81 protein-coding genes, 1 tRNA gene, 1 rRNA gene and 1 pseudogene (1 of these 84 cut by a window edge) are annotated in these 87,460 nt (G+C 60.9%); 42 read left to right on the top strand and 42 right to left on the bottom strand.

Going from position 1 to position 87,460, the window contains the following annotated elements; genetic code table 11:
- A 16S ribosomal RNA gene (locus HHL21_RS06310) occupies positions 1-99 on the bottom strand; the annotation flags it as partial.
- 490 nt (positions 100-589) lie between these two features.
- On the opposite strand from HHL21_RS06310, the gene HHL21_RS06305 reads away from it, so the two are divergent.
- The 13 genes from HHL21_RS06305 (at position 590) to HHL21_RS06245 (ending at position 12,923) form a co-directional block, all read left to right on the top strand.
- Positions 590-1,558 carry a DUF2157 domain-containing protein gene (locus HHL21_RS06305; protein ID WP_169464378.1) on the top strand — a complete coding sequence of 323 codons (969 nt, stop codon included), beginning with the start codon at positions 590-592 and terminating at the stop codon, positions 1,556-1,558.
- A complete protein-coding gene (locus HHL21_RS06300; protein ID WP_169464377.1) occupies positions 1,555-3,117 on the top strand; it encodes a GDYXXLXY domain-containing protein in 1,563 nt (520 codons plus the stop codon). The genes HHL21_RS06305 and HHL21_RS06300 overlap by 4 nt, the downstream gene beginning before the upstream one ends.
- 40 nt (positions 3,118-3,157) lie before the next feature.
- Positions 3,158-4,645 carry a B12-binding domain-containing radical SAM protein gene (locus HHL21_RS06295; protein WP_169464376.1) on the top strand — a complete coding sequence of 496 codons (1,488 nt, stop codon included), beginning with the start codon at positions 3,158-3,160 and terminating at the stop codon, positions 4,643-4,645.
- A gap of 54 nt (positions 4,646-4,699) precedes the next feature.
- Positions 4,700-5,833, top strand: coding sequence for an MlaE family ABC transporter permease (locus HHL21_RS06290; RefSeq protein ID WP_169464375.1), 1,134 nt, complete (start codon positions 4,700-4,702; stop codon positions 5,831-5,833).
- Positions 5,834-5,874: 41 nt separating this feature from the next.
- The gene (locus tag HHL21_RS06285) at positions 5,875-6,690 is read left to right on the top strand and encodes an ABC transporter ATP-binding protein (protein WP_229496135.1); all 816 of its coding nucleotides are present in this window, start codon (positions 5,875-5,877) and stop codon (positions 6,688-6,690) included.
- 2 nt (positions 6,691-6,692) lie between these two features.
- The gene (locus HHL21_RS06280; RefSeq protein WP_169464373.1) at positions 6,693-7,652 is read left to right on the top strand and encodes an MlaD family protein; all 960 of its coding nucleotides are present in this window, start codon (positions 6,693-6,695) and stop codon (positions 7,650-7,652) included.
- 8 nt (positions 7,653-7,660) lie between these two features.
- Positions 7,661-8,296, top strand: a complete 636-nt coding sequence (locus tag HHL21_RS06275) for an ABC-type transport auxiliary lipoprotein family protein (RefSeq protein ID WP_370659671.1) — start codon at positions 7,661-7,663, stop codon at positions 8,294-8,296.
- Positions 8,293-9,420: a VanZ family protein gene (locus HHL21_RS06270; protein ID WP_169464371.1), complete on the top strand. Its 1,128-nt coding sequence runs from the start codon at positions 8,293-8,295 to the stop codon at positions 9,418-9,420. Before HHL21_RS06275 ends, HHL21_RS06270 begins: the two co-directional genes overlap by 4 nt.
- Before the next feature lie 51 nt (positions 9,421-9,471).
- Complete coding sequence (locus tag HHL21_RS06265; protein WP_169464370.1) at positions 9,472-9,786, top strand: (2Fe-2S) ferredoxin domain-containing protein; 315 nt, start codon at positions 9,472-9,474, stop codon at positions 9,784-9,786.
- 10 nt (positions 9,787-9,796) lie between these two features.
- On the top strand, positions 9,797-10,438 hold the full coding sequence (locus HHL21_RS06260) for an alpha/beta hydrolase (RefSeq protein ID WP_169464426.1): 642 nt from the start codon (positions 9,797-9,799) through the stop codon (positions 10,436-10,438).
- Positions 10,439-10,488: 50 nt separating this feature from the next.
- Complete coding sequence (locus HHL21_RS06255) at positions 10,489-11,634, top strand: D-alanyl-D-alanine carboxypeptidase family protein (RefSeq protein ID WP_169464369.1); 1,146 nt, start codon at positions 10,489-10,491, stop codon at positions 11,632-11,634.
- 72 nt (positions 11,635-11,706) lie between these two features.
- Positions 11,707-12,633, top strand: coding sequence for an aldo/keto reductase (locus tag HHL21_RS06250; RefSeq protein ID WP_169464368.1), 927 nt, complete (start codon positions 11,707-11,709; stop codon positions 12,631-12,633).
- Positions 12,633-12,923, top strand: coding sequence for a metal-sensing transcriptional repressor (locus tag HHL21_RS06245; protein WP_169464367.1), 291 nt, complete (start codon positions 12,633-12,635; stop codon positions 12,921-12,923). Before HHL21_RS06250 ends, HHL21_RS06245 begins: the two co-directional genes overlap by 1 nt.
- A 3-nt stretch (positions 12,924-12,926) precedes the next feature.
- On the opposite strand, the gene pssA is transcribed toward HHL21_RS06245, so the two are convergent.
- The gene (gene pssA / locus HHL21_RS06240; RefSeq protein WP_169464366.1) at positions 12,927-13,712 is read right to left on the bottom strand and encodes a CDP-diacylglycerol--serine O-phosphatidyltransferase; all 786 of its coding nucleotides are present in this window, start codon (positions 13,710-13,712) and stop codon (positions 12,927-12,929) included.
- Between the two features lie 118 nt (positions 13,713-13,830).
- Between pssA and HHL21_RS06235 the strand changes: the two genes are divergently transcribed.
- Positions 13,831-14,793, top strand: a complete 963-nt coding sequence (locus tag HHL21_RS06235; RefSeq protein WP_169464365.1) for a CAP domain-containing protein — start codon at positions 13,831-13,833, stop codon at positions 14,791-14,793.
- A gap of 76 nt (positions 14,794-14,869) precedes the next feature.
- Positions 14,870-15,502 carry an Hpt domain-containing protein gene (locus tag HHL21_RS06230; RefSeq protein WP_169464364.1) on the top strand — a complete coding sequence of 211 codons (633 nt, stop codon included), beginning with the start codon at positions 14,870-14,872 and terminating at the stop codon, positions 15,500-15,502.
- A 13-nt stretch (positions 15,503-15,515) separates the two neighbouring features.
- On the opposite strand, the gene HHL21_RS06225 is transcribed toward HHL21_RS06230, so the two are convergent.
- The 11 genes from HHL21_RS06225 to HHL21_RS06175 form a co-directional block, all read right to left on the bottom strand.
- Positions 15,516-15,674 carry a hypothetical protein gene (locus HHL21_RS06225; protein WP_169463944.1) on the bottom strand — a complete coding sequence of 53 codons (159 nt, stop codon included), beginning with the start codon at positions 15,672-15,674 and terminating at the stop codon, positions 15,516-15,518.
- 617 nt (positions 15,675-16,291) lie between these two features.
- Positions 16,292-16,852, bottom strand: a complete 561-nt coding sequence (locus tag HHL21_RS06220) for a DUF1439 domain-containing protein (RefSeq protein ID WP_169464363.1) — start codon at positions 16,850-16,852, stop codon at positions 16,292-16,294.
- Positions 16,853-16,871: 19 nt separating this feature from the next.
- Positions 16,872-18,149, bottom strand: a complete 1,278-nt coding sequence (locus tag HHL21_RS06215; RefSeq protein WP_169464362.1) for an RNA polymerase sigma factor — start codon at positions 18,147-18,149, stop codon at positions 16,872-16,874.
- A gap of 12 nt (positions 18,150-18,161) precedes the next feature.
- The gene (locus HHL21_RS21365) at positions 18,162-18,989 is read right to left on the bottom strand and encodes a YciI family protein (RefSeq protein ID WP_206085602.1); all 828 of its coding nucleotides are present in this window, start codon (positions 18,987-18,989) and stop codon (positions 18,162-18,164) included.
- 15 nt (positions 18,990-19,004) lie between these two features.
- Positions 19,005-19,430, bottom strand: coding sequence for a YciI family protein (locus tag HHL21_RS06205; protein WP_169464361.1), 426 nt, complete (start codon positions 19,428-19,430; stop codon positions 19,005-19,007).
- Positions 19,431-19,454: 24 nt separating this feature from the next.
- Positions 19,455-19,922 (bottom strand): VOC family protein, encoded by a 468-nt coding sequence (locus tag HHL21_RS06200; RefSeq protein ID WP_169464360.1) that lies wholly within the window; start codon positions 19,920-19,922, stop codon positions 19,455-19,457.
- A 23-nt stretch (positions 19,923-19,945) separates the two neighbouring features.
- A complete protein-coding gene (locus HHL21_RS06195) occupies positions 19,946-20,410 on the bottom strand; it encodes a GyrI-like domain-containing protein (RefSeq protein ID WP_169464359.1) in 465 nt (154 codons plus the stop codon).
- A gap of 119 nt (positions 20,411-20,529) precedes the next feature.
- Positions 20,530-20,856, bottom strand: coding sequence for a type II toxin-antitoxin system RelE/ParE family toxin (locus HHL21_RS06190; RefSeq protein WP_169464358.1), 327 nt, complete (start codon positions 20,854-20,856; stop codon positions 20,530-20,532).
- Positions 20,853-21,095, bottom strand: a complete 243-nt coding sequence (locus HHL21_RS21590; protein ID WP_229496092.1) for a hypothetical protein — start codon at positions 21,093-21,095, stop codon at positions 20,853-20,855. The genes HHL21_RS06190 and HHL21_RS21590 overlap by 4 nt, the downstream gene beginning before the upstream one ends.
- Positions 21,092-21,436, bottom strand: a complete 345-nt coding sequence (locus HHL21_RS06180) for a toxin (RefSeq protein ID WP_169464357.1) — start codon at positions 21,434-21,436, stop codon at positions 21,092-21,094. Before HHL21_RS06180 ends, HHL21_RS21590 begins: the two co-directional genes overlap by 4 nt.
- Positions 21,437-21,612: 176 nt before the next feature.
- Complete coding sequence (locus tag HHL21_RS06175) at positions 21,613-22,587, bottom strand: LysR family transcriptional regulator (protein ID WP_169464356.1); 975 nt, start codon at positions 22,585-22,587, stop codon at positions 21,613-21,615.
- 106 nt (positions 22,588-22,693) lie between these two features.
- Between HHL21_RS06175 and HHL21_RS06170 the strand changes: the two genes are divergently transcribed.
- Positions 22,694-23,476 carry an SDR family NAD(P)-dependent oxidoreductase gene (locus HHL21_RS06170; protein ID WP_169464355.1) on the top strand — a complete coding sequence of 261 codons (783 nt, stop codon included), beginning with the start codon at positions 22,694-22,696 and terminating at the stop codon, positions 23,474-23,476.
- 21 nt (positions 23,477-23,497) lie between these two features.
- Positions 23,498-23,755, top strand: coding sequence for a MoaF-related domain-containing protein (locus HHL21_RS06165; RefSeq protein WP_169464354.1), 258 nt, complete (start codon positions 23,498-23,500; stop codon positions 23,753-23,755).
- Between the two features lie 72 nt (positions 23,756-23,827).
- On the opposite strand, the gene HHL21_RS06160 is transcribed toward HHL21_RS06165, so the two are convergent.
- A complete protein-coding gene (locus HHL21_RS06160; protein WP_169464353.1) occupies positions 23,828-24,250 on the bottom strand; it encodes an SRPBCC family protein in 423 nt (140 codons plus the stop codon).
- A 4-nt stretch (positions 24,251-24,254) separates the two neighbouring features.
- Positions 24,255-25,277 carry an aldo/keto reductase gene (locus tag HHL21_RS06155; protein ID WP_169464352.1) on the bottom strand — a complete coding sequence of 341 codons (1,023 nt, stop codon included), beginning with the start codon at positions 25,275-25,277 and terminating at the stop codon, positions 24,255-24,257.
- Between the two features lie 123 nt (positions 25,278-25,400).
- Here HHL21_RS06155 and HHL21_RS06150 point away from each other — a divergent pair, with 123 nt between their 5' ends.
- The gene (locus tag HHL21_RS06150) at positions 25,401-26,309 is read left to right on the top strand and encodes a LysR family transcriptional regulator (RefSeq protein ID WP_169464351.1); all 909 of its coding nucleotides are present in this window, start codon (positions 25,401-25,403) and stop codon (positions 26,307-26,309) included.
- Positions 26,309-26,659, top strand: a complete 351-nt coding sequence (locus HHL21_RS06145) for a hypothetical protein (protein ID WP_169464350.1) — start codon at positions 26,309-26,311, stop codon at positions 26,657-26,659. The genes HHL21_RS06150 and HHL21_RS06145 overlap by 1 nt, the downstream gene beginning before the upstream one ends.
- A 42-nt stretch (positions 26,660-26,701) precedes the next feature.
- Here the strand turns inward: HHL21_RS06145 and HHL21_RS06140 are convergent, their stop codons facing one another.
- From HHL21_RS06140 to HHL21_RS06130, 3 genes are all read right to left on the bottom strand, one after another.
- Positions 26,702-27,100 carry a RidA family protein gene (locus tag HHL21_RS06140; RefSeq protein WP_169464349.1) on the bottom strand — a complete coding sequence of 133 codons (399 nt, stop codon included), beginning with the start codon at positions 27,098-27,100 and terminating at the stop codon, positions 26,702-26,704.
- Between the two features lie 98 nt (positions 27,101-27,198).
- The gene (locus tag HHL21_RS06135) at positions 27,199-28,560 is read right to left on the bottom strand and encodes a serine hydrolase (RefSeq protein WP_169464348.1); all 1,362 of its coding nucleotides are present in this window, start codon (positions 28,558-28,560) and stop codon (positions 27,199-27,201) included.
- A gap of 200 nt (positions 28,561-28,760) precedes the next feature.
- The gene (locus HHL21_RS06130; protein ID WP_229496090.1) at positions 28,761-29,795 is read right to left on the bottom strand and encodes a GlxA family transcriptional regulator; all 1,035 of its coding nucleotides are present in this window, start codon (positions 29,793-29,795) and stop codon (positions 28,761-28,763) included.
- A 241-nt stretch (positions 29,796-30,036) separates the two neighbouring features.
- Here HHL21_RS06130 and HHL21_RS21360 point away from each other — a divergent pair.
- Positions 30,037-30,207: pseudogene (locus HHL21_RS21360) on the top strand (recombinase family protein); the annotation flags it as partial.
- Between the two features lie 49 nt (positions 30,208-30,256).
- Positions 30,257-30,526 carry a hypothetical protein gene (locus HHL21_RS21355; protein WP_206085601.1) on the top strand — a complete coding sequence of 90 codons (270 nt, stop codon included), beginning with the start codon at positions 30,257-30,259 and terminating at the stop codon, positions 30,524-30,526.
- A gap of 113 nt (positions 30,527-30,639) precedes the next feature.
- Here the strand turns inward: HHL21_RS21355 and mnmE are convergent, their stop codons facing one another.
- From mnmE to rpmH, 5 genes are all read right to left on the bottom strand, one after another.
- A complete protein-coding gene (mnmE, locus tag HHL21_RS06120; RefSeq protein WP_169464347.1) occupies positions 30,640-32,019 on the bottom strand; it encodes a tRNA uridine-5-carboxymethylaminomethyl(34) synthesis GTPase MnmE in 1,380 nt (459 codons plus the stop codon).
- A gap of 182 nt (positions 32,020-32,201) precedes the next feature.
- On the bottom strand, positions 32,202-33,863 hold the full coding sequence (yidC, locus tag HHL21_RS06115) for a membrane protein insertase YidC (protein WP_169464346.1): 1,662 nt from the start codon (positions 33,861-33,863) through the stop codon (positions 32,202-32,204).
- Positions 33,864-33,874: 11 nt separating this feature from the next.
- A complete protein-coding gene (gene yidD / locus HHL21_RS06110) occupies positions 33,875-34,135 on the bottom strand; it encodes a membrane protein insertion efficiency factor YidD (protein ID WP_169464345.1) in 261 nt (86 codons plus the stop codon).
- Positions 34,132-34,527, bottom strand: coding sequence for a ribonuclease P protein component (gene rnpA / locus HHL21_RS06105; RefSeq protein WP_169464344.1), 396 nt, complete (start codon positions 34,525-34,527; stop codon positions 34,132-34,134). Before rnpA ends, yidD begins: the two co-directional genes overlap by 4 nt.
- A gap of 32 nt (positions 34,528-34,559) precedes the next feature.
- Positions 34,560-34,694, bottom strand: coding sequence for a 50S ribosomal protein L34 (gene rpmH, locus HHL21_RS06100; protein ID WP_040378179.1), 135 nt, complete (start codon positions 34,692-34,694; stop codon positions 34,560-34,562).
- A gap of 444 nt (positions 34,695-35,138) precedes the next feature.
- Here rpmH and dnaA point away from each other — a divergent pair, with 444 nt between their 5' ends.
- The 9 genes from dnaA (at position 35,139) to HHL21_RS06055 (ending at position 50,742) form a co-directional block, all read left to right on the top strand.
- The gene (gene dnaA / locus HHL21_RS06095) at positions 35,139-36,539 is read left to right on the top strand and encodes a chromosomal replication initiator protein DnaA (protein ID WP_169464343.1); all 1,401 of its coding nucleotides are present in this window, start codon (positions 35,139-35,141) and stop codon (positions 36,537-36,539) included.
- Positions 36,540-36,681: 142 nt separating this feature from the next.
- The gene (gene dnaN / locus HHL21_RS06090; protein ID WP_169464342.1) at positions 36,682-37,788 is read left to right on the top strand and encodes a DNA polymerase III subunit beta; all 1,107 of its coding nucleotides are present in this window, start codon (positions 36,682-36,684) and stop codon (positions 37,786-37,788) included.
- A 207-nt stretch (positions 37,789-37,995) separates the two neighbouring features.
- Entirely contained in the window at positions 37,996-40,488 is a 2,493-nt protein-coding gene (gene gyrB, locus HHL21_RS06085) for a DNA topoisomerase (ATP-hydrolyzing) subunit B (protein ID WP_169464341.1), read from the top strand.
- Between the two features lie 283 nt (positions 40,489-40,771).
- Positions 40,772-41,803: an IS110 family RNA-guided transposase gene (locus HHL21_RS06080; RefSeq protein WP_169464340.1), complete on the top strand. Its 1,032-nt coding sequence runs from the start codon at positions 40,772-40,774 to the stop codon at positions 41,801-41,803.
- A gap of 503 nt (positions 41,804-42,306) precedes the next feature.
- Positions 42,307-43,839: a TonB C-terminal domain-containing protein gene (locus HHL21_RS06075; RefSeq protein WP_169464339.1), complete on the top strand. Its 1,533-nt coding sequence runs from the start codon at positions 42,307-42,309 to the stop codon at positions 43,837-43,839.
- Between the two features lie 527 nt (positions 43,840-44,366).
- Positions 44,367-45,602, top strand: a complete 1,236-nt coding sequence (locus HHL21_RS06070; protein WP_169464338.1) for a DNA cytosine methyltransferase — start codon at positions 44,367-44,369, stop codon at positions 45,600-45,602.
- Positions 45,603-46,526 (top strand): XamI family restriction endonuclease, encoded by a 924-nt coding sequence (locus HHL21_RS06065; RefSeq protein ID WP_169464337.1) that lies wholly within the window; start codon positions 45,603-45,605, stop codon positions 46,524-46,526.
- 110 nt (positions 46,527-46,636) lie between these two features.
- Positions 46,637-49,231 (top strand): AAA family ATPase, encoded by a 2,595-nt coding sequence (locus tag HHL21_RS06060; protein ID WP_169464336.1) that lies wholly within the window; start codon positions 46,637-46,639, stop codon positions 49,229-49,231.
- The gene (locus tag HHL21_RS06055) at positions 49,228-50,742 is read left to right on the top strand and encodes an AAA-like domain-containing protein (RefSeq protein WP_169464335.1); all 1,515 of its coding nucleotides are present in this window, start codon (positions 49,228-49,230) and stop codon (positions 50,740-50,742) included. The genes HHL21_RS06060 and HHL21_RS06055 overlap by 4 nt, the downstream gene beginning before the upstream one ends.
- 263 nt (positions 50,743-51,005) lie before the next feature.
- On the opposite strand, the gene HHL21_RS06050 is transcribed toward HHL21_RS06055, so the two are convergent.
- Together HHL21_RS06050 and HHL21_RS06045 are read right to left on the bottom strand one after the other, a co-directional pair.
- On the bottom strand, positions 51,006-52,634 hold the full coding sequence (locus tag HHL21_RS06050) for an ATP-binding domain-containing protein (protein WP_169464334.1): 1,629 nt from the start codon (positions 52,632-52,634) through the stop codon (positions 51,006-51,008).
- Between the two features lie 179 nt (positions 52,635-52,813).
- Entirely contained in the window at positions 52,814-53,134 is a 321-nt protein-coding gene (locus tag HHL21_RS06045; RefSeq protein ID WP_169464333.1) for a TFIIB-type zinc ribbon-containing protein, read from the bottom strand.
- Positions 53,135-53,363: 229 nt separating this feature from the next.
- Between HHL21_RS06045 and HHL21_RS06040 the strand changes: the two genes are divergently transcribed.
- The gene (locus HHL21_RS06040) at positions 53,364-53,735 is read left to right on the top strand and encodes a COG4315 family predicted lipoprotein (RefSeq protein ID WP_169464332.1); all 372 of its coding nucleotides are present in this window, start codon (positions 53,364-53,366) and stop codon (positions 53,733-53,735) included.
- 324 nt (positions 53,736-54,059) lie between these two features.
- On the top strand, positions 54,060-54,962 hold the full coding sequence (locus tag HHL21_RS06035) for a helix-turn-helix domain-containing protein (protein ID WP_370659670.1): 903 nt from the start codon (positions 54,060-54,062) through the stop codon (positions 54,960-54,962).
- Here the strand turns inward: HHL21_RS06035 and HHL21_RS06030 are convergent.
- The 3 genes from HHL21_RS06030 to HHL21_RS06020 form a co-directional block, all read right to left on the bottom strand.
- Positions 54,949-56,235: an MFS transporter gene (locus tag HHL21_RS06030; protein ID WP_169464331.1), complete on the bottom strand. Its 1,287-nt coding sequence runs from the start codon at positions 56,233-56,235 to the stop codon at positions 54,949-54,951. The two genes, HHL21_RS06035 and HHL21_RS06030, sit on opposite strands and share 14 nt — an antisense overlap.
- Entirely contained in the window at positions 56,228-58,642 is a 2,415-nt protein-coding gene (locus tag HHL21_RS06025) for a family 20 glycosylhydrolase (RefSeq protein ID WP_229496088.1), read from the bottom strand. The genes HHL21_RS06030 and HHL21_RS06025 overlap by 8 nt, the downstream gene beginning before the upstream one ends.
- A 210-nt stretch (positions 58,643-58,852) precedes the next feature.
- A complete protein-coding gene (locus HHL21_RS06020; protein WP_229496086.1) occupies positions 58,853-61,495 on the bottom strand; it encodes a TonB-dependent receptor in 2,643 nt (880 codons plus the stop codon).
- Between the two features lie 271 nt (positions 61,496-61,766).
- Between HHL21_RS06020 and HHL21_RS06015 the strand changes: the two genes are divergently transcribed.
- Positions 61,767-62,753: a fatty acid desaturase gene (locus HHL21_RS06015; protein ID WP_169464329.1), complete on the top strand. Its 987-nt coding sequence runs from the start codon at positions 61,767-61,769 to the stop codon at positions 62,751-62,753.
- Here the strand turns inward: HHL21_RS06015 and rtcA are convergent.
- Together rtcA and HHL21_RS06005 are read right to left on the bottom strand one after the other, a co-directional pair.
- The gene (rtcA, locus tag HHL21_RS06010) at positions 62,742-63,761 is read right to left on the bottom strand and encodes an RNA 3'-terminal phosphate cyclase (RefSeq protein WP_169464328.1); all 1,020 of its coding nucleotides are present in this window, start codon (positions 63,759-63,761) and stop codon (positions 62,742-62,744) included. The two genes, HHL21_RS06015 and rtcA, sit on opposite strands and share 12 nt — an antisense overlap.
- A 31-nt stretch (positions 63,762-63,792) precedes the next feature.
- Positions 63,793-64,629 carry a DUF4142 domain-containing protein gene (locus HHL21_RS06005; RefSeq protein ID WP_169464327.1) on the bottom strand — a complete coding sequence of 279 codons (837 nt, stop codon included), beginning with the start codon at positions 64,627-64,629 and terminating at the stop codon, positions 63,793-63,795.
- Positions 64,630-64,844: 215 nt separating this feature from the next.
- Here HHL21_RS06005 and HHL21_RS06000 point away from each other — a divergent pair.
- Positions 64,845-64,918, top strand: a tRNA-Cys gene (locus tag HHL21_RS06000).
- An 87-nt stretch (positions 64,919-65,005) separates the two neighbouring features.
- Complete coding sequence (locus HHL21_RS05995; RefSeq protein WP_169464326.1) at positions 65,006-66,169, top strand: DUF1565 domain-containing protein; 1,164 nt, start codon at positions 65,006-65,008, stop codon at positions 66,167-66,169.
- A 9-nt stretch (positions 66,170-66,178) separates the two neighbouring features.
- Here HHL21_RS05995 and HHL21_RS05990 read toward each other — a convergent pair whose 3' ends face one another.
- The gene (locus HHL21_RS05990; RefSeq protein WP_169464325.1) at positions 66,179-67,417 is read right to left on the bottom strand and encodes an RtcB family protein; all 1,239 of its coding nucleotides are present in this window, start codon (positions 67,415-67,417) and stop codon (positions 66,179-66,181) included.
- 164 nt (positions 67,418-67,581) lie between these two features.
- Here HHL21_RS05990 and HHL21_RS05985 point away from each other — a divergent pair, with 164 nt between their 5' ends.
- From HHL21_RS05985 to HHL21_RS05975, 3 genes are all read left to right on the top strand, one after another.
- Positions 67,582-68,883 (top strand): cation:proton antiporter, encoded by a 1,302-nt coding sequence (locus HHL21_RS05985; RefSeq protein ID WP_169464324.1) that lies wholly within the window; start codon positions 67,582-67,584, stop codon positions 68,881-68,883.
- 85 nt (positions 68,884-68,968) lie between these two features.
- A complete protein-coding gene (locus HHL21_RS05980; protein WP_169464323.1) occupies positions 68,969-70,048 on the top strand; it encodes a lipid A deacylase LpxR family protein in 1,080 nt (359 codons plus the stop codon).
- Positions 70,049-70,112: 64 nt separating this feature from the next.
- The gene (locus HHL21_RS05975) at positions 70,113-70,514 is read left to right on the top strand and encodes a hypothetical protein (protein ID WP_169464322.1); all 402 of its coding nucleotides are present in this window, start codon (positions 70,113-70,115) and stop codon (positions 70,512-70,514) included.
- 43 nt (positions 70,515-70,557) lie between these two features.
- On the opposite strand, the gene HHL21_RS05970 is transcribed toward HHL21_RS05975, so the two are convergent.
- The 3 genes from HHL21_RS05970 to folE all read right to left on the bottom strand — a co-directional run bounded on the left by HHL21_RS05970 (position 70,558) and on the right by folE (position 72,930).
- Complete coding sequence (locus HHL21_RS05970; protein WP_169464321.1) at positions 70,558-70,887, bottom strand: transposase; 330 nt, start codon at positions 70,885-70,887, stop codon at positions 70,558-70,560.
- Between the two features lie 103 nt (positions 70,888-70,990).
- A complete protein-coding gene (locus HHL21_RS05965) occupies positions 70,991-72,358 on the bottom strand; it encodes a thioredoxin family protein (RefSeq protein ID WP_169464320.1) in 1,368 nt (455 codons plus the stop codon).
- A 5-nt stretch (positions 72,359-72,363) separates the two neighbouring features.
- Positions 72,364-72,930: a GTP cyclohydrolase I FolE gene (gene folE / locus HHL21_RS05960; RefSeq protein ID WP_169464319.1), complete on the bottom strand. Its 567-nt coding sequence runs from the start codon at positions 72,928-72,930 to the stop codon at positions 72,364-72,366.
- A gap of 155 nt (positions 72,931-73,085) precedes the next feature.
- On the opposite strand from folE, the gene HHL21_RS05955 reads away from it, so the two are divergent.
- Positions 73,086-73,958: a hypothetical protein gene (locus HHL21_RS05955; RefSeq protein ID WP_206085600.1), complete on the top strand. Its 873-nt coding sequence runs from the start codon at positions 73,086-73,088 to the stop codon at positions 73,956-73,958.
- Here the strand turns inward: HHL21_RS05955 and nudC are convergent.
- From nudC to ssb, 4 genes are all read right to left on the bottom strand, one after another.
- Positions 73,920-74,738, bottom strand: coding sequence for an NAD(+) diphosphatase (gene nudC, locus HHL21_RS05950; protein WP_206085599.1), 819 nt, complete (start codon positions 74,736-74,738; stop codon positions 73,920-73,922). The two genes, HHL21_RS05955 and nudC, sit on opposite strands and share 39 nt — an antisense overlap.
- 81 nt (positions 74,739-74,819) lie before the next feature.
- A complete protein-coding gene (locus HHL21_RS05945) occupies positions 74,820-74,984 on the bottom strand; it encodes a hypothetical protein (RefSeq protein WP_169464318.1) in 165 nt (54 codons plus the stop codon).
- 673 nt (positions 74,985-75,657) lie between these two features.
- Positions 75,658-76,704 carry an ice-binding family protein gene (locus tag HHL21_RS05940; protein ID WP_169464317.1) on the bottom strand — a complete coding sequence of 349 codons (1,047 nt, stop codon included), beginning with the start codon at positions 76,702-76,704 and terminating at the stop codon, positions 75,658-75,660.
- 551 nt (positions 76,705-77,255) lie between these two features.
- Positions 77,256-77,759, bottom strand: a complete 504-nt coding sequence (ssb, locus tag HHL21_RS05935) for a single-stranded DNA-binding protein (protein WP_169464316.1) — start codon at positions 77,757-77,759, stop codon at positions 77,256-77,258.
- A gap of 280 nt (positions 77,760-78,039) precedes the next feature.
- Between ssb and uvrA the strand changes: the two genes are divergently transcribed.
- A complete protein-coding gene (gene uvrA, locus HHL21_RS05930; protein ID WP_169464315.1) occupies positions 78,040-80,922 on the top strand; it encodes an excinuclease ABC subunit UvrA in 2,883 nt (960 codons plus the stop codon).
- Between the two features lie 83 nt (positions 80,923-81,005).
- Here uvrA and HHL21_RS05925 read toward each other — a convergent pair whose 3' ends face one another.
- Positions 81,006-82,871: a phosphoenolpyruvate carboxykinase (GTP) gene (locus tag HHL21_RS05925; protein WP_169464314.1), complete on the bottom strand. Its 1,866-nt coding sequence runs from the start codon at positions 82,869-82,871 to the stop codon at positions 81,006-81,008.
- Between the two features lie 357 nt (positions 82,872-83,228).
- Here HHL21_RS05925 and HHL21_RS05920 point away from each other — a divergent pair, with 357 nt between their 5' ends.
- A complete protein-coding gene (locus HHL21_RS05920) occupies positions 83,229-84,227 on the top strand; it encodes a D-2-hydroxyacid dehydrogenase family protein (protein WP_169464313.1) in 999 nt (332 codons plus the stop codon).
- Here the strand turns inward: HHL21_RS05920 and HHL21_RS05915 are convergent.
- Complete coding sequence (locus HHL21_RS05915; RefSeq protein WP_169464312.1) at positions 84,224-84,979, bottom strand: L-asparaginase; 756 nt, start codon at positions 84,977-84,979, stop codon at positions 84,224-84,226. The genes HHL21_RS05920 and HHL21_RS05915 overlap by 4 nt on opposite strands.
- 154 nt (positions 84,980-85,133) lie before the next feature.
- Here HHL21_RS05915 and HHL21_RS05910 point away from each other — a divergent pair, with 154 nt between their 5' ends.
- Positions 85,134-85,619: an asparaginase domain-containing protein gene (locus tag HHL21_RS05910; RefSeq protein ID WP_169464311.1), complete on the top strand. Its 486-nt coding sequence runs from the start codon at positions 85,134-85,136 to the stop codon at positions 85,617-85,619.
- A 123-nt stretch (positions 85,620-85,742) separates the two neighbouring features.
- Here the strand turns inward: HHL21_RS05910 and HHL21_RS05905 are convergent, their stop codons facing one another.
- Positions 85,743-86,639: a recombination-associated protein RdgC gene (locus tag HHL21_RS05905; RefSeq protein ID WP_169464310.1), complete on the bottom strand. Its 897-nt coding sequence runs from the start codon at positions 86,637-86,639 to the stop codon at positions 85,743-85,745.
- Between the two features lie 105 nt (positions 86,640-86,744).
- Positions 86,745-87,460, bottom strand: partial view of a DNA polymerase IV gene (gene dinB / locus HHL21_RS05900; RefSeq protein WP_206085598.1) — the 3' portion only. 379 nt of this gene lie beyond the right edge of the window; the window shows 716 of its 1,095 coding nt (coding positions 380-1,095); its start codon lies beyond the right edge, outside the window; its stop codon occupies positions 86,745-86,747.

Raw genomic sequence — 87,460 nt, 5'->3', positions numbered from 1 at the left:
CGCCACTCGCCGCCAGGTTGCCCCGCGCTGCCGTTCGACTTGCATGTGTAAAGCATGCCGCCAGCGTTCAATCTGAGCCAGGATCAAACTCTTCAGTTTAATCTCTGTTTGTTGGCATTTCTGCCACTCGCATTGCTGCGAGGTCGCTCACTCAAAATACTGACCGTTATCTCATTGCTGAGACAACGTATTTCTTTTTTGTGAACATTTGATAATTTAAGTAATCAGTGACCGAAGTCACTGGCACCTTCATCAAACGCCCACACTTATCGACTGTTAATTTTTAAAGAACTTGTTTTGTGTTGCTTGCTGCTCATCGACAAAGCGTTTTGTTTGTCAGCAGCAGAGAAGAGAGATTATGCAGCGTTTCGCGTTTTTCGTCAACTTCTTTTTTCCTGCTTTCCCCTCTTGCGAAGGCCCCACTGAACCTCTTGCAACAGCCCTTTTGGAGGCGTGCATTTCTGCGGGAGGCGAACTATAGCAAAGGTCATCCAACCTTGGCAAGGCCCTCGCAGGATAATTTGCGCAATACGGTGACCCCGGGAAATAAAATACATAGACTCACCATTTTCATTACCGAGAACTAATCATGGACTTGCGACTTGCAGTGTATGAACTGACCGCCCGCCACGAGTTGGATGCCGACGCGAGGCGCAGGCTGCATGCCTTGGCCGGCCTGGACGACGAACCGAAGCAGCTCGAGCCAACCATGATGAAGGGCCTGGCCATGCTTAGCGCGTTCCTCGGCGGCACGGGGATTGTTTTCTGGATTGCCGCCAACTGGGACTCATTTGGTCGGGCCGGGCGCTTCGCATTGCTGCAGGGTTTTTTCGTCGTCATGTGTCTGGGCGCTGCCCGCCTCCCCCAAGCACGCGCGGCGCTTGCCACAGTCGCCTTCATGACCATGGGCGGGCTGTTCGCCTACTTCGGGCAGACCTACCAGACCGGGGCCGACCCGTGGCAACTGTTTGCCACCTGGTCGCTACTATCGCTGCCACTATGTTTCGCCGTGAAATCGGACGCATTGTGGACCGCATGGTGCTGGGTAACGATGACTGGCATATCACTGTGGGTAGCTGCGCTGAGTGGGCACCGCTGGAGTTTCACCAGGACCTCATCAGTGGTTCACCTCTCCGGATGGGGACTGGCCCTGGCTACCTGCGGGATGCTCACCCCGCTTGTCGCTCGCGTCACTGGCGCCGGCAAGTGGTCGTGTCGTTCAGCAATCGCGCTGACAATGGTCATGATCTCCCTTTCCGGCCTTATCGATCTTTTTGACCGCGGGGAAGACATCCTGTTTCCGCTCGCACTGGCCATCGCCGCCACGGCGGCTATCGTGCTGATCCAGCCGAAGCGGCTCGACGTGTTCAACCTGAGTGCGGTGGGTCTGTGCCTTGATACGCTTCTCATTGCCCTGCTAGCAAAAGTACTGGTCGACCGTAACGAGATTTTCGGTCTGCTGATGCTGGGCCTGTCCGCCGCCGCCATCCTAGGGGGCACCGTGCACATAATCGTTTCCGCCGCGCGTAACGCAAACCAGCTCGGAGGTGAGCAATGAACCAGCAGCGGCATCTCGACTTTCTCCGCACCGCACAAGCCGAAGGACTCCTTCCTGAATCGGCGACCTTGCCCCAGCCTGCGCATATTCCCTGGCCGGTCATGGTGATGACGGCGATTGGGGCGTGGCTGGCGACAATCCCGCTGGTTGCGGTCCTGCACATGGTTTCTAATGGCATGCTGGCCAAAGGGCCCGGCGCCTTCATTGTGGGCCTTCTATTGCTTCTCTCCGGATTGCTCTTGCTGAGAAGGGAGCAGTCCCTGTTCATGGAACAGTTCATCCTGGCAGCGCTCGTACTGGTGGGGTTCGTGCATTTGACCGTAGGTATCAAGAGCGGCACTTCGGAGACGACCGCGTGCTTGTTGATGGCCCCGGTCGGGATCGCTGTGGGGTGGTTGACGCCGCGCCGCTGGTTGCAATGCGCGTTTGGCGCACTCGCATGTTTCTTCCTCGTCCAAGGCGTAAATCAGCTCGGAACGAACTTTGACCAATGGACGCAAAAGTGGTGGGAGGCGACCCACGTCGCCCTGTGCGTCTGGATAGTGTCCTACGCGATCCTCCACGGCGCACGGGCGAAAGCAGCAGCCCGTATTGACGCCATCGCGGCAGGCTGGATCGCATTCCTCCTGCTTGCCCTGACACTGAGCGGCGGCTCGGCGTCCTTTTTTACTGCCTACGTCACTGCCAACAGTGGCGAATTCCAGAACATGGGGCCCTCTTATGCCCCAGCTGTTTCGGTATTGCTGAGCATCGCTGCGGCCGCCTGGGTAGGCCAACGCTGGCCAAGCCTGGTCAAAGCCCAATTCGTCGTTGTGGCCGCAGTCGCTGCTTGCCTTGCGTGGCTCATGCCCGCGCTGGGCGCAATTTGGTTGGTACTCGCCTTCTGCGTGACCAGCGGCCGCTACGTACTCGCGGGCGCAGCCGGTGTCGCCGCGGTATTTACGTTCTCTGCGTTCTATTACCAGCTTGAGGTTCCGCTTCCGACGAAAGCGTGGATCATGGCTGCAGCCGGCGCGTTGCTGGCTGGGGTCGCATGGGTCACGCATCCACGGACTCTGCCGAAAGCCTCCGCCGGGCCGAGCCTCCGCCATGCCAAAAGCGCCAGCATCGTCATCGGCATGCTCATCGTTCTCGTCGGTATCAACGTTAGCATCTGGCAGAAAGAGCAGCTGATCCGTACCGGTGCGCCAGTCTTGGTTGAACTCGGTCCGATCGATCCCCGCTCGCTTATGCAAGGCGACTTCATGCGCCTCGGGTTCCGCCTGCCCGACGCGTCCAGGTCGGACGACCGGGCCAACAAGGTGGTTGGACAGCGCGACGAACGCGGCGTCACCCAACTGACCCGCTTTGACGACGGCAGCGCCCTCAAGGCCGGGGAGTTAAAGATCGACCTGATCAGGAAAAATGGCGGCCTGACCTTAGTGACTGACGCCTGGTTCTTCACCGAAGGGGAAGGCAAACGGTTCGAGGCCGCCAGGTACGGCGAGTTCCGCGTGGACGCGTCCGGCAAAGCGCTGCTGGTCGGCCTGCGCGACGACAAGCTACGGCCGATTCGGTAGCCGGCGGGTAAAATAGCGGATTGCCCTTCGTCCGCCCGCCATGACCATCCTGCTGTCCACCCTGAACGCCCGTTATACCCACGCATCCCTCGGATTGCGCTACTTGCTGGCGAACATGGGCCCTTTGAAAGAAGAGACGCGGATCCAGGAATTCGTCATTGGTGCGAAGACGACCGACGTCGTGGAAAAGCTGCTCTCTTATGAGCCGAAGGTGATCGGTTTCGGTGTCTATATATGGAACGTCGACGAAACGACCAAAGTCGTCGCGATGCTCAAGCGCGTGGCGCCGCATGTCACGGTCGTCCTGGGCGGCCCCGAAGTGTCGTTCGAGCCGGGCGAACAAAGCATCGTCCAGCTGGCCGACTATCTTGTCACTGGCTGGGGCGACGTCACTTTCCCCAAGCTGTGCGGCGAAATAATCAGCGGCCCGAAGCCGCTGATGAAGATCCACGCCGGCATGCAGCCGCCCCTCCCCGAAATCACAATGCCGTACGCGCTGTACTCCGACGAGGACATCGCCCACCGCACTCTATATGTAGAGGCGTCGCGCGGCTGCCCGTTCAAGTGCGAGTTCTGCCTGTCCTCGCTCGACAAGACCGCCTGGCCGTTCCCGCTCGACGCCTTCCTGGCCGAGATGGAATCGCTGCACGCGCGCGGCGCGCGCCTGTTCAAGTTCGTCGACCGCACCTTCAACCTGAACATCAAGACCAGCCTGAAGATCATGCAGTTCTTCCTCGATAAGCTGGAAGCGAACCCGGACGACCCGGTCTACGCCCACTTCGAGCTGGTGCCCGACCACCTCCCGGAAGCGCTGAAAGAGACGATCGCCAAATTCCCGCCCGGCGCGCTGCAGTTTGAAATTGGCATCCAGAGCTTCAACCCTGAAGTGCAGGCACTGGTCAGCCGCCGCCAGGACAACGCCAAGGCCGCCGACAACATCCGCTGGCTGTGCACCCAGTCGCACGCCCACCTGCACGTCGACCTGATCGCCGGCCTGCCGGGCGAAGACGTCGCCAGCTTCGCGCGCGGCTTCGACCAACTGGTCGCGCTCAAGCCGCACGAGATCCAGTTCGGCATCCTGAAGCGGCTGCGCGGCACGCCGATCATCCGCCACACCGAAGGTTTTGGCATGGTATTCGATGCCTACGCGCCTTACACCATCCTGGCCACCAGGCTGATCGACTTCCGGACCATGCAGCGGCTGGTGCGCTTCGCGCGCTACTGGGACCTGGTCGCCAACTCCGGCCGCTTCGCCAACACTATCGAGCACATGCTGGGCGCCGCGCCGTTCGAGAACTTCATGGCCTTCTCCGACTGGATCTACACCAAGACCGACGCCACCCACCGCATCGCGCTCGAGCGCCTTGCCAAGCTGGTCGCGGAATGGCTGCAGGTGACCGGCATGGGCAAGGCGGAGGCCAACGCGCTGCTGGCGAGCGACTACGCCGGCCGCATCGACGTCCCGGCTGAAAAGCAGGCCGCCGCCGTGGTCGCGCCGATGCGCCAGGCGCGCCATCTTGCAGCCTGAACACTGTAGAGAACAGCGGTAGCAGGAAGGCCGAAAGTCTTTTACACTGGCGCAATGCCAATTGAAAATGCGCCAACATTAACCATAAACCACGCCACCGGTGAAGTGGCGCAGTCTGTTGTCGCCACGGGGATCTGGCAGGTGCATGCGTTGGCGCAGTGCGGCGCGATCGAAAAAATCTCCTCGACCCTGAAGTCGCTCGACAGCCAGCCCGGCATTGAATGGGACCTGTCGACCGTCGCCAGCCTCGATCACATCGGCGCCCAGATGTTCTGGAACGCCTGGGGCAAGAAGCGCCCGCAGCTGCTGAAGCTCGCCGCGCAGCAGGAAGAGCTGTTCAAACGCCTCGAAGCGGCCAATGAACTGAAGCTGCCGCGCTCACGCCGCAGCCACCTGACGTGGGTGATGGTGCTGGGCTTCGGCATCCTGTCGTTCTTCGAGCACATGCACGGCTTTATCCGCCTGATCGGCCAGGTCGTGCAGGACATCGGCCGCTTCATCCGCCACCCGCGCACCGGGCCCTGGCGCGAGATCTCGGCCAATATCTTCCACTCCGGCTTCCAGGCACTCGGCATCACCGCGCTGGTGGGCTTCCTGATCGGCGTGGTCCTGTCCTACCTGTCGTCGCAGCAGCTGCAGATGTTCGGCGGCGATATGTACATCGTCAATATCCTCGGCATGAGCGTGATCCGCGAACTCGGCCCGCTGCTGGCGGCGATCCTGGTGGCCGGCCGCTCCGGCTCGTCGATCACCGCGCAGCTGGGCGTCATGCGCGTGACCGAAGAACTCGACGCGATGCTCGTCATGGGCATCTCGCACGGCTACCGGCTGATCATGCCCAAGGTCGTCGCGCTGGCGATCTCGATGCCGCTGCTGGTCGTATGGACCGACGCCATGGCCCTGCTGGGCGGGATGGCGTCGGCGATGATGGAACTGAACCTGTCGCCGCGCTACTTCATCCAGAAGCTGCCAGACGCCGTACCGCTGGCGAACTACACGATCGGCCTGCTGAAAGGGACCACCTTCGGCATCCTGATCGCGCTGGTGTCGTGCCACTTCGGCCTGCGCATCAAGCCGAATACCGAAAGCCTCGGCCGCGGCACCACCACCTCGGTGGTCACCGCCATCACGGTGGTCATCCTCGCGGACGCGGTGTACGCGATCATCTTCAGCGACGTGGGGTTCTGATGACCGACACTGCACCAGACCGCGAACCGCAGCGCCTGAACATGTGCCCGCACGAGGACGTCGGCCCGCCGGTGGTCCAGATCAGCGGCCTGCGTACCCAGTTCGGGCGCACCATCGTGCACCAGGACCTCGACCTGGATATTTACAAGGGCGAGATCCTCAGCATCGTCGGCGGCTCGGGCACCGGCAAGACGGTGCTGCTGCGCCAGATGCTGGGGCTGGAGACGCCCACGCGCGGTTCGGTGCGCGTGTTCGGCGAGGACATCAGCGAGGCCGATGCGCAGCAGCTGCAGCGCATGCGCAACCACTGGGGCATGCTGTTCCAGCAGGGCGCGATGTATTCGGCGCTGACGGTGTTCGACAATATCGCGCAGCCGATGCGCGAGCTGCACGCGCTGCCAGAAGACGTGATTCGTGACGCCGTGCTGCTGAAGATGGACATGGTAGGCTTGGGTATCGAGCACGCCAACAAGATGCCGGCCGACCTGTCGGGCGGGATGATCAAGCGAGCGTCGCTGGCGCGCGCGCTGGCGCTCGAGCCGCAGCTGCTGTTCCTGGACGAACCGACGGCGGGCCTCGACCCCGACCTGTCGGATGCTTTCGTGGCGCTGATCCAGTCGCTGCACCGCGAGCTTGGCCTGACGGTGGTGATGGTCACCCACGACCTCGACACCTTGTTCGCGCTGTCGTCGCGGATCGCGGTGCTGGCCGAAAAACACGTGATCGCCATCGGCCCGCCGCACGAAGTACTCAAGGTGGACCACCCGTTCATCAAACAATTTTTCCTGGGCGGACGCGGCCTGCGGGCGCTGGAAGTGCTCGACGAGCGCTGCGAAGCCAACGAAACAGAGGACTGAATATGGAAAACAGATCGCACGCACTCATGACAGGCTTCTTCACCATCGCGCTCTTGATCGCCGCGGTGATGGCGGGCCTCTGGCTCAATCGCGACAAGGTCGAATGGGTGCCGTACCAGATCGCCACGACCCAGTCGATCCCCGGCCTGAACCCGCAGGCTGCGGTGCGCTACCGCGGCCTCGAAGTGGGCAAGGTCGACGAGATCACCTTCGACCCGACCACCTCCGGCCGCATCCTGATCCGCCTGTCGGTCGACCCGGAAGCGCCGGTCACCACCAGCACCTTCGCGTCGCTCGGCTACCAGGGCGTGACGGGCATCGCCTTCATCCAGCTCGACGACGACAAGACCGGCTCGCCGCTGCTCAAGACCGACAAGGACCGCGTCGCCGTGATTCCGCTGCGCCCCGGCTTCCTTGACCAGCTTGAAAAGCGCGGCCTCGTCATCCTGGAGAAAGCCGAAGAACTGATGACGCGCGCCGACAACATGCTCAGCCCGGAGAACCAGAAGACCATACTGGCCGCCTTCGAGAACGTCAGCAAGACTGCCGAAGCCTACGGCGAAATCCCGCGCCAGCTGGAGCCGACCCTGGCGCGCCTGCCTGAACTGACGCGCAGGGCCGAACAGAGCATGGCCTCGTTCAACGAGCTGTCCAACAGCGCCACCAGCATGACCCGCAACTTCGACCAGCTGGCGACCAATCTGCAGGCGCCGGACGGCCCGATCGCGCGCCTCAACACCACGGTCGACCAGGTCGGAGGTTCGCTCGAAGCGGTCACCAGCGACCTCGAACTGCAAACCCTGCCGCATCTGGTGGCGATGACCGACGAAGCGCGCACCTCGCTGCGCGCAGTGCGCCGCACCGCGACCAGCCTGACCGACCGCCCGCAAAGCATCCTGTTCGGCGCGCCGAACGGCGAACCGGGACCTGGCGAACCAGGCTTCTCCGCACCGACCAAATGAGGACCACCGTGAACCACACCATGAACCAGACCTTCCGCCGGCTCATGCTGGCCGCGGCCCTCGGCACGGCAGCCTTGCTGGCAGGCTGCTCCAGCACTTCCAAAAACCTGGGCAACTCGACTTACGATTTCGGCGCCGCACCGGTTGCGGCGCCAGCCCAGGCGGCAGCGCCGATGGGCGTGCTGGTGGTCACCGACGTCACCGGCGTCGCGGCCCTCGACAGCGAACGCATGTTCTACCGCCTGGCCTATGCCGATCCGCTGCGCGCACGCAGCTATTCGAACAGCCGCTGGGCCAACACGCCGCTCAGCATGGTCACGCAGCGCATCAAGTCGCGCCTGTCGCAGTCCGGCGTCAAGGTGCTGGCCACCACCGACGCGTCGGTCGGCATGCCGATCCTGCGCATGGAGATCGACGACTTCACCCACACCTTCGACAGCGCCTCGCAAAGCTACGGCCAACTGGTGCTGCGCGCGTCGCTGTTCCATGGCCATAAGCTGGTCGACCAGCGCGTCTTCAACCAGAAGACCAGCGCGGCCACGCTCGATGCGGCCGGCGGCGCACGCGCCCTCGCCGATTCCACCGACGCCGCCGCTGCGGGCATGATCGCCTGGCTGGCCACGCTGCAGTTGCCGAAACAATGACAACACCCGACGCGCCGGCGGAGAAACGCGGTTCGGCGGTTTCGCGCGCTTCGCTGCTGGCGTACATGCTGCTGATTATCTACGCCAGCTGGTTCCCGTTCTCGGGCTGGCGCGGCAGCGGCCTGTCGCCGTTCATCTTCCTGAACATCACGATGCCGCAGTACTGGACCGGCTTCGACGTGGTCGTCAACATCATCGGCTACGTCCCGCTCGGCATGCTGTTCGCGCTGGCGGTGTACCCGCGCGTGCATGGCATCTGGGCGATCCTGGTCGCCAGCATCCTGGGCGTGCTGGTGTCGGGGACGATGGAAGCGGTGCAGACCTACCTGCCTAGCAGGGTGCCGTCGAACCTCGACTTTTTCACCAATTCCGCCGGCGGCGTGGTCGGCGCGATCATCGGCGCTTTCGGCGCGCGCAGCTACCTCGACGAGAGCCGCCTGTACCGGCTGCGCCAGCGCCTGTTCGCGCAGCACGCCAGCCTCGGGCTGGTGCTGCTTGCGCTATGGCCGCTGGCGCAGATCTACCCGCAGCCTTACCTGTTCGGCCACGGGCAGATACTGCCGATCCTGTCGAACTGGCTGTCCAAGCTGCTCGATGCGAACATCGACCTGATCGCCCTGCTGCGCCCGGGCGCGGCGATGAGCGTGGAACAGTACTGGCTGTCCGAGACCATCATCACCGCCTGCGGCATGACAGGCGCGATGCTGACCCTGCTGTGCATCGCACGGCGCGGCGCGCCGCGCGCCTTGCTGGTGGGGGCCGTCCTGACCGCCGCGGTGGTGTTCAAGTCGCTGTCGAGCTCACTCTTTTTCACGCCGGACAATGCCTTCGTCTGGGTGACGCCTGGTGCGCAGGGCGGTTTCCTGATCGGCCTGATCATGGTGTCGGGCCTGGCGTTTGCGCCGCACGTCGCGCAACGGCGGTTGGCCGCGGTGACCCTGGTGCTGAGCCTGCTGGTCGTCAATACGATTCCGGTAAACCCTTACTTCAGCGCCACATTGTCGGGCTGGGTGCAGGGAAAATTCTTGAACTTCAACGGCGCGGCGCAGTTCCTGTCGCTGATGTGGCCGTTCTTCGCGCTGTGGTTCTTGCTACTTCCTTCGCATAAACTCAATCGGCAGTAAGCGCGTATCATGACGGCTTACGCATTCCCGCATGAAAATTTAGCTGAGACCATGAGCGATCAATTCTTCCAACACCACGTCTTCTTCTGCATGAACCAGCGCGAGGACGGCCGTCCTTGCTGCGGCCAGCAAGGTGCCGAGAAAGCCCAGAAGCACGCAAAAAAACGCATCAAGGAAATGAACATGAATGGCGCCGGCAAGATCCGCGTCAACCAGGCCGGCTGCATGGACCGCTGCGAAGAAGGCCCGGTGCTGGTGGTCTATCCTGAAGGCACCTGGTACACCTACGTCGACACCAGCGACATCGACGACATCATCGACACCCACCTGGTCGGCGGCAAGGTCGTCGAACGCCTCAAGATCTGAGGCGGGGATGCTGAACAAACACTCGCAAAAATTCACGCTGACCGGCAAGGCCGGCCTGATGGAATGCCTGCTCGACGTGCCGGAAGGCCCGGCCATCGGCATCGCCCTGGTCGCCCACCCGCACCCGCTATACGGCGGCACCATGGAAAACAAGGTCACCCAGACTTTGGCGCGCACTTTCGTTGCGCTCGGCTATGTGGTGGCGCGCTTCAATTTCCGCGGCGTCGGCGCTTCGGAAGGCGTGCATGACCGCGGCTTCGGCGAAACCGACGACATGGAAGTCATGCTCGACCACATGCAGCAGCGCTATCCGAACCTGCCGGTGGCACTATCCGGTTTCTCGTTCGGCACCTTCGTGCAGGCGACCCTGTACCAGCGCCTGCTCGAACAGGGCCGCGCGATCGAACGCATGGTGCTGGTCGGTACCGCCGCCGGCAAGTGGCCGGTGCCGGAGGTGCCACAAGACAGCATCGTCATCCACGGCGAGCAAGACGAAACAATTACCCTGACACAAGTATTCGACTGGGCGCGCCCGCTCGACCTGCCTGTGATCGTGATTCCCGGCGCCGACCACTTCTTCCACCGCAAGCTTGGCCACATTAAAAATCTCGTGATTCAACTGTGGCGCAGGCCCGGCGCGGCCGAAAGCTGAGGCTATAATTACCCGGCTCTGCAATTCTCACCTTTTAAAGTAGCAAATCCATGAAAAAATTGTTCACGGCACTTGCTGCCAGCCTTATCGTTATCTCGGCAGCGCACGCGCAGACTGTCCCTCCTCCAAGCATCGCCGCCAAGTCGTGGACCCTGCTTGACGCCAGCAGCGGCCAGATCATCGCCGCCCAGGACCAGAATGCCCGCATCGAGCCGGCATCGCTGACCAAGATCATGACCGCCTACGTCACCTTCGGCGCGCTGCGCGACAAGAAGCTGACCCTGGACCAGCTGGTCAACGTGTCGGTACGCGCATGGAAAGTCGACGCCAGCAGCTCGAAGATGTTCATCGACCCGGCAGTCCCTGTCAGCGTCAACGACCTGCTGCACGGCCTGATGGTCCAGTCGGGCAATGACGCGGCCGTCGCGCTGGCGGAAGCGGTCGCCGGCGACGAAGGCACCTTCGTCGTGCTGATGAACCGCGAAGCGCAGCGCATGGGCCTGAAGAACACCAAGTTCGCCAATCCGCACGGCCTGCCCAGCCCGGACAACTACTCGACCGCGCACGACCTGTCGATCCTGGCCGCGCGCGTGATCGCCGACTTCCCGCAGTTCTACAAGATCGACTCGGTCAAGAGCTTCACCTACAACAAGATCACCCAGCCGAACCGCAACCGCCTGCTGTGGCTCGACCCGACCGTCGACGGCATGAAGACCGGCCACACCGACAGCTCCGGCTACTCGATGATCGCCTCGGCCAAGCGCCCGAACGGCAACTACAACCGCCGCCTGATTTCGGTGGTGGTCGGCACCAACTCGGACCAGACCCGCACCCAGGAAAGCCAGAAGCTGCTGAACTGGGGCTTCCAGAACTTCGACACGGTCAAGCTGTACTCGAAGGGCCAGGCGATCCAGACGCCGCAGGTGTTCAAGGGTTCGCAGGGCACGGTCAAGATTGGTTTTACCAGTGACGTGATGGTCACCGTGCCGAAGGGCGTGGCCGGCAAGCTCAAGCCTGTGCTCGAGCGCAAGGATCCGCTGCTCGCACCGCTGCCGCTGAACAGCCGCGTAGGCACGCTGAAGATGGTTGTCGACGGCAAGCCGCTGTTGCAGCTGCCGGTGGTGGCGCTGGAAGAAGTGACGGAAGCGTCGATCTTCGGGCGCGCGTGGGATTCGATGCGGCTCTGGCTGAAGTAAGCGACACCGCAAACCGCAATTCGTAATTCGTAATTCGTAGGTCATTGAACATTAATTTTCCGGAACATACTTATGCCGCACCGCCTTCCCGCCGACCTCCACTGCCCGCGCATCAAGACCACGCCAAACGGCCCTGAGCTGTCGCGCATCGTCGCCGGCATGTGGCGGATGACGGAATGGGACATGACGGTCGACCAGCGCATCGCCTTCATCGAGCAATGCCTGGCGCTCGGCGTCACGACCTTCGACCACGCCGATATCTACGGCAGTTACGGCGTCGAAGGCCTGTTCGGCGAGGCACTTGGCCGCAAGCCTTCGCTGCGCGACCAGATGCAGCTGGTCAGCAAGTGCGGCATCAAGCTGGTTACGCCACAGCGCCCGCAGCATTCGATCCAGCACTATGACACCAGCGCCAGCCACATCATCGCATCAAGCGAGGAGTCGCTGCGCCAGCTGCAAACCGACCGCCTCGACCTGCTGCTGATCCATCGGCCCGACCCGCTGATGAACTTCGACGAAGTTGCCGAAGCCTTCAGCGCGCTGCGCAAGTCCGGCAAGGTGCTGCACTTCGGCGTGTCGAACTTCAGCCGCCACCAGTTCGAAAGCCTCAACCGCCGCATTGCGCTGGCGACCAACCAGGTCGAGTTCTCGCCGCTGCAAACGGCGCCGATGTTCGATGAAACCTTCGACGGCCTGCAAGACCTGGGCGTCGCCCCGATGGCCTGGTCGCCGCTCGGCGGCGGCCGCCTGTTCAATGGCACCGATGCCGCTGCGGAAAACCTGCGCCTGGTGATCAACGGCATTGCCGACGAGCTGCAGCAGCCATTCGCCAGCGTCGTATTTGCATGGATCATGCAATCGCCGTCGCGCCCTATCCCGCTGACCGGCACGGGGCGCATCGAAGCGATCTCGGTCGCTGTCGCCGGCACCCGCTTCACGCTGGACCGCAGCGACTGGTTCAGGATCCTGCGCGCGGCGCGCGGCCACGAAGTCGCCTGATGGCCGGCGGCGGCGCGCTCAGCGCGGAGCAGAAGAAGGATTTGATGCACCGGCTGGCGCGGGTCGAGGGACAGTTACGCGGGGTTCAGAAGCTGATTGCGATGGCCGAGACGCCATCCGACTGCGATGCCGCAGCCCAGCAGATGTCGGCGGCGCGCAAGGCGCTCGACCGTTCGTTCGTCCAGCTGCTGGCAGGCGCCATCGTCACGCAAACCGGCAATGCCGAAGACCTGCCTGACGCGCAGGCGCGCGCAGCCCACCTGGCGGCGATGCTCGACAAGTTTGCCTGAGACTCAGTCCTGGTAGACGCGCGGCGGCGCCAGGCCGCGCCATCCCATTCTCCAGCCGATATTGATCAGCATGGTGACGCCGATATACAGCAGGAAGAACAGCACGAAGAAACGCATCTGCAGCCACGCCAGCAGGCCGAGCCCGATCGCGATCAGCAGCATCAGCAGCTTGGTCATCGGCTGCTTGGAACTCGGGAACCGGATCGTCGAGATCATCACGCCGCCGATCGATACCATCAACAATATGATGCCCAGCGCATGGAGCAGCGAGTTGGCCGGGTCCGGCCATGCCACCACCACCGAGGCCACGCACGCGGCCCCCGCCGTGATCGGCATGCCGACGAAATAGCGCGGGTCGGTGCGGCCGACGCTGACGTTGAAGCGGGCGAGCCGCAGTGCGCCGCAGGCCACAAACATGAAGCAGGCAAAGGCGCCCGCGCGCAGCATGGTCGGATGGTCCGCGCCCAGCGGCACGAAACCGTAGGTGTACAGCAGCAGCGCCGGCGCGCAGCCGAAGTTCATCACGTCGGCGATCGAATCGAGCTGCACGCCGAAATCCGACGAAGTGCCGGTCGCGCGCGCGACAAAACCGTCAAGCGCGTCGAAGATGCCGGCCAGCACCAGCAGGATCGCGGCGAGGCGGTAATTGGCCGGATCACCAACGTGCGCGTTGTCGACCGTGATCACGATACTGCCAAAACCGGCGGCAATCGAGAGCAGCGTCACAAAGCTCGGCAACGCGAACTTAGCGCGCGCAAGGTGTTGTCGTCGTGTTCGTTTTACATTCATATTTGGCATTCTACAGCGCGGGCATTTACACGGCGCTTCGGATGAGCAAATCAAATCTCATCAATTTTCATTTTCCCCTAGAATTGATGATTGGTGTAAATATGCATGGGAGCACAGGATGAACACATCGGGTCGCTGGAAGCTTTATACGGCCGGGGTCCTGACGGCGTTGGCACTGGCCGCCTGCGGCGGCGGTGGCGGCGGGGACGCGAGTCCGGCCGTTACGCCCGCAGCGGTCCCGCCAAGCGTCCTCGCGCAGGAACCGGGCGCGCCCTCGCTGCTCAACAACATCCCGCAAGACGGCATGAACTGGATTAATTACCGGCGCGCGCAGGCCGGCATGCCGGTGCTGACCCGTAACGAACTGCTCGACCGCGCGGCAGCGGGCCACTCCGAGTATCAGAAAGCCAACAACGTCGTCACCCACGAGCAGACTGCGGGCAAGCCCGGCTTTACCGGCGTGAGCCAGGGCGACCGCATGCAGGCCGCCGGTTATGCCTACCGGACGGGAACCTACGCTTACGGCGAGGTCATTTCCGCGACCGCCAACGGCTCCGGCTTCTACATGGCGGAAGAACTGATCACCGCGATTTATCACCGCTTCGTCATCTTCGAGCCGAAGTTCAAGGAAATCGGCACCGGCGCGGCGACCACCAGCGCGGGCTATACCTACTTCACCACCAATTTTGCCGCCACCAACGGCTACGGGCCCGGCGTGGGCGGCCGCAACCTGGTGACCTGGCCGTTCAACGGGCAGGTCAAGGTGCCGGCCAACTTCTTCAGCGATTACGAGGCACCCGACCCGGTGCCTAACCTCAACGAAGTCGGCTATCCGGTCAGCGTGCACGCCGACATCGATGTGAATGTCGTTGTGCAGAGTTTCACGATTCGTCCGCGTGGCGGCGCCGACCTTGAAGTCCGGCTGATCAAGGCGGGCGAGAACACCAACGCGAGGACATCGCCGGCCGCGGCGATCGTTCCGCTGGCGGTGCTGAAGGCGAACACAAGCTACGAGGTGACGTTCAGCGGCACCCTCAATGGCGTGGCGACAAGCAAGGCGTGGGTCTTCACAACAAAGTAATGTTTCCAATCTGCAGGATTGACAAGAAAGTCTGATATCGTACGCTGATAATTCCGACGCAAGACTCAGCAGCCCGATGACAGAAGACCACATTCCGAGCACGATAGAACGCCGCGCGGACGCAGCAGCACGAGAAGTAGTCGATGTCGGCGACGGCATCGACCGGGTCATGGGCGACCGCGACCTGTACGCACGCATGCTGCGGCGTTTTCGGAAGGACTACAGCGACGGCGACCGGCCGATCCGCGTCGCGCTCACTGCCGGCGACCGCGCCCTGGCGCACCGGCTTTCGCATACCCTCAAGGGCGCCGCCGGCATGATCGGCGCGCGGCCGCTCCACCTGCTCGCCTGCGATCTGGAAACGGCGTTGCGCACCGCGTCGGGCGAGGAGACGGCCTGCCTCGACGCGCTGACGCCCGCCCTGTCGCAAGTCATCGCCATCCTCGACACCTTGCTCAATGAAGCGGTGCCAATGACGGCGCACGCCACCCAGCCGAATGCAGCCATGGCTGACCCGGCCTTGCTTGCGCGATTGCTTGATCTGCTGATAAGTGGTGACGGTGCGGCAATTGACCTGCTCGACGATTCCGAAGCAGGCTTGCGGATGATACTGGGCGACGCCCAGTTTGACGAGGTGGTGCTGGCCGCCAACGAGTTCGATTACGACCGCGCACTTGGCGCACTGCGCCGCCTGGGCCACGCCAGCTAAACGCCGGCGCGCGTCAGCGCGTGTATTCCGCTTCCTCGTCGAACGAATCGGCGCAATCCTTGCCGCAGAATCGTCGCACGCTATCGAGCGGCTTCTCGCAGTACCAGCACGAGCCCTTGGCCGGCAATGCCTGGCGCGCGCTGACTGCACCCATCGGCGGGGGGACGGGCAACTCAACGTTGCCCTCATTCTCCGGCAAATTCTCCTGTAGCGTTCCCAAGATTCACCCCTTCGCAGGCAGTACATCAAAGTCTTACAGCAAGATTACTCAGTTGGAACCCCATGGCAATGAGAATCCTCAAGCCCGGCATTATTGGCCGGAAGTAAGTGAATTCTTGCCGCGGAAAAACAACTGATCTTGCCGCCGCTACCCTCGCCAGTTAACTGGTCTCCGCTTGCACTTAAGCAACGCCACTAAGGCGTTGCACAGCTACGATCGCAATCGTTAGGCAGCGCTGTTTTCAACTCAGCTGGATAAATAATAGCAGGAATGCATACCGGGTAAAGCGTTGCCGTGGCCTTCGATGCAGGTATTTTTTTCGCGTTCCGGGGAAGAAAGCTAACGCATGAAATTGGTGCATTTTCTGTCGTTGACGCTGGTGATGGCTGCGGTGTCCGCCTGGTAGGAACGCGCGTCGCACACCCACGCGGGCAGCGAACAGGCGCCGCGCCCATACGTGTTAGAAGGTACCGAAGTGGGCGTTGCCGCCGGAGCGGGTGGAGGATGGGAATTAACGATGCTCGGTGACGCATGCAAGGCGGATGACGCTTCGCTCTTCCGCCCTACGGTTAACGGTTTGCTGGCTCCAGCGTTACGACCAACGCATCTCGCGCAGCGGTAATCCGCGTCGGCACGAACTGCACGCCGGCGTAGCGCAAGTCCTCGGGCCGGAAGCTGTAGACCGGCGTCTCACGTACCAGCTGGTCAACCAGCAAATTCGCCACCTTGGTCACCTGCCTCTGGCGCGATGAATCCATGCCGTCGATCGCGAACTGGTCGACGCGCGGTTCGGCCATCATCACGGCACCGCGCGCGGCATCCACATACAAGCGCCCCGACATCGCCATCGTGCCTGTCCACGACTGGCGCAGGAATGGCGGCGCGATCGAAGCATCCATCGTCAGTGCGATGCGGTTGGTGTCAGGCACCAGCGCAAGCTGCGGCCGCGTCAGCTGGATCTCGAACAGTTCGAGCACCCGGTTGTTCAGCGGGAAGCGGCGTTCCATCCCAGCCTGGAGTTTGTGAAGTGGCAGCGCGACCTGGCGCGGGCCGAAGACGTTTGCGCACGAGGCCAGCAGGGAGCAGGCCAGCAGCGTGGCAGCGAGGCGAATTCCGTTGAGTGTTTTCATGCCAAAAGCCTAGCATAGATCAGCCCAAACCCAGCTTTCGCCCGCAGTCGCGCGCCCTCGCCAGCAGCAGATCGCGCTCGCGCAGGTTGTTGGTCAGCGACGCCGCGCGTTCGAATTCGTCACGTGCTTCGGCATCGCGACCGAGCTTCGACAGCAGGTCTCCGCGCACACTCGGCAGCAGGTGATAGTTGCGCAGCTGCGGTTCGCTGGCCAGCTTGTCGGCCAGCTCGAGCCCCGCTGCCGGCCCGTATGCCATCGACAGCACGACCGCACGGTTAAGTTCCACCACCGGCGATGGCGCCACCTGCGCAAGCGCGTCATACAGCGCGGCGATGCGCGTCCAGTCGGTGTCTTCCGGCCTGATCGCGCGCGCGTGGCAGGCAGCGATGGCTGCCTGCAGCCCGTACGGGCCGAAGGCTTCGCCCGGCTTTGCGGCACGTTCCAGCGCGGCGAAGCCGCGCCGTATCAGCAGCTGGTCCCAGCGCGCGCGGTCCTGGTCCATCAGCAGTACCGGCTCGCCGTTCGGGCCGATGCGCGCGCGGGTGCGCGAGGACTGGATCTCCATCAGCGCGACAAGGCCATGCACCTCGCCCTCGTCCGGCATGCGCGCGGCGAGGATGCGGCCAAGACGCAGCGCTTCCTCGCACAGCTTGGGACGCTGCCAGTCGTCGCCTGCGCTGGCGGAATAGCCTTCGTTGAAAATCAGGTAGATCACCTGTAGTACGGAGCCGACGCGCGCCACCAGCTGGTCCGCGGCGGGCACCTCGAACGACACGCGCGCTTCGGACAAGGTGCGCTTGGCGCGCACAATGCGCTGCGCGACCGTGGGTTCGGAGACCAGGAAGGCGCGCGCGATTTCGTCGGTACTCAGGCCGCCCAGCAGGCGCAGGGCCAGCGCGGCGCGCGCCTCGGTCGACAGGACCGGATGGCAGCAGACGAACATCAGCCGCAGCATGTCGTCGCCGAAGTCGTCGTCCAGAGCGGCGTCGAGGTCTGGCGCGGCATTCTCCAGCTGCGTTTCGATTTCGTAGGTAAGCTCGGCTTCCTTCGACTGGTGCAGCTTGGCGTGGCGCAGGTGGTCGAGCGCGCGGTTCTTCGCCACCGTCATCAGCCATGCGGCCGGGTTGTCCGGGATGCCGCTGGCGGGCCAGCATTCCAGCGCTCCGACCAAGGCGTCCTGCGCCAGCTCCTCGGCCAGCCCGACGTCGCGCAGCATCCGCGCCAGTGCGCCGATGATGCGCGCCGACTCGATGCGCCAGACGCCCTCGATGACGCGATGCGTACTTTCCTTTGTCATCGAAGGCGTCGCCTAGCGCATGCCAGCTTCAAGCTGCATCTGGCGCATGCGCTGCTCGGCCTCGCGCAGCTCCGGCGTGAAGTCGACGTCAAGGTCGTCGAGCTCGTACATCGGCCGGATCTCGACTTCGACATCAGGCCCGGTCGGATACGGATTGCGCTTTGCCCATTCGATGGCATCCATCATCGACGCCACGCGGATCATCCAGTATCCCGCGATCAGCTCCTTGATTTCGGTGAATGGCCCGTCCAGCACCGTCGCCTTGCCGCCGCTGAACTGCACTCGGCTGGCGCGCGCACTCGAACGCAGTCCGTCGGCCGCCAGCAGCACGCCCCTGGCCGCTTCCGCCGCGTTGTGGGCGTCGAGGCGGTCGAGCTTTTCCTGCGCCACCGGCTCCTCCGCCTCAAGCGCGGGGCTGGAACGGAGCAGGACCGCGAACCGCTTGCCCTCCTGCTTCGCATCCGGGTTCGGATGCACCTCGGCGCATCCGCCTGGACAGCCGGCCTCGCGGATTTCGACGGTGACATTACCGTCGCCATCCTGCATCGGCCACTGCCTTATCCAGTTCACCACCTCCTCGCGTGACGCGGCTTCGAAGACGGAGAGGCCGGCAATCAACTCCTTGGTCTCGGTGAACGGGCCGTCGATGACCGTGGCCTGACCGTTGTGGAGCTTCATGCGCACGGCTTCGCGGGTGGGCCGCAGTCCTTCGCCGGCGCGCATCACGCCGGCGTCGACCAGCTGCTGGTTGTAGGCGCCCATCGCGGTCAACAACTCCTCGCTGGGCATCGCGCCCTGCTCGGTTTCCGCGTCGGCTTTTCGGAAGATCAGGAATCGCATGAGATTTCCCTTCAATTAGTGTTTGGCTGCGATCTGCTCACGCAAGGCTTCTTCCTGCGCGCGCAGCTCCGGCGTGAACTCGTCGCCGAAGTCGGATGCCTCGAACACCTGGCGGATCTCGATCTCGGAGTCGCCTTCCATCGGGTTCGGGCAGCGCTTGACCCACTCGATCGCTTCCTCTTTCGACTTCACGTCCCACAGCCAGAAGCCGGCGACCAGCTCCTTGGTCTCGGCGAACGGGCCATCGACGATGGCCCGGTTGGCGCCCGAGAATTTGATCCGCGCGCCCTTCGAGCTCGGATGCAGGCCTTCACCGGCCAGCATCACACCGGCCTTCACCAGCTCTTCGTTGTACTTGCCCATGTCTGCCAACAGCTTCTCGGTCGGCATCTTGCCGGCTTCGGAATCGGCGGTGGCTTTAACGATAATCATGAATCGCATGTTGTTCTCCTTTCGATGTCGTCATTAAGGGCAGCCGGCCTTGGATGCCTCGATCATCTCTTCGGTCGTCAGGTCCTTGATGTGGGTGGCGACCGACCAGCTGTGGCCGAACGGGTCGATCAGCATGCCATAGCGGTCGCCCCAGAACATGTCGGCCACCGCCATCGCAGGCGTGGCGCCAGCGGATACCGCCTGGGCGAACACGGCGTCGACGTCCTCGACATACAGGTGGATGGTCACCGGCGTGCCACCCAGGGTTTTTGGTCCCTTGCTGCCCCATTCAGGGAATTCGTCGGCCAGCATCACCATCGAGTCGCCGATGCGGATCGCGCCGTGCATCAGCTTCCCGCCCGGGCCGGGCATGCGGTGAATTTCGACCGCATTAAACGCTTTTTTATAGAACTCGATCGCCTCGGCTGCGCCCGCGCAGACCAGGTGCGGAGTAACGGCGTGCACGCCTTCGGGGATAGGTTTGACGTTTTGCGTTGTCATGGTGTGTCTCCTTTATGGTTGGGTTAGCCGAGCAGTGGCTGGTTGAGTTCAGTGCGCCAGGTGGAGGGGTCGGGGTCCAGGCTGGGGCCTTTGACGTACACCTCCCACAGGTCTGGCGCTTTCGGAAGGCCTTCCTTGTCGAGCCAGGCCATGAACTGGCCCCAGCCGTCAGGAAGCTTGTCGTAGTTGCCCTGCAGGACGGTGCGGGCGACCTTGGCGGCACGCAGCTCGCCCGGCCTGACCCTGCCCGTCGGCATGACGGGACTCGCTACGGGGACGCCGACTTCAAAGTCGAAGGTGCCGGGCTGCATGCTGAGGTGGTGCGAGAACACGGGACCGGCAGGGCCGATGCCCTGGGCGGCGACGGTGTCGATGACTTCCTGGATGGCGGGACCCATCGCGGTGCGGATCTGGTCGCGCGGGATGGTCAGGTGGATGACCGCCGCCTGTTGCGCGGTCGACTGCGTGATGTGCGGAGTGTCAAGCATTGCTTATCTCCCTGAAAGGTTGAGTGTTATTGGTCTTGCTTACACTACGACGTATCAGATTCGCAGAAATCGACAGGGTTTGCGAAAAAAATAAAAGAGATCGGCAAACCACGGATTACTCACGGCTTGTCGCTATCGTCCGGGCGGAGCAGCGCCTCGTAATTTCGTCCGCCGTAAACGATGCCGATGATGGTGACGCGGGCGAGGTCGTCAACCGCGATAGCAATGACTGTGCTTCCGCGATAGTTGATGATTCTCAGGCCGGGGCGAATGTCCTCGCGCCGCATGCCTTTGTGCGGAAATTCGTCCATGGCGGCGCAATAGTCAACAATCGCCATCGTGAAGCGATGCGCTGTGCCGGCCGACGATTTTTGCGACATATATCGATACAGCTCGGCGAGGTGTTGCTCAGCTTCCGGCGTGAACACGACGGTATAGCTGCTCATTTTTTGCGGGCAGCATCGTCCTCAGCAATAATCCGTTCGCGAACGCCAGCAATGCTTACCGCGCGCGAAGGGTCGACCTTGATAGCGTCATACGCAGGTGCGACATGATCGTGCAACCAGTCGTCAAGGGCGGGCCGATACTCGACGGTGCTGCTGCGAAGCGTAACCTTGCCTGCACGTTCATCAGCGAGCGCATCAAATCCCTCTTCGAGCTCCGCAAACAAATTTCGCTTCGTCATTTCGTGCTCCTTGCTTTCAATTCGCGCGCCAGCATGGAAGACAGGGTTTTGCGCTGATCCGCGGACAAGTCGGCGGCTTCGTCTTTGTCATACAAGGTGAATAGCCAGAATTGATCTGCCGCAACTCGCCAGTAGTAAATCACCCGCAAGCCGCCCCGCTTACCTTTTCCACGGCCGAGGTCCCTAAAGCGCAGCTTTCTCAGTCCCCCGGTGCCGGGAATCACGTCCCCGGCCTCGGGATGTTTCATCAACTCCGTCTGCAACGTGCGATAAGCCTGATCATCAAGATAGTCGGCGCGGTACCGCATGAACGGCGGGAGTTCGATGAAGGTTGCACGCATACGATTATACGCAAATGGATAGGTCGATCCGCAAGTTGCGTATAGTTTGGCAATTGCTCCATCTTAGCTATGCGAACGCTGCACGTTCTTACGCTTCCCCAAGCTCCGCAGCAGGAATGCGTCAGACGCCGGTACAGTGCCTTGTTTGAGCGACAAGGATTCAAGTTTGCCTTAACTCACACCGAGGTCCATTCCTTGGCCACATGATCCAGCAGGAAGTTCACGATGGCGCGGGTTTTCGCCGGCAAGAAACTGCGGTGCGGATAAAGCAGCCAAGCCGCGCCTTCGAAATCGCTCGGCGCAACGGCGTAACCGGGAAGTATCTGCTTGAGTGCGCCTGAGGAGATCTCGGGCGCAGCGAGCCATATGGGCATCAGGGCGGGCCCCATACCGGCCAACGCAAGCGCCTTCTGCGCCAGACCATTCGAGGCCACCATCGCAGTCGGGACGGTAATGTCCTGTGTCGTGCCATTGGCACTTCGGAGGTGCCAGCTGGACTGCGGATGCGGGTGACCGAATAACACACAGGGGTGTCGCCCGAGATCTTCCGGACGTTCGATTGCCGGGTGCGTTTCGAGGTATGCGGGGCTCGCGCAGATTCTGTAGGTGGCGTCAAACCATTTCACGCGAACGAGATCCTGCGCCATACGGGGACTCAACCGAAGTGCCAGATCGATGCGGTCGGCAACCATATCCAGGTTGGCATCGTTGAGGATGAGTTCGAGCGTGATTTCCGGGTAACGTCTGGCGAACTCTGGCATTAGTGGTACCAGACAGGCTTGCCCGAAAGCGACCGATGCCGTGATCCGCAATATACCCGTGGGCCGGTTTTCCATCGACTTCACGGCGTCGCCGGCAGCATCCAGTTCCTCAAGCAGATGTGCCACGCGTGCCACATAGGCTGCACCCGCCTCGGTCACGGCCACGTGCCGTGCCGATCGTTGAAACAGCCTGACACCAAGCTCGCGCTCGACCGATTGGACGATGCGCGAGACCGAAGAGGGATCTAAATCGTGCAGTTTGGCGACGCTGGAGAAATTTCCCTGCCGGGCGATTTCAACGACGATTCGCAGGTGGTCGTGATTCATGAATGATGAAAACGCATAGATGGGATGCAGATTTTGATGTTTATCTTTAGTTTTTGCAACCATAAACTACCTTCCTTGCAGACAAAACCGAAGCGAACTGGCGGTATCTGGCAAGGCAGACCCCAGGCCGGGGCATGCAATTCAACCTAAACATACAGCAGGAATATTCATGACAACACCTCTCTCTCAGGTCGCACTGGTTACCGGTGCCTCGCGCGGCATTGGACGTGCCGCCTCAATCGAACTCGCGCGACTAGGTTGTTTCGTCATCGTGCATTTCCGCGCCGACCAGGATGCGGCTGACATCACGCTGGCAGCGATCAAGGCCGCCGGCGGCGACGGCTTCGCAGTAAGTGCGGATCTCACGACCGATGCCGGCGTGACGCATCTGTTCAAGGGCGTCGACGACGGACTGAGGCAATGCGGCCGAGAGGCGCGGATCGATGTGCTGGTCAACAACGCGGGTGTGGCCGACGGTGGCGCGCTTGACAGCACCTCGCCGGCGCTGTTTGATCGTCAGTTCACGTTGAATGTGAAGGCGGTCTTCTTGACCACCCAACACGCATTGGCGCGCATGAAGGCAGGCGCTCGCATCATCAACCTGTCGAGCGTCTTGTCGAGCCGCGTATTCGAGACGGCTGGCGGATTCACCGCCATCTCCGCCTATGCTGGTGCCAAGGCTGCTGTCGATGCATTCACGCGCCACTGGGCAGTGGAGCTCGGCCCACGCGGCATCATTGTCAACGCGGTTGCTCCGGGTCCAGTTGACACCGACATGAACGCCGCCTGGCTGCGCACGGAGGAAGGAAAAGCTGCAATGATCGCGGCCAGCCCGCTGGGCCGGGTCGGCACGCCGCAAGATATTGCCGGCGTCATTGGCTTCCTGGCGAGTCCGGCCTCAAAGTGGACGACCGGTCAGGTCATTGATGCGAGCGGCGGCTACCGGCTCTGAGCGCACGGCACGGCGATGACGGTGCTCAACATTTATGCCAATGACGGCCATACGATGACTTACGAGGTCACCGAAGGCGAATTCACTGGTGCGACGGCCACTGTGCAGTACGAGGCTGTCGAGCTTGCGCCAAGCGTGTTCGCGCTGTCTTGGCAGGAGGCCGACATGGGAACCGTGGTCCATGTCGATGACTTTGCAGTGGGAACGTCGCGCACCTTCTACACCACTGCGGCACTCGGCTTCCTGCGCATGGCCGGTCCGCTCAAACGCTTGCGCTGACGCATTCTCCAAGTTACCGGACGCTGATGCAGCCGGAAGGTCAGTGCCCAAGTCGACCGGTAAATCAGTGCATCAGTTCTTTTCAAGCAGGCGCAGCTTCAATGCCTGTAGCCCGTCCCGGTAAATCCCGTGAAACATGTTGCTGATTTCCGCATCGCTGACGCCGGCCGGCACAAAGCTGCCCGACCACACCACCAAGGAAGCCTGTCCTTCCGCTATTTCCCGCACCTGGAGAGTGGACAGGTAGTGCGTGGCAGGAAAAGGCGCCTGCAGGATCGAGTAGCTATAGGAACGGTCTTGTTGGCTGAAGCTTTCCAGGCGCTCGATGATGATCTCGCCTTCAGGCGTTTTCAAGCTGCGCACGCGCCCTCCTTCGCTCAGCTCGCTGCCGGCAATATAGGGCAGCCAGTCAGGCAGCGAATTGAAGCCGCCGATCATCTGCCATACGCGTTCCGCCGTTGCGGCAATTTCTATGCTTGCGCTTGTGCTGGCCATGCTCTTACTCCTTTTCGCCGGTTGCTGGCACCGGTGCATCGGCTGCCACTAATTTTTCTTGACGGATCTCCTGCCAGAAAGCGGCCGGGATCGCGGCGTTCAGCGCTTGCGCATCTTCGGCGATGCGCTCCGGGCGGCTGGCGCCGGGAATCACCGCGGCGACCGCCGGATTGGCCAGCGAGAACTGCAGCGCGGCGGCCTTGATACTGACATGGTGACGGTTGGCGATAGCCTTAATGCGCTCGACCCGGGCAATGATCTCGGCCGGTGCCTTCTGGTATTCGAAGTGGCTGCCGCCGGCCAGGATGCCTGAGCTGTACGGACCGCCGACGACAATGTCGACACCGGCTTTGGCCGCCGCCGGCATCAGTCTCTGCAACGCCCGTTCATGGTCGAGCAGCGTGTAGCGGCCTGCCAGCAGGAAGCCGTCGGGCTGTGCTTCGTTCAGGTCCAGCGTCAGTTCGCATGGTTCGACCCGGTTCACGCCCAGACCCCAGGCCTTGATGACGCCTTCATCGCGCAAGCGGCTCAGCACGCGGAAGGCACCGGTGCGGGCGATTTCGAACTGTGCCAGCCACTCGTCGCCATAGAAATCCTGGGCGATGTCGTGTACCCAGACGATGTCCAGGCGGTCGGTGTTCAAGCGCTTCAAGCTGTCCTCGATCGAGCGCAGCGTGGCGTCGGCGCTGTAGTCGTTGATCATTTTATTGGGACGGCCGAACTCGAACAGACCGCCTTTTTCACCCAGGTCGCGCGTCGCCGGATCTTCCAGCTCATCGAGGATGACGCGGCCGACCTTGGTGCTCAAGACATAGTCGTCACGGCGACGCTTGCCCAACGCACTGGCCAGACGTATTTCAGCCAGGCCGGCGCCATAGAACGGCGCGGTGTCGAAATAGCGTACGCCATGCTCCCAGGCGGCATCGACCGTCGCCAAGGCTTCTTCCTCAGGAATGTTGCGGAACATATTGCCCAACGGCGCGGTGCCAAAGCCAAGCTTGCCTGGTAGTTTATCTTTGATGCTCATGTTTTATCCTTGCTGGTGAGTGTGTGGAAAGTCGCTTTCTCAAGCAGTGAAGACAAGTATAGGTTGCGCAGTTAATGCAGTCCAAGACATAATAAGACTATCTTGAGTCCCTATAGGTCTGATATGCTAGACATTCGCCAATTGCATTATTTCGTCGCTGTCGCCGAGGAGGAGAACGTCGGCCGCGCCGCCGAGCGCCTGCATATTTCACAATCGCCGCTGAGCCGCCAGATCGCCCAGCTGGAGGAGCGACTCGGCTTGACCCTGTTCGAGCGAAGCCAGCAACGCATCCGCCTGACGCGCGATGGCCGTACCTTCCTGGCTGAAGTGCGCGCCTTCCTGACCCATGGCAACCGCCTGGAATCGCTGGCGAAACGGCTGGGACGCGGCGAGGAAGGCGGCCTTTGCCTGGGCTATATCGAAAACGCCATGCATTCCGGCGTGCTGCCGGACGCCCTGCGCAGGCTGCGCGACGGCCGTTCGGCTGTGCATATCGCGCTCTACAATATGCACTCGGCCGAACAATTGGAGGGATTGCGCCAGCGCAGCCTTGATGTTGCCCTGGTGTGCGAACCGCCGCTCAAGGACGATCCCGACCTCGATTGCGCCCAGGTGCTGAGCGATGCCATGCTGCTGGCGCTGCCGGGGGAGCATCCGCTGGCCGCGCGCGCCGAACTGACGCCGGCAGACCTGGAAGGCCAGGAATGGATTGCCGTGCTGCACAAGGAGAGCGTGCTGAAGCACGACAATTTCGTCGCCGCCTGCGCCCGCGCCGGTTTTACGCCGGACATCAGGATGGAAGCGACCGAGCCGCTGACCGCCCTCGGACTGGTCGCCGCCGGTCTAGGCATGGCCATGATCCAGCACAGCCTGCGCCACCACGCGCCCGCCGGCGTGGTACTGCGCGAACTGCCCTGGTTCAGCTACCGCACGCCGCTTTGGGCAGCCTGGCATCGCGTCAACCTGCGGCCGCTGGTGGCGACTTTCCGCGAGACCTTGCTCGATGGTGCTACCCAAACATCAAACTATTAGTGCGTGATGCCAGTCGGATTGATATCAGTGAGCGGGAAACAGCCAAGCACAGAAAAAACATCCTTTGGGAAACCAAGCAATTGGAGACTACTTGTAACGGCTCGCGTTTCAAACTCGCCGGGCTCGCATTCAAGCTATTCGCGCGGAATATCAATCACAAGATTATCTTCGGGACCGATTGGCCAGTCTCCAAGACCTTGAACGGCCACAAGAAGACGATGGACGCCTTCCTGCATCCGGAAGGCCCGCTGGCGCGGGTGTCGGACGTTCAACGCCGCTGGATCATGTTGGAAAACATACAGCGCGTGCTGCCTGCACGCACGGATGCAGCGCTCGTTCAGCATTCCTGACAGCCTGCTGCCAGGCATGCACGAGGGCAGTGCGTGCTGGCCTCAGGCCTGCGGTCGGGCAGCGCGCACCGCCGTGCCTGCAACCTTGATGCGGGCGTCGTAAGGCAGACGGGCTGCCTGGTAGATGGTGCGAGCGGGACGGCGCCCTTCGGGGAACAGTTCTGCAAACAAAGCATTGACCTCCGGCAGGTCGGCCAGGTCGATAAAGGCAATATCAACGAACACCATGTCCTGCAGCATGAAACCTGACGCTGTTAGGACATGCGCAACATTCTGGAAGGCGCGCTGCGCTTCCTCAAGGCCAGTCCCCGCAACATATTTCCCATCGAGGCCAATGGCCAGTTGCCCGCTCAGATAGCAGGTGTCGCCGGCGACCACAGCATGGCTGATCGGCGCCAACCATGCCGGCAGGTTCTCGCCTTCAGTAATGAACTTCTTCATTCCCGCTTCAATCCCAGTGTGCTGATATGTGTTGGCGGCAGGCTGTCCGCCGGGGCGCGTTGGCCCCACCGGGCGGCGTTTCCATATTCATGGCCGTGCTAATCGAGGCGCTTGGCCTTTATCTTGCTGCCATTCTGGTTCACCGTGACGGATTCAATTTTCCCTGAAGCGTCCTCGTCGAATGTCACCACGACATCGATGGCCTTGTAGAAGTAACTGTAGTTGCTTTCCGGGAATATCTCCAATTGCCGCTGCCCTGTCAGCTTGGCGAACAGGCGGTCGCCTTTCGAGGTAATAGCAAAGATCGCCGATCCCAGCTGGTAGCGGCCCTCAAAGTCCGCATAAAGACGGGGGTCGACCTTGACCTGGCGGTGCGCCGGGGCCACGTCCAGCGCCAGGCGCGCCAGTTCATCGGTGATCTTGCTGACCACCTCGTCACCGTAATTGCTCAGGACAATGACGGTGAGCTTATCGTCCGGGTAATAAGCTAGCAGCGAGCTGTAAGCGCCGATGTTGCCACCGTGCTCATACAACCTGCGCGAGAGATTTTCACGGATGAACCAGCCCAGCCCGTAATGATGACCACCATCGGTGAACATCGCCTTCAGGCTGGGCGGGCTCAGCACTTTCCCGTTGATCAGCATCTGCTGCCACGCGAACAGGTCATCAACCGTGGAATACATGGCGCCCGCCGCATAAGTGTTGCTCATGTTAACGAACCTGCCCTTCACCACGTCATCCACACCATCCGTGTAATCCTGAGCTAGTTGGCGCACCACGACGCGCCCGTCGTCATAGCCCGAATTGCGCACGTTGAGCGGCTTCAGCAGCTTTTGCTCAAGATAGTCAGGGTAGCTCATGCCGCTCACTGTCTCGATAATGCAACCCAGCAGGACATAACCCATATTGTTGTACATGAATTTTGCACCGTGCTCATAATTCAGCGGAACGTCCTTGAGCAAGTCGATGAGCTCCTGCGGAGTGTGCTTCACGGGCATCAGCTTGGCGCCGGAATCGTCCGGTGACGTATGACTCGGAATACCCGACGTGTGCGAAAGGAGCTGGCGGATGGTGGCCTGTCCCCAGTTGGCCGGCAGGCCTGGCAAATATTTCTTGATCGGATCATCCAGTCCAAGCCTGTTCTCATCGGCCATTTTCAAAATGGCGGCCGCAGTAAATTGCTTGGTGATGGAACCAATGCGATACCTGGTATTGACGGTATTCGGGATCATCCACTCGCGGTTGGCCGCGCCGTAGCCCTTGCGGAAAATTGGTTTGCCATTGCGTGCCACCAGTACCGTGCCGGTGAACAGCTCGTCCTGGACATAGTCCTTCAGTAGCGCTTCGGCCTGTTCGGGAAATTTCCTGTCCGCCTGGGCCAGGGCTGCCGCAGGAGCCAAGCCCGTAATCGCCAGCACCAACAGGACAGTCACCCGAACTAAATTGTAAAAACGCTTCATGAACATCTTTCCTGAATGGTTATTCCTGTCGTCAAATGAGCAGGAACATACGGCGCGAGTGCCAAGTGTAAAAAGTGCGGCGACAATAGGCCGCAGATTGATTCCATGTAGTTCCTAGAGTTGAAACGTCCGGCCAGTGTAAGTGCGGACTTATAGGGCTACAATGACATCCACCCCAAGAATCCTGCCATACGTGGAATTTACGGTGCAGGGCAATCAATACTCTGGAACCGGGCGCGAAAATCGGACGGTGACGTATTCAGGCAGCGCTGGAAGCCAATGCGCATCGTCTCGGCCGATTGGAACCCGCAACGGTCCGCGATCAGTGTGACGGAGAGGGTACTTTCCGTCAGCAAGCGGCGCGCGGCATCGAGCCGCAGCATTTGCACATATTTGCCTGGTGCGATTTGTAGCGCCGAGCTGAAACGTCGGGCAAAGTTTCGTGGGCTCATCGCCACGCGCCCCGCGAGGGCATCTACTGACAGGTCATCGGTCAAATGTTCCGTCATCCAACGAATCAGCTGGTCAAATGGAGCCTTGTCTTCTCCGGTGGCATCGTGCATTAATAATGTGCTGAATTGGGATTGACCACCTGGCCGCTTCATGAAGACCACCAATTCCCGAGCTACCAGCAGTGCCAATGCGCGGCCAAGGTCCCGCTCGACCAGCGACAGGCAAAAGTCAATGCCGGCAGTAATTCCAGCGGATGTGTAGCATTTTCCGGCACTGAGAAACAATGCATCCCGGTCGATTTCGACCCGCGGAAATTGAGCAGAGAATTCGTCGAAATGAGCCCAATGCGTAGTGGCGCGGTGGCCGTCGAGCGCGCCTGTAGCCGCCAACAGAAAAGCGCCGGTACAGATCGAACATACCCGGTCTGCCCGATCACAGAGCGTGGCAAGTGCGTTCACCAGTCTTGCATCACGCGATGAGATGCGCGCGCCGCGTCCGCCGCAGATCAGCAAGGTATCTGGCCTCAGCGTCACATCAAACAGGCTGAATGCGGCCTGCAAGGCAACACCTGAGGTTGTCATCAGCATGCCGGCTGCGGGACCGGCGAGGCTGATATCGTACGGGGCCCGGCGACCCATCGCCTCGCTCAGCTCATTGGCGATTGTGAATACATCGAGTGGTCCGCTAATGTCAAGCATCTGTGCAGGCGGAAAGCCGACGAGCAGAATGCGATGCTGGCGCCCGGACATTGCAGCTTGGCTCATGTTTTGAAGGGGATGCATTCTACATCGCGCCAAGATTTAAGATTGTGTCCTTGTTGCACGAAATTGTGAAACTTCCTCATTCTGTTGTTCGTCCGCTTCTTGGCCACAAGCGGAAGTTGCCTTTGAAACATTGTACCGTACAGGTACACCCAAACGGGCCATTTGAGTGAGACGAATATTTCGTCTCAATAGGGTTGTTTTTCAGTTATCGAGATGGCAATTTTGGCAGTTCTAAAGCCTATCGAGACGAACCCAGCCCATGGCGCTCTACGGATATGCCCGCGTTTCCAGCAGCGACCAGGATTTCGCTCTGCAGGAGCAGGCGCTGCGCGCCGCCGGCTGCGACGTGGTGCGGGCCGAGAAGGCGAGCGGCACCAGCCGCGCCGGCCGAACCGAACTGGCGACGTTGCTTGATTTTTTGCGGCGGGGCGACACACTGGTCGTGACCAGGATCGATCGTCTCGCGCGCAGCATCAAGGATGCTGCAGGACATCGTGCACACGTTGAAAGAGCGCGGCGTTTACAATGGACGCAAGCCATCGGTGGATTCCGCCGAGGTCCAACGCCTGCGCGTCGAGGAGAACCTGGGCGCGACGGAAATCGCACGGCGGCTCGGCGGACGAGCGCGCCGACCGACCAGCTCGCGCGATGTTCAGCAACCAGCTCGAACCGAAGCGCACGGCCGAGATCCGCGAACGCATGCTGGCGGCGGGCTTGCCGATATGAGCCGTCATTTGCAGATAACGTGAGCATGTGCCCTCCGTCATTTGCAGTTAATTCGAGCCGAAACCGGCGTCAAATGCGAGCACGGCCGGTTTCAAACGCGAGCCGCTACAACTACTGGAATCCCTCGGAACCTCAACTATTTTCCGATGCAGAATCGGCTGAAGATCACGCCCAGCAGATCGTCTGGCGAGAACTCACCAGTGATCGTCGACAGCTGCACCTGCGCCAGCCGCAATTCTTCCGCAAACAGGTCGAGCGACTGGTCGCTTTGTGCTGCGTGCGCAGCGGCGTGGTCGAGGTGGGCGCGGGCGTTGCGCAGGGCGATCAGGTGGCGTTCGCGCGCGAGGTACAGCGATTCGCCCGTCTGCTGCCAGCCCGCGATGCGCAGCAGTTCCGTGCGCAGCAGGTCGATGCCCTGGTGTTCGTTCGCCGACAGGTACAGATGGGTTGCGTCAGCCGCCACGTCGAGCCCCGCCTTGTGCCCGGACAGGTCGATTTTGTTCCAGATGCGCAGCACCGGCACACCTTGCGGGAAGGCGGCGCAGATGTGTTCGTCCGCTGCGCTCGGCCCGAGGTTGGCGTCGAGCAGATGCAGGATCACGTCGGCCTTGGCGACCTCGCCCCACGTGCGTTCGATGCCGATGCGCTCGACCACATCGACCGCTTCGTCCACGGTGCGGATGCCCGCCGTGTCGATGATGTTGAGCGGGATGCCTTCGATCTGGATCGTCTCGCTGACCTTGTCGCGGGTGGTGCCGGCGATCGGGGTGACGATCGCGACGTCCGACCCTGCCAGCGCGTTCAGCAGCGATGACTTGCCGACGTTCGGCTGGCCGACCAGCACGACATTCAGGCCTTCGCGCAGCAGCGCGCCTTGTGCCGCCTGGCGAAACACGTGGTCGAGCGAGTCGACGATGACGGCCAGCTGGCCGCGCGCGTCGGACTTTTCGAGGAAGTCGATCTCTTCTTCCGGGAAGTCGAGCGTGGCTTCGACCAGCATGCGCAGGCCGATGGTTTGCTCGACCAGCGTGTTGATGGCTTTCGAGAACGCGCCCGACAGCGATTGCGAGGCGGACCTGGCGGCTGCTTCGGTCGAGGCATCGATCAGGTCGGCGACGGCTTCGGCCTGGGCGAGGTCGAGCTTGTCGTTGAGGTAGGCGCGGCGGGTGAATTCGCCGGGTTCGGCGAGGCGCAGGCCGTCTTCCTGCCCGGCTTCGAGCACGCGGCCGAGCAGCATCTGCAGCACGACCGGGCCGCCGTGGCCTTGCAGCTCGAGCACATCTTCGCCGGTGTAGGAGTGCGGGCCCTTGAACCAGATCGCGATGCCCTGGTCGATGATGCTGCCGTCGGCTTGCTTGAACGGGATGTAGGTGGCGTGGCGCGGGTTCAAGGTGGCGCCGGGGAACAGCGCGGTGATCAGGGGGCCGAGCGATTTGCCGGAGGCGCGGACGACGCCGATGCCGCCGCGGCCGGGGGCCGTCGCAATGGCGGCAATGGGGGATGTGTCGAGGTTCATTTTTCGATTGTAATTTATTGGGGACCACGGCGTAGCGTGCTCAGCATGGGTTCCCGTTTTCACGGGAACGACGGTCTCCTAGCCAACGACGTCATTCCCGCGAAAGCGGGAATCCATGCTGAGCTCGCATCAAAAAAAATGCCCGCGCAGCGCACGGGCATTTTTCATCTCAGCAAACCGTGTTACTTGGTCTTGCCGGACTCGAAGTTCTTGGTGATCACCCACTGCTGCGCGATCGACAGGATGTTGTTCACTACCCAGTACAGCACCAGGCCGGCCGGGAAGAAGAAGAACATCACCGAGAAGATCAGCGGCATCCACAGCATCATCTTGGCCTGCGCCGGATCGGCCGGCTGCGGGTTCAGCTTGGTGGTGATGAACATCGAGATCGCGTACAGCACCGGCAGGATGTAGTACGGGTCAGGTGCGGTCAGGTCCTGGATCCAGCCCACCCACGGCGCGCCGCGCATCTCTGCCGACGAGTTCAGCACCCAGTACAGCGCGATGAACACCGGCATCTGGACGAGGATCGGCAGGCAGCCGCCCAGCGGGTTGATCTTTTCGGTCTTGTACAGTTCCATCGTGGCCTGGTTCATCTTGGCCGGATCGCCTTTGTACTTCTCGCGGATCGCTTGCATCTTCGGCGTGACCATCTTCATCTTGGCCATGCTCTTGTAGCTCGCGGCCGACAGCGGGAAGAACAGCAGCTTGATCAGCACGGTCAGGGCGATAATCGTCCAGCCCCAGTTGCCCAGCACCTTGTTGATCTGGTCCATGACCCAGAAGATCGGCTTGGCGATGATGGTCAGCATGCCGTAGTCCTTGACCAGTTCGAGGCCAGGGGCGATGGTTTCCAGCTTGTTCTCATCCTGCGGGCCGGAGTACAGGCGCGCTTCGTTGCTCAGGGTCGCGCCTGGCGCGATCGGGCCGAGCGGGATCAGGTTGCCGACGGCGTACAGGTTGGCGTCGACTTTCTTGGTGTAGATGTCGCGCTGCGCCTTGTCCTGCGGCAGGAATGCCGAGACGAAGTAGTGCTGCGAGATCGCGATCCAGCCGTTGTCGGACTTGGTCGTGTGCTCAGCCTTGCCCTTTTCGATGTCTTCGAACTGCAGCTTTTCGTAGTGCTTGGTGGTCGTGTACAGCGTCGGGCCAGTGTAGCTCGCATTGAACCAGCTTTCGCCTTCCGGCTCGTTCCCGTGGTGCAGCAGCTGCATGTACAGCGACGGCGCAATCGCGGCAGCGCCGAGGTTGGCCACGTCGTGGCGCACGCCGATCAGGTAGTCACCCTTTTTGAAGGTGTAGGTCTTGGTCAGCTTGACGCCGCCCTGCTCCGCTTCCAGCACCAGCTGGACTTCGCTGTTGCCGTTGGTCGCGCGTGGACCTGGCTTGGCGACGAAGCCGGTGTTGTGGTTCGGCAGCGCAGCGCCGGTGTTGCTGATCAGGCCGGTCTGGGCGACGTAGACGCCGGTCGGCTTGACGTCGAACAGCACCTGGTTCTTGGTTTTGTCGAGCTTGTCGCGGAACTGAAGCAGTTCGAGACGCTTGATGACGCCGCCAGCGGTGTCGATGTCAGCTTTGATGACGTCGGTCGTGATGGTGATGATTTCAGGCTTGAACGCCTGGACTGCCGGCGCTTCGCCTGGCAGCGCGGCGGCGCCGGCAACGGCAGCAGCGGCCGGGACGGTCGACACAGGGGCCTTGGCGACAGGAGCGGTAACGGCCGGCGGCGGAGGCGTAAGCGAGAACATCGACTGTTTGCCGTTCGCGACCATCCAGTCGTTCCACAGAACGACCAGCGAGACGGAAAACACGATCCACAGGATAGTACGTTTATTGAGTTCCATTGGAATTTCGGTCAGGAGTGGTTGCAGCCGCAATGGGCTGTTGGTGGATGCTTGCTGTGCGCAGGCGGCACGAGATCGACGCCACCGTCATTGAACGGATGGCATTTGCAGATGCGGCGCAGGGCCAGCCAGCTGCCGCGGGCAGTGCCATGGGTGCGGACGGCTTCGATCGCGTAATTCGAGCAGGTCGGGTAAAAGCGGCAATTCTGCCCCAGCATCGGCGAGACCGCCAATTGATAGGCGCGCAGCAACCAGACGAGCAGTTTGTTCATGATGTGGCCGTTTTCGCCGGGCGCGGCGCTTGCGACGAGAACAGGCGCGCGATTTCCACGCGCAGTTCCGCCTTCAGCGCGGCGGTGGTGGCCGGGCCGGTCTTGGCGTTGACGGGGCGCGACAGGCGCACCACGCAGTCGACGGCGGGGAGCTTGGCAGCACGGAACAGTTCGCGGGTGACGCGCTTGATCGTGTTGCGGGTCACGGCGCGCGGCGCAAAGCGCTTGGCCACCACGACGCCCAGCCGCGCATGCGGCAGTTCGTTCGCGCGGGTATAGAGCACGAAATGCGCAGTCTTTTGCGCAGGGCGCAAACGAAAAACGGATGAAAACTCATCCGTTTTAACGATACGCCGAACGCGCGCGAAGTCGTGTGAACCTTCGCTTGACATGGTCAGTTGCGTCCTGGCTGCAGCTGGCAGCTTTATACTGCCAGGCGCTTGCGGCCCTTGGCGCGGCGTGCGTTCAGAACCTGGCGGCCGCCACGGGTAGCCATACGTGCGCGGAAGCCGTGCGTGCGCTTGCGACGGACGACGGAAGGTTGGTAAGTACGTTTCATGTTGGTCTCGCTTAAAGCAAAAGTAAATGCAAAATCGGGTCTGACGTCCCGTCAGTTTTCGGCGCCAAGGACATTTCGCAGATGTTTAAGCCAGCGACACGCCACAGCAAAAATACTCTTTTCTACCCGTGTAGCCAGCGTGATCGGAAGGTAAGGACTTACCAATTTGCACGGAGTACGGGCGGGGAACCCTGAATTAGACAGCATTTTGGGGTTCGATGTCAAGGATGGGTGTGGTTTTCGGCGGGTTTTGGCTGAACTTCCACCACTGCAGTCACCGACAGGAATGCGAAGTTTACCCGCAAAAACTCATCTATGCCTGTGGATAACTTTGCCCGTCACAGGTAGAATAGCGTGTTACGTGTGGCGAAGCTCGCGCGCAAACCTGGCGCGGGGCATCAGCATCGAACCGCCCTTCACACACCTTATTTTCAAAGAAGATTCATGGACAATTTCTGGCAGACCTGTTCCGCGCAGTTGGAACTGGAGCTGACGCCGCAGCAATACAGCGCGTGGATTAAACCGCTTGCCCCCCTCGATTACGAGGATGGCAAGCTGCGCATTGCTGCGCCCAACCGTTTCAAGCTCGACTGGGTGAAGACGCAGTTCGCCACCCGCATCACCGCGCTGGCCTGCCAATATTTCGAAGCGCCAACCGAAGTACAGTTCGTACTCGACCCGCGCAACGCCCTGCCGAAGAAGGCCACCGTGCACACCCCGGTACCTGACGGCCCGGCCAACGGCCTCGGCATCGTCCAGGGCCACCGCAACGACGGCCCGATCGGCGCGCCCGAATTCAACGTCGGCAAGCAGCCGATGCGCGAACAGAGCCGCATCAACACCGAACTCACCTTCGACAGCTTCGTTACCGGTAAGGCCAACCAGCTGGCGCGCGCCGCCGCGATCCAGGTCGCCAACAACCCGGGCGTATCGTACAACCCGCTGTTCTTCTACGGCGGCGTCGGCCTCGGCAAGACCCACCTGATCCACGCGATCGGCAACCAGGTGATGGCCGACCAGCCAAACGCGCGCATCCGCTACATCCACGCCGAACAGTATGTGCGCGATGTGGTGACCGCTTACCAGCGCAAAGGTTTCGACGACTTCAAGCATTACTACCACTCGCTGGACATGCTGCTGATCGATGATATTCAATTCTTCGGCGGCAAGAGCCGTACGCAGGAAGAATTCTTCTACGCGTTTGAAGCGCTGATCGCTGCCAAGAAGCAGATCATCATCACCAGCGATACCTACCCGAAAGAAATCACGGGCATGGACGACCGCCTGATCTCGCGCTTCGACTCCGGCCTGACCGTGGCGATCGAGCCGCCGGAGCTGGAAATGCGCGTGGCGATTCTGCTGAAGAAGGCGCAGTCGGAAGGCGTGAGCTTCTCGGATGACGTGGCGTTCTTCGTGGCCAAGCACCTGCGCTCGAACGTGCGCGAGCTGGAAGGCGCGCTGCGCAAGATCCTGGCGTACTCGCGCTTCCACGGGAAAGACATCACGATTGATATCGTGAAAGAGGCGCTGAAGGATTTGCTGTCGGTGCAGAACCGTCAGATTTCTGTGGAGAACATCCAGAAGACGGTGGCGGACTTCTTCAACATCAAGGTTGCGGACATGTACTCGAAGCGACGGCCAGCGAACATCGCGCGGCCGCGGCAGATTGCGATGTACCTGGCCAAGGAATTGACGCAGAAGAGTTTGCCGGAGATCGGCGAGTTGTTCGGCGGAAGGGATCATACGACGGTGTTGCATGCCGTCAGGAAGATCGCGCAGGACCGTACCAAGAATCCGGAATGCAACCACGAGCTGCACGTGCTGGAACAGACCCTTAAAGGGTAATTATTTAGCCACGGCAATTTCTGGCAAAATGGGTGTTTTGGAAATTGTTTGAAATCGGCGGATGTGCGATCCCTTGGGAGCGCTCTTCCGCCAAGCGCACCACAAGAGCAAGCACTAACTAACAACCTTACCGAGGATTACTATGCAATTGGTCAAAACAACCCGAGATACCCTTCTCCGGCCACTGCAGATCGTGAGCGGTATTGTCGAGCGTCGGCACACTATGCCGATTCTGGCCAATATCCTCATCCGCAAGGACGGCGAAAACGTATCTTTCCTATCCACCGACACCGAAGTGCAGATCACCACGCACGCGAACATCGGCGCCGGACCGGAAGTCGAAGGCACCACGGTCGCCGCGCGCAAGCTGCTCGACATCCTGCGCGCCTTGCCTGAGTCCGGCGACGTGACGATGACGCTGCTGAACAAGCGCCTGACCGTCCAGAGCGGCAAGTCGCGCTTCGCCTTGCAGACTCTGGCCGCGGAAGAGTTCCCGACGGTATCGGTTGCCGACACCTTCAACGCCTCGGTCACCCTGCCGCAGAAAACACTGAAGCACCTGTTCAACATGGTGCACTTCTCGATGGCGCAGCAGGACATCCGCTACTACCTGAACGGCCTGCTGCTGGTGCTCGACGGCCGCAACGTGATCGCCGTGGCCACCGACGGCCACCGCCTGGCGTTCTGCCAGGTCGAAACCGAACAGGAATTCACGCGCCAGGAAGTCATCATCCCGCGCAAGACGATCATCGAACTGCAGCGCCTGCTGGAAGAGAACGACGAGCCGGTCCAGCTGGACATCGCGGCGTCGCAGGTCAAGCTGACCTTTGCCGACATCGAGCTGGTATCGAAGCTGGTTGAAGGCAAGTTCCCTGACTACACCCGCGTGATCCCGAAGGGCTACAACAACGACTTCACGATCGGCCGCGATGAACTGCTGCGTTCGCTGCAGCGCGCCGCGATCATGACGAGCGACAAGTTCAAGGGCGTGCGCTGCATCATCACGCCAGGCAGCATGAAGATCAGCTCGACCAATGCCGACCAGGAAGAAGCGGTTGAAGAACTCGAGATCGACTACGGCGGCGACAGCGTGGACATCGGCTTCAACGTGACTTACCTGCTCGACGTGCTGAACAACCTGAAGTGCGACCAGGTGAATATTGCCCTGGGCGACTCCAATTCGTCGGCCCTGATTTCGATTCCTGACAACGCGGACTTCAAGTACGTTGTGATGCCGATGCGGATTTAAGAGTCAGACGGTTGGTAGATTTAGAAGTACAGAGGTTATAAATGAGGGGCGCGGGCCACAAGCCCGCACCCTCAAAACCGTCATTCCCGCGCACGCGGGAATCCATACTGAGGGTGATCATTTACTCAGCATGGGTTCCCGCCTCCGCGGGAACGACGGTGACGCAGTCCGAAGTAAATTTGCAATCGTTTTTTGAGAAAGCAGTCCATGTCCGAGAACACCCCAGCAGTCCCCGCGAAAATTGAAGAATACGGCGCAGCCTCGATTCAAATCCTGGAAGGCCTGGAAGCCGTGCGCAAACGCCCTGGCATGTACATCGGCGACACCTCCGATGGCACCGGCTTGCACCACCTGGTGTTCGAAGTGCTGGACAACTCAATCGACGAATCGCTGGCCGGACACTGCACCGAAATCCACGTTACGATCCACTCCGACAATTCGATCTCGATCACCGACAACGGCCGCGGCGTACCGACCGGCCTGAAGTTCGACGACAAGCACGAGCCAAAGCGCTCGGCGGCCGAAATCGTCATGACCGAACTGCACGCAGGCGGCAAGTTCGACCAGAACTCGTACAAGGTATCGGGCGGCCTGCACGGCGTGGGTGTCTCGTGCGTGAACGCGCTGTCGAAGCTGCTCAAGCTGACCATTCGCCGCGACGGCAAAGTGCACTACATGGAGTTCGTGCGCGGCGTGCCGCAGAACCGCGAACTGGAAACGATCAACGGCGTGCAAGTCTCGCCGATCAAGGTGATTGGCGAAACCGACAAGCGCGGCACCGACGTCCACTTCTGGGCCGACGAAGAGATCTTCAACCACGTCGAATTCCACTACGATATCCTGGCCAAGCGCATCCGCGAACTGTCGTTCCTGAACAATGGCGTCAACATCAAGCTGACCGACCAGCGCAACGGCAAGGAAGAGATCTTCGCGTTCGAAGGCGGCACCCGCGGCTTCGTCGAATACATCAACAAAGCCAAGACCGTGCTGCACCCGACCGTGTTCCAGGCGACCGGCGAGCGCATGTCGGACCAGCACACCAATATCTCGGTCGACGTGTCGATGCAATGGAACGACGCGTACAACGAACAGGTACTGTGCTTCACCAATAACATCCCGCAGCGCGACGGCGGCACCCACCTGACCGGCCTGCGCGCGGCGATGACCCGCGTGATCAACAAGTACATCGACGAGAACGACTTCGCCAAGAAGGCAAAAGTTGAGATCAGCGGCGACGACATGCGCGAAGGCCTGACCTGCGTACTGTCGGTGAAAGTGCCGGAGCCGAAATTCAGCTCGCAGACCAAGGACAAGCTGGTGTCGTCCGAAGTGCGCGGCCCGGTCGAAGAGATCGTCGCCAAGACGCTGACCGACTACCTGATGGAAAAGCCGAACGACGCCAAGATCATCTGCGGCAAGATCGTTGAAGCTGCGCGTGCGCGCGAAGCGGCACGCAAGGCGCGCGACCTGACCCGCCGCAAAGGCATCATGGACGGCCTGGGCCTGTCGGCCAAGCTGGCCGACTGCCAGGAAAAAGACCCGGCGCTGTGCGAACTGTACATCGTCGAGGGTGACTCGGCAGGCGGCTCGGCCAAGCAAGGGCGCGACCGCAAGTTCCAGGCGATCCTGCCGCTGCGAGGCAAGGTGCTGAACGTCGAGAAGGCGCGCTTCGAGAAGATGCTGTCGTCGGAGCAGATCACCACGCTGATCGCGACGCTGGGCACCAGCATTGGACCGGACGAATTCAACGTCGACAAGCTGCGCTACCACCGCATCATCATCATGACCGATGCGGACGTCGATGGCGCTCACATCCGCACCCTGCTGCTGACGCTGTTCTACCGCCAGATGCCGCAGCTGGTCGAGCGCGGCCACATCTACATTGCGCAGCCGCCGCTGTACAAGGTAAAGGCCGGCCGCGACGAGCGCTACCTGAAGGACGACGTCGAAGAAGCGAGCTACATGATGACCGTGGCGCTGAACACCGCGGCGCTGATCCCGCGCGAAGGCGCCGACCCGATCACGGGCGAGCCGCTGGGCGAGCTGGTAAAGACCTTCAACATGTCGAACGCGATCATGATGCGCTTGACGCGCGTGATTGACCGCGCGGCGCTGACCGCCATCATGACCGGCGTGCAGCTGGACCTCGAGACCGTGGAAGCCGCGCAGGTGTCGGCCGACGCGATGGAAAAGGTAATCGGCGACCGCGCAGTGAAGGTGTCCGTGCATTCGGACGACCTGAACGAGAAGCACGCGCTGCGCATCGAGCGTATGCATCACGGTAACGTGAAGGTCAGCTCGATCGATGCGGACTTCGTCCAGGGCGCGGATTACGCGACCTTGGCGACGGCAGCAGCGACCTTCCAGGGCCTGATCGGCGAAGGCGCGTTCATCCGCCGCGGCGAAGGCGACCGCGTGAAGGAATCGGCCGTGGTCGACTTCCACCACGCGATGCAGTGGCTGCGCGATGAGGCGGAACGCACTGTATCGAAGCAGCGCTATAAGGGTCTGGGCGAGATGAACCCGGAACAGCTGTGGGAAACCACGATGGACCCGACCGTGCGCCGCCTGCTGAAGGTACAGATCGATGACGCGATTGCTGCGGACCAGATCTTCACCACGCTGATGGGTGATGACGTTGAGCCGCGCAGGAACTTCATTGAATCGAATGCGCTACGTGCGGACAACATCGACGTTTAAGATTCGCAGGTAACATCAATACCAGAAGTCCCAGGCCCATGAAATTTCATGGGCCTTTTGTTTTTGGCTGCCGCAATGTTAGGTGTGGAACACCCTCAATCACCCGCACGTCGTTCCCGCGAAGTGCGGGAATGAAATGGACGCCTCCTACCTGGATTGGCAGTGACGTAGCGACAGTGTGGGGAAGATAAGACGATTGGAGGCGGATCCTCACGGGCCTACGGCATCAAAGTGCCAAAATGGAAAGTGTCAAAACTTTCAGGCTAAACCGGGAGGATCCACCATGAATACTACTACCAAAATGTGCGTTGGGGTTGACACGGCAAAGGATGTTTTTCAGCTCCACTGGGTCGAACGCGAGACTGGCGAAGTACGCAACAAGGCACTCAAGCGTGACAAATTTCTCGAGCATTTCGCCAACCTGAGTTCCAGCATTGTCGGCATGGAGGCATGCGGCGGATCACATCATTGGGCCCGGCGCTTGATGGCGATGGGTCATGAGGTCAAGCTGCTGTCGGGACGGTTCGTCAAGGCATTCGCGCCCGGAAACAAGAACGACGCTGCCGACGCACGCGCCATTTGGCTGGCCATGCAACAACCCGGTATTCGTACTGTGGCCGTAAAAACTGAAGAGCAGCAGTCGGTGCTGGCGATGCATCGAATGCGCGAACAATTGATCAAATTCCGTACGGCGCAAACGAACGGACTTCGCGGGCTGATGGCGGAGTACGGCGAGGTCATGAAACGTGGCAGAGCTGCGATGAATGAGCAAATGCCGGCGGTGCTGGAACGATTATCCAAACGTCTGCCAGGTCTGCTGATAGACACGTTGCGCGCCCAATGGAACAGGATCGCTGTCATCGACGGAGACATCAAACAAATCGAGGTGCGCCTGCAGGCGTGGATGAAAGTGGATGAATCTTGCCAGGCGATCGCCGCGATACCCGGCGTGGGCCTGCTGACCGCGACTGCGGCGGTGGCGACGATGGGTAACGCGAATGCCTTCAAGTCGGGACGCGAGTTCGCAGCATGGATAGGTCTGGTGCCGGCCCAGAATGGCACTGGCGGCCGGGTTAAGCTGCTTGGCATCAGCAAGCGCGGAGACACCTATCTGCGTACATTACTGATTCATGGCGCCAGGTCTGCACTGCTGCATTCAAAGGAGCCTAGCGCGTGGACCCAGGAGATGCGCAAGCGCCGCCCACTGAACGTCGTCGTGGTCGCCCTGGCGAACAAGATGGCCCGGATGATTTGGGCGATCCTGGCTCATGGCCGAGCCTACGATAAGCAACACGTGAGTTCCCGACCAGCGTAAAAACCGCTGGCCGGGCCTAAGAGAGTTTGACGCGTCGAGAGTTGCGCAGGGTAGTTTAAGTGTGATGACAAACAGGTAAGACCGTGACCTACTAAACCTGAATGGGTTCCCGGGGCATCAAAGCCCGTTGCGGGAATGAGGTGTGGGTCAGCGGATTTCATCAGGGCCAGCAGAGGGAAATCCCTGCTGCACACAAGGCCGGATATAGAACTGCAACTGACCTGTCAACAAAACACAAAAACCACCTTGCAAACGGGAGACGTCCATATAGAACCCATACCTCCGAAGATGAGTGAGGAATCGACTTGGACCATTAAACAGGTTTAGCCCCGGTTGTGGCGGGGCCGCCAAGGATGCGCGAGACGTTCCCGACTCATCAATAGGATACAGCCCTTCTGAAAAAGGGCAGTACACTTATGGAAATTAATGGAAGGTCAACAATTCCCCGTCGATCGGCCAAACTGTCCCCAAGATTGCAGTACAAAGCCGCAAAGGCATCGAATTTGAGCACTGCCCTCTTCATTCAACGCGTCCCCCGGCGATTGAGCACTGCGGTGCTGCTCTCCTTGCTGGTTCACGCGCTGCTGCTGAGCGTGACCTTTAGTGGCCAGACATTCGGACTTCCCGGCCTGAACCTTCCCTGGAAGGAAAGGCGCCTGGGGGCCGATGATTTGCGCATTCTGCTTGCACCGGCACTCCCTCCCGCGCCTGCGCCAGCACCAGCACCGGCGCCGGCGCCGGCAGATACTCCGCCGACAAAAATGGCCAACGCTGCGCTCGCCGCAGTGGACAAGCCCGCAGTCGCGAGCAACGTGAAACCAATACCGATGCCCCCTCCCGCCATTGCGCGCAGTGAGGCAGCCGCCGTATTAATCCCCCCACCAGCACCCGCGCCGACGCCAGCTCCGGTACCGGTCACGCCGACCGTCATGCGGCCCGAAATCAACCTGCCGATCGCACCCGACGCGCCACCCGTAAGAGCGCCCGCAATTTCGGACGTGCCAAACATTTTCTCCCAAGTGAGTGAAGCGCCTGCACGCAACATTGCGAACGACGTAGCGCAGAAGCAGCTCGAACAGGATGCGCGGGAACGGGTGCTTGAGCAGGTCAGGATCGACCAGGAAACGCAGAACGCAGAGAAACTGCGACAGGCGGAACTGATATCGAACGCGCAGCGAGAAGCGGCGCGGCAAGAGCAGCTACGACAAGACGCCCTCCGCGCCGAGCAAACGGTCAGGAGCGAAGCAGCGCGAATGGAGGCTGAACGTCAGGAGCAGGCCCGGCAAGAGGCCCTCCGTCGGGAGGCACTGCGACAAGAGCAGGCAAGACAGGACGAGAAGGCGCAGCAGGTTGCAGCGCGACAGGAACTGGAACGTGCCGAGGCCGCGCGACTGGAAGCTGCGCGTAGGGAAGCCACTCGACAAGAACAGTCAAGGCAAGCGCAGCTTGAAGCGGCGCGGCAGGCGCAGGCTCAACAAGAGTCCGCGCGCCAAGACGCAGCGAAACAAGACGCAGCACGACAAGAACAGGCGAGACAACAGCTGGCGCAGCAGGAACGGGCTGATCAGGAGGCGAAACGCGAGGAACGGCTGCGCGCGATCGGCAAGCAACTGAACGAGGAAGCGGCCCAGCGCGACGCAGCCTTGAATCGCCCCTCAGGCACGCTGCCGCCCACGGTAAGCAGTCTTCGACGCGGATGGCTCTTCGGACGCGCCGACGCCAATACCGATCTCGTTCTATACGCGGAAGCGATGAGCAAGAAGATCGAGATGAACATGACGTTCGACATGGTCCGCGAAGTAGTGAAACAGCCTCACGCCCAACCAACGGTGACGGTGGCAATCCGCGCCGACGGCTCCGTCGAGAAGGTGACTTTCGTGGTCTCCAGCGGTGTGCCCGCTATCGACGAAGCGATACGAAAAGTTGTGGCCAGCCAGGCGCCCTACGCCGCATTCCCGCCCGCCCTGGCGCGCCAGTACGACGTGGTCGAATTTCGCCGCACCTGGATATTCGACATGGCAATTCGTCTGCAGTAATGACCACAATTTCTATGCGCGTCCCTGTTCACCAAACGGCCACGGCTAATTGATCTAGGCACGCTGGGCGGAGACACAGTGTCGCGCACGCCATCAATAATTGTGCCCCGCCAAGGAGGTTCGACCCGAATCGGGCAGCCCCCGCATGCATTCCGTTTCACGGACGGCGAGATGATCGATATTAGAGTTGACTCACCCGGAGATGGATGTGAGTTGATGCGGCCCACTACATCAATGAACGCGGGCAGATCTTTGCTACGTGACGCAATCCGGATGGCTGCTGCATTGACGTTCGGTGGGGCCAAGTCCGGTTCTCGGGCAGTGAGCCGTAGGCTGCATTGGGCGATCGACCTAGAGCGCGTCGATTCCCCCGAGGTACTTCTGCAGTCAGCCATTGGAGTGTTCCACACTTAGCGGTGACATGTACTTTTTTTTGACCGCACCCCTGACTATCCATCCGGTAAGGTAAGATATGGCCAAAAATGCGGCCTCCCACCCCGAGGTCTCCTAATTTCTAAGATTGAAATATGAGCAACAAACTTGAGTTTATTTCCCTTTTCTCGGGAGCTGGTGGCCTCGATATCGGGTTTGAATTGGCTGGTTGGAATTGCCTGTACGCATCTGATATTGACAAGAATTCAATAGAGACGCTCCGACAAAACCGAGGTACGGTTTATGGTCAGAAAGTAATGCTCGAAGAAACGATAATTGAGCAATCGGATGTAAGGGAAGTAAATGGCCGAGATATTCTCGAGAAAATTCAACGTAAAAAGGGACAGGTACCACTGTTGGTGGGAGGCCCTCCGTGTCAATCATGGAGTAGTGCTGGTCATCAACTCGGATTCGACGATCCCCGCGGTCAGCTGTTCAAGGATTATGTTCGAATAGCGGCCGAGACTGGCGTTCGATGGATTATCTTCGAGAATGTGCGCGGTTTGTTAACAGCCCGCGGCGCAGATGGTAAGCCGGGTTCCGCGTTGGAACACATCCGGACAATCTTGCTCGATGCGGGATTTCAGACCGAAGTAGAGCTTCTAAACGCTGCAGATTTTGGCGTTCCGCAGCGGCGAGTGCGTCTTGTGCTTATCGGTTATAAGGTTGGCGATAAGCCTCCTTTCCCTTCTTCGACACATGCCAAAATATCGACCGAATCTGGCTTGACAAAATGGGTCTCGCTTGGGCAGTGCTTATCGTCGATACCTCCGCCTTTAGCGGACGAGATAATTCGTCCAAACGACTCGCTCAAAGCACAACTATCATTGATCGCGCCAGGGTCAGGTATGAAGAGTCCGGGTAAGCGCGAGACGACCAGACCAGGCGGTCACTGGGGATACAAACAAGGCGCGTTTATCGCGGATACTGGCAACGCCGCCCGTACCGTAACGGCTAGCGCGCAACAGGACTGGATACAAGATGAAAGTCTCGGGCTGAGACGGCTGTCGCCTCGTGAGTGTGCGGCCATTCAATCATTTCCACCGAATTGGAAGTTCGCCGGCAAACGTGTGGACGAGTACCGCCAGGTTGGGAATGCAGTTCCGCCCCTCCTTGCCTATCACATCGCCGTTGGACTTCGGGCTCATATACACGCCACAACAGTGCAGGAAGAAGTTACGGGAAAAACACACTCAAAATTAAATCCGCTGAAAGAAAGATTAATTTCCGCTGTACACTACACGATTAAAGAAGAACGTCGAAATGGCGAGTCGCGTCGGGACGTTGCACCGCGACGGGTCTCGCGTTTAACTTTGGTCGGAGAAAACTAGATGGTAACGAGCCACCTTGCTGCATTGAAGATTTATCATGCCGAGCAGGCTGAAATAGCAAAAAACGTTTATGTCCAATCCCGCGCTCCATCGGACGACGCAACCGACTGGTCACTAGTTCTACGGGCAGCACGAAAGCAAATTACCGCGGCCCTTCGGGCATCAATGTTTCTAATCGATGTACCTGCAGCGCTAGTCGAGTCAGGCGAGCACATGTTAGTTTTCCGACATATTACTGCACCGCCAATCAGCCAGGATCAGTTCAGCTTAGTATGTCCAGGATGGCGGAAGGCAACTGAGCGGCCTCACGGCTCAAGGATTAAGTTAGATGAAGCCCAGTTCATCGCGGCTGCATTTGAGGAACGAAGGTCTCGTCCGCTAACTCCTTGGGTGGACGCGGAGCGCCGCCCGCTGAAGCGAGAGGTTCGGCGACTGCTTTGGACTATCGCGCCCTTAATTGCGAGCCAACAGATACAGACGATCCAACGAACCCGTGCTGCAAGTGCCCAGGAACGAGCGATCACTACGATGCTTGCAAACAAGGGCTGGATGCGAGAGCCAAGTAGTCTGCTTGACACGCGCGCTGCCTTGCCGGCTCGACACTTCATGCATAAAACGCGTTACGCCACTGCTACATCGTCGCCGCAGGAGGTGGATATTGCGTTGGGCTTGAACAGTACTGTGGTTTTAGCGATGGAATGCAAAGTTTCAAACGATCAAACAAATTCCGTAAAGCGAGTGAATGATGTTCTGAAGAAGTCAAACGCCTGGAAGACACATTGGGGAAGCTTTGTCAAAACAGCCGCGTTGCTTCAAGGAGTAATCGCCCCAAAGGATGTGGCTAGGCTGATTGACGATGGTGTCGAGGTGTTTTGGTCTCACGACCTGTCATCGCTCGAGGAATTCATCGACACACATTCGTAAGGTCTGCTCCTGCCCCGCCCCACCAACTTCATCGGCCCAAGCTTGAATGCGTAATTTCGCATCAGAACTATTGTTCCATCGAACGCAAGTAGGAAATGTGAGGATTTAAAATGCAGCAGTCCAGTGACGGAATCCAAGAGAAGATTGCTAAGTTCAAGGAATCAATAGCTCCCGATCTCTATTCGCCTCGCGATATAGTCGATTTTGATCAGGCGGATACGGTCGTGGGCGGCTATCACCTTGAAATAACTGTACTCCAAGATCTGATATCGTCGGGCACCTTTAATGCAATATCGCTATCGACGGCTGTTCTACAGCACCCGAGATTATACGCGTTTATATGCACTCTTCTTTCCATCGCCGGCAGTATTGAATTAGAGGATGGGCGGATTCTTCCGTCGCCAATTTTTCCGCCGAAAACTCCAGAAACAGCCAAAAGCGCTTCCGAGATCATTTTCGAACTAGGAGTAGAGCGATTACTGTCCCCACCGCTCAATCTACGAAGCTTGTTTCTGGTCTTGCAGATTGGTGACGATGCACCTCGACGCCGATTGCGCGTCGATGCCAAGATTAAGTCTCGTGTTTTACGGTCCATTGAGTCCGCTTTAGTCGAGTTCAATAAAGAGCGCGGTGCAAGCCTGACTCTTGTGTCGCCAAGTTCATTGCCTTCCACAACCCGGCGTATCGTCGAATACGTAATCGCCTGCGATGGAATTGCGCGGATCGGCGTTGCCGCTACCTTTCAGGCCTATACCGGGGGGCGACAAACTCGCGACCTTACTGCAATTTTTCCAAACGTCAGAACAACACTAACGGCAAATCGAATTGCTTTCATATTAATTGCGGATGGGCAAGGATTGCGGGCCACGCCGGACAAGGTCCTAGCTGAGCTATTCTCATCAGTGCCTCATACGATGAGCCTTCACCAGGCGGAAGCAAATGGACTGCATAATGCGATCACACAGATTCTGACGGCTCCAGAAGAATTGCCTGTAGACTTGGCAGGATTAGGAAAGCTTATTCAAGATTCGTTAATGCAAGGCACAGCGATTACAGCGACCTCGTTGCCCGTTGCCTCTGAACCTGCCCGTCTTTCATTAGCTAACTTTGCTTCGGCAAACAACGATCTTGATTTAGTTATATCCAGTGACGCCCAATCGTTGACGTGGCGTCGAAGCGACTTAGTAAATCAATTTCGAAATTTGCGAATGAAATTCGACGGCGCTTCTGCTGTTGCAGGATTCTCGAAACTGGTCGATGGATCCCTTTTGTCCGACAAGATCCCATTGGCTACGTTTAATACGTCTCTGGTATCAATAGCTGAAGATCCGGTCTTTACTGAAACTTTTCTCGTTGCAGCGCGTGAAGAAAAGTTGACGCCACAATGTTTCCGGAATATAGCGCGACACGCGTTGCAAAGTGCGCCTTCTTCTCGCCTCGCAGTTGTTGTCACTGCTACGCCAATTCCCCTTTCCGAATTACCGGAACTGCGGGATATCCAAACATCGTTGCCTGTTACAGTATTGGTCATAGATATTTCTGCTTGCCTTACGATGGCTCAACAGCGAGAGGCAACACGTGATCGATTGCGAGCTATTATGCTCGAGCAAACCGACCTAACAAAGCTCAGTCCCTTTGTCGTTCGCGGTGTCACTCCTTCACGGGTCTTTTTCGGGCGTGAGGAGGAGGAAGCAAACCTTTTAAGTACACTCGCGACGAACAGCGTAGCATTGCTTGGAGGCCGTCGAATTGGAAAAACCTCGTTAATGCGACATTCAACACGACGTTTACAATCGGCAGATCTGCGCCCATTCTTCGGCGACTGTCAGGTAGTCAGAACCTGGGCCGATTTTGGCGTAATGGCGGCGCGCAATTGGGGTACATTGGTTTCAGAAGATTTTCGTCCTCACCACCTATTCGATCTAGTGGCCCAGTTAAATGACGGATCTGGGCGACCGATTGTGATTCTCCTGGACGAAATCGACCAACTACTCGATTGGGATCGAAATCATACCGAAGATCAGGTGCCTGAGGCGTTCTTCCGCGCATGTCGATCAATTTCTCAACAGGGTCTAGCCCAGTTTGTTTTTTCTGGAGAACGGACGATTGCGAATTCGCTCTGGGATGCCAAGTCACCTCATTGGAATTTCTGTAAGCCTCTAATGCTAAGGCAGTTGACGAGAACTGCGGCGAATTCGTTACTAGCTGAACCATTAGAGATATTGGGTATCCGAATCGAGGATCGTGAAAATTTTCTGAACGCATGTTGGGAAAGTACCGATGGTCATCCGGAATTACTCCAGTTTATCGGTGATAAGATAGTAGCTGCAGTCAACCAGCGCAGTCGGGATGATGTCTTTGCCTCGGCCGATGATCTCATTGGGATCACTTCCCAGTTTGAGTATGCTGAGCAGTACCTTGAGACGTATTGGGGTCAGGCCGACCCGCTGGAGCGGATCGTTAGCATCCTACTGATCAAGAAACTGCAGACAATTGACGGCTTGCTTGCGGAATTAGGAAATTTAGGCGTGCATACCGATGGCAAGCCACTCCACGAGGCGCTTAGGATGCTCGAGCTCTATGGAATAGCCGAGCAGTCTTCGTTAGGCTATAAACTACGCGCCAACTGGTTCACGACTGCCCTCTCCTATTATGGGGGGCCAGACCTTGCCATTAATCGTTACGTTGGAGAATTTAAAAAATGAGTGTTACAAACGGGCCGGTACCCCTCCATTGCAAAGAATATATTGAACGGAAATTTGAAAGGGATGTACGGGCGACTGTTATCAAACGGGACTGGGTTCTACTCCTTGGTCCGCGCCAACACGGCAAAACCTCCGCCTTGATACGCATCCGGGAATTTCTTATCGAATCCGGTTTCCGGTGTGGACTTGCAGATTTGCAACGGATGCCGCCAGGGCTTAACTTCAAACAAATGCTCGAGTGGTTCGCGACCACTGTCGCGCAATCGATGAAAATTGAGGTTGCACCACAGCTTGATAGTAACGAATTGGTGGATTGGCTCGCCAGTATGATAGCAATGCCCGGAGCGCCAGTCGTCATTCTTATCGACGAGGCTTCGTCCATCCGCGACGAGGCACAGCGGAACGCGTTTTTTGGTCAGATCCGCGCCATTAAGGGTGCGGCGGCGGCAGCCGAACCGGAATCGCTGCTCGCAAATGTTCAATTTGTGTTTGCAGGAACCTTCCGCCCAGAAACATTGGTAGACGACTTAAATTCACCATTTAACGTATGCGTGCGCATCGACACTGACGATCTCGATCTCGCCCAAGTGATAAAACTAACGAGTGTTATCTTGTCCCGCGCGGAGGCGGAGGTGAAAGATATCGCAGAGTTGATTTATTCCGCCGTTGGCGGACAACCGCATTTAGTGCAGTCGCTTGTTTCGATCGCAGAGGACGAACTTCCAGAGAATCGGTTGGAGAGCATAAAATCCCAGATTGCAGTGTTAAGTTCTGAAGGAAGTGAGCATATCAGGAGCCTTTTCCGTACAGTCGTCCAGGATTCCAATTTAGAAAAGATCGCCGCAACAGCTGCTAGCCATGGGTCAATTATTAATGACCCCGCGAATATCGACTACAAATTTATGACCACAATCGGTTTGCTCCGGCGTGAGAATGCGAATCTCGTATTCCGCAATGCTTTGTACGAAAGTATTGCGCGTTCAAGCACACAGCTGCGTCCTGACGTTCCGGAGGAGGATGCGACCCACGTTTTCCTCTTACCCCTCGATGAAGCACAATTCGATTTCATCGCGGATGTAGAACTGCGGGAGATTTGTGCCTCGTCTTATAATGGCGCCGTTTCGGCTTCGAACAGTAGGTATTTTAGACTTGCCATCATCGGTTACGGAGTTGCGTTGGAGGCGATATTGATGGATTGGCTTATCCAAAAGGGTACGCCTGCGATTACGGCGGCTATCTCTGCAGTGCCCGCGGCTCAACGGCCGCAATTTTTAGGTAAGGAAAGAGTAGCGAATCCATTGACGTGGCGGCTAGTCAATCTGATGCTGGTCGGGCGATTTCTTCACGGCGTAAGAGGGCCAGTAGATCTCCCCACCTCCCTGCGCGAGTTCAGAAATTGGGTCCATCCCGCAGTTATCAAAAAGGCTTATCACCCTGAAGCCGCCGTCGCTCCTGAAGCGCGTTTATGCAACGCGCTACTGTCAATCATCATCCGAGACATCCAAGCGTAGAGCCAAGACGGGCCCACAAACCGCACGTTCTTTAGGTGCTTGTCGATAGGGGCTACGTAGTCAAGTTCGAATACCGCTAGTGATGTCGTCTAAGCCGGAGTGCTGGATATTCATCTGGCTCGGCGCGGTGAGAAACGGGGACGGCCCTTCGAGCACGCTGGGTTGTCCGGGCAGCGTGACTATAATGGGTACGCGACATGAAATTCAAATTCTCGTGTCGCTCAACTTACGTCGCACGCGTTCGCTGTCGTTCAGGTCGCGATTCAGATTCTCTCGAGGAAGCGCTCCGCCGCCCGCTGACTCAACACCAGCACCAACTTCAACCTCGCCCGCGTCATCCCCACAAACAGCTTCCGAAACACCAGCTCATCGATCTGCTCAAAATCGATCTCCGTAAAAATCACCGCCGGCGCCGACTGCCCCTTAAACCGGTACACCGACTCCGCCAGCAATCCCCCCTCCCGAAACACCGGATTCCCAAACAAGTCGTACTCCCCCGTGAACGACTTCAGCGTATGCGCATCGCCCAGCGTATCGCGCCCAAGAATCGCCGACTTCTCCCGCCCCCTGAACGACGCAATCGCAATATCCGGCCGCGCGAACCCTGCCGCCAGGCACAGCGTGATCGCATGCTTGGTCTGCGCCAGCATCGCCTCGGTATCACCCTCCGGATACACCAGCGCCTCGATATCCGCGCCTTCAAACGGGCTGGCCGCCTCCACCGGCTGGCGCGCCTCGCCAATCGACGCCAGCATGTCGACAATCTGCCGGGGGCTGCGATAGTTGGTGTGCGAATGCAGCGTCACCCACCCCGGCAGCGGCACCATGTCGCGGCCGTACAGGTTCTGGGTCGGGTCCTCCAGCCAAGTGGCGCGGCCGCCCTCCTTCAGCATGCGCAGCAGGATGTTGCGCCAGGCGATGGAGAAATCTTGTCCCTCATCGACGATCAGCACGTCGTACATCCAGGTTTCGGGCAGCTCGGCGGTGGCCAGCGCCCTCTCCATTTCGCCCCATACCTCGGGCGACGAGTAATCGGGCGTGATGCCCTGCGCGCGCATGAAGGCGTCGCCCAGCATATGGAAGTTGGCCACTCTTCCGCCGGGCGGCACCAGGCGCTGGATGTGATCGGCAAGTGGCCGGTTGAAGCACACGTACAAGGGGCGCAGGCCGGCGTCGATTGCGTCGGCGTATTCGGCCAGCGCCAGCTGGGTTTTGCCGCTGCCGGCGGTGCCCACCACGCGCAGGCGGTATGGAGTGAAGTCCAGCCGGCGCGCCCACGTTGCCAGGCCGCCCGAGAGGCGCGTGACCATGTCGGTCGCGCATCCGATCATCGCGCTCGGGTCGGGCCGCAGGCTGAGGGTGTCGCCGAGGAAGCGCGTCACTTTCTCGAACTGGTCGCTGAATTCGGAAACAGGCAGCACTTCGCGAATTACCTGGGAAAGCCGGTCTGCGGCAGTGGCGTCGATGATGTGGCGCGGGTCGATGCCGGCCAAGTGCGGATCGCGCACGGTGTAGTCGGGGCAGTACAGTAGGTAGTCGATCGACAGCTCACCGCCGAAGCGCTTCACCAGGCCTTCGATGGTTCGCAGGATCTGGTTGCGAATTTTGCGCGGCTTGCCCTGGTAGCTCTTGACCAGGCCTTCCGGCGTTTCAGTCAGAAAGCCGGCTTTCTGCTCGATCAGCAGTACCCGCCCGTTTGGCGCGACGATGATGAAGTCGATCTCGCCGTAGGCGGAGAAGCCTTGTTCGACGTTGGTCCAGTGGACGCCGTGGTAGATGCTGTAGGGAGCGTCCGCCAGCTGCTCGTCGAGGTAGGAGAGCGTTTCAATCTCGCGCGCGGCGGTGCCGGTGATGGACATCTCGCGCCAGCCGGTCGGATGGATGTGGGCCATGGAGTCGTGGGCGGGCAGGCCGCGTCGGGATTAAAAGGACATTGTATCCAGACACGGCCGCATGCTTCATACCGTTAGCGGCGAGCGCGCATTCAGTATGGGTCCCCGCTTTCGCGAGGACGACGGGCGGCGGCCGGCGGTGTAAACAGCCGGCCCGGATCTGCGGCGATCGTAACTGGTCAGTCGAAATCGAACAGTTCGCCGAGGAAACCTTCGCGCTTCTTTTTCTTGTGGTGAGGGTAGCCATGCGACGGCTGGGAATGGCCGAATCCTTGCGGCTGATGTTGTCCCTGGTAGGGATCGTGGCGAACCTGCTGAGCCTGTTGCTGAACCGGTTGCTGCACTGGTTGCGCCACAGCACCTGGCACCGAGCGGTCGATGATCTTGTCCAGCTCGCCACGGTCCAGCCACACGCCGCGGCAGGTCGGGCAGTAGTCAATCTCAATACCCTGCCGGTCCGACATCACAAGTTGCACGTTTTTGCATACAGGACAATCCATGGCCTACTCCTTCGTTCAATAAAGTTGTTCAACAGCTCGGTTCGATACATTACCTTGTTTGCCGGTGTACAGACGCGCACCGTACGGAATCCAAGGCATTCGTTAGCGAATTCTACGCATCCAAAATATATGGGGGCTGAGGACAAAAACACAACGAGGGGTGCGATAGAATGTCCGGGCAGTTCAACTATAACCGGTCCTCGCACTCGATTTTTCACAGGAGAATTCCATGAAATCAGTCAGCCTTGGTACTGCAGTTCTGTTCACCCTCTTCACCTTCTCCGCCCACGCGTCGGACACCATGCCGGTCAAAAAATCCGGCGGCATGCTCGTCGATTCGAAGGGTATGACCGTTTACACCTACGACAAGGACTCTGCTGGCAAGAGCGCCTGCGCTGGCAAATGCGCGCAGAACTGGCCGCCTGTGATGGCTGGCGACGCGAAGCCAATGGACGCAGACTATTCGACCATCACCCGCGCCGACGGCAGCAAGCAGCTTGCTTACAAAGGCAAGCCGCTGTACACCTTTGTGAAGGATAAGAAGGCTGGTGACAAGGTGGGGGATAAGGTCATGGATGTGTGGCACGTCGTGACGGATTGACCGTTTCGTCCAGCCGCAAGACCGCGCCCCTCGCACGCGAAAGCGGGAATGACGACTCAGCGGGTAACTATTCGCTTTGACTTCACGTCAATTCGGCGGAGTCACGGGGGACGCCGAGTCCTATGCGCTTGTCCGCCGTACGGTCCGTGGCTGTGCGCGAGCGCGGCCTCTAGAAGTTATTTAGCCACTGCATGGCTTCTGGGCGATAATCGTTCCACTTTGGTACCCGATCGCTTCGATGCCGCGCACTCTCCACTTCGCTTTGCCGCCTGAAGGCCTGACGTTGTCGGCAGCCTGCATCCGTCACGTGCCAGGTCCGCACCAGTGAAGCCGACGTCCCGCGTCTCGCGCCTGTACGAAGTCATGGACCTGATGCTCGACTCGGTCGGCGATCCGCTCGCCCTCAAATCGCTGGCGGCATCGGCCAGCTATTCCTCATTCCACTTCGACCGCATCTTCCGCGAGCTGACCGGCTTCTCCGCTGTCGAATACCAGCGTAAGCGCCGCCTGCGCCGCGCCGCACACCTGCTTCGCCATGAGCCCGACGTCGCCGTCGTCCGCATCGCGCAGGATTGTGGCTTTCCCTCCAACGCGGCCTTCGCCAAGGCGTTCAAACAGCAGTTCGCGATGTCGGCTAAGGAGTGGCGCGATGGTGGCTGGCGCGCCTATATGGACCAGCAGGTCGGGCGCGAGAGCGATGTCAGTTTTTTTGTCGCCGAGCCGGACAACCTCGAAGTCATCCTCGCTCCTTACCGCGCGCCGGAGCCCGGCACGATCGCAGCGCGCATCCAGGTGCGCTCGCTCCCCGCCGTCACGCTGCGCTATCAGCGCTTCTTCGGCCAGTCGGGCGCCGCGCTGTCGATCGCCTGCAATGACCTGATCCGCCACTGCGAGCAGCTTGATGGCGTGGCCCGCTGCGCGCCGTGGTACGGCGTCTTCGACGAAGACCCGGGCTTTACTGGCGAGAGCGAATACTGCTATGACTTCGGCATCGACAGTGATGCAGTCACCGATCCAAATCTCGGCGTCCGCATTCTCCCCGCAGGCCACTACGCCGTCCTTGAGTTCCAGAAGGAGTGGCCGCGCTTCCGCTCGATGTATGAGGACTGGCTGGACAAGCAAACCGTCTGGCGCCTCGACAGCACCCGTCCGCACATCGAAAAAGTCGAACGCGACGCCGCCGGCCAGTGGCAGGGCTGGCTCGCACTGCCCGTCAAGAAGCGCTAGCGTCGCTTTCCAGCCGCACGAAGCGCATCAGCAGCAGTACCGGCAAGGCAGCGCACACCACCCACAGGAAGAACGTGCGGTATCCGAGCGCCTGCTGGATGTCGCCGCTGATCATCTTGAATAGTACGAAGCCCAGCTGCATGAAGCCAGTCCCCAGCGCGTAGTGCGCGGTCTGGTACGGCCCGCTGGCGACTACCTGCATGATGAACAGGATGATGCCGACAAAGCCGAATCCATACCCGAACATCTCCAGCCCCAATGCCGCCGCGATAACGCCCAGCGAATCGGGCTGTGCGACGCTCAGGTAATAGAACACGGCGTTCGGGAGGTTCATCGCCAGAATCAGATAGATCATCGCCCGCTTGAGACCCAGCCAGGACGTGAAGTAGCCTCCCGCGATGCTGCCGGCCAGGAAGGCGATGGTGCCAGCCGTTCCATACACCGCGCCCACTTCGCCAGTCGACAGTCCCAGCCCGCCGATCTCGCGCGCGTCGCGCAAAAACAGCGGCCCGATGGTCTGGATTTGCCCTTCTCCCGCGCGGAACAGAATGATGAATAGTATCGCCAGCCAGATGCCGGGCTTGGCGAAGAACGCGCGGATGACGTCGACCAGCGTGGTGGCGATGCCGCGCACCGAAGCGCTTCGGACGGTGCCGGCGCCCGGCAGCGCCCACAGGTGGTACAGCGCCAGCGCGACCATGGTGGCGGAAAGCAGCGCAAACACGACCGTCCATGCGGGCGCCGGACCGATGCTCTTTTCGAGGTGGCCGGCGAGGATCACCAGTCCGCCGAGCGAGAGGAATTTGGCCGCGTTGAAGAAGGCGCCCTGCCAGCCCGCATATGCCGCCTGCTGCCGTTCCGACAGGCTTGCGATGTACACGCCGTCTGCCGCGATATCGTGCGTGGCCGATGCCAGCGCCACCACCGCGAACAATCCGATACTGATCGCGAACCAGGCAGGCAACTGCAGCGCCAGTGCGACGCCGGCCAGTGCGGCACCCCCGACCAGCTGGAACGCCACGACCACGCGCTTTTTGCTGCGCGCCAGTTCAAGGAACGGGCTCCATAGCGCCTTGAACACCCAAGCGAGCCCCAGCAGGCCGGTCCAGCGCGCGATCTGGTCGTTGGGCAGGCCCATGCTCTTCAACATAAGACCGGCCACCAGCGCGACGGCGTAAAACGGCAGGCCCTGCGCCAGGTACAGCGTCGGCACCCACACCAGCGGATGGCGGGCGGCAGGCAGCGTCACTGCGGCGGCGGTTGCGTTATTCATGGCGTGCGTCTTCAGGGTCAAGGGTGACGGTTCGGCTCTTGCGGCCACGCGTGTCGAACGTGGCTATCCTAACGGCGGCCGTGCCTGGCGCCACCGTGAGCGGGACGCGATAGCGCTCGCTACCCGCGAACGGTTCGGTGCCGTCGGTAGTGTAATGCAGCGCCAGCCCCGGTAGTGCGACGTTCGCATGCACCGCGCCGTCTTTCCACATTGCGCCGGGCGGAGGCAGGCGGTAGCCGTAGGCCAGCGGTTCCTTGTCCAGATGCGGCAGTACGCGCTGGCCAAGCCGGTTTGCGAATTCGTTCCAGTCGCGCTCAATGCAGGCCGTGCGTTCGCCCGCGTCCGCAATCAGGTGCCAGCCCGGATCCGCCGCCCATGCGCGTTCGGCGAGCGAGATCATTCTCGGCGCCGCGAGGTACTCGATGCGTGAGCGCGATAGGGAGTTCTCGCCCCACAGCTGCCCTTGGATGCCCGCGATGCGCGTGGCACCGATCTCGTCGAGCGGTTCGAACACTGGCGGCGATACGGCGTGACCCATGGCGTTGCTACCCGGGGTAAGCGTGGTATCCAACGGGCAGAATGTGAAGGCCTGCCGCGTTTCGACGAAACCCGCCCAGTAGTAGCCTGGTTCTCCATGGTCCTTGGCATAGGCCATGTCGAAGTAGAGGCTTGCCGCGTTCGAGAGCACCACGTTGTAACCAGCGTTAGCCAGGCGGTAGGCGCAGTCTTCCGTCCCCGATCCCCATGCATTGTTCCAGACGTAGACGCGCGACTCCGGTCCGCCGACTTCTGGTGCGGGCAAAAGCTGCTGGCGCCCGCCGACGCATGCGTGGATCAGCGCGGTCTCTTCCCACCCGGCGAAAGCGAGGCCGTGGCGAGCGAGGATGGCGCGGCAGCGCTGCACGAAATCCGCATGCAGCTGCGAGACTTCGGTCCAGCCCTGCTCCTTCATGCGTGCGTGGCAGAGCGGGGATCCGAGCCAGGCGCCGGCCGGCACTTCGTCGCCGCCCGTGTGCACAGTCCGTATTGGCACCCCGGCTTTGCGGTACAGCGCGCAGACTTCAGTGACCACCGCATCGATAAAGCGGTCGACCGATGGCAGCGCGATGCAGATGACGTTGTCGTGCCAGAGCTGCACGGATTCGTACACAGACTCGTCGTCGGGATCGCTAAGCAGATATTCGTTCGCGCCTTCAATATCGCCATTGGCGCGCAAGCGGTCGTGGCGGGCGCGCATTGCCACTACTGCCGCACGCGCGTGACCCGGCATGTTGAACTCGGGGATGACCTCGATATGCCGCGCATGCGCGTAGTGCAGGATTTCGATGAAGTCGTCTGCGCTGTAATAGCCGGTGCCTGCGGAGGCGTCAATGTCCGCGCCCGATCCAAACGATGGCGGGAGCGATGGCTGGCCGTCCGCAGGCACGCCGCGTCGTGCGCCGATATCGGTCAGTTCCGGCAGGGCTGCGATCTGCAGGCGCCAGCCTTCGTCGTCCGTAAGGTGAAAATGGAATCGATTGAGCTTGAAGCGCGCCATGCAGTCGAGCAGGCGCATCACCGTCTCCTTGCCTGCGAAATGGCGCGCCACGTCCAGCATCATGCCGCGGTACTTGAAGCGGGGCGCATCGGTAACGCGGCCAACGGGCACACTACCGCCGTTGGACAGCAGTTGGCTCAGCGACTGGATGCCGTTGAAAACGCCATGGGGACTGGTGCCACGCACGACCACCATGTCGCGTTCTATTGTGAGCATGTAGGCTTCGTCGCCAGGTGGGCCGTCTGTGCCGACGTGGCCGACTTCCAGCACGATACGTGTGTCCTCGCCCGTTGGGCCGGTTGGTAGCTGGTCCAGCATGGCGCGAAGAAGCCGGGCTTCATCGTTCAGCGCCGAGACATGGACGATCTCCGCGTCGCGCGTCAGGTAGCAAGCATCGGCGGAGAATCGCGCCGACAACGGCCTCGGTGTAATTCGCCCGACAGCGTCCAATGGCAGCAGGTGCGAGTGTTCGTTCTGACGGAACCGGAGCGCTGCGTCGGATGCTGGCACGCGATCGTACTGATGCCGGTGCCTCTGCTCCGCGCGGGCGAATGGGATGATTACCGGATCGCCCAGGTCGGTCGGTGGTCCGCCGTCGCCGGGAACAAGGTAAAAGCCGAGCGGTGCGTCGGTCTCGCTGATTGCCCAGAACTGGGCGTCGTAGCTGATCTCGTGGACTTCGCCCGGCAGCCACTCGCCGCCGTCATTTACGATGAGCTTAAACAGGTCGCCGTTGACGTGTTCCATCGTGTAGCCCGAGCTCACCGTGCTGGCAATGGATTTGCGGCAGGTGTTGAAGCACACGGCCCACCCCGCAGCAATCACCTGATCCGAGACATTGCGCAACGCCAGCCGTGCGGTGAACGTCATGTCGCTTGAAAAGTTAGACACGCACTCCCACTCGATGGCGAGCGGAGGCATCCGCCCATTTGAATTTGTCGGCATCCTGGTCCTTCATCCCGCATGAAAAAAGGGCAAGGCCGAAGCCGCAATACCGTGAACCGTCATTCCCGCGAAAGCGGGAATGACGATGCACCTTGCTGTAGCTTCGGCCTTGCCCAATCGGTCCCTGCCCGCCAATTACAGCTTGGCGCGCAGGCCGAGGTAGAAGGTACGGCCGTTCGAGTAGAAGGCGCGCGGACGGTCATGGCTTTCCGCGTACATCTTGATCGTCTCGTTGGTGATATTCAGCGCGTCGAAGGTCAGCGTCAGGTTCTCGGTGAGCTTGACGTTGATCGATCCCGCCAGCGACGGCATGTCGTCCACGTGCTGGCTCGCGCCACGGTCCACGCCTGCCTTGTACGCGGATCGGAAGTTATAAGCCAGGCGCGCACTGAAACGCTCGTTCTCAAAGTAGCCGGTGAGGTTGTAGGTGTTCTTCGACGAGTTAAGCAGCTCGCCGCCTCCATCCAGCTCTCCGTCCGCGTAGGTGTAGTTGGCCAGGAAGCCGAAGTTCTGTCCCAGCGGCTGCTGGTAGCTCAACTCCACGCCCTTGTTGGTGCCGCTGGTGTTGAACGGCGACGTGATCTGGTACTCGGCCAGCGCGCTGCGCTTGTTGTTGTAGTAGGTTCCGGTCGACGTGCCCTGTGCGACGATGGAACGCAGGTCCATGTAGAAGAACCCTGCCGAAAGCATCGCCTTCGGTGCGAAGTACCATTCCGCCGACAGGTCGAAGTTGGTCGAACGGACCGGATCGAGATTCACGTTACCGCCGCTGCCGCTCAAGGCATCGTCGTTCAGCGAGACCGAGCCGCCCAATGCGCTGTAGTCCGGACGTGCGATGGTTTTCGCCAGTGCAGTGCGTACGACGAGGTCAGGCCGCACGTCGAACTTCAGGTTAGCGCTTGGCAGGTAGTCGCGGTAGGTGCGCTCGAACGTGGTTGGCGTGTAGGCGCCGAAGGCCGAACCGGTGATCGGATTAGGACCGCCAGCGAGATTGACGACCGTGGTCTGGCGCGTCTCGATTGCGCGCAGGCCGATATTGCCGCTCCAGCCGTCGCCGCCAAGATCCGCCATCGCGTACAGCGCGTTGGTCTTCTCGCGAACCTTGAATTCGTCCATCCAGTTGTGGCGCAGCGTGTAGTCAAGCAGCCGATTGCCTGGCACAGCGCCCCACTCGCCCAGCGCAGCGCCGTCGTACTTGAAATAGCTGGACGACAGGTTGCCACCGAGGTTGTCGGCGAAGTCGGATGGGTACATCTGGCCATTCCATGCAGGGCCAGGGTTGCTGAAGCCGACCGGGCCCGGACGCGTTTCGAGCGGGTGTTCGGCCGTGCGGTGGTGGTCGGTGAAGCGTGCGCCGAAGCGAACCGACTCCACCAGCGCACCGCGCGTGCGCCAGTCGCCATCGACCTGCGCGTACTTTTCCTGGTCCACCGACTGGGCTTCGCCGCCGCCCGCCCACGCGGTCGAGCCAGGCGAGGTGGTGTTGCCGCCCGGGTAGCTGACCGATGCCGGCGACAGGCCGTTGAGCGCGTACACCATGCCGCCGTCGACGTTGTTCTGGTAGTACACGTCCTTGCGGTCGTAGCCGACGCCGTGGGTTTTGCCGAGCTTGCCCGACAGGGTCAGGTTTTCGCTGGCGCGGAACTTTCCGTTGAAATCGAGGTACCACGACTCGCCGCCCGCTTCAGGACGGTAGATGTTGTCGACCTCCCCCGAATTGCTGGCGAATGAGGCGGCCACCAGCGTGTTGTTGCGGACCGTTGCATTCAGCGGCACCAGGTTGCTGCCATTGATCGAGTTGGCGGGCGCGGCCAGCCAGTTAGTGTTCTGGTGCGGCGCCTTCAGTTCGGAGTAGAAGCCGTTGACGTCGAGCGTCAGGGCGCTGGAGGGGCGGACTTCAAAGTCGAATGCGCCGCCGGTGCGCTTCTTCACCTGCTCGAACAGCGTCGCACCGATGAAGGTCGGCACCATCACGCCAGCCAGCCGCGGGTTGGCGACTGCGGCCGCGCTGGTAGCGCTGATCGGTGTGTAGCCGAGGATTTCCTGGCCATCGCGGCGCACCGCGGCCTTTTCGGAGAATGCCTGCAGCAGGAAGCCCGCGGTGTTGCCCGCGTTCTTCCAGTTGACCAGGCCGGACAGGTGCGGCTCGGCCTTGTCGGACAGGTCGTTGTAATTGGCCTGCACCGAACCCTCGACCGTCAGCTGCTGGCGGAAATCGAGCGGACGGCGCGTGATGACGTTGATGGCGCCCGACACGCCACCCTCAACCAGGTCGGCCGTGGCGCTCTTCTGCACGACGACGGAGCCGACCAGCTCGGAAGGCAGCAGCGAGAAGCTGCTGGAACGGCCGACGTTGCCGCCGATCTGATTGAGCAGGAACCAGTCGCCGGTGCTGATGGCGTGGCCGTTGAACAAGGTCTGCTGCAGGCTCGGGCTGGTGCCGCGCAGGCTGACGCGGTCGTTCTCGCCGAAGCCGCCTTCGCCGCCGGCGGACGATTGGGTGTTCACGCCTGGCAGGCGCTGGATGGCGTCGGCGACGTTCTTGTCGGGCATCTTGCCGATGTCCTCGGCCGTGACGACCTCGACCACCGCATCCGCATTGCGCTTCTGGCGCAAGGACTGTTCCAGCGCCGCGCGCACGCCGGTGACAATCACCGTCTGCGGTTCGCCAGCAACATCTTGTGCGTGCGCCTGCACCGACACACCCATGATCAATACCGATACAGCGGCCGCTATCGCGGTTTTGGTGTGCTTTTTCCGTGCCATCAACTCGTTCATGTTGTCTCCAAGACTATATGGGTTTCGATTACCGTAAGACTTCCAGTACCGAATTCGGCGGACGCTCGAGCGTCTCTCCTCTTCGTATTGAACGCATTCTGTCGTTATATTTCAGGCCACGTTTGTCAAATCTTGCTATCGATCGAGGCTGTGTCATTTTTGTCTATTTAATTTAGTAAGACGGAATTGTGTCGGTTTTCGGCGGATTGGAGACACCTTAGCTGGGTCATCATGCTGGTAGACCTCAATTATTTCGACGCCGGAAACCATCATGACCACGCAAAGCACCGCCATCCTCGCGCCTGACCTGCCGCTTGCGACAAAACCGCTCCGCCCGGCCGTGCTGGCGGAAGCGTCGGCCTTGTCCTCGGATGCGCGCCGCGAAATAATGGCCTTATCCGGCGCACGCCCAAAGCGCTTCGCGGCCGAGCTGCTATTTACCTGGGCCTGCATCGCAGCGTTTATCACAGCCGGCGTCTATTTCGATAACCTGGCGGTCACGCTGTTTTGTATCTTCCTGATCGGCACCCGCCAGATGGCGCTCGCGCTGCTGCTGCACGAGCAGGTGCACCGCCTCGGCATGCGCAGCAAGTACGCTGACTGGTTTATCAACGTGTTCGCGGTATATCCGCTATTCGTGACGACGGTGGAGGATTATGCGAAGGTCCATCTCTCGCACCACAAATACTGCTTCACCCAGGATGATCCGGACTTCCTCCGTAAATCGGGTGACGAATGGACCTTCCCGAAGTCGTTAGGCCAGCTGGTAATGATCGCGGTCAAAGACCTGACGGCGATGAACCTGATCCGCCTGATCCGCGGGAAAACCGCGCCGCGCACCGACGAATTCACTCGCCGCAATCCATCGCCGAAATGGCTGCGCTACGCTTTCTTTGTGGTGGCTGCAGGCGTGTTGACTGCTGTCGGTGGCTGGACCGTATTCCTGATTTACTGGGTGGTACCGGCGATGACCGTGACCCAGCTGATGGTGCGATGGATCGCCGTTTGCGAGCATGAATACAATATCGAGAACGGCACCATCCATGAAACGACGCCGCTGATCCAGCTGACTTGGTGGCAGCGCGCTCTGATGCCGGACCTGAACTTCGGGCTGCATGCATATCACCACATGCATCCGGGCGTGTCGTTCGCCAACCTGCCGAAGGTGCATGAGATTTATCGGCGCGAAGGATTGGTAGACGAGAGCGCGATTTTCAACGGCCAAGGTGCGTACCTGAAATATCTCTTAGCCCGTTAAAAGAGAGCATACGGAGTGATCAATCGACTGCTGGAAATCTATTCGGACCGGTAAGAACTTACTGATTACTTCCGCATTCGTTATCGCGTGTTGCGACACCCGGTGCATCGAGAATTTACCGCCGCCGGCCAGCGCCATCGGCAGCATCACCTGGTCGGCCAGATGTTCGCCTAGCGCCCCGCCGGAGCTGAGATAATCCTCCACCTCCCCAACGACCGCCTCCGCGACGGACTCGGCGCGGACACGCTTTTCGCCGATCGCCGTGAACACTTCCGTTATTCCCTCGTACTCAAGTGTGATCAACAGCGCATTTCCGGGTCCCTGGACGCGCGCGGGTTCGATGACCTTGAGTTGATCGCCGGTCCAGCCGAGACGCTCGCCAACAAGCTGCAGCTCGCGCTCGGCAATGGCGCCAGGCAGCCCCGCAACGACTGCTTCGGCATATGCGCCGCACAGCTCTCCGCGTTCGATCAGTTCAACCTGGCGGAGCTCTGCACACGGTTCAATCGACGCGAGCACCTCGCCGCCGCCTGCCGGATAAAAGCCATAGCGCCGTAGCTGGATGTCGACTCGCGCGCCCATCATGTCGAGCGCGCGGCCGTAAGCCCGCTGGAGAAACTGCGCAGGCGGCGCCATCGGGTTGTGCGTGCCGCCGCAGACCAGTACCGTCGATGGCCCGTCGGCGTACAGCAGCGCTGGAAGCAGGGTTTGCAGGACCAGCGTCGAGCTGCCTGCGGTTCCGATCGAGAACTTGTAATCGCCCGCCTTGATGCGGCGCGGCCTGAACTCGAGCGCACTGGAGCCGACTTCGGCGTGCGACACTTCCGCGCCGCATACCTGTGCCGCCGCTTGCACGGCCACCAGGTGCTGGCGCATCAGCCCCGGTTTGGCCCGATTGGCGCGAATGTTCGTCACGCGGAACGGCGTTCCGGTGATCATCGATAAGGTGAGCGAGGTGCGCAGTATCTGCCCCCCGCCCTCGCCTTGCGATCCGTCGAGTTCGATCATGCGGATGTGCTTCGGCCCTGCCTCGCCCGGATTAATACTTGACTGCTGGCGCCGGCGGCGGCTTGACCGTCTGGTTCGCTGCCGGCGATGGCCGCACCGCGCCTGGCGAGGTGTGGTCATTTGCCTCGCCGGTCACAGGTGGCGTAACCGGCGCGCCGGTCGTTCCCATGGTCCCGGAAGTTCCCGAGCTCGTTGACTTCGAGCGCGACGTGTCCTTCGCGGCTGGCGGCTTGACCGCGCCTGGCGACGTGTGATCGTTCGCTTCGCCTGTCACCGGCGGCTTCACGCCCTTGGCGTCGGTCTTGCCGCCGCCCTTCGACGCCATCGGCATGCCCTTGGCCGAGTGCAGGTGCTCCTCGACTGTCGGCATCATCTTGGCCGCGAGCGCTTTCACGTCCGGATCTTTGGCGCGCGCCGAATCCTTCTTCAGCATCGCGTGGACCTTGGTGTGGTCGGCCACGCCGGCCTGCTTCATGTATTCGCGGTCGAATGCTTCGCCTTCGAGCTTGCCGAGCTTGGCCGCCATCGCCTTGTGTTTGGCGTCGGGTTCGGTCGGCAGGGTCACGCCCTTGCTCTGCGCCAGCGTGGTCACGTCGGCGAGCGCCTTGGTGTGGTCGTCGATCATGCGCTGGGCGAATGCCTTGACCTCGGCGTTCTGGGTTTTGCTGACCGCCATCTTGCCGGCTTCAATTTCGGCCATGTTTGCGCGCGCCATATCCATGACAATTTTCTGATCAGCCTTGTTCAGGGCGCTGGCAGCCGGGGTGTTCATGCCAGCTGGCGCTTGCGCGTGCAAGGCCATCGGTGCGGCGAACGCGGCAACCAGGCTTGCGCTCAGCAGGGTCTTCACGACTTTTGTTTTCAGCATTTCGATCTCCATTAAAGTGAACATCAATGCCGGATTAGCAATTCCGGTATGGGTAAAGTCTAGCTGTGTCATATCTTGACGTGCGCCCGGTAGCCTGACCGCAAGTTTGCGTGCCGCGGGCCACCAGTAGTCCCTGTTGTATATGTCCCTCATCAATTCAAGGTTTGATCCATATGAATCGCCTTTCGCCGCGATGGTAGAAACTGAGTTCCATTGGCGGGGTAGCAAAATGGCAATGCGCCGGCCTGCAAAGCTGGCTAAGTTGGTTCGATTCCAACACCCGCCTCCAGCTTTTTCGCGGAGGTCTTTCCCGACCTCCGCTTTCGTTCGCGCGATCGTTGCTTTCGGTCGCCGACTTGACTGTGAGGACCTGTCAATGACTGCACTTATCCGTTCTGCGAGAAATGCGTGTACCGGCGTCCTGATCTGTACCGGCCTTGCGGTCCTCCTGGCGCACGCCGCCGCCGCACCTCCTCCCGACAGCAAAGCAGCGCCAGCAAGCAAGTACAACTACTACGTCTCGCCGGACGGTTCGAACAGCAACCCCGGTACCGAAGCCTCCCCCTTCCAGACCATCCAGCACGCTGCCAGCATCGCGCTGCCCGACACGACCATCCATGTGGCGAAGGGAACTTATGCGGGTGGCTTCCGCACCACCATGAGCGGCGAGTCGAACGCGCGCGTCGTGTACCGGTCGGTGGTCAGATGGGGCGCGCGCATCGTCCCGCCGGTGAAGTCGGCCAGCACCACCGCCTGGGACAACCGCGGCAGCTACGTCGATATTGTCGGCTTCGACATCGACGGCCGCGGCTCCAGCATCGGTACCGCATGGCAGCACGGCATCTACAACGGCGGCTCGTATGTTTCGATACGCAATAACCAGGTACAGCACATTGGAGAGAAAAGCGGTTGCGGCGGCAGCGGCAGCTCGGGCGTCGGGCTGGACAGCTACTACAAGGGGATCAGTTCGGATGTCATCGGCAACAGCGTGCATAACATCGGCACGACCGGCTGCAAGTTTTCGAAGGGGATTTACCTGAACACCACGGGCCGGGTGCAGAACAATGTGGTGTACGCAATCGGCGGCGCCGGCATCCAGCTCTGGCACGACGCGCGCCACGCGACCATTTCGAACAACACCGTCGTGGGCTCGACCGCCGGCATCCTGGTCGGCGGTGGCGACTACTATCACACCAAGGGCCCCAACGATTACACCAGCGTGCACAACAACATCGTGTTCGATAACAAGACCGGGATCACCGAGCATGGCTGGACCGGCAGGAACAACACCTACCGCAGCAACCTGGTGTTCCAGAACGCAAGCGCCGACTGGGGACTGCGCAACGGCCTCAAGCACACGGGGACGATCAGCGCGGCGCCGCAATTCATTAGCTATTCGAAAAACGGCACGCCGGACCTGCGCCTGCTGCCGACTTCGCCCGGCGTCGGCAAAGGTATCGCGTCGCACACGCCCACCGTCGATATCAACGGCAAGGCGCGCAAGCTTGCCGCCTATGACGTCGGGGCGTACCAGCGCTGAGCACCCCGCCTAGCCCTTGACGCATACCACCTGCTTCAAGGTGTGCACCACCTCCACCAGCTCGCGCTGGGCGTGCATCACCGCCTCGATGTCCTTGTAGGCCATCGGGATCTCGTCGATCACGGCCGCGTCCTTGCGGCATTCGACGCCCCTGGTCGCGCCGATGTGGTCTTCGACCGTGAAGCGGCGCTTTGCTTCGGTGCGGCTCATGATGCGCCCGGCGCCGTGGCTGCAGCTGTTGAAGCTTTCCGGATTGCCCTTGCCGCGTACGATGAAACTCTTCGCGCCCATCGACCCGGGGATGATGCCCAGCTCGCCCGGCCGCGCCGACACCGCGCCCTTGCGCGTCACCAGTACGTCCTTGCCGAAGTGCTGCTCCTTCTGCACATAGTTGTGGTGGCAGTTGACGGCCTCGACGTGCGTTTCAAACGGCTTCGTGATCACCGTACGCAACGCGGCGATCAGGTTCTGCATCATGACTTCGCGGTTGATGCGCGCAAACTTCTGGGCCCAGCCGACCGCCTGGATATAGTCGTCGAAATGCTGGGTGCCCTCCGACAGGTAGGCCAGGTCCTGGTCGGGCAGGTTGATGTGGTGCTTGCGCATGTCCTGCTTGGCCAGCTCGATGAACTGGGTGCCGATCGCGTTGCCGACACCGCGCGAGCCGGAGTGCAGCATCAGCCAGACGAAGCCTTCTTCGTCCAGGCATACCTCGACAAAATGATTGCCGCTGCCGAGCGTGCCGAGATGTTTGTAGTTGTTGGTGTTTTTCAGGTTCGGCCGCTTGCGGCAAATCTCGTCGAACTCGTCCTTGAGCTGGAGCCATCCGGCATCGACCGCGGACGGCGCCTTGCTCCATGAGCCCTTGTCCGGACCTTTGAAGCTGCGGGTTTTCGGCGACATGCCGTGAGGGATCGCCTGTTCGATGGCGCTGCGCAGTTTCCCCAGGCTGTCGGGCAGGTCCCTGGCAGTCAGCGTGGTCTTCGCCGCCATCATGCCGCAGCCGATGTCGACGCCGACCGCGGCCGGAATCACCGCGCCAAGGGTCGGGATGACGCTGCCAATCGTCGAGCCCTTGCCCAAATGCACGTCCGGCATGACGGCGACATGTTTATAGATAAATGGCAGCTTCGCCGTGTTCGCCAGTTGTTGCTTGGCCGCTTCTTCCACCGGCACGCCTTTGGTCCACATCTTGATCGGGCGGGCGCCGTCGTTATTGATGACCTCGTAGGTGGTGTCGTTCTTCATCTGATTCTCCGCGTCGCGCTGCTGGCCACCATGATCGCAAAAATCACACTGGCGCGGTGCGCGGCAGGATCGCGGCTCCCTCAAAAACTCTACGTGTGCAAGCGAACGGATGGACGCAGGCGTCACCTGTAGCATGAACTGCAAGCGCAATAGCCATATTCCACATGACAACAATCCACTGGTTCATCCTGATCGGATGCCTGATGCTGGCACGCGGTCTTTTCGCGACGTCGATATCGCGGCTGCCGGTCTCCTCGAGCATCGTCTACCTTGCCGTCGGACTCATCCTTGGGCCGCTGGCGCTCAACGTTTTTGCCTTCGACCCCACCAAGGAATCGCACCTGCTGGAAACGCTCACCGAGATCGCGGTGCTGATCTCGCTGTTTTCCGCCGGCGTGAAAATGCCGGTGCCGATCACGCGCAAGCGCTGGGCAACGCCGATCCGCATGGCGTGGGTGTCGATGTCGCTGACGGTCGGCCTGATCGCCGCCTTCACCCATTTCGTCGTCGGCCTGCCCTTGGGCGCCGGCATCTTGCTGGGCGCCATACTTGCGCCGACCGATCCGGTACTCGCGACCGACGTCCAGATCCGCCATGCCGGAGACCGCGACCAGTTGCGCTTCGCACTGACTTCCGAGGCGGGAATGAACGATGGCTCCGCTTTCCCGTTTGTGATGCTGGGCCTGGGCCTGCTTGGTGCGCATGAGCTCGGCGAGTTCGGCTGGCGCTGGCTGGCCGTCGACGTGGTCTGGGCGACGCTGGCCGCAATCGTGCTGGGCATCGCCGGCGGCGCCCTGCTGGGCCAGATCGGGTGGCGACTGCGCAACCGCGAGCCGAAGCATGAGGTGCTGGATGACCTCGTTGCGCTCGGGCTGATCGGGGTCGTGTACGGCCTGACCGTGATGGCGCATGCGTGGGGATTCCTGGCGGTCTTTTTCGCCGGCGTCGCGCTGCGCCAGACCGAGCTGGTCTTATCCGGTGCCCATAAAGACCGGCAGGGCTTGCTGGTGGCCGACGATGTCGAAGACCAGGTGACCGGCGACGAACACGAAGTGCCATTGACGGTCAGCGGCGAATCGCTGGTGTTCAAGGAACACCTCGAGCGGCTGTCCGAACTGACCCTTGTGCTGCTGCTTGGCGGCATGGTGGCGAGCTCCGACTTCAACTGGCGCTCGGTCAGCACCGCGGTGTTCCTGTTCGTGATCGCCCGTCCGCTGAGCATCATGCTGGGCCTGGCCGGCTCGAACGCCCCGATGCGCGTGCGTTCTATCACCGGCTGGTTCGGCGTGCGCGGCATCGGCTCGCTGTACTACCTGATGTACGCGATCAACCACGGCCTGCCGCACCATCTGGCGCGCGACCTGATCCAGTTCACCGTCGTCACGATCATCCTCTCGATCATCGTGCACGGCTCGAGCGTGACGCCGGCATTGCACCGCTTCTGGCCGAAAAGCCGCCGCACGTAAGGAGTATGAGCCACGGCAAAGCCGGGGCAAGTTGCGCGCCTACAATCGGACTGATCAGTAGTCACGATCGGAAAGGCGGGCCGCCATGTCGCTGTTTTCCTTCAACCAAAGCGTTCGCGCGGGCGCGGCGCTGCTTGCGCCCGCGCTCCTTGCCTGCGGCGCGGTCCACGCGCAAGCTCCCGGCCCGCAACAGGAAACCGTCCATTTCGGCACCTACGAAAACGACTCGTTCTTCGATACCGACCGTTTTTATACCAACGGTGTGCAGCTGTCGATCAAGCGCTCACGCGACCAGCGCGGCGAGTTCGCCAGGACCCTGGCGCGCCGCGCCTGTGCCTGGCTCGACTGCGACGACAGCATCCTGCTCACCAGCCAGACCAATTACGGCCAGCTGATGTACACCCCGGGCAATATCACGATCGCGGCGGCGCAGCCGGAAGACCGACCGTGGGCGGGGCTGCTGTATGTCGAGCACGCCTACGCACTGCTGTCGGCCGACCAGCGCACCCTCACGACGCTCGGCGCCCAGGTCGGCGTGACCGGCCCGGCCGCGCTGGCCGAGGAAGCGCAGAAGCTGATCCACAAAACATTGGACCGGCCGGCGCCGCAAGGCTGGCATAACCAGGTCGGCGGATCGCTGGCGGTGATGGCCAGCGCCGAGCGCCGCACCGCGCTGGAAGGGCTGTCGGTCGAGCTTCCGGGCGACGTGCAGCTCAATACCGCCGGCTATTGGCGCCTTGCCGCCGGCAATACCATGACCTACGCGGCCGGCGGCCTGGCGATCGTGGTCGGCAAGGACCTTCCCGCCGTGTCGCCGCCGCCGCCCGGCATCGCCAACAAGCTGGCCAGGGATGCGTTCGGGCCGACCGCCTGCATGCTCAGGTGGCTGCAGTGCACCGGTTTCGGCGTGATCGAGAGTCGGCTGATGGGACGCAATATCTTCCTCGACGGAAGGCTGTTCCATCACGATCCCAAAGTGAAGCGCCGCAATTTCGTCATCGACCTGATGGTGGGGATGCGGCTCGACTTCCCCGACACGCGCACCGCCAGCCACGGACCGTGGTTCGTCCAGTTCAAGATCACCCGTCGTTCGCGCGAGTTCCGCTCGTCGATTCCGGTGCCGCGCCACCGGATGGCCGCTATCACCCTCGGCACCGAATTCTGAGCATTGTTGCAGCTGGCGCAACTCGCGCCTTATACTGCATGGACTAATTTCGAGGGAAGCTCACATGCGCAGGACATGGGTACTACTGGCGCCGCTGGTGCTGGCGGGCTGCATCAAGGACTCGGCATCGCACTATATCGACGGCAACGAGCACACGCTGAGCGTGCGCGTGGCGCAGGATTATTTCTGGAAAGATGCGGTCGACGTCACCGTGGTCGCGGCGCGCTGGCCGGATTGCCAGCGGCAGTTCTCGCTGGGTGAGTTGCCGGTGGCGGAGATGGATGTCGAGCTGTTCGCGGCGGGCAAGAATGTGTACAGCCTGCGCGCGGGCGCGCGGACGTGGCAGATCGAGACGCAGAACTGCACGATGCTGCCGACGCCCGCGCCGGAAGCGCTGGGCGCGCCGATCGGCGTGTTCAGGATGGGCGAGGATAAGTTTGTGTTTGAGAAGGCCGCGGCGAATTAGGGATCGTGGCGACTCACGCGGATGCGGCGGGGCCTTATCCGCACTACACTGCGCGGCGTTCCAGCAGTTCCTTCAGCCGCGCGATGGCCTTGGGCCGGCCGGCTTTTTCCAGCGCCAGCTCGAGCAGGGATCGCTCGCCCTCGCGCGCCGTCGTCCACTGGGTGAAGTATTCATGCACCGTCCGCCATGGCGGAAATTCCTTCGGCAGGCTGCGCCAGGCGGCGCCGGTGTCGAGAAAATACAGCATCGCGTTGAAGACGTCGTACAGATCGTGCTTGCGTGGCCGGGTCTTGCGGCGCGCCGCTTCCAGCATGCCGCGTACGGCGTCGAATTCTTCACGCGAGATGTCGCTCGCGAATTCGGGTCTGGCCATCGCATTCGCCTCAAATGATCATTTGAGACAAAAATAAGGAACAGGTTCCCTTGTCGGCATGCGCCAGACAAAAAAACGTGGCCGGGCCGGCCGGTTCGCCTGGTCAGGCCGCCAGCGTCAACGCCATCTGGCGCAGAAGAATGGCGCGCTCGCTGCGCCCGGTCCACGCGCCGAGCTTGCCGGCGATGCGGACCAGCTGGGTGGCGTTGCGCTGGCTCGATGGGTCCGCCATTCCGGACAGTTCATCGACGATTTGCCCAGATAGCCGGTCAATGCGCCCGGCGTCATGCGGCGCGAAGTCGACCAGGCTCTGCAGGTATGTGGTTCCCCATTGCAGCCGCGTCGCGGTCCCGCGCGCGCTGGTCCATGCCTGCTCGTACCAGTCGATGGCGCGCACCGGATCGCCGCGTTTCTTGGCGATCGTCGCGAGGTTGTGCATGAAGTAAAACGGCGAATGCGATCGCTCGAGTTCCGCCACGAGCAGCGCTTCGGCCTCCTCAGGCAGGCTGGCGTCGGCCAGGATCCCGGCAGCGGTGTTGAGCACCGTGTGGCGCAGTGCCGGTTCGCTGACTTCGGCAACCGATGCCGCCACGCGGGCGCGCACCAGGTCCGCCATGTGCTCGAGCGGGGCGCCAAGGCGTGCCAGCCGCACGCGCACGCGCAGGGCCGACAACTGGTCGGCCAGGCTGAGCGTGGGATCGGATATCAGCGTTTCAAGCGCGGCGGCCCAGGCCTGGGCGAACGCCGCGCGGGCATCCGAGCCCGGTTCGGTGAGGAAGCGGATCAAGTCGACCGCGTAGGTGATCACCAGGTCCATCTGCGCGCACACCGTTTTCGGGTCGGCGAGCGCGGCGCAGATGCGTGCGATCACGCTGCGCTGGTCGATGCCGGCCTTGCCGCCCATCGCGGCCGCGTGCACCGCATGCCATTCGAGCCGCAGGCCAGCGTCGTCGAGGGTGCAGGCGCGCGTCATGCTGGCCAGCGCGGCGGCGAAATCGAGGTTCTTCAGGACCTGGTGTTCGTCGGTGTCCCACGAGTAAAAACTGAGCATGCGCCACTCGTCGTCCGACAAGGTCCGTTCGCGCGACAGCGCCGCGCTCAGCGATTGCGCCACGGTGTATGTCGCGTGCAAGGCGAGTGCGAGGGTTTTGACAAAGCGGCCGCCGGCCAGCTCGCACGGCAGGCGGGTTACCTCGGTGCCGTCGGCGCGGAACACGACCAGGGTCGGATAGCTGCGCAGCTTGTAGTGCGCGGCAAGCTGCTGGGCGCCGGGAGCGTCGCCATCGATATGCAGCGCGACAAACGACTGGGCGAGTTCGGCGAAATCGGGGCGGGCGAAGGTGTCGGCCTTGATCCGGTTGCAGGGCGGGCACCAGCTCGCGCCCCAGTACAGGAACAGCGCGCGTCCCGATGCGTGCGCGTGGGCGAATGCGGCCGCAGGTTCCCCGCTGAACCAGTCGAATCCGTCCATCGGGCTCAGGATTCCCGCGCCAGCGCGAGGAATTCCGTGCGCAGCGCGAGGTTCGGCTGGAGTTCGCCGAGCATGGCGGAGGTGATGGTTTCCTCGCCCGGCGTGCGGATGCCGCGGCTTTCCATGCACAGGTGGCGGCACTTGATGACCACGCCGACCGCCTTCGGTTCCAGCACTTCCATCAGCGCGTTGGCGATCTGGATCGTCATCCGTTCCTGCACCTGCAGGCGCTTGGCGAAGCAGTCGACCAGGCGGGTCAGCTTGGACAGGCCGACGATCTTACCGTTCGGCAGGTAGCCGACCGTCGCCTTGCCGAAGAATGGCGCCAGGTGATGCTCGCAATGGCTGTACACCGGGATGCCGCGCACCACGATCAACTCGTTGTACTGCTCGGCGCCGTCCTCGAATGCCTTCAGCAGCTCGACCGGCTCCTGGCCGTAGCCCGAAGTCCAGTGCTTCCACGCCTTGGCGACGCGGTGCGGCGTTTCCACCAGGCCCGGACGGTCGGGGTCTTCACCCAGGCTGGACAGCAGGCGGCGCCAGTCTTGTTCGGAGAAGGCTTCGTTGGACATATATTCTTAACCCTAAATATTTCGATTGCCGACAGTATATAGAAAATGCCGGGGCCTTACCTGCAGGGAAACTGCCCTTTCTTGCGCTAACCGGACTCATCCAGAGCGGGTCCGCGCTAGCGTAAGCGGCATGTCCGTCCTCTCGGGAGAATGCCATGTTTGGAAGCACTGTACTGGAAGTGGCAATCGGCCTCACGTTCTGCTACGCCGCGGTGGCGCTGATCGTCAGCACCGTGCAAGAGGCGATCGCCTCGCTGCTGCGGCTGCGCGCGCGCACCCTGCTGGAGGGCGTCAAGACCATGCTCAACGATCCCAACTACAGCGCGCTGGCGCGCGCGCTGTACAGCCACGCGCTGGTCAACCCGCACGACGACGGCACCGCCGCCGACGAGCGCGCGCTGAAGTTCAAGCCATCTTATATAGAACCGAAGCTGTTCGCCATCGCCATGCTCGACACCATCCAGAGCCTTCCCGGCGACTGGGTCCAGCTCGGCCGCGACATCGATGCGATCGGCGACGAGCAGGTGCGGCGCGCGCTGCACAGCATTTACCAGCAAGCCAACGGCGACCTGGCTCGGCTGCAGGCCGGCATCGCGGGCTGGTTCGACAGCGCGATGGAGCGCGTGTCGGGCGCCTACAAGCGCAAGTCGCTGATGGTCAGCCTGGCGCTGTCGCTGCTGCTGGCGATCCTCTTCAACATCGACAGCATCCACCTGTTCCGTACCCTGTGGCAGCAGCCGGCGCTTGCCGCGCAGCTCACGGTCGAGGCCCTGGACAAGGGCGGGGTGAAAGCACTGACGACCCTGCCGATCGGCTGGCAAAGCTTCCCGGCCACGGTCGACAGCGCCTTCGCGATGCAGGTGGCGGGCTGGCTGCTGACGGCCTCGACGGCGCTGTTCGGCGCGCCGTTCTGGTTCGACTTGCTGCAACGCACCGTCCAGATCCGCGGCACCGGCGAAAAACCCGCCCAGCAAAGCAAGGAGAAGCGGTCAGCTGCGCGGCCGGTGGGCGTCGACCAGAACGCTTGAAATCGAGATGTGCGGCACGCGTTCGGGCCATTCGTCATCCGGCCCGAACCAGCGTGCCTCGGACAGCTCGCCGGCGTCGATGCGGATTTCCCCATCGAGATAATCGGCGGTAAAAGCGATCATCAGCGAGTGCGGGAACGGCCATGACTGGCTCGAGAAATACTTCAGGTTGTGCACGCGCAGGCCGACCTCTTCGAACACCTCGCGGTGCACCGCGTCCTCTATCGACTCCCCCGCTTCGAGGAAACCGGCCAGCGGCGTGAAGCGCTTGCTGGGCGAGGCGACGTGCATCGCCATCAGGTAGGAATCCCCCTTGCGGATCAACACCATCATTGCCGGCGAGATGCGTGGATAGGCGGTCATCGCGCAGCTGGTGCACTTGAAGCAGCGCTCGCCGCGCACCCGTTCCATCGGCGACCCGCAAGCGCCGCAAAAGCGGTGCGTACGCGCCCATTCGGCAATTTGCGACGCCCGGCCGGCCACGGCCAGCAGGTCTTCATCCACCGCGCCGAACAGCGAGCGCAGGCCACGCCACACGTAACCTTCGGGGGCGGCCGGATCGCCTTCTATCCATGCAGCGTGGCAATAGCGGCTACCCAACATGCCCACCGGCTGGATGCTGCGCTCATCGGCGCCGGCCGCGGCAGCCACGGACATGGATGGCAGCGCCAGGCTGGCCTCATGTATCAGCAGCTGTCCGCCATTGAACACGAAGGTCAGCGGATCAGGGACAGGAAGCGGATCGATCAGGAGACGGAACGTCAGGGGGCTCTTTAGCATGTCGCGAACGCTTTTTCCATGTGGTCGTATTGCCATGATACCGCTGACTGCGGTCCTTCGTGCCACACCTGTCGATAAATCTTACAGATGATCGCAGGCGCCGAGGGTTGCGCCGGACCGCAGGTGTGCTGGTATTGAATTCGCCGACACGCACAGCTGCTTGCTCGGATTGGTGCTGCTTCCCGTCGTCTTGCAGACCATGATTTTGTCCTTCTCGCAGCGCGCGTCGACGACTGGAACGGACACGGTGGCCTCCGCGCTGCACTGAAAAGCATATGGTCTCTGCATATGTGCCTTTGCAATTTTGCTAATGAAGATTACGCCCGGCTATTTATGTCCGCTAATGAAATTATTCGATGCCGCCATAACTGCGGGGAATGCCGGATCACGGCAAATGCGGAAGCGGGAAAGCGGAAGGAATTGCAGCCTCGGCGTAGCGGCAGAACCGGTGTCCCCTGCGGTCCAATTCGCGATCCAAATCAGTCGGCATATTCGACACCAACGGCGACAGCGGCCAGGTTCGGTGCCAGCTCGGCCAGCCGCTCGTAACCTTCAATCCATCGCAAGCTTTCCTTCGGCCTGCCTTCAAGGCTCGATCCAGCCGTGGACTCTCTTTAATGCACGCCTCGTCCTTGAAGTCACGCCCTCTGCAGGCAATGACGAGAAATACACAAGCGCTAAAATAAGAAAAAATAAAAAGGGTTACGATTTCTCGTAACCCTTTTCTATTTATTACTACTGCACCCATGGGCATGTGCGGATTCGAACCTGCGACCAACGAATTAATAGTATTGGTTGCCGTTGTTCAATAGAAGTTCCCGCTATAGAGATTCCGTAATGCCCGTAGAGCGAAAGGGCAGCTGAATGCTTCAATTTGCGAAGCGCCCCCGTAGTAAGTATCTGGCAATTGTCATTTATCTTACGACAGATTAAACGCCAGCCGTTTGCCGGATTGCTTATCTTGTATCCGACGGCGACAACTCAAGCCCAGGCCAACGAGTCCGAAGCCCAGAAGCGCTAGCGTTGTGGGCTCGGGTACAGCAGCCGGTTCGAACGGGAGGAAAGTCACCACTGTTCCCTCTGGGGTCGTTGTCACGTCCAAGCCCCCGCCTAGACCATCGCTGCCAGCAATATTGCCTGTGCAATAGCGAGAAAGCGTGTTTTGTTGAAGCGTCACAGCACCGGTATCTGCTAATGCCCGACCGCATCTATCTGTCGCGGTGGTGTTCATGCTGATGCTGGTAAGGGCAAGAATATTCCCCAGAAACGTGGTATTTGTATCGATGGTCGCCGAACTTGCGACATTCCAGAACAAACCTGCCCCGTCACCGGTGTTGATCATGTTCACGACCGAGTTGGGGGACGTAATCAGTGTGCTTTCCATCTGGAAAACCCAAGCGGCATTGGCGTTGCCTCCGCCATCGAGAGTGAGCACGCCGGACAAATTCGTCGTTCCCGTAGCTACCGTGTAGACGCCGGGAGCGAGAATTAAACCAGTCAAGTCGGGATTAATCAGGATAGTGCCCGGTCCGAGCGATGAAAGATTGTTTCTTGCTGTGGTGAGTTGACCTTGGGCCGATTGTGCCAACGCAGTGCCTGCGTGTACCAATCCCCCTGTTACCTGCGAGTCCGACACAGCAACACCTGGCGATGAGTTAAAGCCGGTGATCGCATTTGCACCGTCGCTCGACCATACTCCCACGTTCCCGCCAATGGTGCTGGTGGGGACGTTGGTCACCGTCTCGGCACCAAGAACCGTAAAACTCGCCAAGTCCGCGCCGAGAATTGGACCTGCTATCGCCTCGCTACCGTAAAGCGCTCCAATCAACATCAATGACATTATTGATCGAATTATCTGTTTGCTCATCATACCCACCCCATATTCTCTAATGAAAATTAAAGTTGCGTAATAGCCGCATTGTAACGGCCGCCCTGAAAAACAATGATAGTTAATCTGTTGAAGCATTCATGCGCTATTTTCTTTAAGAGCAAAAACCGTGCCAGCGCCAGCAAGCCTCTGATATATATAAGATTTTCGTTATTGAGCAATTCGCGGCTGACGCAATACGTAAAGTATTCCGACACGATCCCGTCGGCGACGCTCTGGGTTGTGAGGGAATGTTTATTGCCGCTAGGGGAGCTGTCTCCATTGCAAATGGTAAGACGTTCACGCAAGCGTGGTTTAGTCGTGCGACGATCAGAGTGATGGGGACATCTAAAAATGTATACGAAACTGGTGCTGTAATCGTTGAGTCAATAGCTCATCAATACGGCCCCAAATGAAGCGCTTTATCGGGAAGCGAAGCGGAAAGAGACTGGGGAAACGCAGATTCCACGGTGGAGCACCCGTACGGGACGACCAAAGCGTGGATGGATCGACGCACTTCCTGACGAAAGGATTGGACCGCGTGAAGACTGGAATGCAACTCAGTATTTTCTTACACTACCCAAAAAGCAGAAATCCCCGAAAGACGGGGATTCCAAGGCAATACTTTACAAACTGTTCGCAGGTGTAAGTCAGAACGGAATGTCGTCATCCATATCCGAGAAGTTAGGCGCCGGACGTTGCGCCGGGCGCGCTGCCGGTGCTGGCGGCGGGGCCTGGCGCTGTGGCGCCGGACGGCTCTGCTGTGGCGCGTCGTAGCCGCCACCGTCGTCCATGCCGCCAGCGTCGCCGCCCATGCCCTGGCGTCCGCCAAGCATCTGCATGTTCTCGGCGATGATGTCGGTTGCGTATTTCTCGACGCCATCCTTGTCGGTGTACTTGCGGGTCTGCAGGCGGCCCTCGACGTAGACCGACGAACCCTTCTTCAGGTACTGGCCGACGATTTCAGCCAGGCGGCCGAAGAACGAAATGCGGTGCCACTCGGTCAGCTCTTTCTGCTCGCCGGTGTTCTTGTCCTTCGACTTGTACGAAGTCGCGACAGCGATGTTGGCGATGGCGTCACCGCTCGGCATGTAGCGGATCTCCGGATCGCGCCCCAGGTTGCCGACGATGATGACTTTATTCACTGATGCCATGTATTACTCCTAATGAACGCGGCGGCGCGCGACGCGATGATTTATCCCTAAACGGGGATTATATGTCAGCCGCCCAGTGAAAAGCACTCAATATTGTGCCCTCAACGTGCGTTTGCAGCAGGCATGAATACTGGTATTATATACAGTATCCCGCCACCGATTCCTGAGCGTTATCAAGACGCGCTCGCCCCGCTTACGGACGCAGCCAACCGTAACTGCCCGGAACGTCATCAGCGAATCGCGGCTATAGTATGTGGCTGACCATCAAAGGCAAAAATAAATGGAACAAATCCGCATTCGCGGCGCTCGTACGCACAACCTCAAGAACATCAATCTTGACCTTCCACGCAACAAGCTGATCGTGATTACCGGCCTGTCCGGTTCGGGCAAGTCCTCGCTCGCCTTCGACACCTTGTATGCGGAAGGCCAGCGGCGTTACGTCGAATCGCTGTCCGCGTATGCGCGCCAGTTCCTGCAGCTGATGGAAAAGCCCGACGTCGACATGATCGAAGGCCTGTCGCCGGCGATCTCGATCGAGCAGAAGGCCACCTCGCACAACCCGCGCTCGACGGTCGGCACGGTCACCGAAATCCACGACTACCTGCGCCTGCTGTACGCGCGCGTCGGCACGCCTTACTGCATCAACCACCCGGAGAACGCGCTGGCCGCGCAGACCGTGTCGCAGATGGTCGACGCGGTGCTGGCCATGCCCGTCGATACCAAGCTGATGATCCTGGCGCCGGTGGTGGCCAACCGCAAGGGCGAGCACTCCGACCTGTTCGAAACGATGCAGGCGCAGGGCTTCGTTCGCTTCCGTATCCAGAGCGGCACGCACGTCGCCAAGATCTACGAGATCGACGACCTGCCGACGCTGAAGAAAACCGAGAAGCACACAATCGACGTGGTGATCGACCGCGTCAAGGTCAACGAGGAGATCAAGCAGCGCCTGGCCGAAAGCTTCGAGACCGCGCTGCGCCTGGCCGACGGCCGCGCCGTGGTGCTCGAGATGGATCGGGCCGCGGAAGGCGGCGGCGCCGAACACGTCTATTCGAACAAATTCGCCTGTAACGAATGCGGCTACTCGCTGCAGGAACTCGAGCCGCGCCTGTTCTCGTTTAATAACCCGATGGGCGCCTGCCCGGAATGCGATGGCCTCGGCCACATCGAGTTCTTCGACCCGAAGCGCATCGTCGCCTTCCCCAACCTGTCGCTCGCGTCGGGCGCGGTAAAGGGCTGGGACCGCCGCAACCAGTTCTATTTCCAGATGCTGTCGAACCTGGCAGCGTACTACGAATTCGACATCGACGAGCCGTTCGAGAAGCTGCCGGAAGCATCGCAAAAGGCGGTGCTGTACGGCTCGGGCAAAACGTCGATCCCGTTCACCTACGTGAACGAGCGTGGCCGCACCGTCATCCGCGAGCACACCTTCGAAGGCGTGGTCACCAACCTGCAGCGCCGCTATCGCGAAACCGATTCGATGGCGGTGAAGGAAGAGTTGGCGAAGTTCATCAACGAGAAGCAGTGCCCATCGTGCGACGGCGCGCGCCTGCGCACGGAAGCGCGCTACGTCAAGGTCGGAGAAGGCAAGCAGCAGCGCGCGATCTACGAAGTGGCCAACAAGCCGCTGCGCGACTGCCTCGATTTCTTCGAAAAGCTGAAACTCAAAGGCGCCAAGAAGGACATCGCCGACCGCGTGATCAAGGAAATCGTCTCGCGCCTGAAGTTCCTGAATAACGTCGGCCTCGACTACCTGTCGCTGGACCGCAGCGCCGACACCCTGTCGGGCGGCGAAGCGCAGCGCATCCGCCTCGCATCGCAGATCGGATCCGGCCTGACCGGCGTGATGTACGTGCTGGACGAGCCGTCGATCGGCCTGCACCAGCGCGACAACGACCGCCTGATCGAAACGCTGAAGCACCTGCGCGACATCGGCAACAGCGTGCTGGTGGTCGAGCACGACGAAGACGCGATCCGCACCGCCGACTACGTGGTCGACATGGGTCCGGGCGCCGGCGTGCATGGCGGCCAGGTGATCGCCGAAGGCACGGTCAAGGAGCTCCTCAAGAACAAGAACTCGCTGACCGCCAAGTACCTGAACGGCACGCTTGGCATCGCGGTGCCGAAGAAGCGCCACCCGTCGAACCCGGACCGCCAGCTGGTCATCCTAGGTGCGACCGGTAACAACCTGAAGAAGGTATCGCTGAAACTGCCGGTCGGCTTGCTGACCTGCGTGACCGGCGTCTCCGGTTCGGGCAAGTCGACACTGGTCAACGACACGCTGTATCCGGCGCTGTCGCGCCACCTGTACGGCTCGCAGACCGAACCTGCGCCGCACGATTCGATCAGCGGCCTTGAGCACTTCGACAAGGTGATCTCGGTCGACCAGGCGCCGATCGGCCGCACCCCGCGTTCGAACCCGGCCACGTACACCGGCGTGTTCACGCCGATCCGCGACCTGTTCTCCACGGTGCCGACAGCGAAGGAGCGCGGCTACAGCGCCGGACGGTTCTCCTTCAACGTCAAGGGCGGGCGCTGCGAAGCGTGCCAGGGCGACGGCGTGATCAAGGTCGAGATGCACTTCCTGCCGGACGTTTACGTGCCGTGCGACGTCTGCCATGGCAAGCGCTATAACCGCGAGACGCTGGAAGTACAGTACAAGGGCAAGAACATCACCGAAGTCCTCAACCTGACGGTGGAAGACGCACACGAGTTCTTCAAGCCGGTGCCGGTCATCGCTCGAAAGCTGCAGACGCTGCTCGATGTGGGCCTGGGATATATCAAGCTGGGGCAGAGCGCGACGACGCTGTCGGGCGGCGAGGCGCAGCGGGTCAAGCTGTCGCTCGAGCTGTCGAAGCGCGATACGGGACGCACGCTGTATATCCTCGATGAGCCGACCACTGGCCTGCACTTCTACGATATCGATTTGCTGCTGAAGGTGATTCATCGCCTGCGCGACCAGGGCAATACCCTGGTGATCATTGAGCACAACCTCGACGTGATCAAGACGGCGGACTGGATTGTCGACCTCGGGCCGGAAGGTGGCGCGGGCGGCGGCAGGATTATCGCGACGGGCACGCCGGAAGAAGTGGCGGCGAATCCGGAGAGCGTGACGGGTAAGTATTTGGGTCCGTTGTTGAAAGTGAAGTTGAAGCAAGCGGTGTAATTCGGCGATTCTCCGCCGATTTACGTAAACCAAAAAAGGGACTGCGAAAGCAGTCCCTTTTTCACTTGAAGACGTTCAGCAGATTACGCCGACAGCCGCTTCTCCAGCTCCGCCTTCGCATTCACCAGCTCCTGAGGCACATTCTGCTCCAGCCTGTGGAACAGCTCCTCGTGCAGCTTCAGCTCCTCCTTCCACGCGTCCTTGTCGATCGACGTGATCTGCTCAAACTGCTCGCGCGTAAAGTCGATGCCGTTCCAGTTCAGGTCCTCATACCGCGGCGTGGTGCCGAAGATGTTCTCGACGCCGCCTGCCTTGCCTTCAATACGATCCAGCTTCCACTTCAGCACGCGCATGTTGTCGCCGAACCCTGGCCACACGAACTTGCCATCGGCGTCGGTACGGAACCAGTTCACGCAGAAGATCTTCGGCAGCACATCGCCATGCTGCTCGCCGACCTTTTTGCCGAGGTTCAGCCAGTGCTTGAAGTACTCGCCCATGTTGTAGCCGATGAACGGCAGCATCGCGAACGGATCGCGGCGCACAACGCCCATCTGGCCCGCTGCCGCGGCAGTGGTCTCGGAGCCCATGGTCGCCGCCATGTACACGCCCTCCACCCAGGTGCGCGCTTCGGTCACCAGCGGCACGGTGGTCGAGCGGCGGCCGCCGAAAATGAAAGCCGAAATCGGCACGCCCGCAGGATCGTCCCAGGCCGGGTCGATGACCGGGTTCTGGGTCGCGGCCACGGTGAAGCGCGCGTTCGGGTGTGCTGCCTTGGTGCCCGACGCCGGCGTCCAGTCCTTGCCCTGCCAGTCGACCAGGTGCGCAGGCGCTTCCTTGGTCAAGCCTTCCCACCATACGTCGCCGTCGTCGGTCAGCGCGACGTTGGTGAAGATGACGTTCTCGCGCAGCGAGGCCATGCAGTTGTAATTGGTCTTTTCGTTGGTGCCAGGCGCAACGCCGAAGTAGCCCGCTTCCGGGTTGATCGCGTACAGGCGGCCGTCGGCGCCCGGCTTGATCCAGGCGATGTCGTCGCCGATGGTGGTGACTTTCCAGCCTTCGAAACCGGCAGGCGGAATCAGCATCGCGTAGTTGGTTTTGCCGCAGGCCGATGGGAAGGCCGCCGCGACGTAGTGCTTCTTGCCCTCTGGCGACTCGACACCCAGGATCAGCATGTGTTCCGCCAGCCAGCCGGTGCCGCCCTGCCCTGCTTCCTGGTGGCCCATGTTCGATGCGATGCGCAGCGCGAAGCACTTCTTGCCCAGCAGCGCGTTGCCGCCGTAGCCGGAGCCGAACGACCAGATCTCGCGGGTTTCAGGGTAGTGCACGATGTACTTGGTCGGGTTGCATGGCCATGACACATCCTGCTGGCCCGGACGCAGCGGTGCGCCGACACTGTGCACGCACGGCACGAAGTCGCCGTCGGCGCCCAGCACGTCATACACGGCCCGGCCCATGCGCGTCATGATGCGCATGTTGACCGCGACGTAAGGCGAGTCGGACAGCTCGACGCCGATGTGGGCGATCGGCGAACCCAGCGGGCCCATCGAGAACGGGACAACGTACAGCGTACGGCCAGCCATGCAGCCGTCGAACAGGCCGTGCAGCGTGCGGCGCATTTCGGCCGGGTCGGTCCAGTTGTTGGTCGGGCCAGCCTGCTCTTTGGTTTCCGAGCAGATGAAGGTACGGTCTTCGACGCGCGCCACGTCCGACGGATCGGACCAGGCCAGGTAGGAATTCGGACGCTTGGCCGGATTCAGCTTTTTCATCGTGCCGGCGGCAACCATCTCGCCGCACAGGCGGTCATACTCTTCCTGTGAGCCGTCGCACCAGTAGATGCGGGCAGGCTTGGTCAGGGCCGCGACTTCGGCGACCCAATTGATAAGCTTTTGATGTTTGATGTAAGCTGGGACGTTCAGTGTCGCAACGCCACCCATGACGGGCTGATTCATAGTACCTCCAATTGCCAATTAAAATTCTTTGGTGTCCTGCACGGCAGATCGTCGTCAGCTGGAGAGCTTGCGCGCGTGACGGCTGGAACGGGGTGGCGATCCGACGGTCCGGCGATACGGCGGTCATGTCGACAGCCTTTTGAAGGGCTGGTGGACTGGGTGCTGCGTGGACTTGAGGGCCTGGCGGCCAGGGCAAATCCCGATTTTTAGAGGGCGATTGTACACCCGCCCTTACCATTTAATATGCAAGACCCACAAAAATGTAGGAATAATGACCCACTAAAGTAGTAAGCTATTTCGAATGTCCAGATTCCCGTTATTTACTTACGTAGTCCAGCTCAACATCTGCCATCTCCCATGAAAATTGCGATTCTCGACGATTACCAGGACAGCGTGCGCGGCCTCTCCTGTTTCCGCTTGTTGGACGGCCACGAGGTCAAAACATTCACTAATTCGTCGCGCGGAATCGGCCAGCTGGCGATCCGGCTGGCGCCTTTCGATGCACTGGTGCTGATCCGCGAACGCAGCGCCCTGCCGCGCGCGCTACTGTCGCGGCTGCCTAACCTGAAGCTGATATCGCAGACCGGCAAAGTCAGCGGACATATCGATGTGGATGCGGCCACCGAACTGGGCATCGCAATTGCCGAGGGAGTCGGCTCGCCAGTCGCGCCAGCCGAACTGACCTGGGCCTTGATCATGGCAGCGAGCCGCAAGATCGTTCCGTACGCGGCGAACCTGAAGGACGGGCTGTGGCAGACCGCGTCGGTCAACCCGGAACTCAACGGCCTCGGCACGGTGTTGCGGGGGCGTACGCTGGCGATCTCGGGCTATGGAAAGATCGGGCGCATGGTGGCCGGGTACGGCAAGGCCTTCGGCATGCAGGTGCTGGTCTGGGGCAGCGAGACCAGCCGTGCGGCCGCAGTGGCGGACGGGTTTGAAGCTGCCGGCAGCCGTGACGAGTTGTTCGAGCGGGCCGATGTGCTGACACTGCACCTTCGCCTGTCCGACAATACCCGCGGCCTCGTCACGCACGCCGACCTGGCGCGCATGAAGCGGACCGCCCTGTTCGTCAACACCAGCCGCGCCGAACTGGTGGCCGACGGCGCGCTGGAACAGGCATTGACCGAAGGCAGCCCGGGCTTCGCCGCGCTTGATGTATTCACCAGCGAACCGCTGGCGGCGGGCGCGCCGATCCTGCGCATTCCGACCGTGCTGGCGACGCCGCACATCGGGTATGTCGAGAAGGACAGTTACGAAATTTATTTCGGCGCGGCGTTCGAGAACATCGTTAAATTCGCCGGCGGCGAGCCGGCCAATATCCTGAATCCGGAAGCGTTGGCGAAGAAGCGCTGCTAGCGTTCTTCTTCCTGCGGCGCGAGGCGGATCTTCGGCGCCGGCATCACGTGCGCGCGCGTCCACAGGCCGGCCCAGCCCGGCGGCCAGCCAATGGCGGGGCCACCGTAAGCTGGCAGGGTGGCGCGCACGGGAATCACCGGCACTGGCGGCGTATCGCGCAAGCCGCCGGCAACAGGCTTTTCCATGTCCAGGCTGTACATGTAGCCCGGCAGCAGCGCGTCGCAAACGTCGGCGAACCACGCGGTGTGGTCTTCATCGCGGCCCAGGGCCTGCGCCAGTCCCTGCGGATCGAACTTCGCCAGCGCATGCACCAGTTCTTCGGTACTGGCGCCGGGCGTGTCGCCCCAGCCCATGACGGGATTGACGTTGTAATCGGCGCCCGAGCCGTACCAGCCTTCGCGCCACGGGCGCTGCATCCAGTCGCGCTGACCGGTGAACAAATGCCAGCGCCAGTGCAGGCCGGAGGGCTTGGGCCAGGAATACAGGTAGAGCTTTTCGTAGCCGGCTGCGTGCAGCGAGCGCACCATCGCCATCAGCCGCGCGTGCGGCATGCGGTCGGGCGGCGCGCGCCGGAAAAGGATCGGTTCGCCGTCGGAGTGCTGCACTTCGTCGGACGACAAATTGAGGTCGAGGGTGCGCGCCTCGGAACCGAAGCGCGCCGAGATCCAGCCGGTCAGCAGGTTGACGTGCGTGATGACGCCGTAACCGCGGTGGCGGTGGAAGATTACTGTTCCAGGAGCGAGCGCTTTCATCGGATAAGCCGGCAAGAATAAACAAACAGTGTAGCGATGCGGTACATCGGATTCCAGCGCGGTCACAACCGGAAACATCATCGCCGCGTATTTCGACAGCGACTGTGGTAACGGCTATCATAAGCCACTTTTACCCAACCCACATTCACACACCATGAGCTTGCGCATCATCGCCACCGGCGGCACCTTCGACAAACATTACGACGAACTGACCGGCATTCTCGGGTTCTCCGACAGCCATCTTCCGCAAGTGCTGGCGCGCACGCGCATGACGATTCCGGTCGAACTGGAAGTGCTGCCGCTGCTCGATTCGCTAGACATGCAGGACGACGACCGCCAGCGCGTACTCGCATCGTGCCGCGCCGCGACAGAGAAATCAATCGTGATCGTGCATGGGACCGATACGATGAAGGAAACCGCGGAGGTGCTGGGCAATGCGGGATTGGGACAGGCGATCGTGCTGACGGGCGCGATGATCCCTTACGAGATTGCGAATTCGGATGCGCTGTTCAACCTGGGATTTGCGACGGGGGTGGCGCAGACCTTGCCGCCGGGCGTGTATGTTGCGATGAACGGGCAGGTGTTTACGTGGAATAACGTGACCAAGAACCGGGCCGCGGGGGTGTTCCAGCCGTTGTAAAAAAATCGGCGGAAGAGGGCGCGAGCCCGGTGTAGCAGGGGTTTCGAATCGCATGCGATTCGCCTGCGAAACGGTCTCCGCTTGCAAGCGGAGACTCCCTGGCGAAGCATCCGCCGAACTGGCTTACGCCTTCGCTTCTCCGCCCAACGCTTCAACGATGTCGGCCATCATCTGCGACAGCTCGCCCGTCATCAGCATCATGTCGTTGTCGAAACGCTCTTCATCATTGCGCGTGCTGGTCTCGTTTTCCTTGATGACGTCCAGCGGCTTGATGCCCTTGATCGCCAGCGACTCGGTCAGCACGAACGAGATCTTGTCATTCCACGTCATCGCCAGGCGGGTGCACTGCTTGCCCGACGCGATATGGCGGCGGATATCGTCCACTTCCAGCGTGTGCTTCACGTAACGCACCGCAGCCTTGCTCTCGCCGGTCGCACGCAGTTCCGTGTCCTGGTCGACGGTGAAGCCGTGCGGCGCTTCGTCCATTTCCAGCCACGCGGTCATCACCGCCACCGGCGAGCGCTGCACGCGCAGGCTTTCCAGCGGCATGCGGTCGACTGCCTTGAGCAGCAGCTTGATCACGTCATCCGCCTTCGACGGGCTGGCCGCGTCGACCACCAGCCATCCGTTGACCGGATCGATCCAGGTCCACACGTTGCTGCGGATGCTGAATGCGCGCGGCAGCAGCTCGTCGGCCACGCGTTCCTTCAATTCCTTCATCGCCTTCTTGCCGGGAGCGAAGCCTTGCGCTTCTTCCAGCTCGGCCGCCTTGGCCTTGGCGACCTGGTTGATGACCGAGGTCGGCAGCAGTTTCTTTTCGGTGCCGAGCAGGATCAGCATCTGCTTGTTGACGACATGTACCAGATTCGCATTGCCGCGCGGCGAATCCCAGCCCTGGCGCAGCAACTCGTTGCTCGATGCCGGAGCGAAGCGCATCGGCGCCAGCGCCTCTTCCAGCTGCTCAGGAGTGTAGGCCCACGGTGCGGGCAGGCGGTAAATCTGTAGATTCTTAAACCACATTTTGCTATGCCTTGTTTCAGTCATTGTTTCCAGGGGAACGCCATTCTACACGCTCGATCCCGCCCCGGAAGGGTGGATGTTGCATGCTGCGGCGCATAAATTTATTCACTCAATGTCGCTAAACAGGCTCAGCTGCTCGAGCTTCTCCACTTCCCCGAGACGCACGCCCAGACCGAGCAGGCGCACCGGCCGTTTGCCGCGCAGGTACCCGGTTTCGATGAGGGATTCGAAATGGGCGAGGGCCGGCGCCGCGCCTACCGACTCGACCGTGGTCTGGCGAAAATCCGAAAACTTGATCTTCACGAAAGGTTTTTGCGCCGACGCATCGGCGCCTGAGCGTTTGATGCGCACCTGCAGCCTGTCCAGCAATTCGGGCAGCAAGGCCAGGCAGGCTGCCAGGTCAGGCACGTCGGGCGTGTAGGTCTCCTCGACGCTGACCGACTTGCGCTCGCGCGAAGTCGATACCGCGCGATTGTCGATGCCCCGGCACAAAGCATGCAGGCGGGCCCCGAAGCTGCCGAAATGGTGTTCCAGGTCAGGCAAGGTCCAGCTGCGCAGGTCGCCGCAGTTCTCCGCGCCCAGCTGGTTGAGTTTGGCGGCGGTCACCTTGCCGACACCCCACAGCTTCTTGACCGGCAAGACGGCGACGAACGCATCGACTTCCTCCGGCCGGACGAGGAACAATCCGTCCGGCTTGTTCCAGTCGCTCGCCACCTTCGCCACGAACTTGTTCGGGCCGACCCCCGCCGACGCGGTGATGCCGACGGTCTCGAAAATTCGCTGGCGGATCTCCTGCGCGATCAGGGTGGCGCTGCCCTTGC

This window comes from Massilia polaris, assembly GCF_012927275.1.
GTDB classification, from domain to species: Bacteria; Pseudomonadota; Gammaproteobacteria; order Burkholderiales; family Burkholderiaceae_D; genus Telluria_A; species Telluria_A polaris.
Note: the sequence above shows the minus strand (reverse complement) of the source record. Positions and strands in the feature narration are given on the sequence as shown.

Coding starts and splice junctions, on each gene's coding strand:
- dnaN (WP_169464342.1), top strand. CDS start 36,682: ATGCAATTGGTCAAAACAACCCGAGATACCCTTCTCCGGCCACTGCAG.
- yidC (WP_169464346.1), bottom strand. CDS start 33,863: ATGGAACTCAATAAACGTACTATCCTGTGGATCGTGTTTTCCGTCTCG.
- HHL21_RS06205 (WP_169464361.1), bottom strand. CDS start 19,430: ATGCGATTCATGATTATCGTTAAAGCCACCGCCGATTCCGAAGCCGGC.
- HHL21_RS05910 (WP_169464311.1), top strand. CDS start 85,134: ATGAGCTTGCGCATCATCGCCACCGGCGGCACCTTCGACAAACATTAC.
- HHL21_RS06140 (WP_169464349.1), bottom strand. CDS start 27,100: ATGAAGAAGTTCATTACTGAAGGCGAGAACCTGCCGGCATGGTTGGCG.
- HHL21_RS05905 (WP_169464310.1), bottom strand. CDS start 86,639: ATGTGGTTTAAGAATCTACAGATTTACCGCCTGCCCGCACCGTGGGCC.
- HHL21_RS06045 (WP_169464333.1), bottom strand. CDS start 53,134: ATGGATTGTCCTGTATGCAAAAACGTGCAACTTGTGATGTCGGACCGG.
- HHL21_RS06215 (WP_169464362.1), bottom strand. CDS start 18,149: ATGACAAAGGAAAGTACGCATCGCGTCATCGAGGGCGTCTGGCGCATC.
- HHL21_RS05925 (WP_169464314.1), bottom strand. CDS start 82,871: ATGAATCAGCCCGTCATGGGTGGCGTTGCGACACTGAACGTCCCAGCT.
- HHL21_RS06135 (WP_169464348.1), bottom strand. CDS start 28,560: ATGAAGCGTTTTTACAATTTAGTTCGGGTGACTGTCCTGTTGGTGCTG.
- HHL21_RS05980 (WP_169464323.1), top strand. CDS start 68,969: ATGTCGCTGTTTTCCTTCAACCAAAGCGTTCGCGCGGGCGCGGCGCTG.
- HHL21_RS06170 (WP_169464355.1), top strand. CDS start 22,694: ATGACAACACCTCTCTCTCAGGTCGCACTGGTTACCGGTGCCTCGCGC.
- HHL21_RS05940 (WP_169464317.1), bottom strand. CDS start 76,704: ATGCTTCAACAGATTAACTATCATTGTTTTTCAGGGCGGCCGTTACAA.
- HHL21_RS06195 (WP_169464359.1), bottom strand. CDS start 20,410: ATGCTTGACACTCCGCACATCACGCAGTCGACCGCGCAACAGGCGGCG.
- HHL21_RS06180 (WP_169464357.1), bottom strand. CDS start 21,436: ATGCGTGCAACCTTCATCGAACTCCCGCCGTTCATGCGGTACCGCGCC.
- HHL21_RS06015 (WP_169464329.1), top strand. CDS start 61,767: ATGACCACGCAAAGCACCGCCATCCTCGCGCCTGACCTGCCGCTTGCG.
- HHL21_RS06265 (WP_169464370.1), top strand. CDS start 9,472: ATGAGCGATCAATTCTTCCAACACCACGTCTTCTTCTGCATGAACCAG.
- HHL21_RS06065 (WP_169464337.1), top strand. CDS start 45,603: ATGGTAACGAGCCACCTTGCTGCATTGAAGATTTATCATGCCGAGCAG.
- HHL21_RS06300 (WP_169464377.1), top strand. CDS start 1,555: ATGAACCAGCAGCGGCATCTCGACTTTCTCCGCACCGCACAAGCCGAA.
- HHL21_RS06070 (WP_169464338.1), top strand. CDS start 44,367: ATGAGCAACAAACTTGAGTTTATTTCCCTTTTCTCGGGAGCTGGTGGC.
- HHL21_RS05965 (WP_169464320.1), bottom strand. CDS start 72,358: ATGGACGGATTCGACTGGTTCAGCGGGGAACCTGCGGCCGCATTCGCC.
- HHL21_RS06285 (WP_229496135.1), top strand. CDS start 5,875: ATGTGCCCGCACGAGGACGTCGGCCCGCCGGTGGTCCAGATCAGCGGC.
- dnaA (WP_169464343.1), top strand. CDS start 35,139: ATGGACAATTTCTGGCAGACCTGTTCCGCGCAGTTGGAACTGGAGCTG.
- HHL21_RS06280 (WP_169464373.1), top strand. CDS start 6,693: ATGGAAAACAGATCGCACGCACTCATGACAGGCTTCTTCACCATCGCG.
- HHL21_RS06220 (WP_169464363.1), bottom strand. CDS start 16,852: ATGAAAACACTCAACGGAATTCGCCTCGCTGCCACGCTGCTGGCCTGC.
- rtcA (WP_169464328.1), bottom strand. CDS start 63,761: ATGATCGAACTCGACGGATCGCAAGGCGAGGGCGGGGGGCAGATACTG.
- pssA (WP_169464366.1), bottom strand. CDS start 13,712: ATGAATGTAAAACGAACACGACGACAACACCTTGCGCGCGCTAAGTTC.
- rpmH (WP_040378179.1), bottom strand. CDS start 34,694: ATGAAACGTACTTACCAACCTTCCGTCGTCCGTCGCAAGCGCACGCAC.
- uvrA (WP_169464315.1), top strand. CDS start 78,040: ATGGAACAAATCCGCATTCGCGGCGCTCGTACGCACAACCTCAAGAAC.
- HHL21_RS06080 (WP_169464340.1), top strand. CDS start 40,772: ATGAATACTACTACCAAAATGTGCGTTGGGGTTGACACGGCAAAGGAT.
- HHL21_RS06250 (WP_169464368.1), top strand. CDS start 11,707: ATGCCGCACCGCCTTCCCGCCGACCTCCACTGCCCGCGCATCAAGACC.
- HHL21_RS05915 (WP_169464312.1), bottom strand. CDS start 84,979: ATGAAAGCGCTCGCTCCTGGAACAGTAATCTTCCACCGCCACCGCGGT.
- folE (WP_169464319.1), bottom strand. CDS start 72,930: ATGTCCAACGAAGCCTTCTCCGAACAAGACTGGCGCCGCCTGCTGTCC.
- HHL21_RS05990 (WP_169464325.1), bottom strand. CDS start 67,417: ATGAAGAACGACACCACCTACGAGGTCATCAATAACGACGGCGCCCGC.
- HHL21_RS06245 (WP_169464367.1), top strand. CDS start 12,633: ATGGCCGGCGGCGGCGCGCTCAGCGCGGAGCAGAAGAAGGATTTGATG.
- HHL21_RS06295 (WP_169464376.1), top strand. CDS start 3,158: ATGACCATCCTGCTGTCCACCCTGAACGCCCGTTATACCCACGCATCC.
- HHL21_RS06290 (WP_169464375.1), top strand. CDS start 4,700: ATGCCAATTGAAAATGCGCCAACATTAACCATAAACCACGCCACCGGT.
- HHL21_RS06155 (WP_169464352.1), bottom strand. CDS start 25,277: ATGAGCATCAAAGATAAACTACCAGGCAAGCTTGGCTTTGGCACCGCG.
- HHL21_RS06005 (WP_169464327.1), bottom strand. CDS start 64,629: ATGCTGAAAACAAAAGTCGTGAAGACCCTGCTGAGCGCAAGCCTGGTT.
- HHL21_RS06130 (WP_229496090.1), bottom strand. CDS start 29,795: ATGCATCCCCTTCAAAACATGAGCCAAGCTGCAATGTCCGGGCGCCAG.
- HHL21_RS21590 (WP_229496092.1), bottom strand. CDS start 21,095: ATGACGAAGCGAAATTTGTTTGCGGAGCTCGAAGAGGGATTTGATGCG.
- ssb (WP_169464316.1), bottom strand. CDS start 77,759: ATGGCATCAGTGAATAAAGTCATCATCGTCGGCAACCTGGGGCGCGAT.
- HHL21_RS06255 (WP_169464369.1), top strand. CDS start 10,489: ATGAAAAAATTGTTCACGGCACTTGCTGCCAGCCTTATCGTTATCTCG.
- yidD (WP_169464345.1), bottom strand. CDS start 34,135: ATGAACAAACTGCTCGTCTGGTTGCTGCGCGCCTATCAATTGGCGGTC.
- HHL21_RS06190 (WP_169464358.1), bottom strand. CDS start 20,856: ATGAGCAGCTATACCGTCGTGTTCACGCCGGAAGCTGAGCAACACCTC.
- HHL21_RS06050 (WP_169464334.1), bottom strand. CDS start 52,634: ATGGCCCACATCCATCCGACCGGCTGGCGCGAGATGTCCATCACCGGC.
- nudC (WP_206085599.1), bottom strand. CDS start 74,738: ATGCTAAAGAGCCCCCTGACGTTCCGTCTCCTGATCGATCCGCTTCCT.
- HHL21_RS05975 (WP_169464322.1), top strand. CDS start 70,113: ATGCGCAGGACATGGGTACTACTGGCGCCGCTGGTGCTGGCGGGCTGC.
- HHL21_RS06040 (WP_169464332.1), top strand. CDS start 53,364: ATGAAATCAGTCAGCCTTGGTACTGCAGTTCTGTTCACCCTCTTCACC.
- HHL21_RS05955 (WP_206085600.1), top strand. CDS start 73,086: ATGTTTGGAAGCACTGTACTGGAAGTGGCAATCGGCCTCACGTTCTGC.
- HHL21_RS06200 (WP_169464360.1), bottom strand. CDS start 19,922: ATGACAACGCAAAACGTCAAACCTATCCCCGAAGGCGTGCACGCCGTT.
- HHL21_RS05985 (WP_169464324.1), top strand. CDS start 67,582: ATGACAACAATCCACTGGTTCATCCTGATCGGATGCCTGATGCTGGCA.
- HHL21_RS06160 (WP_169464353.1), bottom strand. CDS start 24,250: ATGGCCAGCACAAGCGCAAGCATAGAAATTGCCGCAACGGCGGAACGC.
- HHL21_RS06150 (WP_169464351.1), top strand. CDS start 25,401: ATGCTAGACATTCGCCAATTGCATTATTTCGTCGCTGTCGCCGAGGAG.
- HHL21_RS06060 (WP_169464336.1), top strand. CDS start 46,637: ATGCAGCAGTCCAGTGACGGAATCCAAGAGAAGATTGCTAAGTTCAAG.
- HHL21_RS21365 (WP_206085602.1), bottom strand. CDS start 18,989: ATGCGATTCCTGATCTTCCGAAAAGCCGACGCGGAAACCGAGCAGGGC.
- HHL21_RS06230 (WP_169464364.1), top strand. CDS start 14,870: ATGACAGAAGACCACATTCCGAGCACGATAGAACGCCGCGCGGACGCA.
- rnpA (WP_169464344.1), bottom strand. CDS start 34,527: ATGTCAAGCGAAGGTTCACACGACTTCGCGCGCGTTCGGCGTATCGTT.
- HHL21_RS06055 (WP_169464335.1), top strand. CDS start 49,228: ATGAGTGTTACAAACGGGCCGGTACCCCTCCATTGCAAAGAATATATT.
- HHL21_RS21355 (WP_206085601.1), top strand. CDS start 30,257: ATGCTGCAGGACATCGTGCACACGTTGAAAGAGCGCGGCGTTTACAAT.
- HHL21_RS06270 (WP_169464371.1), top strand. CDS start 8,293: ATGACAACACCCGACGCGCCGGCGGAGAAACGCGGTTCGGCGGTTTCG.
- HHL21_RS06020 (WP_229496086.1), bottom strand. CDS start 61,495: ATGAACGAGTTGATGGCACGGAAAAAGCACACCAAAACCGCGATAGCG.
- HHL21_RS06175 (WP_169464356.1), bottom strand. CDS start 22,587: ATGGTTGCAAAAACTAAAGATAAACATCAAAATCTGCATCCCATCTAT.
- mnmE (WP_169464347.1), bottom strand. CDS start 32,019: ATGAACCTCGACACATCCCCCATTGCCGCCATTGCGACGGCCCCCGGC.
- HHL21_RS06030 (WP_169464331.1), bottom strand. CDS start 56,235: ATGAATAACGCAACCGCCGCCGCAGTGACGCTGCCTGCCGCCCGCCAT.
- HHL21_RS05995 (WP_169464326.1), top strand. CDS start 65,006: ATGACTGCACTTATCCGTTCTGCGAGAAATGCGTGTACCGGCGTCCTG.
- HHL21_RS06025 (WP_229496088.1), bottom strand. CDS start 58,642: ATGACGTTCACCGCACGGCTGGCGTTGCGCAATGTCTCGGATCAGGTG.
- HHL21_RS06305 (WP_169464378.1), top strand. CDS start 590: ATGGACTTGCGACTTGCAGTGTATGAACTGACCGCCCGCCACGAGTTG.
- HHL21_RS05970 (WP_169464321.1), bottom strand. CDS start 70,887: ATGGCCAGACCCGAATTCGCGAGCGACATCTCGCGTGAAGAATTCGAC.
- HHL21_RS06235 (WP_169464365.1), top strand. CDS start 13,831: ATGAACACATCGGGTCGCTGGAAGCTTTATACGGCCGGGGTCCTGACG.
- gyrB (WP_169464341.1), top strand. CDS start 37,996: ATGTCCGAGAACACCCCAGCAGTCCCCGCGAAAATTGAAGAATACGGC.
- HHL21_RS05920 (WP_169464313.1), top strand. CDS start 83,229: ATGAAAATTGCGATTCTCGACGATTACCAGGACAGCGTGCGCGGCCTC.